Origin of the sequence: Vibrio sp. V30_P3S12P165, from assembly GCF_009904905.1 — a bacterium.
GTDB lineage: Bacteria > Pseudomonadota > Gammaproteobacteria > Enterobacterales > Vibrionaceae > Vibrio > Vibrio fujianensis.
Map to the genome: position 1 here is coordinate 1 of NZ_WXWH01000006.1, position 115,343 is coordinate 115,343.

The 115,343-nt window shown below is 42.5% G+C and carries 106 protein-coding genes and 1 riboswitch (1 of these 107 running past the window's edge); of the genes, 29 read left to right on the plus strand and 77 right to left on the minus strand.

Translation table 11 applies throughout. From position 1 onward, the window contains the following. Window positions 1-247: 247 nt before the first annotated feature. The 5 genes from CAG57_RS01355 to CAG57_RS01375 form a co-directional block, all read right to left on the minus strand. The gene (locus CAG57_RS01355) at window positions 248-1,447 is read right to left on the minus strand and encodes a hypothetical protein (protein ID WP_161439471.1); all 1,200 of its coding nucleotides are present in this window, start codon (window positions 1,445-1,447) and stop codon (window positions 248-250) included. 6 nt (window positions 1,448-1,453) lie between these two features. Next, window positions 1,454-2,548 carry a nucleoid-associated protein gene (locus CAG57_RS01360; protein ID WP_038160567.1) on the minus strand — a complete coding sequence of 365 codons (1,095 nt, stop codon included), beginning with the start codon at window positions 2,546-2,548 and terminating at the stop codon, window positions 1,454-1,456. 125 nt (window positions 2,549-2,673) lie between these two features. Beyond that, window positions 2,674-3,933 (minus strand): GIY-YIG nuclease family protein, encoded by a 1,260-nt coding sequence (locus CAG57_RS01365; protein WP_161439472.1) that lies wholly within the window; start codon window positions 3,931-3,933, stop codon window positions 2,674-2,676. 3 nt (window positions 3,934-3,936) lie between these two features. After that, window positions 3,937-5,967 (minus strand): DEAD/DEAH box helicase, encoded by a 2,031-nt coding sequence (locus CAG57_RS01370; RefSeq protein WP_161439473.1) that lies wholly within the window; start codon window positions 5,965-5,967, stop codon window positions 3,937-3,939. Between the two features lie 31 nt (window positions 5,968-5,998). After that, window positions 5,999-8,680 carry a class I SAM-dependent DNA methyltransferase gene (locus tag CAG57_RS01375; protein WP_161439474.1) on the minus strand — a complete coding sequence of 894 codons (2,682 nt, stop codon included), beginning with the start codon at window positions 8,678-8,680 and terminating at the stop codon, window positions 5,999-6,001. A gap of 385 nt (window positions 8,681-9,065) precedes the next feature. Here CAG57_RS01375 and CAG57_RS01380 point away from each other — a divergent pair, with 385 nt between their 5' ends. The 3 genes from CAG57_RS01380 (at window position 9,066) to CAG57_RS01390 (ending at window position 12,486) form a co-directional block, all read left to right on the plus strand. Beyond that, the gene (locus CAG57_RS01380; RefSeq protein WP_161439475.1) at window positions 9,066-10,241 is read left to right on the plus strand and encodes an SIR2 family protein; all 1,176 of its coding nucleotides are present in this window, start codon (window positions 9,066-9,068) and stop codon (window positions 10,239-10,241) included. 1 nt (window position 10,242) lies between these two features. After that, window positions 10,243-12,075, plus strand: coding sequence for an ATP-binding protein (locus CAG57_RS01385; RefSeq protein ID WP_038160581.1), 1,833 nt, complete (start codon window positions 10,243-10,245; stop codon window positions 12,073-12,075). Between the two features lie 114 nt (window positions 12,076-12,189). Then, window positions 12,190-12,486 (plus strand): cyclic-phosphate processing receiver domain-containing protein, encoded by a 297-nt coding sequence (locus CAG57_RS01390; protein WP_094147019.1) that lies wholly within the window; start codon window positions 12,190-12,192, stop codon window positions 12,484-12,486. 122 nt (window positions 12,487-12,608) lie between these two features. Here CAG57_RS01390 and CAG57_RS01395 read toward each other — a convergent pair whose 3' ends face one another. From CAG57_RS01395 to CAG57_RS01420, 6 genes are all read right to left on the minus strand, one after another. Then, window positions 12,609-13,475, minus strand: a complete 867-nt coding sequence (locus CAG57_RS01395) for a hypothetical protein (protein WP_038160585.1) — start codon at window positions 13,473-13,475, stop codon at window positions 12,609-12,611. A gap of 114 nt (window positions 13,476-13,589) precedes the next feature. Next, window positions 13,590-14,573: a hypothetical protein gene (locus CAG57_RS01400; RefSeq protein ID WP_094147018.1), complete on the minus strand. Its 984-nt coding sequence runs from the start codon at window positions 14,571-14,573 to the stop codon at window positions 13,590-13,592. A gap of 399 nt (window positions 14,574-14,972) precedes the next feature. Next, the gene (locus CAG57_RS01405) at window positions 14,973-15,497 is read right to left on the minus strand and encodes a hypothetical protein (RefSeq protein WP_011149153.1); all 525 of its coding nucleotides are present in this window, start codon (window positions 15,495-15,497) and stop codon (window positions 14,973-14,975) included. A 19-nt stretch (window positions 15,498-15,516) separates the two neighbouring features. Continuing rightward, window positions 15,517-15,822, minus strand: a complete 306-nt coding sequence (locus tag CAG57_RS01410; protein ID WP_011149152.1) for a hypothetical protein — start codon at window positions 15,820-15,822, stop codon at window positions 15,517-15,519. Between the two features lie 43 nt (window positions 15,823-15,865). Then, window positions 15,866-17,248, minus strand: a complete 1,383-nt coding sequence (locus CAG57_RS01415; protein ID WP_038160595.1) for a DEAD/DEAH box helicase — start codon at window positions 17,246-17,248, stop codon at window positions 15,866-15,868. Beyond that, entirely contained in the window at window positions 17,242-17,784 is a 543-nt protein-coding gene (locus CAG57_RS01420; protein ID WP_011149150.1) for a hypothetical protein, read from the minus strand. Before CAG57_RS01420 ends, CAG57_RS01415 begins: the two co-directional genes overlap by 7 nt. A 92-nt stretch (window positions 17,785-17,876) precedes the next feature. Between CAG57_RS01420 and CAG57_RS01425 the strand changes: the two genes are divergently transcribed. Further along, the gene (locus CAG57_RS01425; protein ID WP_161439476.1) at window positions 17,877-18,083 is read left to right on the plus strand and encodes a helix-turn-helix domain-containing protein; all 207 of its coding nucleotides are present in this window, start codon (window positions 17,877-17,879) and stop codon (window positions 18,081-18,083) included. An 82-nt stretch (window positions 18,084-18,165) separates the two neighbouring features. On the opposite strand, the gene CAG57_RS01430 is transcribed toward CAG57_RS01425, so the two are convergent. From CAG57_RS01430 to CAG57_RS01445, 4 genes are read right to left on the minus strand one after another with little or no spacing between them, the layout of a single operon-like run. Continuing rightward, a complete protein-coding gene (locus CAG57_RS01430) occupies window positions 18,166-18,711 on the minus strand; it encodes a hypothetical protein (protein WP_161439477.1) in 546 nt (181 codons plus the stop codon). Between the two features lie 3 nt (window positions 18,712-18,714). Then, window positions 18,715-20,892 (minus strand): integrase, encoded by a 2,178-nt coding sequence (locus CAG57_RS01435; RefSeq protein ID WP_161439478.1) that lies wholly within the window; start codon window positions 20,890-20,892, stop codon window positions 18,715-18,717. An 11-nt stretch (window positions 20,893-20,903) separates the two neighbouring features. After that, a complete protein-coding gene (locus CAG57_RS01440; protein WP_161439479.1) occupies window positions 20,904-23,372 on the minus strand; it encodes a hypothetical protein in 2,469 nt (822 codons plus the stop codon). Window positions 23,373-23,376: 4 nt separating this feature from the next. Continuing rightward, complete coding sequence (locus CAG57_RS01445) at window positions 23,377-24,783, minus strand: tyrosine-type recombinase/integrase (RefSeq protein WP_161439480.1); 1,407 nt, start codon at window positions 24,781-24,783, stop codon at window positions 23,377-23,379. A 348-nt stretch (window positions 24,784-25,131) separates the two neighbouring features. Here CAG57_RS01445 and trmA point away from each other — a divergent pair, with 348 nt between their 5' ends. Further along, complete coding sequence (gene trmA, locus CAG57_RS01450; protein WP_161428548.1) at window positions 25,132-26,247, plus strand: tRNA (uridine(54)-C5)-methyltransferase TrmA; 1,116 nt, start codon at window positions 25,132-25,134, stop codon at window positions 26,245-26,247. 68 nt (window positions 26,248-26,315) lie between these two features. On the opposite strand, the gene CAG57_RS01455 is transcribed toward trmA, so the two are convergent. After that, the gene (locus CAG57_RS01455; RefSeq protein ID WP_099610381.1) at window positions 26,316-26,687 is read right to left on the minus strand and encodes a YijD family membrane protein; all 372 of its coding nucleotides are present in this window, start codon (window positions 26,685-26,687) and stop codon (window positions 26,316-26,318) included. After that, entirely contained in the window at window positions 26,687-27,328 is a 642-nt protein-coding gene (fabR, locus tag CAG57_RS01460) for an HTH-type transcriptional repressor FabR (RefSeq protein ID WP_099610380.1), read from the minus strand. Before fabR ends, CAG57_RS01455 begins: the two co-directional genes overlap by 1 nt. 245 nt (window positions 27,329-27,573) lie before the next feature. Here fabR and sthA point away from each other — a divergent pair, with 245 nt between their 5' ends. Continuing rightward, complete coding sequence (sthA, locus tag CAG57_RS01465; protein WP_099610379.1) at window positions 27,574-28,974, plus strand: Si-specific NAD(P)(+) transhydrogenase; 1,401 nt, start codon at window positions 27,574-27,576, stop codon at window positions 28,972-28,974. Window positions 28,975-29,014: 40 nt separating this feature from the next. Here the strand turns inward: sthA and dinF are convergent, their stop codons facing one another. The 3 genes from dinF to lexA all read right to left on the minus strand — a co-directional run bounded on the left by dinF (window position 29,015) and on the right by lexA (window position 31,955). Further along, a complete protein-coding gene (gene dinF / locus CAG57_RS01470; RefSeq protein WP_161428549.1) occupies window positions 29,015-30,388 on the minus strand; it encodes an MATE family efflux transporter DinF in 1,374 nt (457 codons plus the stop codon). A 53-nt stretch (window positions 30,389-30,441) separates the two neighbouring features. Beyond that, window positions 30,442-31,257, minus strand: coding sequence for a class I SAM-dependent methyltransferase (locus CAG57_RS01475; RefSeq protein WP_099610377.1), 816 nt, complete (start codon window positions 31,255-31,257; stop codon window positions 30,442-30,444). Between the two features lie 74 nt (window positions 31,258-31,331). Then, entirely contained in the window at window positions 31,332-31,955 is a 624-nt protein-coding gene (lexA, locus tag CAG57_RS01480; protein WP_099610376.1) for a transcriptional repressor LexA, read from the minus strand. A 324-nt stretch (window positions 31,956-32,279) separates the two neighbouring features. On the opposite strand from lexA, the gene plsB reads away from it, so the two are divergent. Continuing rightward, complete coding sequence (plsB, locus tag CAG57_RS01485) at window positions 32,280-34,706, plus strand: glycerol-3-phosphate 1-O-acyltransferase PlsB (protein ID WP_099610375.1); 2,427 nt, start codon at window positions 32,280-32,282, stop codon at window positions 34,704-34,706. Window positions 34,707-34,806: 100 nt separating this feature from the next. Here the strand turns inward: plsB and ubiA are convergent, their stop codons facing one another. Further along, window positions 34,807-35,661 (minus strand): 4-hydroxybenzoate octaprenyltransferase, encoded by an 855-nt coding sequence (gene ubiA, locus CAG57_RS01490; protein WP_099610374.1) that lies wholly within the window; start codon window positions 35,659-35,661, stop codon window positions 34,807-34,809. Next, window positions 35,662-36,201 carry a chorismate lyase gene (locus CAG57_RS01495; protein WP_099610373.1) on the minus strand — a complete coding sequence of 180 codons (540 nt, stop codon included), beginning with the start codon at window positions 36,199-36,201 and terminating at the stop codon, window positions 35,662-35,664. A gap of 165 nt (window positions 36,202-36,366) precedes the next feature. Between CAG57_RS01495 and CAG57_RS01500 the strand changes: the two genes are divergently transcribed. Continuing rightward, window positions 36,367-36,774 carry a flagellar basal body-associated protein FliL gene (locus tag CAG57_RS01500; protein ID WP_099610372.1) on the plus strand — a complete coding sequence of 136 codons (408 nt, stop codon included), beginning with the start codon at window positions 36,367-36,369 and terminating at the stop codon, window positions 36,772-36,774. Between the two features lie 31 nt (window positions 36,775-36,805). Here the strand turns inward: CAG57_RS01500 and glpG are convergent, their stop codons facing one another. The 6 genes from glpG to ftsY all read right to left on the minus strand — a co-directional run bounded on the left by glpG (window position 36,806) and on the right by ftsY (window position 42,633). Beyond that, window positions 36,806-37,654, minus strand: coding sequence for a rhomboid family intramembrane serine protease GlpG (gene glpG / locus CAG57_RS01505; RefSeq protein WP_099610371.1), 849 nt, complete (start codon window positions 37,652-37,654; stop codon window positions 36,806-36,808). Window positions 37,655-37,660: 6 nt separating this feature from the next. Continuing rightward, window positions 37,661-37,981 (minus strand): thiosulfate sulfurtransferase GlpE, encoded by a 321-nt coding sequence (gene glpE / locus CAG57_RS01510; RefSeq protein ID WP_099610370.1) that lies wholly within the window; start codon window positions 37,979-37,981, stop codon window positions 37,661-37,663. Between the two features lie 392 nt (window positions 37,982-38,373). Next, entirely contained in the window at window positions 38,374-39,231 is an 858-nt protein-coding gene (gene rpoH, locus CAG57_RS01515; RefSeq protein ID WP_099610369.1) for an RNA polymerase sigma factor RpoH, read from the minus strand. Between the two features lie 405 nt (window positions 39,232-39,636). After that, window positions 39,637-40,596 (minus strand): permease-like cell division protein FtsX, encoded by a 960-nt coding sequence (gene ftsX, locus CAG57_RS01520; protein ID WP_099610396.1) that lies wholly within the window; start codon window positions 40,594-40,596, stop codon window positions 39,637-39,639. After that, window positions 40,586-41,260 (minus strand): cell division ATP-binding protein FtsE, encoded by a 675-nt coding sequence (ftsE, locus tag CAG57_RS01525; RefSeq protein WP_099610368.1) that lies wholly within the window; start codon window positions 41,258-41,260, stop codon window positions 40,586-40,588. The genes ftsX and ftsE overlap by 11 nt, the downstream gene beginning before the upstream one ends. Window positions 41,261-41,460: 200 nt before the next feature. Then, complete coding sequence (gene ftsY, locus CAG57_RS01530; protein ID WP_161428550.1) at window positions 41,461-42,633, minus strand: signal recognition particle-docking protein FtsY; 1,173 nt, start codon at window positions 42,631-42,633, stop codon at window positions 41,461-41,463. A gap of 202 nt (window positions 42,634-42,835) precedes the next feature. Between ftsY and rsmD the strand changes: the two genes are divergently transcribed. Further along, entirely contained in the window at window positions 42,836-43,459 is a 624-nt protein-coding gene (rsmD, locus tag CAG57_RS01535) for a 16S rRNA (guanine(966)-N(2))-methyltransferase RsmD (RefSeq protein ID WP_161428551.1), read from the plus strand. Between the two features lie 70 nt (window positions 43,460-43,529). Here rsmD and CAG57_RS01540 read toward each other — a convergent pair whose 3' ends face one another. Both CAG57_RS01540 and CAG57_RS01545 read right to left on the minus strand, forming a co-directional pair. Further along, window positions 43,530-44,150 carry a lysoplasmalogenase gene (locus tag CAG57_RS01540; protein ID WP_161428552.1) on the minus strand — a complete coding sequence of 207 codons (621 nt, stop codon included), beginning with the start codon at window positions 44,148-44,150 and terminating at the stop codon, window positions 43,530-43,532. Window positions 44,151-45,059: 909 nt separating this feature from the next. Then, the gene (locus CAG57_RS01545) at window positions 45,060-45,437 is read right to left on the minus strand and encodes a DUF4145 domain-containing protein (protein ID WP_099610364.1); all 378 of its coding nucleotides are present in this window, start codon (window positions 45,435-45,437) and stop codon (window positions 45,060-45,062) included. Window positions 45,438-45,659: 222 nt separating this feature from the next. Between CAG57_RS01545 and CAG57_RS01550 the strand changes: the two genes are divergently transcribed. Together CAG57_RS01550 and CAG57_RS01555 are read left to right on the plus strand one after the other, a co-directional pair. After that, window positions 45,660-45,992, plus strand: coding sequence for a DUF2500 domain-containing protein (locus CAG57_RS01550; protein WP_099610363.1), 333 nt, complete (start codon window positions 45,660-45,662; stop codon window positions 45,990-45,992). A 165-nt stretch (window positions 45,993-46,157) separates the two neighbouring features. Next, the gene (locus tag CAG57_RS01555; RefSeq protein ID WP_099610362.1) at window positions 46,158-46,628 is read left to right on the plus strand and encodes a Dps family protein; all 471 of its coding nucleotides are present in this window, start codon (window positions 46,158-46,160) and stop codon (window positions 46,626-46,628) included. A gap of 79 nt (window positions 46,629-46,707) precedes the next feature. Here CAG57_RS01555 and CAG57_RS01560 read toward each other — a convergent pair whose 3' ends face one another. Further along, window positions 46,708-47,931, minus strand: coding sequence for an EAL and HDOD domain-containing protein (locus CAG57_RS01560; RefSeq protein WP_161428025.1), 1,224 nt, complete (start codon window positions 47,929-47,931; stop codon window positions 46,708-46,710). A gap of 260 nt (window positions 47,932-48,191) precedes the next feature. Between CAG57_RS01560 and CAG57_RS01565 the strand changes: the two genes are divergently transcribed. The 4 genes from CAG57_RS01565 (at window position 48,192) to CAG57_RS01580 (ending at window position 52,490) form a co-directional block, all read left to right on the plus strand. Further along, complete coding sequence (locus tag CAG57_RS01565) at window positions 48,192-49,172, plus strand: alpha/beta fold hydrolase (RefSeq protein ID WP_099610361.1); 981 nt, start codon at window positions 48,192-48,194, stop codon at window positions 49,170-49,172. Window positions 49,173-49,281: 109 nt separating this feature from the next. After that, window positions 49,282-50,127, plus strand: coding sequence for a Cof-type HAD-IIB family hydrolase (locus tag CAG57_RS01570; RefSeq protein WP_099610360.1), 846 nt, complete (start codon window positions 49,282-49,284; stop codon window positions 50,125-50,127). Between the two features lie 234 nt (window positions 50,128-50,361). After that, window positions 50,362-51,891 carry a COG3650 family protein gene (locus CAG57_RS01575; RefSeq protein ID WP_161428026.1) on the plus strand — a complete coding sequence of 510 codons (1,530 nt, stop codon included), beginning with the start codon at window positions 50,362-50,364 and terminating at the stop codon, window positions 51,889-51,891. Beyond that, window positions 51,891-52,490, plus strand: a complete 600-nt coding sequence (locus tag CAG57_RS01580) for a tRNA-uridine aminocarboxypropyltransferase (RefSeq protein ID WP_099610358.1) — start codon at window positions 51,891-51,893, stop codon at window positions 52,488-52,490. The genes CAG57_RS01575 and CAG57_RS01580 overlap by 1 nt, the downstream gene beginning before the upstream one ends. Here the strand turns inward: CAG57_RS01580 and CAG57_RS01585 are convergent. From CAG57_RS01585 to lptM, 7 genes are all read right to left on the minus strand, one after another. Next, a complete protein-coding gene (locus CAG57_RS01585; RefSeq protein ID WP_161428027.1) occupies window positions 52,478-54,985 on the minus strand; it encodes a bifunctional diguanylate cyclase/phosphodiesterase in 2,508 nt (835 codons plus the stop codon). The genes CAG57_RS01580 and CAG57_RS01585 overlap by 13 nt on opposite strands. Window positions 54,986-55,089: 104 nt before the next feature. Continuing rightward, window positions 55,090-55,809 (minus strand): 5-amino-6-(5-phospho-D-ribitylamino)uracil phosphatase YigB, encoded by a 720-nt coding sequence (gene yigB / locus CAG57_RS01590; RefSeq protein ID WP_099610356.1) that lies wholly within the window; start codon window positions 55,807-55,809, stop codon window positions 55,090-55,092. Between the two features lie 2 nt (window positions 55,810-55,811). Continuing rightward, on the minus strand, window positions 55,812-56,741 hold the full coding sequence (gene xerC, locus CAG57_RS01595; protein WP_099610355.1) for a tyrosine recombinase XerC: 930 nt from the start codon (window positions 56,739-56,741) through the stop codon (window positions 55,812-55,814). Next, the gene (locus tag CAG57_RS01600; RefSeq protein ID WP_161428028.1) at window positions 56,713-57,417 is read right to left on the minus strand and encodes a DUF484 family protein; all 705 of its coding nucleotides are present in this window, start codon (window positions 57,415-57,417) and stop codon (window positions 56,713-56,715) included. The genes xerC and CAG57_RS01600 overlap by 29 nt, the downstream gene beginning before the upstream one ends. Window positions 57,418-57,431: 14 nt before the next feature. Beyond that, on the minus strand, window positions 57,432-58,262 hold the full coding sequence (dapF, locus tag CAG57_RS01605) for a diaminopimelate epimerase (protein WP_099610353.1): 831 nt from the start codon (window positions 58,260-58,262) through the stop codon (window positions 57,432-57,434). Window positions 58,263-58,273: 11 nt separating this feature from the next. Beyond that, entirely contained in the window at window positions 58,274-59,527 is a 1,254-nt protein-coding gene (lysA, locus tag CAG57_RS01610; protein WP_099610352.1) for a diaminopimelate decarboxylase, read from the minus strand. Between the two features lie 30 nt (window positions 59,528-59,557). Continuing rightward, window positions 59,558-59,674 carry an LPS translocon maturation chaperone LptM gene (gene lptM / locus CAG57_RS16265; RefSeq protein WP_425445490.1) on the minus strand — a complete coding sequence of 39 codons (117 nt, stop codon included), beginning with the start codon at window positions 59,672-59,674 and terminating at the stop codon, window positions 59,558-59,560. Window positions 59,675-59,749: 75 nt separating this feature from the next. Here lptM and cyaY point away from each other — a divergent pair, with 75 nt between their 5' ends. Continuing rightward, window positions 59,750-60,064, plus strand: coding sequence for an iron donor protein CyaY (cyaY, locus tag CAG57_RS01620; protein ID WP_099610350.1), 315 nt, complete (start codon window positions 59,750-59,752; stop codon window positions 60,062-60,064). Window positions 60,065-60,153: 89 nt separating this feature from the next. On the opposite strand, the gene CAG57_RS01625 is transcribed toward cyaY, so the two are convergent. Beyond that, window positions 60,154-62,685, minus strand: a complete 2,532-nt coding sequence (locus CAG57_RS01625) for a class I adenylate cyclase (protein WP_161433825.1) — start codon at window positions 62,683-62,685, stop codon at window positions 60,154-60,156. A 429-nt stretch (window positions 62,686-63,114) separates the two neighbouring features. Here CAG57_RS01625 and hemC point away from each other — a divergent pair, with 429 nt between their 5' ends. The 4 genes from hemC to CAG57_RS01645 are packed head-to-tail and all read left to right on the plus strand — an operon-like array spanning window position 63,115 to window position 67,229. Then, a complete protein-coding gene (gene hemC, locus CAG57_RS01630) occupies window positions 63,115-64,050 on the plus strand; it encodes a hydroxymethylbilane synthase (protein WP_161427557.1) in 936 nt (311 codons plus the stop codon). A 3-nt stretch (window positions 64,051-64,053) separates the two neighbouring features. Next, the gene (locus tag CAG57_RS01635) at window positions 64,054-64,782 is read left to right on the plus strand and encodes a uroporphyrinogen-III synthase (RefSeq protein ID WP_099610348.1); all 729 of its coding nucleotides are present in this window, start codon (window positions 64,054-64,056) and stop codon (window positions 64,780-64,782) included. Between the two features lie 15 nt (window positions 64,783-64,797). Beyond that, the gene (locus CAG57_RS01640) at window positions 64,798-66,015 is read left to right on the plus strand and encodes a uroporphyrinogen-III C-methyltransferase (RefSeq protein ID WP_161427558.1); all 1,218 of its coding nucleotides are present in this window, start codon (window positions 64,798-64,800) and stop codon (window positions 66,013-66,015) included. Continuing rightward, window positions 66,012-67,229, plus strand: a complete 1,218-nt coding sequence (locus CAG57_RS01645) for a heme biosynthesis protein HemY (RefSeq protein WP_161427559.1) — start codon at window positions 66,012-66,014, stop codon at window positions 67,227-67,229. Before CAG57_RS01640 ends, CAG57_RS01645 begins: the two co-directional genes overlap by 4 nt. Window positions 67,230-67,280: 51 nt before the next feature. On the opposite strand, the gene hemN is transcribed toward CAG57_RS01645, so the two are convergent. The 5 genes from hemN to CAG57_RS01670 all read right to left on the minus strand — a co-directional run bounded on the left by hemN (window position 67,281) and on the right by CAG57_RS01670 (window position 71,325). Further along, window positions 67,281-68,669: an oxygen-independent coproporphyrinogen III oxidase gene (gene hemN / locus CAG57_RS01650; protein WP_099610345.1), complete on the minus strand. Its 1,389-nt coding sequence runs from the start codon at window positions 68,667-68,669 to the stop codon at window positions 67,281-67,283. Between the two features lie 138 nt (window positions 68,670-68,807). Next, entirely contained in the window at window positions 68,808-69,296 is a 489-nt protein-coding gene (locus tag CAG57_RS01655; protein WP_161427560.1) for a DUF2489 domain-containing protein, read from the minus strand. A gap of 9 nt (window positions 69,297-69,305) precedes the next feature. Beyond that, entirely contained in the window at window positions 69,306-69,863 is a 558-nt protein-coding gene (gene yihI / locus CAG57_RS01660) for a Der GTPase-activating protein YihI (RefSeq protein WP_161427561.1), read from the minus strand. Continuing rightward, window positions 69,863-70,501, minus strand: coding sequence for a class I SAM-dependent methyltransferase (locus CAG57_RS01665; RefSeq protein WP_161427562.1), 639 nt, complete (start codon window positions 70,499-70,501; stop codon window positions 69,863-69,865). Before CAG57_RS01665 ends, yihI begins: the two co-directional genes overlap by 1 nt. Before the next feature lie 206 nt (window positions 70,502-70,707). Beyond that, window positions 70,708-71,325 (minus strand): c-type cytochrome, encoded by a 618-nt coding sequence (locus CAG57_RS01670; RefSeq protein WP_099610341.1) that lies wholly within the window; start codon window positions 71,323-71,325, stop codon window positions 70,708-70,710. A 142-nt stretch (window positions 71,326-71,467) separates the two neighbouring features. Here CAG57_RS01670 and yihA point away from each other — a divergent pair, with 142 nt between their 5' ends. Further along, window positions 71,468-72,127 carry a ribosome biogenesis GTP-binding protein YihA/YsxC gene (gene yihA / locus CAG57_RS01675; RefSeq protein WP_099610340.1) on the plus strand — a complete coding sequence of 220 codons (660 nt, stop codon included), beginning with the start codon at window positions 71,468-71,470 and terminating at the stop codon, window positions 72,125-72,127. A gap of 417 nt (window positions 72,128-72,544) precedes the next feature. Here the strand turns inward: yihA and CAG57_RS16270 are convergent, their stop codons facing one another. The 3 genes from CAG57_RS16270 to hemB form a co-directional block, all read right to left on the minus strand. Then, window positions 72,545-72,592, minus strand: coding sequence for a hypothetical protein (locus CAG57_RS16270; protein WP_438356636.1), 48 nt, complete (start codon window positions 72,590-72,592; stop codon window positions 72,545-72,547). 195 nt (window positions 72,593-72,787) lie between these two features. Further along, window positions 72,788-75,577, minus strand: a complete 2,790-nt coding sequence (gene polA / locus CAG57_RS01680) for a DNA polymerase I (protein WP_161427258.1) — start codon at window positions 75,575-75,577, stop codon at window positions 72,788-72,790. Between the two features lie 806 nt (window positions 75,578-76,383). Next, window positions 76,384-77,427, minus strand: coding sequence for a porphobilinogen synthase (hemB, locus tag CAG57_RS01685; RefSeq protein ID WP_161427257.1), 1,044 nt, complete (start codon window positions 77,425-77,427; stop codon window positions 76,384-76,386). A 196-nt stretch (window positions 77,428-77,623) separates the two neighbouring features. Here hemB and CAG57_RS01690 point away from each other — a divergent pair, with 196 nt between their 5' ends. Beyond that, window positions 77,624-78,385, plus strand: a complete 762-nt coding sequence (locus CAG57_RS01690) for a TatD family hydrolase (protein ID WP_099610337.1) — start codon at window positions 77,624-77,626, stop codon at window positions 78,383-78,385. Between the two features lie 92 nt (window positions 78,386-78,477). On the opposite strand, the gene tatC is transcribed toward CAG57_RS01690, so the two are convergent. The 11 genes from tatC to CAG57_RS01745 form a co-directional block, all read right to left on the minus strand. Further along, on the minus strand, window positions 78,478-79,227 hold the full coding sequence (gene tatC / locus CAG57_RS01695) for a twin-arginine translocase subunit TatC (RefSeq protein WP_099610336.1): 750 nt from the start codon (window positions 79,225-79,227) through the stop codon (window positions 78,478-78,480). 74 nt (window positions 79,228-79,301) lie between these two features. Continuing rightward, entirely contained in the window at window positions 79,302-79,724 is a 423-nt protein-coding gene (gene tatB, locus CAG57_RS01700; RefSeq protein WP_161427256.1) for a Sec-independent protein translocase protein TatB, read from the minus strand. Between the two features lie 3 nt (window positions 79,725-79,727). Next, complete coding sequence (gene tatA, locus CAG57_RS01705; RefSeq protein WP_099610334.1) at window positions 79,728-79,970, minus strand: Sec-independent protein translocase subunit TatA; 243 nt, start codon at window positions 79,968-79,970, stop codon at window positions 79,728-79,730. A 55-nt stretch (window positions 79,971-80,025) separates the two neighbouring features. Further along, the gene (gene ubiB, locus CAG57_RS01710; protein WP_099610333.1) at window positions 80,026-81,657 is read right to left on the minus strand and encodes a ubiquinone biosynthesis regulatory protein kinase UbiB; all 1,632 of its coding nucleotides are present in this window, start codon (window positions 81,655-81,657) and stop codon (window positions 80,026-80,028) included. Beyond that, window positions 81,654-82,259, minus strand: a complete 606-nt coding sequence (locus tag CAG57_RS01715) for a ubiquinone biosynthesis accessory factor UbiJ (RefSeq protein ID WP_161427241.1) — start codon at window positions 82,257-82,259, stop codon at window positions 81,654-81,656. Before CAG57_RS01715 ends, ubiB begins: the two co-directional genes overlap by 4 nt. A gap of 9 nt (window positions 82,260-82,268) precedes the next feature. Next, on the minus strand, window positions 82,269-83,051 hold the full coding sequence (ubiE, locus tag CAG57_RS01720; protein WP_099610332.1) for a bifunctional demethylmenaquinone methyltransferase/2-methoxy-6-polyprenyl-1,4-benzoquinol methylase UbiE: 783 nt from the start codon (window positions 83,049-83,051) through the stop codon (window positions 82,269-82,271). A 49-nt stretch (window positions 83,052-83,100) separates the two neighbouring features. Further along, a complete protein-coding gene (gene rmuC, locus CAG57_RS01725; RefSeq protein WP_099610331.1) occupies window positions 83,101-84,633 on the minus strand; it encodes a DNA recombination protein RmuC in 1,533 nt (510 codons plus the stop codon). Window positions 84,634-84,786: 153 nt separating this feature from the next. Next, the gene (locus tag CAG57_RS01730) at window positions 84,787-85,974 is read right to left on the minus strand and encodes an NAD(P)/FAD-dependent oxidoreductase (protein WP_161427240.1); all 1,188 of its coding nucleotides are present in this window, start codon (window positions 85,972-85,974) and stop codon (window positions 84,787-84,789) included. A 101-nt stretch (window positions 85,975-86,075) separates the two neighbouring features. Continuing rightward, window positions 86,076-86,399: a universal stress protein UspB gene (uspB, locus tag CAG57_RS01735; RefSeq protein ID WP_161427239.1), complete on the minus strand. Its 324-nt coding sequence runs from the start codon at window positions 86,397-86,399 to the stop codon at window positions 86,076-86,078. Between the two features lie 74 nt (window positions 86,400-86,473). Continuing rightward, on the minus strand, window positions 86,474-87,001 hold the full coding sequence (ftnA, locus tag CAG57_RS01740; RefSeq protein ID WP_099610328.1) for a non-heme ferritin: 528 nt from the start codon (window positions 86,999-87,001) through the stop codon (window positions 86,474-86,476). Window positions 87,002-87,059: 58 nt separating this feature from the next. Beyond that, window positions 87,060-87,203: a hypothetical protein gene (locus tag CAG57_RS01745; RefSeq protein WP_157928675.1), complete on the minus strand. Its 144-nt coding sequence runs from the start codon at window positions 87,201-87,203 to the stop codon at window positions 87,060-87,062. 90 nt (window positions 87,204-87,293) lie between these two features. Here CAG57_RS01745 and uspA point away from each other — a divergent pair, with 90 nt between their 5' ends. Together uspA and CAG57_RS01755 are read left to right on the plus strand one after the other, a co-directional pair. Further along, window positions 87,294-87,719: a universal stress protein UspA gene (uspA, locus tag CAG57_RS01750; protein ID WP_099610391.1), complete on the plus strand. Its 426-nt coding sequence runs from the start codon at window positions 87,294-87,296 to the stop codon at window positions 87,717-87,719. Window positions 87,720-87,774: 55 nt separating this feature from the next. Further along, window positions 87,775-88,668, plus strand: a complete 894-nt coding sequence (locus tag CAG57_RS01755) for a carboxylate/amino acid/amine transporter (protein WP_099610327.1) — start codon at window positions 87,775-87,777, stop codon at window positions 88,666-88,668. A gap of 11 nt (window positions 88,669-88,679) precedes the next feature. On the opposite strand, the gene CAG57_RS01760 is transcribed toward CAG57_RS01755, so the two are convergent. Together CAG57_RS01760 and CAG57_RS01765 are read right to left on the minus strand one after the other, a co-directional pair. Next, a complete protein-coding gene (locus tag CAG57_RS01760; RefSeq protein WP_099610390.1) occupies window positions 88,680-89,072 on the minus strand; it encodes a hypothetical protein in 393 nt (130 codons plus the stop codon). 88 nt (window positions 89,073-89,160) lie between these two features. Further along, window positions 89,161-89,964, minus strand: coding sequence for a class I SAM-dependent methyltransferase (locus CAG57_RS01765; protein WP_161427238.1), 804 nt, complete (start codon window positions 89,962-89,964; stop codon window positions 89,161-89,163). A gap of 212 nt (window positions 89,965-90,176) precedes the next feature. Here CAG57_RS01765 and asnC point away from each other — a divergent pair, with 212 nt between their 5' ends. After that, entirely contained in the window at window positions 90,177-90,641 is a 465-nt protein-coding gene (gene asnC, locus CAG57_RS01770) for a transcriptional regulator AsnC (protein ID WP_099610325.1), read from the plus strand. 56 nt (window positions 90,642-90,697) lie between these two features. On the opposite strand, the gene tsrA is transcribed toward asnC, so the two are convergent. Together tsrA and CAG57_RS01780 are read right to left on the minus strand one after the other, a co-directional pair. Further along, the gene (tsrA, locus tag CAG57_RS01775) at window positions 90,698-90,979 is read right to left on the minus strand and encodes an H-NS-like global regulator TsrA (protein WP_099610324.1); all 282 of its coding nucleotides are present in this window, start codon (window positions 90,977-90,979) and stop codon (window positions 90,698-90,700) included. A gap of 91 nt (window positions 90,980-91,070) precedes the next feature. Further along, a complete protein-coding gene (locus CAG57_RS01780; RefSeq protein ID WP_443083773.1) occupies window positions 91,071-92,264 on the minus strand; it encodes a multidrug effflux MFS transporter in 1,194 nt (397 codons plus the stop codon). A 121-nt stretch (window positions 92,265-92,385) separates the two neighbouring features. Between CAG57_RS01780 and CAG57_RS01785 the strand changes: the two genes are divergently transcribed. Continuing rightward, the gene (locus tag CAG57_RS01785; protein WP_245868453.1) at window positions 92,386-93,330 is read left to right on the plus strand and encodes a LysR family transcriptional regulator; all 945 of its coding nucleotides are present in this window, start codon (window positions 92,386-92,388) and stop codon (window positions 93,328-93,330) included. Window positions 93,331-93,692: 362 nt separating this feature from the next. Then, the gene (locus CAG57_RS01790; RefSeq protein ID WP_161427146.1) at window positions 93,693-95,483 is read left to right on the plus strand and encodes an aminopeptidase P family protein; all 1,791 of its coding nucleotides are present in this window, start codon (window positions 93,693-93,695) and stop codon (window positions 95,481-95,483) included. Window positions 95,484-95,691: 208 nt separating this feature from the next. Here CAG57_RS01790 and thiH read toward each other — a convergent pair whose 3' ends face one another. The 7 genes from thiH to crcB all read right to left on the minus strand — a co-directional run bounded on the left by thiH (window position 95,692) and on the right by crcB (window position 102,453). Then, window positions 95,692-96,870 (minus strand): 2-iminoacetate synthase ThiH, encoded by a 1,179-nt coding sequence (gene thiH, locus CAG57_RS01795; RefSeq protein WP_161427153.1) that lies wholly within the window; start codon window positions 96,868-96,870, stop codon window positions 95,692-95,694. After that, the gene (locus tag CAG57_RS01800) at window positions 96,870-97,637 is read right to left on the minus strand and encodes a thiazole synthase (protein ID WP_161427147.1); all 768 of its coding nucleotides are present in this window, start codon (window positions 97,635-97,637) and stop codon (window positions 96,870-96,872) included. The genes thiH and CAG57_RS01800 overlap by 1 nt, the downstream gene beginning before the upstream one ends. Window positions 97,638-97,639: 2 nt before the next feature. After that, a complete protein-coding gene (gene thiS, locus CAG57_RS01805; protein ID WP_443083764.1) occupies window positions 97,640-97,849 on the minus strand; it encodes a sulfur carrier protein ThiS in 210 nt (69 codons plus the stop codon). Further along, complete coding sequence (locus CAG57_RS01810; protein ID WP_161427149.1) at window positions 97,843-98,637, minus strand: HesA/MoeB/ThiF family protein; 795 nt, start codon at window positions 98,635-98,637, stop codon at window positions 97,843-97,845. The genes thiS and CAG57_RS01810 overlap by 7 nt, the downstream gene beginning before the upstream one ends. After that, window positions 98,624-99,874: a thiamine phosphate synthase gene (locus CAG57_RS01815; protein ID WP_161427150.1), complete on the minus strand. Its 1,251-nt coding sequence runs from the start codon at window positions 99,872-99,874 to the stop codon at window positions 98,624-98,626. Before CAG57_RS01815 ends, CAG57_RS01810 begins: the two co-directional genes overlap by 14 nt. A 4-nt stretch (window positions 99,875-99,878) precedes the next feature. Beyond that, entirely contained in the window at window positions 99,879-101,813 is a 1,935-nt protein-coding gene (thiC, locus tag CAG57_RS01820) for a phosphomethylpyrimidine synthase ThiC (protein WP_161427151.1), read from the minus strand. A 105-nt stretch (window positions 101,814-101,918) separates the two neighbouring features. Beyond that, window positions 101,919-102,017, minus strand: a riboswitch (TPP riboswitch). Window positions 102,018-102,069: 52 nt separating this feature from the next. Further along, on the minus strand, window positions 102,070-102,453 hold the full coding sequence (gene crcB / locus CAG57_RS01825) for a fluoride efflux transporter CrcB (RefSeq protein ID WP_099610319.1): 384 nt from the start codon (window positions 102,451-102,453) through the stop codon (window positions 102,070-102,072). 345 nt (window positions 102,454-102,798) lie between these two features. Here crcB and CAG57_RS01830 point away from each other — a divergent pair, with 345 nt between their 5' ends. Both CAG57_RS01830 and CAG57_RS01835 read left to right on the plus strand, forming a co-directional pair. After that, window positions 102,799-104,889 (plus strand): alpha-amylase, encoded by a 2,091-nt coding sequence (locus CAG57_RS01830; RefSeq protein WP_161426836.1) that lies wholly within the window; start codon window positions 102,799-102,801, stop codon window positions 104,887-104,889. Window positions 104,890-105,111: 222 nt separating this feature from the next. Then, complete coding sequence (locus CAG57_RS01835; RefSeq protein WP_161426835.1) at window positions 105,112-106,362, plus strand: valine--pyruvate transaminase; 1,251 nt, start codon at window positions 105,112-105,114, stop codon at window positions 106,360-106,362. Between the two features lie 60 nt (window positions 106,363-106,422). Here the strand turns inward: CAG57_RS01835 and CAG57_RS01840 are convergent, their stop codons facing one another. From CAG57_RS01840 to gyrB, 8 genes are all read right to left on the minus strand, one after another. Then, complete coding sequence (locus tag CAG57_RS01840) at window positions 106,423-106,860, minus strand: Hsp20 family protein (RefSeq protein ID WP_099610316.1); 438 nt, start codon at window positions 106,858-106,860, stop codon at window positions 106,423-106,425. A gap of 457 nt (window positions 106,861-107,317) precedes the next feature. Further along, complete coding sequence (locus CAG57_RS01845; RefSeq protein ID WP_161426834.1) at window positions 107,318-107,737, minus strand: GreA/GreB family elongation factor; 420 nt, start codon at window positions 107,735-107,737, stop codon at window positions 107,318-107,320. 336 nt (window positions 107,738-108,073) lie between these two features. After that, complete coding sequence (locus CAG57_RS16010; RefSeq protein ID WP_202597982.1) at window positions 108,074-108,214, minus strand: hypothetical protein; 141 nt, start codon at window positions 108,212-108,214, stop codon at window positions 108,074-108,076. 30 nt (window positions 108,215-108,244) lie between these two features. Beyond that, window positions 108,245-108,433: an AbrB/MazE/SpoVT family DNA-binding domain-containing protein gene (locus CAG57_RS01850; RefSeq protein ID WP_099610313.1), complete on the minus strand. Its 189-nt coding sequence runs from the start codon at window positions 108,431-108,433 to the stop codon at window positions 108,245-108,247. Between the two features lie 119 nt (window positions 108,434-108,552). Then, on the minus strand, window positions 108,553-109,863 hold the full coding sequence (gene potE, locus CAG57_RS01855) for a putrescine-ornithine antiporter (protein ID WP_099610312.1): 1,311 nt from the start codon (window positions 109,861-109,863) through the stop codon (window positions 108,553-108,555). 61 nt (window positions 109,864-109,924) lie between these two features. Further along, entirely contained in the window at window positions 109,925-112,105 is a 2,181-nt protein-coding gene (speF, locus tag CAG57_RS01860) for an ornithine decarboxylase SpeF (RefSeq protein ID WP_161427374.1), read from the minus strand. A gap of 519 nt (window positions 112,106-112,624) precedes the next feature. Next, the gene (locus CAG57_RS01865; protein WP_170887899.1) at window positions 112,625-113,071 is read right to left on the minus strand and encodes a helix-turn-helix domain-containing protein; all 447 of its coding nucleotides are present in this window, start codon (window positions 113,069-113,071) and stop codon (window positions 112,625-112,627) included. Window positions 113,072-113,786: 715 nt separating this feature from the next. Next, window positions 113,787-115,343, minus strand: the 3' portion of a protein-coding gene (gyrB, locus tag CAG57_RS01870) for a DNA topoisomerase (ATP-hydrolyzing) subunit B (protein ID WP_099610310.1). It continues 861 nt past the right edge of the window; 1,557 of the gene's 2,418 nt are visible here — the last part of the coding sequence; the start codon falls outside the window, past its right edge; its stop codon occupies window positions 113,787-113,789.

Genomic DNA, 115,343 nt, shown 5'->3' on the forward strand with positions numbered 1-115,343 from the left:
TCTGTCTAACTTTTTATTCAATTAGACCATTGAGAATCATGAGATTCGCGTTCTTACTTTCCCTGCAACATAGACGGACAGAAAACCTAAACCTGCCAAAAAAATCGATTTTAATCAAAACCAACTTGATTACCAGTTTAATCTATTGAAATTAAATAAAGTTGTTTATGAAATTTATTAATAGTAACTATTCAGGGGGCAATTGGAGATAAAATTAGAAATCGGGAATTAGTACCACTCATAACTCTTAAGCGATGATTATAAATAATATAAGTGCTATCAATGGAGAAAATATGGCGACCTTATAGTAACCAAGCCATTTACCTGTCGACTTAAAATGTTTGTTTAAGCGACTCTTCATTGCTGTAATTTCAGTATTTAACTCATCTGGGTACTCAGCTTCTTTTCCATCAATAGAGCTAAATACAAGATCTTTAGCTTTCTCCAATGATTCATACTTATTCTTTTGACTTTTAAGCAATCCGTACATAAGCAGAATCGTAACAATAACTCCGATTACTAGCAGGACAAAAACTAGTGCGTCTAACTGACCCTTTTGCATAATTGCGGCTAATGCCATAACAGAGGCTGGGACGGAAAAAAGCTTAAAAACAATGTCACTAGTCAGATTAGTTAATTTTTCAGATAGCTCAATTTCAGCTTCAGCAACTTCTTTTTTAGCCTTATGAAACGAAAAACCACTTAAGTAAGTAGACAGATTATTCTGATATAAAGCAACGAATGCTCCCCAAGAATCAATCAATTTGTTAAAGGCTTCATCTGGGGCATAACCTCCACCTAAAAATTCATGCAATGAAGCATAAAAAACACTCAGTTTATCACTGTAGTGCATATTCAATTCGGATTCGGCTGAAGTCAACTCATTCAAAAGAGAGAAATTAATGTCTTTCGATAGTAAATTTTCAGAAATACTTACACTTAAAACTATAGGTGTTCGATGTTCACCTGAGAGATAAACTAAAGTCCGAGAATCACCCATTTTTTCATCATGATAATGAGCTAAGTTTTCAAGTTTAGCTACACTTCTAATTAGTAATTTCAGCCGGCTAAAAATATCATCGTCATCAGATTCTATTGAGTTAGCTGAATAATATAAATCTTCATCGAATAAATAAAATTCAGGCAATTCAACAACTTCAGAATAAGAAAATGTAAAGTTATCAAGAAAAGCATTTAAGTTTTGGTAAAATTGAGATTCATTAGTTCTAGGCGTTCGAAAAGTTAACTCAATTTCTTGGTCTATATAATCATTAAAATTGACTGAATTTCCATCAATATCACTACCATTTATCTCACGCAGGTATTCACATTGCTCAAGAATTTCAGCTATACCCTCAGTAACATGAACAGAGCAACTAAACACAGGCCGATTAAAGCTATGCTGAGATGCTGCTCTGCGTAACTGAACTAAAGGATAAAAAGACACTGGTTGCTACCCATTAATTTGCTGATTTAGTTTATCAATCAGATCTTGTGGAAGATCCTTGATTATAACTTTAGCTCCATCGAAGTAAACCCTTGCACTGGGATTACCACCTATATCTTCCTTATCAAATTCTAGGTGTAAATCGTCACCTTTGTAGACTAAATGAGTCATTGTTTTGAGTTTTGTCTTATTAACAGGGAACTCAGGTGGAACACCACTTTCTTCGCGGTTTAAATATGTAACAAACTCATCAGCATATCTATCAGCCTGCTCTTCATCATCGGTAGGAAAAAAACGTCGGGCGATTCCTTCGATATCAGGTAAAGTTGCTGGTTCATTAGATTCAGCTTTTTGTTCCAGATAAACAGTCAACGCTCTTTTTAAGTTTGGAGCATGCGCTTTCAAATCTTCTTTAGACTCGAAAAAACCAACACTTTCATCAACAGCCGCTTGAGTTGCTTTTGCTGAAGGTGCACCAGCTTTACATCCCATCGCCTGAATGAAATATCCAGCTGCTGACTGACTTGTTTGTGGACTAACAAAACTTAAATACGTAGAGTCCTGACGTTCAATATCATCAGCGTTTTGATAGGCGCTGTATTTAGAAAAATTAATTTTAATTGCTTGATGAAGCTTACTTAAATCAATGTATTCAAGATCTTCCACACCGAGTGTATCGGAGAATGCGAATCCTGACTTTTGCTTGATCATCGCAGCTAAATAGAATCTAACTCCATCACTCTCATAATCCGAAAATAAGATATGTCCACCAGTAGCGAATGCAACCCCAGTAGCTTCTCGAAATAACTCCTGCATGACTGACTTTGATAGAACCATGAAGTCTTCATCACTAACATCTTCTAGTTCTGAGTATTCATAAAATGAATCGGGTACACTTCCAGAGGCCTCATCGTCCCGAAAAACACCATATCTGGCACTGTTATTCTTTCTTCCATAAATATTAACAACGCCAGCAATTACATTCTGTACACTCTCATTATCTACAGGTAGAAGGGATTGTCGGTAATGCAATGGTTGAGGTTCTTCATTTTTTTCTTTTATCAATTCATGCACAACAGCTCGATGAATAGTGATTGCCATGTAAAGTCCTTGAAGATAATTATAAATATGCAATCGCCTTACTATATAAAAGCCACACGAGAGAGTAAATGAGACCCGCTTACATTTTTTGCACTTTACACATAAAAACAAAGATTAAGAATTGCCTACTTTTTCATAACTTTCCCTGAAGTATTATCCATACGGTACTGTGAGATCGTTCCATCCAAGATATGTTTTATTACTTCAACAACTGTCGCCAGCGGTACATTAAACCACTCTCTGGGCTTGTAGCTCTGCCCATCATGTCCTTTGAGGGTGATATTCAGTCGCTGGTATCCCAAGAAACCATGCACTAAAGTCTCTAGCTTATGAGCATCTATGTTGTAACATTCTGTCGTCATTACCACGCGAACAGGTGCTTCCAAAAACGTACGATCTTTCTCTGCATGTTTAATACGGTCTTCAACACTACCTTCGGTGAACCCAACTTTGTAAAGGTTCGCCTTATAGGGTGCAAGAACACTATCTGGACTCTTAGTAGCAAGCACATATACCAACCCGGTAGGAACTGGGTTACCGTCAGGCTCAAGCAATGCTCCCTCACGAATAATTTTACATCCATGATCGTCACGGACTAATCCGTGTGTCAAAGACTGAAACAGCATATGTAGCTCTGTGCCATTTTCGAAGACTAAATGCAGCCTTGCATTGTAGCTACTGTAACCTTCCAATCTTTCTCCAGCATAATGAACATACCCCATCAAGCCATTAAGAATAAAAAAATCACCAACCTGTATTTTTAGTTCATGGCGAAAACGCTCAAGTGACGCAGCGCCTGCTTTAAGTTCTTTTTGGACTGTTTCAAAAATAGGAGCATATCGAGGAAAATCCGCACATGGCTGACGTTTGGCAATTTCTTCCGGCTGCGATTTTTTTTCTGCAGGAACATGGCGAATAGTGAAAATGTCAGGGGCATCAAACTCTAGCAGATCATCATCATCGTCAAAGATATCATCCAAAGACGTAACTAATTCAGACTTATCTATTTCAGACGAGGGTGTTGATTCTTGAATTTCGTAGGTTGAAGAGCCGACAGATTCCATTGACGGTATGTACGAACACTCAGCTAACAGGCCATAAGAATCAAACTTTTTAAGCGATTCTCTCTGTTCACCGTTTGATTTAAAGGCTTTTAAACGTCTAGCCAACCGCTTTTCATCGAATGAATCCGCATCACTAGCTGGTATACGTCCATTCTTTTCAAAGAACGCTGTAATTTCCTCAAACTGACTTTCAATCAGATTACCAGCAGGTGCTTTTGCCTTTAACGGAGCTACATCAAGCAGCCCCAAGTCATCGTCTTCAGAAAAAATATCATCTAAGTCTCGCTTTGGCGTTTTCTTAGAAGAGCGTAAACAAATCACACCTTATCCCTCTTGTTTTGCCATTCTCTGTTGCTTCATCTTGCGAATATAAGCAAGCACCTCCGCATATCGGACTTCAATAGGATCAGATGCAGTTAATGACGGTTCTCGTTGATGTTCTTTACTGAAAGCTTTAATTCTAGGCCATAGCATCACAGCTTCTTCTTCAGAGACTTTGGCTTGACTAGCTCTTACTGTCTCTTGAATCGTCTTCAACATTGCGGCATTTACAGACTTAGATAATATTTCATAAGCACCATGAAACGGGTTTACAGCATCAATCAAGTCAATATCTAAATTTTCAATGTTGACGAACTTATCACCCATCTTAATAAATTGCCGACTCGCACCAGAATCATTATTCCCAGGCTGATTATTTTTACCATTTCCTGATGTTGAACCATCATCGATATCAGCATCATCTGGCAAATCTTTTTCATCGATAACACCGCCATGTTGACCAATATACAGGCTCTGAAGAACCCCTGAGCGAACCTGCTCAATCTCATGCTCTTCCAAGTCTGGGTATAAAGTTTGAATTACAGAAGGTAGCTCTATTTCATTGATAACTTCTGGCGGTGTTGTTTCGGTAATGACACCTTTTACAACAGGTTCTTTTGCCATTAATGCCGACAATATTTCACCTTTATCACCATTTAAAATATCTAGAACTTTCTGGGATACTGGTGTAGCTGTGTCATCGATGATAAGAGTGTTGGCAGGTAATTCCCCACCTTGCCATTGAGAGCGAGGTTTAAACTGTATACTTGGAGCCAAAATCTGCTCCATAAGTAACGATGTAGTAATCGCTTTAAGCATATTGTTAACCGATACCTTAACATCGTCGTCTTGCGCATCCGGTTGAGCGATGAGGTTCGTAAACTGAGCGTGTGTTTTACCTTTACAATCGCGAGTTGCTCGGCCAATTATCTGAACAATTTCGGTCATTGAACTACGATAGCCGATGGTTAGAACATGTTCACAGAACGGCCAATCAAACCCTTCTTTTGCCATCCCCAAAGCGATAATGATATCCATCTGTTCAGCAGACTCGATATCTCTTAAATATGCTTGGACTTTTGGTCGCAGATGAACGTTATCGTCAACTAAATTGGCAACCAACAGAGTTCGCCCAGTTTGCTTGCATTTTACTTGGTATATACCGGTGTTGGGATCTTGCAGAATAACTTCGCCAAGAACTTCAAGAATTTGATCGACCTCCATGTGCTTATCTTTGGTCGATTCGCCAGAATTTACGTTAGGAATATGAATGATGGTTTTTTTAGAAGGGTCAAGAATTGATGGCAAAGCCTCTACATAAGGGCCTTGATAAAAGTGATAGCCAATACCCAATGTTTTTAAATGGTTATAACCATTCAACTGTTCATAATAGGTGTATGTCACCTTCGTGAACTTTGCTTCATCTTCTGGCACTAAAATAGGCACCGTATCTCCGCGGAAGTACGAACCAGTCATCGCTAGAATGTGAGCAGAAGAGCCATTCATCAATACATCGATAAGATTCCCTAATCGACTATTCTCATCTGCAGACACATGATGAAATTCATCTATAGCGACAAGACAATTATCGAAATCTTTCGGAGACAACTTGTCGAATACACTGCGCAATGTTGAGTGCGTACAAACCAATGTTTGCTCTTCGCTCTCCATGAAACGCTTAAATGCGTTCGTTTTACCTGATTCACTACCACTGATACATAGATTGTATTCTGGCTTAATCGTCCAATCAGAGAAGAATCCATATTCAGTCAAATTGGTATCTTTAAATGAACCACCAATAGACATTTCAGGAACAGCGACAATTACTTTTCGCAGCCCCTGATGAATCAGTTTATCTAGCCCTAAAAACATTAAAGCACGAGACTTCCCTGAAGCCGGTGGCGCTTTAATCAACAGATACTGACTATCACGTTGGGCAAATGCCCGCGCCTGCATTTCACGCATCCCCATTTCGTTATGGTTCGTGCTTTTCCCGGTCTGTTTGTAGTTTACTTCCAAAATATTGTTATTCATTCCTTCAAACCTTTTGCCAACTAAATTAAATTTATTTTTCTTGTTTAACGACCAGTTCTTCATAACGAGCCAATAGGTAGCTTAAGCGGTCAGCAGTATCTTTAAACGGCTTGTCTCGGTAGAGCTTATCAACTGCAGCATCCAATTCTTGATGCGCTATTAGCAACTCTGGAGGCATTGAGTCTGGGTTATATAGCTCAGCAAGAGTTTTCCCTGGGAAGTCCTCTCGAACAAATAAAACATTTTCAGCAAGAGTGATAGCTTTTGCTTTTTGCTTCTCATTAACTTCAGGCCAAGGGAAGGTGTTATAAACTACTGAAGCGGAGTAACGATAATCACTTTTCATTCTTCCTGCGACCAGGCGCATCCATTCGTTGTGAAGCAATGAAGATAGAATTGCAAACTCGTATAAAGTGCCATCTGGTATTATATAGTTTAAGTTTGTAGAGATAATATCCCCTGTAAACATACCAAGAGGAACATATTTCCTTCTAGCAGATGAAACGCTCGGCATCAGAATGAAGCGTTCTGGATTGTTGAGATCTCTAAATTGGTGAGGCCTATCAGCGAGCTTTTGTGTACCTTTATCCGGGCTCATTCTTCTTTTTTCTGCCACCAAAGCTACTCTTTCGGAAACCAATGGCATTGACTTAAGATCAGTCTCACAAGCATCTTTAAGCCATAAACACCAACGTTCTTTAGAGTTTAAAAATTCATCTGCACCCAGAACTTTTTTCAACCACCTTTCAGATTGAGGCTCTTTCTCTATTAATAAAGTTTTCTCTGAACGACTTAACAATAAATGCCCCCCATCATTAGGCATATTGCCAAATAACAGCGATGGCACATTGGGACTTAACGTTTTCTTTGATGCCACAATACAAGTATTGCTGCCTTCTAAAAGATAGGGACTTATGTTGTTGACAGATTTTGAGTGCCAATTGCCTTCAATATATTCAAAAAGTAAACGCTTGTTAGGGCTAGCTGATAAACCGATGATGACCACATGCACAGCGGCTTTATCTTTTGCATTATTCTCCCAAGTAAAAGTTGGATAAGCTAAATGAATATGTAAACCTCGATTTATAATATGCGGCCACAATGTTCCAACTTGTTCCCCTTGCGCAATTGAATTGGTAGAAACTAATGCGAGCTCAGCTTTGGAATTCTGAATGTAGTTACTCCCCAACCAAAACCAACAGGCAACATAATCTAAGGGACCAAGTGATTTAAATCCTTTAAACACACTTTTCATTTCTGAACGTTGACTATCATTTTTACCTTGATGTCCCTTGAAAGGAGGGTTACCAATCAAGTAAATCTCATCGTCCCCGGAGTTAGGACAGACACTATTCCAATCGATCGTTAGACTATTACCACCTACTATTTTACCTGTTGCCTTTAGTGGCAGAGGTGGCTTAGCTGATCCTATATCTTTTTCCCATTGCTTGTTAATTTGATGTTCAGCTAACCAGAGAGAAAGCCTCGCAACTTCGCAGGCAAAATCATCAATCTCGATACCATAAAACTGATCAAGATGAATATTGCTCATAAAAAAGCTTTGGTCGATTTTCATCAACGCTTTAATAACATCAATTTCTAGCAGTCTTAGCTCTTTATAAGCAATGATCAAGAAGTTTCCAGAACCACATGCGGGGTCAAAAACCTTGATTTGGCTTAGTCGAACAAGTAAACGTTTAAGACCATTTATACTGGAACATTGTTTCTCCAGTTCAGCTCGCAGTGAATCAAGAAACAGCGGCTGAATGACCTTCATGATATTACTGTAGGATGTGTAGTGTTGGCCTAAGCGTGCTCGCTGATCAACATCAATCACTGCCTGAAACATGCTGCCGAATATATCAGGATTGATAGCACTCCAGTCTTCATCTCCGCATTCAATTAAGGTTTTTCTACCTTTTTTTCCTAGTTCGGGTATTGGAAAATCAATTTCAAACAAACCACCATTTACGTAAGGAAAATCAGTAAGGTGCTTAGGAAAGTGCTGACGGAGATCGCTACCATCAGGACTATTCATCACCGAAAATATCTGATGAATAAATTGAACTAAATCGCTACCATCTTGTTCTGTATAGCTTTTAATTGCAGAAGTAAATTGACCTTTTTGCTTGAAAATACCGGTATCTTCAGCAAATAAGCAAAACAATAACCGTGTAAGAAACACGTTTAGCGCATGAATATCTTCTGGTTTACTTAAGTGATTGTTCACACGGATTAAGTCGAACAGCTTACCCATTTTGACTGCAGCCTTTACATCTGCAGGCTTTTCGCTGTTCAAAATAGCCTTTTCTAAGCCAACCAGTGGCAGGAAGAAACTGTAGTTGCGATGCAGCACTTCAAAGTCAATATCCAGTCGCTCGCTAGTTGCTGTATCCCACGCAAGAAAACGTTCAAAATCGGTAGTCAGAATAAAGCGAATTTTGTTCTTAGCTATCGATGGATCGGCAATTCGTTCATCCAATGCAGCATCAATATCCTGACCTTCTTCTACTGGAAGATAATAAAGTTTATTCTTCAGCCCAACATGGCCTGGAATCTTAGCTACATTGCGAGCGCCTTCCTGACGAACCTGAGTAATCGTTGCCTTGGGGAAGTTAAAGGCTGTTAGGAATCCATATATAAATTCATTGGTATCTACTGATTCAACAAGAGATTCAAGTTGTTCAAAAATCTTTGCCTGATTGACGGCCATGGTCTTTCCTTCATGAAAGCTGCTAATCTGCAATTCAGTAGCAATCTTGTCTAACGGCAATCAATTCTTATCAAAGGAATTGATTTCCTTTTAAAAATGCTACCAATTATACATCAAGTCAGTTATGCAATCCCATGAGTCGTATCAGATAAACCGCTCATTGATACGTTCGCTCCCCTTATGACTAGCCGATGACTTAAGTCGCTGAAGATATTGTTCAAAAACCTTTACACGAGAGGTTAATCAACCTTTCTTATGTGTGTGGTGTTATATTGGTGACAATTATGGAGACGACTGTTCGTTACTACCAAAGAATAGGCAGCCAAAACCCTGCCATAATATCGTGTAGCAACTGGCACAACAATCATTGTTTAGAAGGTTATAAATGGAAGACTTAGCTAAGGAAGAATTGTTTTCTCAGATAGAAGAACACTTAAAGTGCAGTGAACAAAGTTGGCTGTTGGGTGCAGGAATTAGCTTCGATGCTAAATTACCTTTGATGTATCCCTTAACCAACAAAGTTAAAAAAGACTTGGAAAACAAGCATGAAGAGTTGTTCAACGATATTGTTGTTCCTTTGTTCAATGAATTACCGCTGGAATGCCATATAGAACACGTACTCAGTCACCTAGGCGATTATGCTGCTTTAGCGGAAAGAAACAAGGAAAAGAAGACAACGATTAATGGCAAAGAAATAGAGTTATCTCGTCTTGAAGACATCCATTACGCCATTTTGGAATCTATTTCTAACGTTATTAGATGTGGTTATGTCGAAGATAAAGACGGTAACACAGTTGAAGAAGGTACATTATCTGAACCAATTGTTGATATCGAGGCTCACCTAAATTTCATTAATATGCTTTTCAACCATGCATCCGCTGGAGTTTATGAAAGAAGAAAAACGGTCAATATTTTTACTACCAATTACGACACTTTATTGGAAGACGCTTTAGCTCTGAATAAAGTTCCGTACTGGGACGGATTTGCAGGAGGCGCTGTAGCACATAGAACTCAACGATACGGCGAGCCTATTCCTTTGAACGGTCAACGCGCCAACGTAATTAAAATGCATGGTTCTATAGACTGGTTTCTATGTGAAAAAGGTTATGTATGGCGAGTTAGAGATAATGACTGCTACCCAGAAGTAAACCGTAGAGTTTTAATCTATCCCCAAGCGACAAAATATGTTGCAACTCAGCAAGACCCTTTTTCGGCACAATTTGATCTGTTTAGGAAGACTCTAAATTCCAATAGCAGTAATGTTCTCGCTGTATGCGGCTATAGCTTTGGTGATGAACACATTAATAACGAAATCGAATTTGCCTTTTCTAAAGAAGAAAATAAAACAGTACTCATCGCATTCTTGGAATGTAGAGATCAAACCCTCCCTAATTGCATTGAGAAATGGCGCAATTCAAGTTTTGGTCGAAGAGTTATCATCGCATCCTTACATGGTTTGTATGTGGGCAATGAAGGACCATTTACAAGAAAGGATGGTGATGACTATTGGTGGACTTTCAAAGGTGTCACATCAATATTAGAAAATGGATGCGAGGTATAACATGTTCACACCAGTTGACGAGTTGAGAATAGGACAAGTTGTTGAAGTATCAGGCACCAATATTAAAGTTGAGATATCTGATAAAATTTCCGAGTTGAATCGAACTTTTGATGGACGAGTTTATTCGATAGGACAAATAGGAAGCATGGTTAAGATTCACTATGGCCGAAAAGTGATTTTTGGCTTAGTAACCATGCTTAGAATGCGTTCAGAGGAATTAATTGAAGCTGGTAAACCAGTTAATGCAGATGCCGATCAGAGAGTAATGGAAGTTCAATTATTAGCTGAAGGTAGCTGGAATGCTGTTAAGGAAAAACTAAGCTTTCGCCGTGGTATTAAAACCTATCCTCTACCGCAACAAGGCGTATTTCTTCTAACAAGTGAAGAAATAGCCTGTGTGTATCGCTCAGCTGAAGGAACAAGAGATGAAGAGGTCGATCCATTAGTTCCTTTCGCAACATACAGTGCATCGGAGTCAACTGCTTGCAGAGCTAATATTAATAAGATGTTTGGTATGCATTGTGCCGTTCTGGGATCAACAGGCTCTGGTAAATCAGGTACGGTAGCAGCCATTATTCACAGTGTTCTTTCCCATAAGCACAACCAAGTAGAGCTATCACCACAAATAGTAATCATCGACCCACATGGAGAATATGGTACAGCATTTAAAGAAAGAGCTATTCAATATCGTGCATACAATATTGCGGCTGGGCAAGATGAACAAGAGGAAATAAAACTCCCTTACTGGTTAATGTCTAGTGATGAATTTACTAATTTGGTAATTGGAAAAACAGAACATAGTGCTACTAGCCAAAATAACGTGGTTCAAAAGGCTCTCGCACATGCCCGGATGGTGGCATGTGGTATTGTGAAGCCTTGCCCTAATGAGTTTGGTACTGATGCGCTGGTTCATCTAATTAATATGGATGACCCGGATTTATGTGACGATAAAGATACGTCTGATATCTTAGAGTTTGACCGTGACAAACCGAGACCTTTTTCTTTGGACGAATTTGAAAACCATGTCCGATACATACAAGGAGGCAGAATAAACAAAGGTAAGCATGAGAGTTTAACTAATTCAGATTTAGCCAAATCTCCAGTTCCCTCTGTACTTGAGAAATTGAAAGTTCTTCGTAGAGATACTCGTTTGGCATTTATGATGAAAAACTGGGCAAACAATGGTGATATAAAATTGCATCAAGTTCTAAATCAATTTGTTGGGGCACCTCAACAAGCAGGTAAAGATATCAGAATTATTGATATTTCTGGCCTGCCTAACGAAGTCGCAGGACCTCTAGCAGCATTAATAGCTAGATTACTTTTTCAATACAAAGTGTTCCAAACTCAAGATGAAAAAGAAAAAGATCCCATTCTATTGGTATGCGAGGAAGCCCACCGATACGTTCCAGATCATGGGGAGGCTCAATACGCAGCTGCGCAGGGAGCGATACGACGGATTGCGCGAGAAGGTCGAAAATATGGCATAGGATTGATGTTGGTAAGTCAACGACCTGCCGATGTTGACAGCACTGTAATATCTCAATGTGGTACATGGGTAGTATTAAGGCTTACAAACTCTGCTGACCAGCAGCATGTCGCTCGCTTCTTACCTGATGGTCTATCCGGGATGGTTGGAGCCTTACCTATCTTGTCTCAGCAGGAAGCCATTTTTGTTGGGGAAGGGGCCGCTTTACCCTGTAGAGTTAAAGTTAAAGATTTGAAAGAAGATCAGTTACCTAAATCTAGTACCATTCCGTTTGCTTCTGGTTGGTCAAAAGGTCGATTAGATCTAGAAGAACTTGAAGATATATCTCGAAGAATGTGTTCTTAAGTTAAGTAGGATGCAATCTGTTAATTTATAAGCCATGATTCAATAAAACTAACAGATTGCTCCAAAATCAGGTTTGCGCTGCAGAACGCCCCCCCATAAAATAAGACCTAGAAAATGAAAGTTTACCTTGATGATGAACGACCAACTCCGGAAGGATGGCATAGGGTTTACTGGCCTGAAGAGGCCATTGCCATTTTGAAGCAAGGACATGTTACTGAAATAAGCCTCGATCATGATCTTGGCAACGATGAACACGGCACTGGCTATGATGTTGTTTTATGGATTGAAGAGGCGGTTGCAACTCAAGGTTTTCAACCACCGGTTATACGAGTTCACAGCGCTAATTCATCTGCAAGGCAGAAAATGGAGTTTGGGATTGCCAATATCAAACGTTTGAATATGTTGGGTTAACACCACATGACATGTATTACAGCGCTACCTGATATAGGTATAGAGGTTTCAAGAACAGAATCGCAATCTTGATCTGCAACGACGAAAATTGAAAGCATATCTATGAATCACACAGTTAAGATTCAAAATAATCGGTACGGAGATACGTTCAGCTCACTGTTTTTAAGGTAATAATCGTCCCAGCCACGAGTATCAAATGGAACTTGTTTACCTTGTATATCTATATGCAAATAACCTAGCTTTGCACCAACAACAGCTTTCGAACGAGCAATTGGCATCACAATCGCGTCTATCATCTTTTGAGCATCAGATTTTGAAGCGGGTTTATATACCAAAGCTACTTTATTACCTATCTTCATACACTTACGGCTAAAGGTTATATGTTTATCACCAACTTTACCATAAGCCTGACTTCTAAGTTTGCCTAATTCACATGTTGGTTTCTCTAAATTGACAACCCCAAATCGAACACCATAGTCAGTGTATTGATTTTCTCGGTTCGCATATAAAATAGCGATCAAATCGTCATTAGCACTGAATGCCGGATAAAATGAATGTGACTCTTTCATCCAAAAACTATCCAGTTGTGTCGGCCGGTTGAACTCTAAGTTGTATCCATACTTCGCACTTGCTACGAATCCATCACCGTTGAATTTTAACTGGCGACCAGTTGGCTTTTGATTCAATGAACCACGTTCAGGATCAACGAATCTTGCATTTCGCGTTTGAAGTGAACCATCGCGGTTGAAATACTCTCTGAGCCGGTACAACCCGTTTTCCAGTGTATGAGAACTTATCGAACCATCATCAAAGTGAGTAAACTTTTCTTCTTTATCATTCACGTAAAATGTCGGCTTTGGCGACGTGTTGTCATTGGCTTGAACACAAGGTTCCCCCAAACACATTGCTACTTTTTTCTCGCTCGTTGTTGAGCATCCACTGAGAGCCAATATAGACAGCCCAATTACAAACAACCCCTGCTTTTTCATAAATTACATTCACCTTTTTATTTTAAACCTAATAAACAACCTATCTTTGTATCTATCTGTTTTTTCTTAGATTTTACCTTGCGATAAAATAAGACTCTGCCGTTAATCACCCTCTTAATCACTAAGATTAAAGACTCTGTACAACGAGTAGCGATCTCTTTGTTTTGCAGTAATTTTAGGGTTGAAGTAAAACACCGTATCGTCGCTTAATCGCTTGATATACGGGTTAATCGATATGCGCTGCTGATTATACCAGCCTGTAAAATAGGAAAGATTTTCCTTTCTCCAGAGGTCTTTGTGCCCATTCATTTTTACAGCTGGTACATAAAGGAATTGCTCAACCCCAGCAACGTTAGCAAATTTTATCTGCTCTATTGGAAAACCAATCGGCAAGTAAGTCTTAGCAGCCATATAATCGCCACCTTGCGGCACTAGCGGGATATAACCATTATTGTCGCGGATAAGCATAGGAATTCTGGCTGTGAGTGAGTAGCAAGGCGAATAGACAGCAGTACAACTCTCATCTGAAGTACTGGTCACTTTAATTCTGTCCAAGAAATAAAAACCTTCTGAGCCCACTTTTTGATATTCTTCCTTCGCTTCACTTCCCATTGCCATTTTTATGGTATCTACAGCAATTCGGTTAACGTATTGTGCCTGAGTATCCAAGTCTTTATTGTTATCCACTTGAATAATTGTGTAGAGATATTGTTCGCCTAAAAGGGAATCATAGCCAGATCGCGAACCTTGTTGAGCTAGTAATCCCATCACCGCATCAAATGAGGTGATACTTCCTAATCCAGCGGCGACAACTGTAGCCACAGAAGAAGTATTAGCCAGTTCTTTGTGTGAATTTGTATCGTAATAAAACTTGTCTAAGTTGTTGGCATTACGTCCAGGTTCTATCCATCTTAGTGGATAGTAGAACCGTGTAGCTTCGGAAAATTCTTCCACATTGAGCGCATAGTCATCCGCATATTTACCCTGAGATTCAATGGACTCATTGGGAGTGCTTGCGCATCCAGATATCGCTAAAGTGAGAGCTGAAATCATGACGTTTTTTTTCATAGCACTATTTTTTGATGAGTTACCTAACATTAAATTTCCTATATTTATCAATAAGTAAACTTTTTGGCGAATGGCGTTTTGAGAAGCTTGATACCGAATGAATGAAGTCAGACCAACCCCACAACTTTCATTTTTAAATGAACTGAATTGCAACTATCATGACTATAAAAATTGCAGACAGTTTTATCGCAAAGACTATAGGTACCCTCTTATAGGTTTGATAAATTACCTCATAAAGTTCGTCCTGCTCTCTCTGCATGCTCTTTTCTTGAGACAATAAGACGCCATCACGTACCTTTTGAGCAATTCCTGGTTTCCACTGTTCGTACAGCTTTAGTCTTTCTGGAGAAGGAAATTCATCAACGTAATTTCTGCCCCTGATAGAAGCGAGAATCTGCTCTACGGTTCCGCTCTTTCTTAAAAACACCCTCATTTGTCCCGTAAAATGTTATCAGTCAAATTTGGCATATTGGTCGCTTTTAACCTTAGAATCTGGGCGAGTAATTCACTCGTTACTCCTTTTCCAAATTCTGAACGTAAGTGACGTTCCGGATAGGGTTGTAATAGTTCTTCAGATCCAATTTCGCCGCAGGCGTACCATTGCGCATTCAATCCATGTGCGTGGGCTATCATCCGACGCACAGGGTCGTTGTCGTCCATTTGCATCCTGAAGGGTAATTCTGTATCAGGCGCTAATTCATCAGCGGAAAACACACCATGTTCAATAAGGTATGAACGATCATAAAAAATCCCTAACGGGTAAAGTAGTAGCCCCGATTCTGACGCTGCATTTTTTAGCTTTGCGATAGCTTGAAAATCCGGTTCCACCATTTCTAACAGTGTCTTTGTGCGAGTATGGAACCATTCTTTATACTTAGTGTGCACACTTGCATTACGTTGAAAATACTCATTCGAATAAAGCAAACTAAGCGTATCAAAATATAAAACCTTCACTGAAACCACCTAGTTCGTATTAGGCATAGTTAAAATGGTGCTTCATGAAAAAGTCCAGATGACATCCTCTTTCTAACGCTCTTTCCTCAATTTGCTTCCATAAGAGTGGTAAATAGGCTTTCAGATCTTCCGCTTCCGATTGATGATATTCATCCTCACAGTCCCCTGCAGCAGCTTTTAGCCACTCTGAAGGTGTTAAAATAGTGAGCCCAAGATGAAAATATTCTGGAATGGCTGCCCGTATTGATTCTTCGCTACCGCTAGCAACATACATTGTGAGGCCTTCACCTGTTGCGTAATAATGGCTAACACCGATGTAGAACATATCAATACCTCGCTAACATATTGTCTAATATTAAAAATATTTATTACTGAAATGCAGCAATTACACGCTCTCTGAAATTTCCTAAGTTCAATTGACCAGAAGAAGCTGAGTATGCAGTTATGATTGACGGTTTTTCCAAACGTTCTTTATCCCAACTAAGCTGTGTCTTCCCAATATCAGTTTTTTTCTTTTGTTGATCAGAGAAATAGGCTCGATCTAACGAAACAGAAGCTTGAGGTCTATCTTGCCAATTATCTGGTTTGATAAATAAGCATGAGTCCGGAATATCTTGCTCGATCTGCTCAGCAAAACTCACTAGGCTTTCTTCAGCAAAAGTGTACAACCAAGCTTGCTGATTCGAGGATTCATGCGTTCGCAAAATTCGTCCTAAAACTTGCCTGAAATAAAGTTCTGTCTTCACAAAACTTAAATGGCAACAGACTTGTAGACGTGGGATATCGGTTCCCTCACTAATCATTCCGACGCTGATAATCCACTGAGTCGTTCCGTTTCGATACCCATTGATTTTTTCTAGTGGATTTTCATGATAGTAAGTGACTATCTCTGTACTTTGCTCATATGTCTCAGTCAAAACTTTCTGAATTTCGATTGCATGTCCTACTGATGAAGCAACAACCAAACCACCGGCATTAGGGTTATCCATACGTATATCTGCTAGCTTTTTGCAACCAAGGCCAAGTACATAAGTCATTGCATCAATATTTTGCAAAATGCTTTGATACGGAGTTGCTGATTGCTTTAAAAGGTCAGGAATTGACGAAAATGACTTTGATTGTCCACTTTCTGAAATAGATAAGCGATCATTATCAATTAGTACAATTTTAGGTGAGCGACAGACCTTATCGATAATCGCTTGCTTTAAACCGTATTGATAATCACAGTGGATACGACCTTCTGCGTCAGAATACTGTGCTAACGTAATTGGCAATAAATCTGAGCGCCAAGGAGTGCCAGATAGGGATAATGTAAACGCAGCAATCCCTTGAATTTGTCTCAAAATTTGCTCACCCCATACATTGGCATTTTCAATTTCATCACCTGAACAATGGTGAATCTCATCAAATACAACCAATACGCGGTGCTTTTTAATTGTTTCCCAAAAGCTATCTCTAAGGTATTTCATACTCTGATATGTAAACGATGCACCTATTGAACCAAGTCCACCGGAAAAAGAGCATCCCAATCGCCATGAAAAGGTATTTTTGATACCATCAGCAATCGTTAATGATGGCGAAAAACAGAGGACCAGGTCAATTTTGTCTAAGTCATACAGCCTTTTGGCAATTTCGGCAGCGGCCACCGTTTTTCCAGCCCCTGGAGTCGCCTGAACCTGAAAATGTGAATGTCCAGCTAGATACTTTTCTAAAGCCGATCCAACACACTCCTCTTGCCATAGTCTTAACATTTTACTTCCCCACAATTACTAAGCTTTAGGGCGTGATTAAGAACATTTATTTTGGCTAGATATCTAACAGAGCGTTCTCTAGTTTCTTCGGATAGTTTTAACAATGATGATTTCTGTAAAGGTAACCTTTCAGACAATAGTTGAAATTCTTCGATCTCAGCTAAAGCTATCGCAAGTTCAGCTTCATACTTTCGTCGTTCCAAAGTCAGCTCATCAAGGGTAAGTGCTTCGTCCGAATTTTTTACGACTGTTTTTAGCTTTTGTTGCTTACGCTTTTTCGGTTTGAATACAGTTTCTTTAAACTGCTCTGATTTGTGGTATGTCCTTGTCCGCCCTTGGCCATTAGTCCAAAGTAGCCCTTTCTTTTCTAAAGGCAATAACTGACGATAAAGAAATTTACGCGCTTCCGTTATATCCTCAAATTCTCCCGTAATCGTTAGTAGTTCGTCCCTTAAGGCAGGAACCGTTAATCCATCAAGTCCTTTCTCGATGAATAAGGTAAAAATATATTCATTAATCGCTGTTTTCTTCGTCATAAGAGCTCAACTACGAACCAAAATGCGGATTATAGTCCGTGGCTATAAAATCCGCAATGAAGGATATTCTTTCATTTTGAGTACCATTAAAAATGAAAGACTTAGCGAAACGGTTTGGGGATAACTTACGTAAAGAGCGTAAGCTTAAAGGTATATCTCAGGATAAATTGGCTATTTCAGCAGACATCGACCGAAGCTATGTCGGTCGAATCGAAAGAGGAGAGGTCAATATCACACTGGAAAAAGCATACCAGTTGGCAAGTATTCTTGGTTGTGATGTGCGTGATTTGCTGCCATAAGGTAAACCCTAACTATAAGATTTATAAACACCTAAGGAAGTAAAATATTATTGGAGAAATCGAGAGATAATGGTTTGCAAAACTAATCTAGTTTTTCACGCTTTTTAAAGTCTAAAATGTTACTGTTCATTCCCATATCTTGAACATCAATCATCAACTCAACATGTTTTTTTTCATCAGGAATCTGCCCCCACATGGCAACATTCATTTGATGCATTCTTACTGCTTGCTCTTTTATACGCTCTTTATAGCTCTCTAACTTTGAGTTTTTCGACGTTAATTCTGCCTTGAGCATTTTTATTTCAGCCTTAGCTTTATCTAGATCATTTTTAGCTTTAATGTATAAAGGATGCCTACGGATGGCTTCATCAGACACATCTTTTACAGGACCATATTTACGAGCAGCTTCAGCGCTCAGAATATCTTCCTTTAGTTTTGGATAACGTTCAGGTTTAACTACACCATTCGATAATCCAGCTTCCTTCTCGACACTTGAAACAGTAATTTTCAACTTATTGGCTTTAAGCTTCTGTTTTAACTCCCTTTGGGTTGGCCTTTTGGCAACAAGGCGTGCTAATGCGTCTCTTAACAGCCTCTCGGTCGGGCTTAATTCAGTTTCATCTGTCATATCTTACGCCACCGTTTTTGTTGGTATAACCAAACTCAACACATCTTCTTCAAATTCGTACTTATCATGCTCGAACGCTAAATCATCCATTATTTCTTCAGCAGCTTTTACTTGCATATAGTATTTGGTTGCAGCGCTTGAATTTAACTCATTGTTTTCTTTTAAAAAATCAATATTTCTCATCGCATCCATACGGGACACTTCAGCGTAAACAGCATTTTCAATAAAGTCATATTCACAGTCAACACACTCAGTTAAATCAATATTGATACGCATTGAGCATTGAGTGTTAGTACAATACATACCAGGAGCCACAGCATGTAAATGAGCCTTACCGTTGGTCAACAGATCTATCCAGTATTCCTTTGACAGCTTACGTTTATTTACTCCATCTTCAAAATAGCTTTCACCTTCACGACTTATTGCTTGACCTTTACCCCCTGCAATACGTTCACGGTTTGCCATTTTTTGATATATACGAGCGAAGATCTCAGCCTGTTGCGTGATCCGCTCTTTTTGAATTTCGCTGTAAATTTTTTCAAATGAAAAGGCGTTGCGAGCATACCAGCGTGTCATCGCCATCGACCAATGCGACAACTGTTGCTTCAAAGCAGGGAAAGAACACAACTCATAGCCAATTAGGTAATATGCAAGTGAACGTCGCAACTGATGACACGTAAAGTGAAATTTGTCACCCAGTTTAAAAGATGTCTGGGTTGGATCTGATGTTTGTAAATAGCCCATATCATCTAATGTCAGAATAGAATCAACGTTGTTTTTATTAAAATTATTTACGACACCTTTACCCAACGCAGACTTTCCTACAGACTTGAAATAGGTAACCTTTTGCAAGTTTGCGAACATTCGATGACTGTCATTCTCTGTAAACCTGTTTCGATAAGGTGTATGAATGGCATTTAACACATGAAAGGCTTTCCAACCAGTTTCAGTGGTAACAAAAACATCATTTTTGGTTTGACTGTTGAGTGTAATTTTTGATTGGCGTGTTGTTAGAAAGTAAATTTGTTCCTTGCCTGTATCTGACTCATCGCCATCTTTATCAAACTTCTTTTCCTGCGCTCCATATACAGGACTAATTCGATACAACTCATCTATCCTCATCCCTGATAACGCCAGACATAACCACGAGGCCTTTGCACTAAGGCTAACTAAATACCGTCTAAATTCACCCCAGTCATAGAAAGTGTCACCGATGTACACATTAAAACGGTGAAATTGTGAATCTTTTAAGAGAATACGAGTTTTAAGAGAGGTGAATATTTCCATCCATCGCGGATTTTTGCCTTTATCGACTAAAGCAACTCCCTCGCTTTCTAATGCTTGAGTGAATCGCGACCAGTTTTTCTCATAACCCTTTATAGGTTTATATATCTCTCCATTTCTTATATCTAAAAGCCTCCTTTTTTCTTCATATTTATAAAAAGAAAGCATCTGCTCAACCGCTTGTTCGATTTCATCTCTTAACCCATAGGCTTTTGCAATCCCTTCGCTGTACTCCGTTAATGCCGCAAAATATATCCGCGGAGGGATAACCAATGTTCCTTCAGTGTCATCAGGTCTTGCGTTAAACATTTTATGCGTTAGGCGATTAAAATTAACCGTAAATGGCAGTAAACCTTTTAAAGCGGGAAGATAGTTTAACCCAGTAAACACTTTGGAGTTAGACATGTCAAAAAATCCATCTTCGACCAAAATTTCTAGATGCTCTTGGTTTAACTCTTCAAAAGAAGTAATACCACGCTTAAACAGTTTAACAATATAATTTCGCAAAAGACCTATCTTGCTTGAGAGAGAACCTAACTCAATATGTTGACCTGAAAACCACATATTCGCTACTGCGATACACTTCACTTGATTAACTAAATGACGTTCGTTTTGACGAAGTACAATGACATTCTCGCCTTGTTCTAACTCTATATTAAAATAAATATTTGACTTATTTTTTCCTTTATAAGCAGACTGTGCAAACATCCAAGCATCTTCCCCAAACAAGATTGTCTTTCTCTCATCTTGATAGACAACCATTTTGTCCAACTCTTCCCAATTACCTCGCAGTAGCGCTGGGAAAAGCACTTGCTGCAAATAATCTTTTTGACCACCAATGGAGCGCATGGCATCTAAAGTTAATTCTAAATCTTGCGAATTTTCAAAAGACAACATAAGTATGATCCTTATAGGTATTGGGTAACAGAAGATAATGAGTTAAAAAGTAAATAACGCCCTTTTTCTTCTAGCAAATATTCAGCTTGTTCAATTGTTTCTAATGGTACGTCATCAAGATGGGCTTGAAAGCGTTCTATCTTCGATTGGATGATGGACGCTCGTTCTGGATATTGATCAATACCTTCACTTAGCGCATCGAGAAAACTCAGCAATTTATAAATAGCGTAGGGATCATCAACAAGCTTGGCGCTTTTGCAAAAGGGGCAAAGATCGTATTGATAACAGGTGATATCCTGCCCTTCTTCAATAATCCCCTTTTCTTCTGCAAATTTACGCGCCGCATAATGCCAATCTTTTTCTGAACTCAGATCAATTTGACCGTCACAATCAACACCGTTAGGGTTAGTGGGTCGGTTGCGTTTTTTCCAAATTTCGTATTCTAAGACAGGAATTTTTAGCTCTTTCTCAACTGTTTCTATAGCTTCATTGCGTGTCTTTCCCGCAGCGATGTGACTTAGCACCATCATTCCTTGCGATGTTTGCTTACTATTTGAAACAGGATGCCCATTTCGGTATCGCCTATCAGCCGTTTCAATGCTGTGCTGCAAAATCTTTTGAGCAGTCAACCCACGCTCTTCTGGTTTGTATTCCAAGTCAGAGTGAGTAACTCGAATTCGACTTGAATTTATATTTAAAAAGTAGTCTCCATGATCTATACCGCACAAATTCAACAAATATGAGCTTATAGGCACCTTTCCTTCGGACCACTGGTAAGTATGATTTTGCTTCCCCAAAGGCAGTAGAAAAGGAGGTTTGGTTCCACCACTACGCCGATTACTCAGACCAACTCGCGTTATACCAGGTATCGGGTTTCTCGTTGCTGCATAGCGCTCAACTAATTGAAGGAAACGGCGGTATTTAGAATCAACTGTAAAATCGCCTTTTGAGCCATCAAGATATTTAAAAGAAATCGTGATATTTCCATCTGTATCTTTATCTGAATAGCTGAGTGGCATCAGTACGTTTCGAAGTGAAACATCCGTCATACATGAGATGGCAGCGTAAGCTATGGGAATTGCTCTTTGTGTTACAACTTTTTTACCTAGTTCGATGACCTGCCTGTCCATTACCCATGAGTTATCTTCTCTCTGAACCCAGTTAAAAGTGGTCATCTTTTGATTTTCAACAATATCGGTATAGGTTTTAACTAAGTGAGCGACTAGCTCACCTCTGTCACTAGAAAGTAAATTTAAATTCCTTGATAACGCCGATAGAGCCTGCCCCATCTCCACCTTAGCTTTTTCTCCTTGGCTATTGAGAAGATATATTAAGGTATCAAACGGGTCATCACTGTACGTTTTTGAGAGTAATTCAAAGGTCTGGAGAAATGTGATGCCGTCGGCTTTCCCGACACTGTCTCGTTTATTAATATTAGCAACAATAAACCCAGCACTTTTTTCACTAGCTTCGGGATGCAAGTTTTCTTCTGAACCTGAAAACAACGCCTTTACGTCTTTTGCTGCACGACCTTTATATGCGCGAACTTGAGCTGTTTTCGATGTGCGATTTTCTGCCTTCGATACTACTACTTTAATAGGATGACGAACCTCTTTGATCGGAGTGTCATTAAATGCGGTGTAGTAGGCAAATAAGGTGTAAGCTGCGGCCATACATTGATTAAAAGGACTCCCAGCTCCATCTTTTACATCACCGCCCCCCAACTCAATTGTAATGTCACGACCATTTACCCTATCTACGACAATACCTTCTAAGCATCGAGGGGGAAGTACTTCAGGGTTCTCCTCTTTTAGAGCAATAAGTTGAGTTGCCAAAGAAAAAAAGAAAAGTTGAGTGCGTCGAACTAATCCATACCACTCACTTGATATATAAGGTTGTGTTGATGGTTCATCCTTCATAGTAGAAAAAGGTTTAAGCGTGGCTTGCCACTCAGATATATCAACACCAAGCACCGAAAGAAGATTATCGAGGAACATCTTTCTCCTACAAGCAGTGGATTCCAATATGCCAGCTTCTTCACCATCATAGTATTGAAAGCTATATTTTTTCTGCTCACACCCCTCATGAACTAAACGCCACAATTCACCAGCGTTCCCAACATAAGAAAGGTATCCAGCCTGACAAAAAGGGGAGTTCTTTTTAAAGTCACAAAAAACAAGGTACTGCTTTAAAATGGATAACCTAGCAAATATAGAACCTTCACTACTGTTATTTTTTTTCTCTTGATCAACCCAGAACCTTAGCTTTTGCATTATTTTCAAGCGAGATGGTTTTACTAATGGCCTTTGGGGATCGCACTGCTCATGACACCAATCAAGAAGACTGAATTGATAACCATACGCATTCTCTTTTCGATACAGTTTAAAACTCAAATCTAATGAAGTAACGTTATCTTTCGCTTTTGGTTGAGTAATGAGTTTATTTTTATTTCTAGATGCTGCTAATCGACTTTTTGCCATATGCTCACCTCAACACTTCTTGTGCAAATTGATTTTTTCGCTGAGAGAACTCAAACCATGTTTTATCATCATTTAGATAGTTAATGTATTTTTGAGTAGTACCTGTATTCTCATGCCCCATCAAGTATGCTAGTTCGGAGATGAGTGCCTCAAAGGGCTTACCTGTTTCAATATGTCTCTTGTACAGCCAATCGGTCGCAAAAGTAGCTCTTAAATCATGCGTAACAAAATAAATATCAAGCCCGCTAAGAATCATATCATTGCGTACAGCTTCCACATGCTTTTGAATTGTGTTTGGTGCGTAAATACTGCCATTAGATTGAACGAATAAGTGATTATGACGCAATAACCCACTGTCAATAGCTTCCTTCCTTGCCTTACTTAGCTTGTACTCATACAAAAGATCCATAACGTAGTCTGGAATTTCGATCGTTCTCTCTTTTCTGTATTTGGTAAGACAACCATTGATGCGCTCACCAATTGGCACTTTCATAACTTTAGATTTTGGCCTCTCTACGACAGAAGCAGGAAAAGTTATCAGTTCCTCAAGTCTTACCCCAACCTCAGTTGCCGTGTACAACATTAAGTCCTTAGTATCAGATGAATTTTGCACATCGATATATCGGTAAAAGGCTTGTTTTTCATCTTCACGCAAGGGACGTAGCTCTCGGATATCAGCATCTTGAGGCTTTTGTCTGTTCTTAAATGGCTTGGTGAGACCCGTCGTATACACGGTAATATCGCCGCGATAACTATTGAGATGTGAGAGCATGTCATGTTGCGCTCTCTTATTTTTGTTCTGTATACGAACTTTCTTGGCTGAAAACTCAAATGGGCGAAAAGTTTTGCTAAGTGGGACTATCCGTTGGCGATGAAGATAGGTGTAGTAAGCAACTACTTTTAGTACATAGCTAGAAGCCGTATTTGGAGAACCACCGATTTTTCCATTTTCATCTTCGGTATAAAGATTCTCTAATAAGTAATCACGATATCTAACGACCGGGCTTTCTTCTACTTTCTCTGTGCAGTCAAATATTGTTAATGGTAGCTTCTCTTCAATCAAGACACCTGTTCTTTTGTCAGTATGTTCTGGGATTTCCATACTCATCCAACGATAGAAGCTTAATAAGGCATTTGCATGAGATTCAATTGTATCAACGGATGATATATCTGGATTTGACAATAGAGAGTGCAGGTATAAATTGACTGGCACTACATTAATGCCATCTGGGTCAACTAAAATCGGAAGTTTATAAATAAATGGTTTTGAATTGTCATTTACTTCGTGGACTATTTCTCCACTATCAGGGGCCGCCCTACTGGTAAAAGAAGGATATTTATCCGTATTGATCCACATAAGACAGTAATCAACACCATAGTCCTCTGGAAATGCCTTACTCTGCTCAATCAAATTAGCACCAAATAATCAAACAATTATAGCACTACACTAAGCTAATAAATCCATTATGTCTAATTTTTTATACTAACAGCTTATTAACTTGCGTCGTCTAATAAAGATCCCAACCGTAGTTCTGGATTTCCACCAGATTCCCTTTTCAGACATTTAGCAACCTAGACGGCCAAGTGTCACCAGCTCCATGGATAGTATTTAGCAAAACTCCAATTGTCTAGTATAGAAAGTGAACTATGGGTAATTTAAGCCTGATTTCCCTTCTATTTCGTACAAAACTGGACATGTGTTGTAGATTGAATAAAATCTGCGCTCTTGAAATACATGCACCCATTGAAAGGTAATACCATGGCGACGCTTGACGTAAATCCGGAACACTATTCAGCACAATTGGCTGAGAAAATCACCCGTCTGACGGAAATGTTTCAGCCCTACCAAGTCCCTGAGCTGGAAGTCTTTGAGTCTCCTCAGCAACATTACCGTATGCGTGCAGAATTTCGCGTTTGGCATGAAGGCGACGAAATGTATTACATTATGTTTAACCCCACCACACGGGAAAAGTATCGCGTTGATCAATTTCCCGCCGCCAGTCGGTTAATTAATGATTTGATGCCCTTACTGCTTGATGCAATGAAAAAAAACGACACCTTACGTCGTAAACTATTTCAAGTGGATTTCTTATCCACCCTCAGCGGTGAAGTGTTAGTTTCGCTGCTTTATCACCGTCAGTTAGACGAGGCATGGACCATTGAAGCCAATAAGCTAAAGCAACAATTGAATGATGAAGGGTTCAACCTTAATTTGATCGGTCGCGCTCGCAAAATGAAAATCGTACTCGACCGAGAGTATGTGATAGAAAAACTACACGTCAACGGCCAACCTTACCTGTATCAGCAAGTCGAAAATAGTTTTACTCAGCCCAATGGAAAAGTGGCCGAGAAGATGCTCGAATGGGCTGTTGACTGCACGCAAGACAGCCAAGGAGACCTATTAGAACTTTACTGTGGTAATGGTAATTTTTCTCTTGCGCTTGCACAAAACTTTGACCGCGTTTTAGCGACAGAATTGGCCAAACCATCAGTCGAATCCGCACAATACAATATTGCAGTAAACAAAATAGATAATGTACAAATTATCCGTATGTCAGCTGAAGAGTTTACTCAAGCGATGGAAGGTAAACGTGAATTTAACCGCTTGAAAGATGCAGGGATTGATCTTAAAAGTTACCGCTGTAACACCATTTTTGTCGACCCACCACGTGCCGGAATGGATATAGAGACTTGTAAAATGGTACAAGGCTACGAGCGGATTCTCTACATTTCTTGTAACCCTGAAACGCTAAAAGAGAACCTAGAGATCTTGTCAACGACTCATAACATCACTCGTTTCGCTTTATTTGATCAATTCCCATACACCCACCACATGGAAGCAGGTGTGATGTTAGAGCGTAAAGACAACCAATAAACAGCAGAAACGAGCCAAATGGCTCGTTTCTTGTTCTGGAAAGATTGACATTATTTCGCTTAAGCTATTCAGTGGCGACGGCCAATAAATCCGAGCTTTTTACCGATCCACAATAAAAGGGCTAAGACAATAAAAAGAGAAAGTAAGTTTGAACCACTATCAGGATATTGAGCCTTAATAAACGCAGAATGGCCAAATGCTCCAACAAAGAAACAGGCCAGACTCACCAACGGGATATCTTCGGCAACAGGATGACGTAAATACTGCTGATAGAGAGCCTGCACCGATAAAACTAAAGCGATCAAGGGAAAGATCGAGAATGTGACTTCACTCATGGTAAGCCAAGATAGTAAGGCATCTCCGGACATACCCGAGATTAATGCTAACACCAAGGTTTTACGCTCAGAGCTTGGATAATGATTATTTGTTTTTTTCGTCATTAGTCTATTCCACCTTTTAATCGATTTCGTTCCCGTTCCTTCCGATACCAGAGAGCCCCTTTTGCCATCATGCGTAGTTGCATTATTAATCGCTCAGCTAATTCCTCTCTCGCTTGTCGATTTAAATCTAAAGCTTGAGCGCCGGAGCTAAATACCAATGTCACTGATGCTTCAGCTTGCACCATGGCCTCTTCACGTGACATGCCTGTATTAATTAAGTACTCGGTTAACTCTGCTGAAAAATGTTCAATTTCACGCACCACTGCGGTACGAAACTCAAAGGATGTACCAGAACGCTCACGCAGCAACAGACGAAATACATTGGGGCTGCTGTCAATAAATTCCATAAAGGTTTCAACTGAGGTTCGAATGACACTCCCTTCTTTAACAATGCGCTGGCGGGCTTGACGCATTAACTGTCGTAATAACAGCCCGCCTTCATCCACCATGGTTAAGCCTAGCTCATCCATATCTTTAAAGTGGCGATAGAACGAGGTCGGGGCGATCCCCGCTTCACGGGCAACTTCACGTAGGCTCAAGTTGGAAAAGCTGCGATCCGCACTGAGTTGACGAAAAGCAGCATCAATCAATGAGCGGCGGGTTTTTTCTTTTTGTTGTGCGCGAATTCCCGTGGGTTTCATACTGGATCCGTTCTATCAATGAAAATCGACTCAATACTATAACGCAAGACAAAGACTTGTCGACTCTCTCATTACCTCGTTCTGCTTAGGAGCAATCTTCTATTCAATGATTCAATCAATCTCGGTCCCACACCATGAAAGTACGTGATCCTAAACACTCTCTGAAAGCAACAAGATTTACCTCACTGACTAATTCGTTACAATCTCGCTACAGTCAGACAAAGCATGGATAACAAGGACACTTTATGGCACAGAATCACCACTTTGACGTCATCGTAATCGGCAGTGGTCCAGGCGGAGAAGGAGCCGCCATGGGCTTAACAAAAGCAGGTATGAATGTCGCCATTATCGAAAAAGAAAGCAGTGTTGGCGGAGGATGTACACACTGGGGAACCATTCCCTCCAAAGCACTACGCCATGCTGTTAGCCGAATTATTGAATTTAATCGTAACCCTCTATTTTGTAAAAATAATACCAGCCTATATGCTAATTTCTCATCGATTCTCGACCATGCAAAATCGGTGATTGATAAGCAAACTCGTTTGCGCCAAGGTTTTTACGATCGTAATCACTGTTCTCTTATTTTTGGCTCTGCTCAATTTGTTGACCCACAAACTGTCGCGGTTAGCAAAGAGGATGGTAGTGTGGAACATTACCAAGCGGATAAGTTTGTGATCGCTACAGGCTCTCGACCTTATCAACCAAGTGATGTCGACTTTAGTCACCCTCGCATCTATGACAGTGATTCGATTCTCAACCTTAAACATGACCCCAAACATATTATTATTTACGGTGCAGGAGTCATCGGCTGCGAATACGCCTCTATTTTTCGTGGCTTAGGGGTTAAAACCGATTTAGTAAACACGCGGGATCGCTTACTCGCCTTCTTAGATAATGAAATTTCAGATGCACTCTCTTATCACTTCTGGAATAGTGGTATCGTGATCCGTAACGATGAAACCTATCAAAAAGTGGAAGGCACCGACGATGGGGTTATTGTTTACTTGCAGTCTGGCAAAAAAATGAAAGCAGATTGCCTACTGTATGCCAATGGACGAACGGGAAATACCGATAAACTCAATCTCTCTTCTGTTGGACTCAGCCCAGACTCACGCGGCCAGTTGGCTGTCAACAACAACTACCAAACTGATATCGAACATATTTATGCCGTAGGTGATGTGATCGGTTATCCAAGCCTTGCCAGCGCTGCCTATGATCAAGGCCGCTTTACCGCCCAAGCCATTACTCAAGGGCAAGCCAGTAATAAACTGATTGAAGATATTCCAACCGGAATTTATACCATTCCTGAAATCAGCTCGGTGGGGAAAACTGAGCAAGAACTTACGGCCGCGAAAGTTCCTTATGAAGTGGGCCGCTCGTCGTTTAAACATCTTGCGAGAGCACAAATTTCAGGAAAAGATATCGGAAGCCTAAAAATTTTGTTCCATCGAGAGACAAAGGAAATTTTAGGCATTCACGTATTCGGGGAACGTGCGGCTGAAATCATTCATATTGGCCAAGCAATTATGGAACAAAAAGGAACAGCGAACACCATTGAGTATTTTGTGAATACCACATTTAACTACCCAACCATGGCAGAAGCGTATCGCGTCGCGGCGCTCAATGGCTTAAATCGACTCTTTTAAAAAAAGCTCCCCAACCGTTTACCATGCTTGGGGAGCACATTTATCCCTTTTCGAAAAATAGCCCGTATCGCCACAGCCCTATCAATCGCCAGCCTAACGTCATACCACGTAATGCCATAAAAGCCAGCATGGAGAACCACAAAGCATGATTCTGCCAAGCAGAAAACAGAGTGAAGAAAATAAAAAAGCCCAAAGCAGCAATAAACATACTATTGCGCATTTCCTTCCCTTTCGTTGCGCCAATAAAAATACTATCCAATAAAAAGCACCACATGGAAATTAACGGCATGGCCACCAACCAAGGAAGAAAAGCTTGAGCTGTTTGCTGGACGTCTTCAATACTGGTGATGAGACTAATCAGCCATGTCCCTGCCACCGAGAACATCACGGTTAAACCTAGACAAATCAGTAGACTCCAGAAAGTACTACCAATGATAGAGGCTTTGAGTTGCTGCTGACTATTGGCTCCGATCGCCTTGCCGACCATAGCTTCTATTGCATAAGCAAAACCGTCCATGCCATAGGAGATCATCATTAGAAAACTCATTAATACCGCATTCGCCGCAACAACCTGATCACCAAATGCTGCGCCTTGAAAGGTCATAAAACTAAATACGGCTTGCAAGCACAGTGAACGAAGGAAAATATCACGATTTAGGCGAATAAAACGGCTCATGTCCTGTGAGGCTTCTGCCAACAAAGACCATGGTGATGGTAACGATTTTGCACACCAGTACCGCCACACACATAATAATCCAAAGCTCATGCCAACATAATCAGCAATCACCGAGGCCGCCGCAACACCTTGTACTTTCCAGCCTAATCCCAGCACAAAAAACATATCTAATCCAATATTGGTAAGATTAGTAATAATCACCATCCACATCGGAGCTTTAGCATTTTGTGTGCCCAACAACCATCCCAGCAATACGAGATTGATTAACGCCGCGGGGGCACTCCAAGATCGAATAACAAAATACTGCATCGCATAGGTTTTGACTTGTTCACTGGCCTGACTGATAGAAAAAATCGCCTCCGCGATCCCACGATGAAAAAGTAAAAATAGCGTTGCAAACCCTAACGCCATAAGGATGCCTTGTAACCAAACTCGCGCTAATTGCTGAGCATTATCCGCACCATAGGCTTGTGCGGTTAAGCCCGTCGTCGACATACGTAAAAAACCCAGCAACCAAAATGCCACACTGATCAAGGTGCTTCCTAAGGCCACGCCTCCTAGATACCAAGCATGTGGTAAGTGACCAATCACGGCCGCATCAACCACCCCCAATAAGGGAACAGTAATATTTGACAACACCATCGGAATAGACAGCAGTAAAACCTGCCGATGAAGAGAACGATTAGACAATGTTTGAATGATGGATTGCACGCCATAGCCCTCGAGAAATGAAGGCATCAGTGTAACGAAAATTCTGCCTAACAGCTATGTAACGACTATCAGTGTAAGTACTACCAGCAAACGAGAGCAGCCACAGGCGTGAAGCGCTGTTTTACGTAACCAAACTTGCTCATGAAGCGTTGCCATAATTTCCAACGTCCACAATCACGATCCAGAGGAGAAAACAGAGTAACCTGATTCGCCCAAGGTAAACAGTGTAATACCGCCTGATCTGGGTGAGAAAAACCATGTCGATAATTGCCTGAGCCCATTTTTTGCCCTAAACGAGTATCGGTTTTATCCCCAGCTAAAATAATACAAGCCTGCGCATGAGCGAAGTGCAGGCCAATTGAGCGAATAAAATGCGCCACTTGTTGTGCATTGCAATCTAACAAAGCTTGCTCGCATAAGATAAACACAGGAGCAGATTCAGGGATCGGTAAACATTCCAGCCAATTAATGGTCTCGACACTGCCACAGCAGTGTTGATAACGTTCACTACGGTGGAAAAGCTTTTGCCGCCAAAGAAGATGTTCAGTCACATCCACTTCTAACCAATGGCAACGACCATTATCAATCCGGTAGAAACGAGTATCGAGCCCTGCACCAACATTGACGACCCAACCCTCTGGGTAATGTTTAAGGAACTGCTGAACCAGTTGATCGCACAGCCGCGTTAACGTGACGTGTAATAGTTGTTTTTGATGTATATCACCCGCAAAGCACTCAGGTGCTAAATGACAACGCTGACAAGCGCTAGTGGCCATGGGGTCATAAACTAAACCATCATCAACTAAGCTTTCTCGGCTACGTAACCAAAGCGGCTGCAGTAACCGAACGGGAACATGATAAGCGGATGAATCTGTCTTTTTTGAGGGCATAACCATCTTCCTTATGACGCCATAAAGAAGATGATAATGAATATCAGTTAGATTAGCAAGATTCTTTACTGGAAGGAATTCTACATCCAATCGGTATTGCGAATAATACCGACGGCCACCCCCTCAATCGCTAATTCCTGACAAGTAAGATCAACTTCAATCGGTGCAAATGCTTCATTCTCTGCATGCAGAAAAACTTTCGCACCCTTACGTTCTAACCGTTTAACAGTGACATCATCTTCAACTCGAGCCACTACCACTTGTCCATTGCGAACATCTTGAGTTTTATGCACCGCAAGCAGATCACCATCCATAATACCAATATTCTTCATGCTTTCGCCTTGGACACGCAATAAGAAGTCGGCCTGCGGACGAAACATGCTCGGATCGACCTGGTAGTGAGCTTCGACATGCTCTTGCGCGAGAATCGGCTCTCCCGCAGCAACACGGCCAATGAGCGGCAGTCCGTCGTCCTGAGTTTCATCATTTGCTCCCAGTAAAATTCGCAGGCCTCGCGAAGCACCTGGAATTATCTCAATCACTTGTTTACGAGCAAGCGCTTTTAGGTGCTCTTCAGCTGCGTTGGCAGAACGAAAACCGAGTTCACGAGCTATTTCCGCTCGAGTCGGTGGCATACCTGTTTCTTCAATTTTACTTTTAATTAAATCGAAAACTTGTTGCTGGCGTGGCGTTAACGGCTTCATAACTCACCTGTCTTTTTATACAGTTAACTGTGAGTATATCCAGTAATAATGGAAAAGCAATCCAGATTACTGGTTTTTGAGTCATTCCTACCAGGCTCATGGGTATAGTACCTATTGGTTTGCTTTCCGACGATGGCCGCATAACTCATCATAACATCGATAAAATGACGTTATGTTGAGCAATATTATTAAAAGGTTTGACCAGTTTCTGGTATTCTTGCGATCCAAAAAAGACTCCGACTTAAGCATCTTCCTTTTGAGCGACGACTAAACAAAAGTAAGCCGTTTAAGTTTTTGTATGTATTCTCGAGGCCTTAAACTCTTATGTCTTCCGGACACTCATTTTCACGTTCCCTGCTTAAATTACCGCTTTCGGTACTGGTTAAGGGGACAGCTATTCCGTCAAATCCAATTGATGATCTTAGCATCGACCTCAATAAGCCGGTCGTCTATGCGCTACCGTTCCGCTCTAATGTTGATTTACTGACATTACAAACACACGCTCGGCGCGCAGGTTTACCCGACCCGCTTACGCCACTCGTTATCAATGGACACCAGCTAAAACGTTATGTTTTTATCTCCTCACGTCCAACCTTATTACAAGATGATAACCATGTTCCTAGTGAGTCCATCTCAACCTTTACCGAACTCCTTAGCCTACATCAGTTAGATTCTGAGCTGGACGTTCAGATGATCCCAGCGACTGTTTTATGGGGAAGAAAACCAGGTAAAGAAGGGCGTGAGAAACCGTACTTACAAATGCTAAACGGCCCACAAAAAGCCAAAGCCGTTCTGTTGTCTGGCCGAGATTGTTTGGTTCGTTTTAGCCCTGTCGTTTCGCTACGTTATATGGCTGATGCCCATGGCACCGATAGTTCAATTGCCCACAAATTAGCCCGCGTCGCACGAATCCATTTTTCTCGTCAAAAACTTGCAGCATCAGGGCCAAACCTTCCTCAGCGTCACCAATTATTTACACGATTAATGCACTCTCCGGCGATTGAGAAAGCCATTGCTGATGAAGCGAATAGTAAAAATATTTCGCTTGAAAAAGCACGTAAAGAAGCACACAACATCCTTGATGAAATTGCGGCTGATTTCTCCTACTCCTTAATCAAAAAAGGCGATCGTATTCTGGGTTGGTTATGGAACCGAATTTATCAAGGTTTAAATATAAATAATGCCGCTAGCGTTCGGAAGCTCGCACAAGATGGACATGAAATTGTCTATGTTCCTTGCCATCGGAGCCACATGGATTATCTATTACTCTCTTATGTGCTGTATCACGAAGGCATGGTGCCGCCCCATATCGCCGCAGGTATTAACTTAAATTTCTTTCCAGCTGGCTTAATTTTCCGCCGTGGCGGTGCCTTTTTTATTCGTCGCAGTTTTAAAGGAAATAAACTTTATTCCACCATTTTCCGAGAATATTTAGCAGAACTGTTCGCTAAAGGCTATTCCGTGGAATATTTTAGTGAAGGAGGACGCTCAAGAACGGGGCGTTTGCTCCAGGCGAAAACGGGTATGCTCGCGATGACCATTCAAGCGATGTTGCGCGGACTTAATCGTCCAGTAACCCTGGTGCCTGTGTATATTGGTTATGAGCATGTTATGGAAGTCAGTACCTATGCGAAAGAACTACGAGGTAAGCGTAAAGAAAAAGAAAATGCTGGGCTCGTTTTTCGTACCTTGCGCAAACTACGCAATTTTGGACAAGGCTACGTAAACTTTGGGGAACCGATTCCACTTAATCAATTTCTAAATGAACACGTACCAGAATGGACTCAAGCGATCGACCCAATGGGGGCCAGTAAACCACAATGGATGACTTCTGTGGTCAATGAGTTGGCCACCAAAATGATGACCCATATTAACGATGCAGCGGCGGCCAATGCGATGACATTATGCGCAACCGCATTACTCGCTTCACGTCAACGTGCGCTCGCTCGGGATAATTTAGTCAAGCAAATTGAATGTTACTTGTCGCTGCTGCGCAATGTACCGTATTCCAATACCTTCACCGTACCAAATGAAAGTGCAGAACAATTAGTTTTACATGCTGAGTCTTTAGATAAGTTTTTAGTGGAAACCGATACCATGGGGGATATTATTTCCCTCGATCGTAATCAATCCATTTTGATGACCTATTATCGCAACAATATTATTCATCTACTTGCGCTCCCATCATTAATTGCTCAGATGTTGATTCGTCAACAGCAGATGTCGGTCGCGGCAATCCAGCAGCATGTCGCACAGGTATATCCATTTCTCAAACAAGAACTCTTTTTGAGCTATAAGGAAGAAGAACTCCCCCAAGTTGTTGAGCACTATCTGGCAGAATTAGAAGCACAGCAAATGCTCACCCAACATGATGGTAACGTCACAATTAACCAAGCACAAACGCAGGTATTGATGTTACTTGGTCGAACTATTCTAGAAACCTTACAGCGCTATGCGATTGCTTTAAATCTGCTGGTGGCTAATCCTGAACTGGATAAGGCAGAGTTAGAAAGTAAGAGCCAAGAAATCGCTCAGCGTCTAGGCCGATTACATGGCATTAATGCGCCAGAGTTTTTTGATAAAGGCGTCTTCTCAGCGCTGTTTGTCACCTTAACCAAACAAGGTTATTTAGAGAGCAATGGCGATTGTCATTTAGAAAAAACCCAATCCTTGGCACAAGCGTTGTATGCCATGCTTTATCCGGAGGTTCGACTTACCATCCAAGAAAGCATCTATCAAGTGGAATGGTAGTCAGGTTATACCAGCAATACTGTTATGGCGCAGCAGCTAGCAAGCGCAAAAGCCATCAGGCATCCATTAAGGATGCCTGATGGCTCTACAAGATAAACCATTATAGGAAAGAGAGAAATAAACCAACAGCAACCACCATACCAACGTAATTATTATTAAGAAAAGCTTGAAAACAAGGCATACGCTCACGATGTCGAATGAGATGTTGCTGGTGAACAAATAAGCCACAAGCAATTAAGATAGCCCAATAATAACTCGATCCTAACTGATAACCGTAGCCAAGCAGCATCAATAATAATACGGTCAAAAGCTGTAAAGTTCCGATAATCATTTTATCAAAACGACCAAATAAAATAGCGGTCGATTTAACCCCAATGATTAAATCATCATCTCGGTCGACCATGGCATACTGGGTATCATAAGCAATGGTCCAAATAACATTGATCGCAAACAAAAACCACACCACCATCGGTAATTCATTGGCTTGTGCAGCCCATGCCATCGGAATAGACCAGCTAAACGCTAACCCCAAAAAAAACTGCGGGAGATGTGTGTAACGTTTCATAAACGGATAAATAAAGGCTAACACCACCCCAGCAAAAGAGAGCTTGATGGTCAGTGGATTCATGGTTAGCACTAATAAAAATGAGAACAAAACTAAGGTAACAAAAAGAATAATCGCTTCTTGTGCTGTTACCATGCCAGAAGGCAATGGACGTTGAGCGGTGCGCTTAACGTGCCCATCCACATGACGGTCAGCAAAATCATTAATCACGCATCCCGCAGATCGCATCGCAAAGACTCCCACAATAAAGACCAGCAACACTTTGAGATCGGGTATTCCTTGTGCAGCAAGGATCAGCGCCCATACGGTTGGCCATAATAAAAGTAATGAGCCAATCGGCCGATTCATGCGCATTAACTGCCAATAAGCACGCGCTTTTGCTACTGTCATTTACACACTCTCCTTAGTGTACACAGGACAATCCGGAAGAAATAATTCTGCGACTAACATGGGTTTATCATTCATCCATAAACGTGAACGTCGAGCAAGTAGTTGCCCCTGTGACGTTTTTGCCCATCCCACTTGCAGTGCATCGCGGTTAACGTTCTCACACCTAAAAACCGTTAAACCAAGTGGAATATTACCCTGCAAGGTCAGATCTATCGGTTGATCGTGTAATGAGGCTTGAGGAATCAAGGTTCGACCAAGCACCCAAGGATGGCTGTCGCCAGATAAGATGACTTGCCGTAATAAACAACGCTCTTGCGATAACAAGGCAATTTCATCGATCGCCAACTGTTTGGGATCAGCCCAGTGATGCTCACAAAGATTAACTTGTAATGTTTGACAGTGTTGACTCATCAAACGCGATAATGAACCTTGCTCGAGCAACCAAGACCTAGCCAACTCGCTTGGATAGCTAAATTCTGCTGGTATTTGCCAATTTACTTGCTGTAACGCAGAAAGATAGAGCGGAGTTATTCTCTTCATACTATTATTCAATATAATGCTTAACCATCATACAATAACGCTTGAATACAGCAACACGACTCGTGTGTAAGCTCTAGTTAAGCATTTCTTTACCATCAGATGCACTATTGTAACAAGACTCAGGCGATTCGAATATCGTGAACAGAACAAAGAACAGGCACAAATATGCTTAAACGTTATTTAGTTCCAACAATGCTCGCCTTTGGCCTGCTAACCGCTTACCCAAGCCAAGCAACTGAAGAAAATAAACCACAGTTGGCTTACTTTACTCTTGAACCCGATCTTACCACTAACTTTTACACTAAAGGTAAACAGTTGGGCTATATTCAAGTCAGGATTGATATTATGGTCGCGAATAATGCCGATCTGCCGCTGATCGAATTGCACCAGCCTTTAATACGAGATGCCGTGGTTGAGATGCTTGGAAAACAAACGGAAGAAGCGATAAAGTCACTGGCTGGGCGAGAAAACTTACGTAAAACTTTAGTTGAGCAATTAAATGATATTTTATTGCCAGAAACGGGGCGCATGCTCATTGCTGACTTACTGTTCACGAAGTATATTTATCAATAAATGTCCAAGACTGCTCTTAATCAAAAGCATTCTATTGATGCTTTTGATTTGTTTTTTTCAGTCGTCCGATATCTAACCAACCCAATAACAAACCACAGATCAGCCCAGCAAGATGTGCACTGTTTGCGATCGCCATAAACGGCTGAACAAAACCTAGAATTAACCAAACCAACATAAATCCAATCAACGGTTTAGGCATAGTTAATCCCAACTCAGGAACCCGCCAGCCTACAATCCATAAATAACCCACTAAGGCATAAACGACGCCGGATAAGCCGCCAAAGTTCGCGCCTTCAACCCAATATTGCCCGGCACCCGAGAGTGCTGCTGAGATCAAAAAGATTTGTAATACCTTACCACTGCCTAACCGCTTTTCAATATCTCCCCCTAATTGCCACCACCACAATAAATTAAAGGTAATATGTATAACAGAAAAATGCAGTAGCGCATGGCTAAACCAACGCCATAGTTGCCATTTCTGATCGGCAACTGCCGGAAAATGTAAAGCAGCAAATACCTGCTGAGCCCAACCAAACTGTTGTAGAGTAAAGTTAGCGACACACACCAGCATTACCAGCAAAGTGATGGGGCCTGCTTTCGCTTTTATTAACGAAAAAAGGCTAGGAGAAGCATAATAAAAGTGCGGCTTACGCGTCTCTGCCACATCCCAAGACGCCGCTTGATATTTGCTATCTTGCGGACAACGCAAAAACTGTTTTAATTCACTTTCCGTTTCTGTCCAATGTTGCTCATCCATCAGCCATAAAGAAAATAGCTCCCCCTCTTCGACTTCCATCTGCACTTCAATCTGACGTGAAGCCATATAGTCAATAAAAGACTGTGCCATTCGAGGGTTATTTAGGGTGATCAATTTTATCATCGTCGCTTAACTCGTTTCTATCGGTAAACCGGCCCGTTGCCAAGCTTCAAATCCACCATCAATACTATATACCTGCTCAAAACCTTGGTTAATCAGATATTGTGCGGCACCTTGGCTGCTGACACCATGATAACACAGCACCAAAATAGGCTGTTCAAAATCGGTGTCATTCATAAAATGAATCATAGAATCGTTAGTTAAATGAAAAGCTTGAGGTGGATGAGCAAGAGCAAAAGATTGTGCGTCTCGAATATCCACTAGTTTTGCTGTTAACTCGGTCAATAATGATTGGGCAGACATGACATCAATATGCTGAAACTGGTCCATAACTGTTCTCGTTGAGGCTTGATTTTATAGCGCACATTGTAACCTAACTCACACGGAACAAGTACACAGAGAGATTAAGGTTATCCACTGCTGAATGCTTTTTCATCATTTGTGGATAATTCTGTGAATTGCGTTGATAAGGTATATTGATAAATTTAGATCCACAACATCTTGTAATGATCTTTACTTTACTGTGTGTAAAAAAACATATCCCCAAATAAAAAACAGCGTTCAACCCTTTATTTACCCTGTTTGATGACAGTTAGCAAATAATTTTATCACAGAGTTATCCACAGAAAAAATCGCCGAATGATCCGGCACTAAGATCGAAAACAAAAAAAGCCGGGATCACTGGATCCCGGCTTCTTAAATATGGAGCGACGGTATTTAAATTACAACTCGCCTACCGCATCTTTGAGCTTTTTCATGGCATTTTTTTCTAGCTGACGAATACGTTCCGCTGAAACTTGGTATAAATCGGCAAGCTCTTGTAATGTCGCTTTTTGATCATCTAACCAACGAGAACGTACAATATGTTGGCTTCGTTCATCTAAGCTTGCAAGAGCCAAACTTAAACGCTGATTGGTATGACTTTCCCAATTTTGGGCTTCAATATTGTCAGCAATATCCGATTGCTTATCTTCTAAATACAGCATCGGTGCGGTATAAGCATTTGGGTTGTCATCATCTTCAGCAGAAAATTCAAATGTTGGATCTTGAGCTGCTAACCGAGACTCCATTTCACGAACTTCTGACGGCTCAACACCCAACTCTCGCGCAACCGTTTCGACTTCACCATTATTAAACCAACCTAAACGTTTTTTCGACTTACGTAGGTTAAAAAATAGCTTACGTTGTGCTTTCGTTGTCGCGATTTTGACAATGCGCCAGTTCCGCAAGACATATTCATGGATTTCCGCTTTAATCCAATGAACCGCAAAAGAAACTAATCGAACACCAACCTCTGGGTTAAAGCGTTTTACCGCTTTCATTAAACCGATATTTCCTTCTTGGACAAGGTCAGCCATCGGCAATCCATAGCCGGAATAGCCACGAGCAACATGAACAACAAATCGAAGATGCGATAAAATAAGCGTTTTCGCCGCTTCAAGATCACCTGAGTAATGTAATTGCTCCGCCAATTCACGTTCCTCTTCAGCAGTCAACATTGGGTAACTGTTTACTGAACGGATATAGCTATCTAAGCTATCTTGTGAAACGAGAGCCATTGGATACGCTTGGTTAGTCATTCAAATCCTCATCAATCTCTGATCTGGAGTTATTTTTAACCCATCAATCTTGAACTGAAAATGAACAGGTTTCAAGTGTTGATTGCCGATCATTAACAAGCCACACTCAAGAAACAAACCTTAGCCTCAATAATTATATCTTTGCCCAATAAAAAATGAAGGCATTGAGAACAGAAAAATTTACTTTATTTATCGAGATTACTAAGGTCTGTTTATCTTTCGAGCTGATTTTTGCAGCAGTTTGTGGCTTCTTTATACAAGGCAGAGGCTTTGAAATGTAGTTATTCTACCTGAGAAGCCGATAACGCCGTAGAAAGGAGCTACAAACCTCAACAAAAAGTAAAACACTTTTATCTCGAACAAAATTTAACCGCGAAAGATAAACAGACCCTAGACCTCAACAACTTAAATAGGTTCAATTTCTTTTAAATGCCGTTTCGCTGAAATCTGTGCCGCAATACAGCCTAAAAACGTCCCTACCATCAATAACAGGAGTGACTCATCCCAACTTAGGCCAATCATCCGAAAACGACTGTCGTATAAAGCTGCTAATGCAGAGACCGCGTCATTCAACACCACCGTAATTAAGGCCGTCATTAGCCACGCAAAAAACGAGCCGAGCAAACCTAACCACATTCCGGAATACAGGTAAGGGCGTAAAATATAACTGTCGGTTGCACCAATCAGTTTCATCGTTTGAATTTCGTCTTTATTGGCCTGCACATTAAAACGTAACGTATTACCAACAATGAGAAAAACAGATGAAAGCATTAATAATGAAAGGCTCACCACCACAATCAAAACCAGATGTCGAATGGCATCTAACCGGGCTAGCCAGTCTTCATCTAAACGGACATCGGTAACATTTGCCTCTTCACGCAGAGTGTGGGCAAGTTGTTTTATCATCTCATTATCGTCAATACTCGGTGAGATCACCAAGACCGCTGGCAAGGCATATTCATCCAATAGGCTTAGCGCTTGATCAAAGCCTGCGTATTGGCTGAGTTCAGCAAGACCTTGCTGTGGCGAAATGTATTCCACCGTTGCCACTTCACTACGGCGCTCAATCTGGTCTTTTAACACCATGATTCGTGGCTCAGGAGTTCCTTCTTGAATATACAGGTTAATTTGTGATGGGCTTGCAACATTAACGGCAACAGAGGCAATATTTTTGGTAAGTAAATATAAACTTGCCGGTAGTGTTAACGCCATCGAAATGACCGCTAACGTCAGAATATTTCCTAATGGACGTTGCCATAATGCAGAAAAGGCCGCTTTGGATTGTTTCATCTGTACCGTAAAGAAGGAGTCTCGTTGTACTCTTTGCTGCCCACGTTGTTTATTCACTTTCTTTTTAATGACCATATTCATCTACCTCACTCAAGAAGCCTTGGTTGAGTTCCATATGGCGATATTGAGGGCGCGAATGCACCAAATGAATATCATGGGTTGCGAGTAAAATCGTCACCCCGGCTCGGTTAAACTCCTCAAATAATCGTAAGATACGATTAGAAAGTTCGGGATCCAAATTTCCGGTTGGCTCATCGGCTAACAATAACGTCGGTCGATTAACAACCGCACGAGCAATACCGACACGTTGCTGCTCACCACCGGAGAGTTGACTGGGTAAACAACGAGCTTTATCTAATAAACCCGTTTTATCTAGTGCTGCCGAAACTCGACGTTTTACCTCATATTCTGAAATAGATTCGATTCGCATCGGCAATGCAACATTATCGAACACAGGACGATCCATAAGTAGTCGATGATCTTGAAACACAATACCAATATTACGTCGTAAAAAAGGAATATCTTTATTAGGGATGCGGGTGATATCGTGCCCATTGAAGCTGACTTTACCATCTGTAGGCCGCTCGATAGCACAGATCAATTTCAGTAACGTGCTTTTTCCTGCGCCTGAATGGCCACCTAAAAAAGCCATTTCTCCTCGACGCAAATGAAAATCCACTTTCTGAAGCGCTTGGCGGCCACCTCGATAGGCTTTACTTACTTGTTGAAACTTAATCACCCGCTATTCCCCTATTAAACACATAACAAACTCATGCCAAGGCTAAATGTGATTGCTTAAACGATAGCCAAACCACTTGTCGTTGCAGGTAAGCGGCAAGTAAGTTTATCCCCATGAGCATAGACAGCCTATGTGATAGAGGTAAACGAACGCAACCAACATCGCTGCATCTTCAAGTAAGAAAAATGTATCACCACCTATTATTCATCCCGACTAAATAAAGCATCAATAAATTCTTCAGTTGAGAATGGGCGTAAGTCATCAATTCCCTCACCAACACCGATATAGCGGATAGGAATGGTAAACTGATCGGCAATCGCAAAGATCACTCCGCCTTTTGCGGTGCCGTCTAATTTGGTTAGCGTAATCCCAGTTAACGGTGCAGCGTCACTAAATAGCTTCGCTTGGCTAATTGCATTTTGTCCGGTTCCGGCATCCAACGTCAGCATAATTTCATGCGGCGCTTGAGGATCGATCTTCTTCATCACTCGGACAATTTTTTTCAGCTCTTCCATTAAGTTCGCTTTATTTTGCAATCGTCCAGCGGTATCGGCTATCACCACATCCACGCCACGCGCTTTGGCCGCTTCAATGGCATCATAAATCACCGAGGCACTATCGGCTCCGGTATGTTGTGCAATGACGGGAACTTGGTTACGCTCTCCCCACACTTGTAATTGTTCAACTGCGGCCGCACGGAAAGTATCCCCAGCCGCCAGCATGACTTTCTTACCTTGAGCTTGAAACTGTTTTGCCAGTTTACCTATCGTGGTGGTTTTCCCAACCCCATTCACACCCACCATTAAAATAACATATGGCGTTGCTTGTTGGTCAATAACGAGCGGCTGATCAACGTGAGTAAGGATCTCAGCCATTTCCTGCTTCAGTAGTGCGTAAAGAGCTTCGCCATCACGCAATTGTTGACGCGAGGCTTTTTCTGTTAAGTTGGCAATGATTTTTAGGGTGGTCTCCATCCCGACATCCGCCATTAAGAGCTGCTCTTCTAACTCTTCGAATAATTCATCATCAATTTTTTTGCCTTTAAACAAGCCAAAAAAACCTGACCCAATATTGGCTTTTGTTCGGCTAAGGCTACGCTTTAAGCGCACAAAAAAGCTTTCTGTGGGTTTTTCTTGCTCTTGAACACGTGCACTTGGCGTTTCGGCTTCGGCTTCGGCTTCGGCTTCGGCTAAGAAAGTCTGTTCTTCACTTGGTTCAGTGACAACCTCAGTGGATAATGATGCTTCGATCAATTCATCTGACTGGGTCGCATCTGTTGCTTCGGTTTCTGATGAGGTTGATCCATTTTGATTCGGCTGTTCATCACCAAAACCGAGCCATGACAATAAGCCACGCTTCTTTTTTTCCGTCATTTGGGAATATCCTGAGTCTGACTAAGCGATAATGTCTCTCTAACCGAATTATTGCGGATCAGAGAAAGAAAAATGACAAAGCAGTGAAAATTTTTCTATTCACTTGGTACACTTGATCATTCTATTAAATTCTGCTTTCTGCTTTTCGCTAAGAAACCAGCAGATTGGCTATAATAACACTTATTTAGCGGTCAAAAAATCTATGCGAAAACCTCGCCAGCAAACCTCATCACAAAAACACTTCCCCAATGGCCATGTTCGTATCATTAGTGGCCTTTGGCGAGGACGAAAGCTTCCTGTTCATGATGCCCAAGGACTACGTCCCACCACTGATCGGGTCAAAGAAACTGTGTTTAACTGGTTAGCACAAGATATTGCGCATGCGAAATGTCTTGATATTTTTGCAGGCTCTGGAGGATTAGGCTTTGAATGTGCTTCTCGACAAGCCGAGCTTGTTACCTTGCTTGAGTTGAATGCCACCGCTTATGCTCAACTCAAAACTAATATTGCAACCTTAAAAGCGACCAATATCCATGCTATCAATACCGATGCGATGACCTACCTGCAACAAGATGGGCAGCCGTTCGATATAGTATTTATTGATCCGCCTTTTCGACAAGGATTGCTACACCAAACCATCAATTTATTAGAAGAGAAAGGTTGGTTGGCTGAGCAAGCTCTGATTTACGTGGAAAGCGAAAAAGAATTAGCAAGCACGACCTTCCCTGAATCTTGGCACTTATATCGAGAAAAGAACGCAGGACAAGTCTGCTACCGGCTGTTCGTCCGTAACGCAATGACGACCGAACATAGTGAAGTAATATAAAGCGTAAGCAAGTTGACCAAAATAACCAGCCACATTAATAATGATGTGGCTAGTTTGTGCATCTAGCCAATTAAAGTACCGAGGCAACAATCAGTGCTTGAGCCAATAAATAGCTACCTGAAATCCAATACTGCCCCCAAGGTAGAGCATGCCGATAATCATGAATAGCCAGTAATACTGCCGATAAGATAAAAATCAAGCTACCAACAAAACCAACCAGCGAGCCCCATGAAGGTGACTTTAACCACACATCTCCAGAAGCCCAAGCCAGCTGAACGAGAATAATCCCCATAATCGTAACGGGGAAAATCAAGGTATCTAACTGGGGTAATAATAAGAAAAAAGCCACGATGCTGGTTGCAAGTAACAATGCAGGTAACCACCAAACGATGGTTCCAGAAAGCTGAACCCAAAATGCTCTGCTGTAACACAGTTGTGCCGCAACAAATGCAAAAAAGCAAAATTTCGGCCACTTACCAAGAAGATGTAAACTGTTAGCAAACATCGCAACCAATAACCCGATCGCCACCCATATGCTTGGCGAGGACCAATCACCAGCTTGCTCAACAAGCATCGCCAGTAATAATACTGGCGTTATATTTTTAAACAGTAATGCTTGCTTAAGATTATGGTTTTCAAACGCAGAAATGCTGATGAATCCCGATAATCCGACAGAAATCCAGCTCCACATGTCGATACCTCTTGTGAAATCTGCCGCCAGTGTAGGCTTGTCACCGATGAAGTCCAGAAACCAACTGCAAAAATTGGATCTTGATTGCGAATCCATACCGCTCGATAGTTCTATGTTCGTTTTCTATCAAAGTCCCCCATGAAAAATGGCGATAGGGCCACCAAATGATTAAAAACATCATTTTAAATATCTATAAATCAAACAAAAAGTATAAAATCAAAAATTAAAACACAAGAATCAAGATTAAAAAATATATAAAAACAATTACTTAAAATGATAAAGCAAATTTACATAAGTTTAAAGAAACCTATAAGATATCTAATCGATAAAAATAACAGTTAAAAGTAAATCAACGATTCTGAGTTCAGATCAAACCATGCTCTCTGCTGTCCTGTTCTATTCTTTTCTTAAAAAACGAGAATTCACCAAAAAATGACAATTTAGCCCAAGCAAGCCATAAAACCCAAACAAACCTAACATTAGAACATTAAATAAACAAAAATAATCCTTTAAATATCAATAATTTAATTTATATTTGCATTAATTCCATACGAAAAGAACAAGAGATAAACAGCTCATAATTCATGGTTTAATCTGCAAAAAAATCCAGATATCACACTACAAAGTGCTTTTTTTAAAGGCTTAAGATAGATCCACTTGATCAAGGCTGTAAAGTGGTGCTATTCTAAAAACATAGGATGAGACAAACAGAGGAGCAGTGTTATGATTTCTTCATCTCAAAAACAGGGATTGGTAATGATTGCAGTCATCGTTGGCTTAATGACACTGCCGTTACTTTACTAATTCGTTATCAATAAACAAAAAAGACGCAAATGCGTCTTTTTTGTTTATTGATAAGCACCTTTGCTCAATCTTTATTGCTGCTCATTACGTTGAATATCGCTAGCGTTATAACGAGCTAGGAAGATATTTTGAGACTTCATCCCAGTGAATATAATAAAAGAGCATGGCTGCTAACGTCATTAACGTGACTAAAGCCAATGCAGCTCGCCATACAAAGCGACTACTGCGAGGAGTTAAGACTTTTTCGCACTCACCGCACACAGTAAAAAAAGCTTTTCTATCCTCTAATTGATAGTGATCTTCATGCACAATTTTATTGCGAATGGTCGCTATATATCTGAGCCTTGCAATCACATCATGCGGTAAGCGCTCTTCACAGCTTGAGATCAATTGATGTAATCCCTTACCTTGCGCATGATATTGCTGACGAAGCAAGGTTTCTAATCTTCGCGTTCGTAATACAACTTGTTCTATCTCTGACATAACGGCCTCCTTGCATAGCCACTCACGCTATCTACACCATATTGTCACTTACTCATCAAGATAAGTGCTACATTCTTGTCAATTAAACCTCAATATCGACAGCGAAATGTGAGATCAATCGAAAAATATCGTCATATCATGCCAACATATACAGATTATTGCAGCCAACTCCCCATAAGATATCACTAACGATTTATTAATGTTTCCACTTTGGAGTGAGTTATGTCACCACTATTATTACTATTGATTAGCTTAATCGCTTTATTCATTAGCGGATTATGGCTATTTTTGCATTTTTATCGCCGTCATATCCAAGGCGAAAATGCTCCGCAACGCCAAGCCTTTGTCACTATTTTAGATAAGCAGATTATCGACATCCCTCACCCATTACCCGATCAAGAAGATCAAGAATATTGGATTTACGTTCAAAAAGGATTGGGCCCGAAAAGAGAGTTTCAAGTTGGCCCTCACTATTTCCATGCTTTAAAACCCGGCGATCAAGGAGAACTCACCTATCAAGGACGTAAATTTCTCCATTTTGCATTGACGCGCTAAACAAGCAACGTGTTTTTCAGCGACCAAGAATAAGAAGATTAATCGTTATTACCTATCAACACGATGCATAGAATCACCTTTCAAGACGACCATGAGAGGCATATGATGTTTACCAGATTTCAAATAAATCCACTTAATTGATAAACACTTACATGAGGTGAGAACATGACAACCAATCTGATCGGCCTAGACAACACCCAAAGCCAACAACTCGCTCAATCGTTAAATCGTTTATTGGCTAATTACCAAGTATTTTATATGAATACTCGTGGCTACCACTGGAATATTAAAGGTAAAGAATTCTTTGAACTGCATGCGAAATTCGAAGAAATTTACACTGACTTGCAAGTCAAAATTGATGAATTAGCAGAGCGTATCCTAACCTTGGGCGCGCAACCTTTGCACAGCTTTAGCGATTACCTAACGACAACAGAAATTAAAGAACACACCAATGCCACTGATGGTCAAAGCACCATGCAAGGCTTATTAGCTGGATTTAGTTCATTGATAGCTCAGCAGCGTACGATTTTATCGCTGGCCGCCGAAGTGGGTGATGAGGGAACCAGTGCTCAAATGGGCGATTATATTCGTGAACAAGAAAAATTGGTTTGGATGCTGAACGCTTGGCTGCAATAAATCCATAACCCTATAACTTAAAATTTTGGCTGGCGGTTTGAGCTCCCCAAAGACAAGCACTTACCGCCAACCTTTTCGGTTAACAACGTCTCACTTTTTGGCTCCACAGTTGAGCCGCTTTCAGTTCTTGCGTCACATCCGCCATTGCAATGCCTAAGGTAGTGCAATGGCTTTCTATTCCCTGCCAATCCGCTTGTTCAAAACATTCCTCAAGGTTAAGCAATTGACCAAATGGACCTTCTCGCTTATTCAGCGCTTGTTTAATCGCTTGAGTCACCGGTAACTGCTCAAGCAAACGGTCTAGTGGAGTATCAAACAAGGCATCCAGTACTGAAAACAAACCGATTAAAAAGGCCTGATCTTGGTATTTATCAAACGGTTTTCGCTTCGACATTCGCTGACAAAATTGCGCCCGTTGTAGCGATAAATGATAAAGTTCTTGCGGTTTTTTGACTGAAACATAAGACGCAACCGTCAAAGCGACAAATGTCTTTAATTGATCGTGTCCAAGGTACACTAAAGCTTGACGAAAAGACGCGATAGGAACCGCCAAGCGAGGTGAAAGCCGATTAACAAAATGCAGCAACTTATAAGAGAGCGCCAAGTCTTGTGAAATGATCTGCTCAACTCGTTCAAAATCAACTGAAGGTCGACAAACCTCCTGAAACAGCCGCATCGAGATGAGCTGTTCTGGGCTAAGGTAGCGCTGCTTTATCACTTGCGGTTTACTAAAAAAGTACCCCTGAAAGAAGCTGAATCCCGCACGGCGAGCCAGATCAAACTGTTCTTGTGTTTCTACTTTCTCAGCTAAAAATCGCCGCTTGCTTCCCGCCGCCAATCGCTGCTCGACAACACGACATGCTTGCTCAATCCCCATGTCAATCACGTCCAATTTGACAATATGTACATAAGGTAAAAAACGCTCCCATTCCGCGCTGTAAACAAAGTCATCTAATGCAATCAGGTAGCCCCGTTGACTTAAGTCTAGAATCGCCGCAAACAATTCATCAGTTGGTGGACAGGTTTCAAGGACTTCAACAACAATCTGCTCTTTAGGTAAAGTCAGCGGTAAACGACGTAGCAAACTTTTATAAGGAAAGTTAATAAAGCAACGAGAATACTCTATCGACGGATTAGTACCTATACTCAAAAAATTTTCCACGATTAAGCGATAGGTGGCTCGATCAGAATCCATTTGGCGAGGAAACGCATTTTGCTCTCCATCACGAAACAATAGCTCATAACCAAGAGTATGCTTTTTAGCATTAAAAATTGGTTGCCTTGCTACATAGGTGGTATACATTTCCGCCTCACACATGATTGTTTTATATCACTACCTCTCAAATATTTCGCCACGCTATCATACCTTACTGGTCTCATAACCCTGAACTAAACTCTGGTTATTTTTTTACCTGTTGTTCGCGTCTATTGATATAGCTGGGCGATCTTGCCAGTACTAAAGCCTATTGACCCGAACCATTGCAATTTTCAGCCACTCGCTTATGCTAGCTAAGCTCAGCATCACGCTGGACCTTGAAACTTAGGCAAAGATCAGACGAAGTCATGTTGCACACATACAGTCAAGAATCGTATTTTCCGCACTTGATGCAGCAGCATATCGCACCATGGTGGGAACAGGCTTGCCACCAAGCACACTACCAAACTCAGGATAATATTAACCTGTATTGGTGCTCGATGACCTCATCACAGCACACGAAAGCGATCGTGGTCGTCAATGGACGACTTGAATCGGTGTGGAAGTATCAGGAGCTATTTTACGATCTTTTCCATCAAGGTTATGACATTTACTCTTTTGACCACCGAGGCCAAGGCTTATCTGATCGACTGCTTGATGATAGAGAAATTGGCCATGTTCACTCTTTTGATGACTATGTCAGTGATTTAGCGGCATTAGTATCTCATTTCAACTTACAACGCTATACACAACGGTTTCTATTAGCCCATTCGATGGGCGGAGCAATTGCCACTCGGTATCTACAAACTTATCCAACGCATCCATTCAATGCTGTCACGCTAAGTGCTCCAATGTTTGGTATTCATATGCCTTGGCAGTTACGTGCCGTTGCTGAGCCCCTCGCCCGTATGCTGACTTACCGCTACCGGACACCTCATTATGCTCCCGGTTATGGCCCTTACTATGCCAAACCGTTCGCGATTAACCCGCTCACCCACAGTGCAATCCGTTATCAATGGTTTCGAGCCTTATATGAGGAAAAGCCGGAACTGAAATTGGGAGGGCCAAGTACTCGCTGGGTATGGCAAGCGCTAAAAACGACACGTCGGTGTCGGCAATACACGCGTCAATTGACGATTCCACTCTTACTGCTGCAAGCAGAATGCGATACGATTGTCAGCAACGCCTCGCAAACCCGTTTTATCACTCAACTGGCACGCACCAACCCAAACGCTCGTATGCAGCGTATTGATGGCGCAAAACATGAGTTATTGTTTGAGCAGGATCACTACCGTAATCAAGCATTAGAGGCGCTATTGGATCATTTTAATTCGCCCCCATCGAAATAGAGGAAAGCCAACCTGAGGAGTTTTTCCCTCTTTTTCTAGCGGATTATCACTTACACTACCGGGCCAAGATCGTTTACTTGGCGACCTTTCCTGCGACAATGAGGGTTATATGACCACTGAACAAAAAACGGTTCCATTTCGAATTGTAGCTTCCGATCTGGATGGCACATTATTAGCACCCAACCATCAATTAAGCGCGTTTTCAAAACAGATACTCAAGGATCTTCATCAACAAGGTTTTACTTTTGTGTTTGCAACCGGGCGTCACCACGTCGATGTGGCGGGTATTCGAGAAATTGCTGGTATTCCAGCGTATATGATCACCGCCAACGGGGCGCGTGTCCATGATAAAAACAACCAAGAAATGTACAGCAAAAGTGTACCAGCTGAACTCGTTCAGGCCATCATTGACCAAGTCAAAAGCGATGATTCTCTCTACATTCATCTATATCGCCATGATCAATGGTTACTGAATCGGGAAGATGAAGCACTCCGTCACTTCCACAAAGATTCCGGTTTTACCTATCAGGTTTTCGATGTCGATCATGCTCCCACTGACGGAGTAGCAAAAATTTTCTTTACTAACCAAAGTAAAGATCACGAACAGCTGGTTCAACTGGAAACGCTGATAAACCAACGCTTTGCTGGACAAGTTAACGTCGCTTTTTCCACGCCATGGTGCCTAGAAATTATGGCTGCGGGGGTATCAAAAGGGGAAGCGTTACACGTTGTGGCAAAATCGCTTGGATTATCACTGGCCAACTGTATCGCATTTGGTGATGGCATGAACGATGTCGAGATGCTAACCATGGCTGGCAAAGGGCTCGTCATGCAGACCGCACACGAAAAAGTCCTACGAGCGCTGCCCAATAACGAAGTCATTGGTAGCAACGCCGATGATGCCGTTGCCCACTACCTACAAAATCACCTTCAATTGTCGAAATCGCCCGCATAAGTAAACGTTATTCAACACTCGCACCCATCATAAAGCTTAGCGGTGGGGCGAGGTTGAGCCTGTATATTGCCGCCCCGAGCGGTGCATCCCAGTGCAATAATTGCGAATGTCTTCCCAAGTAACCATTTTTCTGTCTGTAAAGTGTCAATAGCGCTTCCCTTAGGTTCAGTTTTAAAGCCACGATATGCCATAATGCATCAACGTTGGTTGCGTTTTTTACGAGGAAGAGAAACCATGAAGCAGCTGAGAATTCCAGCGGTCATCCTAGCCCTACTCGCTGTACAAGCGTGTTCGTCATCCCAGCCTACCGAGCAAGCGATAACGCCTGTGAATGCCACGTTAGATAATCCGGCGACGGTCGTTGCACAAAGTTTTATTATGCGAGGTGAAGTGGTTATAGGGCCAGAAGTCCGCTCTTTTACTCCCTGTGGGAGTAACCAACAATATTGGTTAGAGTTACCTCCCGAACTTAGCGTGCCAGCACAAAAGCTAAATCAGTCTCCTTATCAAATCCTTTATGGTGAAATGATTGGCTACCTTGTACCACCGAGCCAAACGGGATTCAATGCCGACTACCTCGCTCGCTTTGTCGTGCAGCAAATCAACCAATTAAGCGCAGAAAATACTCAACGTTGCCAGCATCCCACCAATCCAACTCGGGCATTTGGTACAGAACCATTTTGGTCTGTTCAATTTTCTGCTCAAGGGTTGGAATTTCAGCCATTAGGTAGTGATAAACAATTATTGACCATTCAGAGTAGTCAGTTATCCGCTAGCCGTCGTATTTATCAGTTTGAGCAGGGGGCTCTCACCTTAGAGCAAAAAACATGCACCGATAGCATGAGTGATAATTTATACAGTTGGCGTTCAACTCTCACTCTCAAAGGGGAAACTTACCAAGGCTGCGCCGTGCTCAGCAATCTGGATGCGACACAAGAGTGGGTAGGCACCTACTTTGCCAGTGCAACAGAGCAGCAAGGTTTTGGCGTAACGTTGGAACTCAATCCCGATCATAGCGCAACCACTCGCTACCGCTATTTAAATGGCGAACGCGAACTGGTTGAAAAAGGATTCTGGCAACAGCTTAATCCTGATCAAATTCAAGTCGTGATGACCTTGCACCAGCAACAGTATTTACTCTCGGAACGAGTATTTAGCCGTCGTGGTTATCAACTCCATGCCGATAAGGAAAAAATAGGCAATGTAGTCTATCCAATCCGCAATGGTGGCCTGATTCTTTTTCAAGCAAAGCCGATAAGTCCTCGCCCCAGCACCGAAAAGCCGCCGCTTGATCAAACCGTGCACAACATCCCTTCCCGAGATGAATATGACGAAGAGGTTGACCAAGCGGTACGCCGATACTTTGCGCTGCATAAAACCGATCCCGCACAAATCCATTACCGCTGGTTAAAATATGACTTGAATGGTAATCAGCACCCAGAACTTCTGGTGCAACTCGATTGGTGTCAGCACACACAGTGCACTTTGCTTATTTTCGAACAAAAGCACGGTGAATGGCATTTTAATAGCCGTATCAATGGCGTTCAGACGCCTTTTCGATTAGGAAAACGTTCACAGTATGGCTGGCAAGATCTAATGCTCCCAATCAGTACAAAGCAAACGATCACCATCCACCAACTGCAATACAACGGGATCAGTTATCCGGTGACAAGCAAAAAATCAAAAACCGCTCACGCCAGTGACATTAGCGGTGTCAGCCTATTTTCTGATGGCTTATCGCCACGCACAGGAGTAAAACTTTAATGTCAGCGTGTTCTGGTTGCGGTTTAACCCACCAATGCTTGTGTGCAGCCATCCCTCGACTATCCAGTGAGTTGCACCTTTCATTACTCACGCATGAAAATGAGTTCCTGCGTGAGACGAATACTGGCCAGTGGCTGGTCAAAGCGCTGCCCCACTGCACCACTTTTACTTGGCGACGAACCTCACCCCCCCGCGCATTATTACAGCGCATTGCCGACCCGAATTATCATTCGGTACTGGTTTACCCAAGTGCACAAAGCCTTCCTGTCGCTCAGCCACTACAAAACGCGAAAATAAAGGGCAAAAAAATGCATTTTATCTTGCTTGATGGAACATGGCAGGAAGCGAAAAAAATGTTACGTAAAAGCCCTTGGTTAACCATCCCTCATGTCTACATTACTACGCCAAACGAGTCATGTTACCAATTAAGACGCCACCAACAAAACGGACATTTATGTACCTTAGAAGTGGGAGCTGCGTTACTCGACTCACTCAATGAAGCAGAAAATGCACAACGGCTGAATCATTTTCTTAATCGTTTTATGCGTACTCTGCAAGCGGATAAAAGCGGGCACGCACTGGTTGATTACCTGGCTTGACGCGGAATGTTCAGTAAAGAACATAAACTCTGTGGCTGGCCTAGGTAAAAGCCTTGCAAATAATCGATGCCCATATCTTGACTGATCTGGCATACCGTCTCGTTATGTACAAACTCAGCCACGGTTTTAGCGTTTAACACCTGGCATAACTTCACCAGTTGCTGAGCTATTTTGCGTTGTTTCATATCTTGGTCGATATTACGAATTAAACTGCCATCTAGTTTAATCACCTGAGGCTCAAGCTTAATGATTTCATCAATGTTTGAATAACCACTACCAAAATCGTCAACGATAATTCTCACCCCTAAACGACGAAAATGCTCACACACTTCAATCATATGTCCATAATCTTTGATTTGTTCATTCTCAAGCACTTCAAGCCCGACTCGAGCGGGATTAGCCAAAGATTGAATCGCTGTTTCAAGACGTTGTAATGTGCGATCACTCATTAAATCTTGTGCCGATAGATTAATGGAAAAATCTTCATGACGGTGACGCATCAACTCAAAAGTTCGATGAATCATCTGCCGACTTAAGCGCGTATAGAGATGGCTGCCTTCAATGATGGGTAAAAATCGTCCAGGTAAAACAATCTCTCCCTCATCTTCAATCCGCACTAAACATTCATAAGAAGCCAATTGATGAGATTGAGCATGGACAATTGGCTGTGCATAAACGAGTACCTTGTCATCCAACACCGCTCGGCTAACACAAGATAACCAGCTGAGCCGCTGTTGGCGCAATTGCTCATGAGTGCGTAACCGGGTCGCACTACAAAAGTGACGATTACGACGAAAAGCATAGCGTCTTGCCTCAATGGCACGGAGCAATAAATCATCCGCATCCTGTTCTGGGAACTCTTTGCGACTGACTAATCCAGCACACAAAGAAACCGACACGTAATCAATTTCAGGTAAACCAAACGGCTCAAAGTTGACATGTTCAAGCTGTTCGACAAATTGAGAGAAAGTGCGATGGATGGCTTCTTCGTCAACGTCGACAGTCAGCATCGCGGCCCACTCTCCAACGCCGATTGCATATAAAGCGCTTTTCTCCGGAAGATGTTCAGCGAGGTAACGTTGAAAGTGACCAGTTAAATCCAGTAATAATTGATCGCCAACCTGATAACCATATTTTTCATTAATTTGATTGAAATTAGTTAACTTCAATGCCAGTAAATATTCATTGGTTGCCATACGTAATAATTTTTCACGTAATACCACTCGATTCGGTAGCCCCGTCCTGCGATCAACCCGATAAGTAGCGGTTAGCAGAGAAGCTTGATCTTGAATTTTCAACGATAAATCGCGGTTCATTTCATCTAAATCATCCAACGCATTACGAATCAGACTAAATAAAGGCGCTAACTCATCATGTCGTGCACAATTCAAGGGAGGTATTGCTTCTTGGCTCGGCTCGCCTTCACGAATAGCAAAATAGGTCATACTGTGGTGCAACACTCGCTGTAATTGACCATCATGCCACAACTCCCCTGCACAATATCCGCCAGAGGTTAATGCAACCCGTTGAAATGGTAAAAGCTCTTGGTTGTCTTCAATAAAATCTAACCGAGAAGTGCAGTTATAAATAAAAATCTGTTCAGGTTGAAAAAGGCGTAGTTGCTCGGCACCTAACTGCACCTGTTCAAGCGTTAAGGACGGATGATCAAAACAAAAACGAACTTCATCGCCGACAGATAAGGCTTTATTAAACACCAATCCCCGCTCATCTTCATACTGAGGCACATAAACATCTTGTAATGCTAACTCACCTTTGATCAGCGGAAAATTATGTAACATCTCTAGCGGTACCTGCTGATGATCGCCTAAGTAACGGTTGTACACTTGACGGATCGGCATATCATCCAAGCGACATACCCTATTGCCTTCAGCTGCTGTGACACGAAAACTACGGCCAAGTGGGTTCCATTCGGTGTAGGCTCCGGTTTTAACTTTTAAGCGTTCCCCATGAAACGCGACACAGACCATGGCATCATCGTACAATTGCCGACCATGTAATACCCATGTCCCATAAGGTGTTTCTGTCGCGGCCCCTCCAGCAACCTGAATGCCAGGCGCTAAATAATTAAACGCTCGAAAGTGCTCCTGTTCATCCATTTGTGCGACAAAACAGAGCAAACATTGGGTATCGGCTTGTAAAGCAAGCTGTTCAAGTAACTGCTCAACATCTTTTTTGCCTGACAGGGTGCGAACTTGCACGGTACTGGTTAACTGGCTGTGATGAAAATGACTGATAATGATCAGTGTACCGGTATGACAAATTTCACCGTGATCGACCATTTGGTTAGCACTAAAACCGATCAAGTGAGCATCTGGATATCGCGTTAGCAACTGATCTGCCAGCGTCTGTACATATTCCGTTGACTGGCTGGAAATCAGTTGAATTAATCGATTACTGGGATCAGACGAGATAAATTCTAATGGAATATCATTGAACGACTGATGTTCAGAAAGGAATAAAGACGTCGTAAACATACTTCCTGTAACTCATTTTGCAACACTGCCTTATGCATAGGTATCAAACCGTATACCATCTGAAAATCAGGTTAATGATTATCTGATACAGTCACAATTTTTATTCAGCAAACCAATACCTTAAGTTGTGAAAGATCGGTTATCTCAACATCCGGTAAAACTTTCGCATCACGATTTGCAACTAATGTGTGGCCTCGGTCGTTATACCAACAGGCTTGGAATCCGTTATTCTTGGCACCTTGTACATCGGTCACGAGATGATCGCCGACATGTAGAATAGCTGAGGCAGGAAGTTGAAGATACTGACTCGCTTTCGAAAAGAGATCCGGATAGGGTTTTGCACGTCCATCAGGCCCAGCCTTGAGCACTAATTGAAAATAATCACTCAGACCTATCTGTTCAACATCCACATTACCATTGGTAATTGCCAGCAAAGGCACCTGCTGCGCAAGTAACCGTAAGACTTGGTGAGTAAGTGGGGGCACGGTAACTAAATTTCTGAGTCGTAAAACTTCTTCGATCGCCTCTTGTGCCGCTTGCTTTGCTTGATTCGGTGAATAACCTAACTTCTGTAGGCCTTGTTTGATCTGTTCAAAACGCCATCGGGTCACGTCATGACTTAACCAAGGATCATGGTCAGCCAATTGCCACTTTAATTGATTCCACCATGTCATCGGTTGACTGGCTGTCACGGGATGATGCTGATAAAGCCACTGAGCAATTTGTTGCTCTAAATGGCGAATGACCGGATGGTTATCGTATAGCGTGTCGTCCAAGTCAAACGTCATCGCTTGAATCGGTTGTAACTGACGATAGAAATGCATCTCTACTCCTTGGTTTTTTTTCGGGCTCGAGGGTGAGCTTGATCATACACCTGCGCGAGATGCTGAAAATCAAGATGGGTATAAATTTGTGTGGTTGAAATATTCTCATGCCCCAGTAATTCCTGAACCGCACGTAGGTTATTGCTTGATTCCAACATATGGGTAGCAAAGGAGTGGCGCAATTTATGCGGGCTGATATGGCTGGCAACGGACTGTTTTTGTCCCCATTCTGCCAAGCGTTTTTGTACATTACGATGAGAAATACGTACGCCTAACTTGGAAATAAATAGTGCGGGTTCATCTCCTTTGAGCAAGCTAGGGCGAACTTTTAACCATTTACTGACCCACTCTTTTGCCTGTCCAGAAAACGGAGCTTTACGCTCTTTGTTGCCTTTTCCAATCACACGAATTTCACCTCGACTGAAACTGATGTCTTTTACATTAATTCCTACCAATTCAGCCAGCCGCAAACCTGCGCCATACATCAATTCCATAATGGCACGATCACGAATCGATAGTGGATCATCGGCATCCACCTCTAACAGTTGAGCCATTTCATCGACATCTAAATTCTTCGGTAACGGGCGTTGTTTTCTTGGTGCAGAGACACCTTTAGCAGGATTGGCTGCTAACTCTCCGCGTAAAATCAGAAAATCGAAAAAGCTACGCAAAGAAGAAAGACGCGTTGCTAGGCTACTGGCTTTCATCCCCTCGCGCATACCTTTGCTGGCAAGCTGGCGAACCCAAGCGGCATCCACTTGTTGCCATCGAGTAATTCCCATTTGATTGAGATGCGTCGCCATCGCATGCAACTGCTGCCGATAGTTACGTTGAGTGTGAATACTTAGCCCCTTCTCACTACGTAAATATTCATAGAAACGCAGTAAAGGCTGAGTTAATCCACTAGGCAGAGGGGGAATGGATTCGTTCATGTTCACTATATTCCCAAGGGAGTAAATCGATTAAATGAGTCAGCACTAAAGCTAAATGGCGCAAAAACAAGGTGTCCATACAGGGTTGAAAATGCCCACCATCCGTACTTGCGAAGGCTAAAACTCCTTGAGATTGCGAAGAGCCTAGCGCCAGAACGACGTAAGACCCCATTTCCGGCGTCAAACTCTGTTCACCAAACAACTGATGACGATCAGCCTGCCGTAAACGCCCTAAATAAGCCGATTTACCATTGAAGTGATTAGTGGCAAAGCGCTGCCATTGCTCTTGGGTGATGGCATACTCATTCATTGGTGAGCCAATCAAACGGACATAGGCCGTTAACCCTAGACGCTTTGCCGTGTCTTCAATGGCTTGAAAAACTTGGCGCAACGAACGACATTGCAGCAATGTTTCTTGCAACGCCATAAATTCATGAAAGGTTCGATCATTGTTCGCCGCCAACGACATTAAGGTGGTGATCTCTTCTTCTAACTCTTCAATACGTTGTCGCTGCCGCGCCATTTGTATATGAACGAGAGAGATCGTTCCTGCATCGGAACGAGGCAATGAAAATGACTCAACCAACTGAGGATAATGGAGAAAAAAATCTGGGTGATCGCGTAAATACTCAGCGACCACTTCAGCGGTCAGGGCATCAGCCTGTTGTTGTAACAAAACACATCCTTAATTTAACAAGATAATTGACCATCAAATACATGAGTGGCAGGCCCGGTCATATACAAAGGTTGCCCCGGCCCTTGCCAACGCACATCTAAGCATCCTCCCGGTAATTGAACCGTCACCGTTGGATCCAAAAGCCCTTGAGTAACCCCCACCGCGACAGCCGCACAAGCACCACTACCACAAGCTTGAGTTTCACCGGAACCTCGCTCATAGACACGGAGTTTAATTTTTTGCCGATCAATCACTTGCATAAAACCCGCATTCACTCGCTCAGGAAAGCGTTCATGAGCTTCCAGCAACGGGCCTAACGTTTGTACTGCTGCTGTTGCTACATCCTCAACGATCGTTACCACATGCGGGTTCCCCATACTAACGGCTCCACAAAACAAAGTTTGCTCATCAACACGCATGATATAGGTTTTTTCTGCCTGTTTAGCACGAAATGGTATTTTATTCGGCTCAAACTCTGGCACCCCCATATTGACGGTAATTTGATCATCCTCTTCGATGGAAAGCACCATTTTACCTTTTTTGGTACTCACACTCAGTTGGTACTTATTGGTCAATCCTTTCATGCGTACAAAACGAGCAAAACAACGCGCACCGTTGCCACACTGCTCAACTTCACTACCGTCGGCATTAAAAATGCGGTAATGAAAATCGGTTTCTGGATCATACGGTGCTTCCACCACCAACAATTGGTCAAAACCAACACCAGTATGTCGATTCGCTAAACGCCGAATCAAATCGGGGGAAAAGAAAACGTTCTGGGTAATACAATCAACGACCATAAAATCATTACCCAAACCGTGCATTTTAGAAAAATGGAAATGCATAAGAAATCACTTTACTCTGGCAAAAGACTTTCCAAGGCCCACAGGCTGGAAAGAGGTTCCCGCTGACGAACGAGGTAGGTTTTGTCGCCATCCACCATAACCTCTGCCGCGCGAGTGCGGGTATTGTAGTTAGACGACATTGCAAAGCCGTAAGCCCCTGCCGATCGTACCGCTAATAGATCGCCATTCGCTAACACTAAGGCACGATCTTTCCCTAAGAAATCACCCGTTTCACATACAGGGCCAACCAAATCATACTTGATCGCATCCCCTGAACGCGGGACAACAGGCACGATATTTTGCCAAGCTTGATACAAAGCTGGCCGCATTAAATCATTCATCGCCGCATCAATAATGGCAAAGTTTTTATGTTCGGTATGTTTAAGAAATTCAACCCGTGTCAACAAAACACCGGCATTGGCAGCAATTGCGCGTCCAGGTTCAAAGATCAACTCTAAATGCTGATGATTGGCTAAACGCGCCAACAGTGCTTTAGCATAATCTGAAGGCTGAGGAGGATGCTCATCACGATAAACCACACCAAGCCCCCCACCTACATCAAGGTGCCCAATCGTAATACCTTCGGCCTGCAATGAATCAATTAAAGCCAGTAAACGATCCGTCGCATCAATAAAAGGGGTTATTTCCGTCAACTGTGAACCGATATGGCAGTCGATTCCACGCACTTCAATATTCGGTAAGCGCTGTGCTAAACGGTAAACTTCAGGTGCACGCTCAAAGGCGATACCAAATTTATTGTCACGTAATCCGGTGGAAATATAAGGGTGGGTTTTTGCATCGACATCAGGATTAATACGTAGAGAAACCGGCGCGGTTACGCCTAACTCACCAGCAACCTGATTAAGCCGCTCAAGCTCCGGTTCCGACTCAACATTAAAGCATTTTATCTTCAGCGTTAATGCCCGTTTCATCTCTTGTGCTGTTTTACCAACCCCAGAGAAGACCACCTTACTGGGATCGCCCCCTGCAGCAATAACACGCTCCAGTTCACCACCAGAAACGATATCAAATCCCGATCCCAACCGAGCCAAAGTATTAAGCACCCCTAAATTAGAGTTTGCCTTAACCGCGTAACATATAAGGTGAGGATGCCCAGCCAACGCATGATCAAAGGCTCGCCAATGACGCTCCAGTGTCGCTCTAGAATAAACATACAGTGGCGTGCCGTATTGCTCAGCCAAATGTGACAAAGCCACATTTTCTGCCCACAGTTGACCATCGTCCTGATAATTGAAGTAATCCAAAATTCTTTCCCTTAATCTAATTGCTTAAGTCTACTGACTTTGTTCACTCTGCTGAGTATCATCAGGCAGGTACAATGGGCCAGTTTGTCCACACCCCGCTAATGCGAGTACAGACAACAAAAATAGTGCGGTGACAGACTTTTTCATTTTGCATATCGTGATTATTGAATCAATGCCTCCTATAATCGCACCACAATAAAGAAAAGCAATAGGATAGATACGATGAACGAAACTGAATTTCATCAGCAAGCGGAAACTCAAATGCAACTCATTGAACAACTGATTGATGAGACAGGAGCTGATATTGATTATGAGACATCTGGTAACGTGATGACGTTAGAGTTTGATGACCGTAGCCAAATTATTATCAACCGCCAAGAACCGATGAAAGAAATTTGGCTGGCATCAAAATCTGGTGGATTTCATTTTCAGTGGCAAAACGAGCACTGGCTTTGCTCGAAAACAGGTATCGAACTATTGGATATGGTCAAACAAGAATGTGAAAAACACGCCGGAGAACCAATTGATTGGGCTTAGATTATGCTCGTTACATGATCAATTTGACTAATCATCACTGCGTTGCGAAGGAGCATTTCGATGCTCTTTTCATCAGTAACCATGTTTCATCAATAACCATGAACCGCTTTAGAGGGGCGCGAATAGAGTACCGAGTCGTTACGATAAGGTACCACGTAGCTTTCTCCTTCCTCGGGATGAATGATCTGATAATATTGGGGTAAGTTAAAATTAATTAATTTCGAGGCAATTTTATTATCATCGCGAACTGAAGTATAAAAGCTATTAACACTGGCAATCATCTCATCTTTTTCACCATTATACTGATGGTAAACTTCGATCCGATTGGCTTCATCTAGCACATAAATATTAAATCCTTTTTCGGTGTCTTCAAAAAAGAACTGTACTAACCCTTCACTGGCAAATCCATCGACGACCTCTGGAAGCTGATAATCCTGCTCTCTATCTAGCATCAGCAACGGTGACCCTTTCAACTTATTACTGGAGATACTGCGATAGAAGTCAACCGAGTTTTCTAACCTTTGAACAGACACACCGCGTCGTTCAAAAAACAATCCATACATCTGTTTTCCGAGACGTAACGCTTTAAATCGACGACGTTTTTCTTGTTCCACCGGTTTAAGACGCAGATCGATACATTCTGCCAACAGTTGATAAATCAAATTACGCATCACACCACGTAAATTTTTACTGTAGCAAAAAACATCGACCGATTCAGGAGGAAGTGCATCTTGATGCATTTTACCCAATATCGTTTTTAGGGCATCAAGGATCGCCGTTTCTCCTTTAAAATGCAGCGTACGTACTTCTTGCCATGAGTTGCGATAAACCAAATCAACACTACCCACTAAGCACTGCTGTTGAGAGCCGAAACTAAAAATATCCAACGTTTTTAAATCGACTTTTAACGATTTACCAGCAAGTTGCACCGTGGGATCACTTTCAAAATTGATAAACATTGCCAGTTGGCTGATTTCACATGGGCTAGCCAGTGCTGCCATTGTAGGGCGTCGTTTATGCAGAGAAAAAGTATTGCGTAAATCGCTCACCATTTGATAAAATTTATCAAGATCCAACTGAGCACAACGAACGACCGAATGCAAATTGGTTGACTCGGTAATTAATCCATTAAAAAAAGCCCAAGCGACCAGTTTACTTAAATATTCATTCTGTTCTAAATAACGCTGCCCCATCATGCGTTGTGCAATTGGTGGTTGTTTATACAAATACCAACCGAAAGGATTTATTCGCCCCGTTGGGACTTCGATAAATGTTAAGTCAGTTTCATGTAAATCTGGCGAAATTTGGGGGTTTAATAAGGTCACTTTACCCGGTAAAACTTCAAATGCGGCATACAGCTTACGCGCTAAAATCGAAATATCCTGCGGACTGATTGCCGAAGTAATGTCATGACGACGGGCAAATTGAATCAAATTACGATAACTGAGCATTAACGCATCAAGTAAAGCATGGTGAACGATTTTTACTTGCTCCACTTTCCAATGCCGACGGTTATCTAATTCTTGCAGGGTTGCCGTGTCCCATTGCCACTCTTGCACCATATGTTGCAAAGCTTCCCGTCGCCACGCGACCGAATCGACTTGCGCTTCGCGTGAGAGCTTTTCATGAGTTTTCAAGTAAAAACAACGCCGAACTAAATCGAGTCGAGTATGATCACCGATCTGAAGGAGATAGCGCGTCACTTTTTTAAGCATCAAATAGTAGGCATCCATCCCATACAAATCAGGCTCATGAGCAAAAAAGCGGCGCTTGGTATCAATACTGAGCAGTTGCGTATGAGGATACTCCCATGAATAAGCCTCCAACAGCGTGGCTTTAAGTACGGATTTATACGGTGAATCAATACTTTTATACAGTTGCCATAAATTAGCACCAAAATACTCTTCGGCAGGGATACGGTTTAAGCGACCAAAATCGATCCACTCTGAACAATCAATATATTGGTTAGCACAAAGCTGCTCGACATATTCTTCGTAACACTCTTCCATCTCTGGCGGGACAATTTGCCACAGCAACCGTTTACCAGCTAGCCGAACTGCCGAACGATAAAATTCATCTAATAACAGCAAATGTTGTGAGGAACCACAGTTTTCACCGGTCATTTTATCAGAACGGTTATGCCGAAAACGCTGCTCGTCCATGATAAAAAAGTTCGCTTCAACGCCTTGATTTTTCGCCCAATCAGTAATGAGCAAGCACTTATTGCTTAAACTTTCTCGATCATCACAATCCATCGACGCCGATACACAGACCCAAATGTCTAAGTCACTGGATGAACTTTGCCCGATGGATGAGGTACTCCCCATCGTGTAAAGCCCTAAAATCATCGGTTGTTTAGGAGCATGAAGCGGCTGACCTAACGCCAGTTCGGTATCTTCGACTAATTGCTGCTGAACCGCATTCATCTCAAAATTGTCGATACCATGGGGAACTTGCTGGTCTAAATAGCCAGGAATTAACGGATGGTTGTAATGCAGCAATGCAGGAATTAATTGAAAAACACGTTGACCTTGTAAATCCATAAGCGCCAGCGCCCGTTCAGTTCGTTGCCGGTTGAGATTATCCAGTCGTTGAATTAAGGTCGTGGTGTAAGCCTGCAAGGTTGGTTCCTTGGTTGAAACATTAATGCGCGCTTTGGTTATGTTTTACGCGAAAGCGCCAACAAAACGTGATCAATTTAACACTTTAATCGGACTGGGTAAAGCTATCTCCCTTTATCACTCGACTAAAGTTGTACCATCGTGAAGAAATCAGCATGTTAGCTAACTTTCGCTGCATAGTCGTGCGGTTCACGACCATTTCTCTTCTATATTGCCAGCGTTCTGATCCAAATAAAATAGGCCATCAGTGTGTGCGAGAAGACGCGTTTTCTCCTAGTCAGTCCGCGAACAAACGAGAGATTAATCACATTCTTTTAGTCAATTCAGTTCAATTTAATCACAAAAACGCCGACTGACTATCTAGTAGTAAGACTTTCTCGTCCACAATGTTAGGATACTGTTATTGTTGACTGTTTTTATGGGATGATTATGACCACCACGCCGATTCGTATTGCTACCCGCCAAAGCCCACTGGCTTTATGGCAAGCACATTTTGTCAAAGATGCTTTACAAGCAGCGCATCCGGAGTTGGAAGTGGAACTAGTAACCATGGTCACCCGAGGCGATGTGTTACTCGATACTCCCCTGGCTAAGGTCGGAGGAAAAGGGCTTTTTGTCAAAGAGTTAGAACTAGCTATACTGGAAAACAGGGCCGATTTAGCCGTTCACTCGATGAAAGATGTCCCGGTCGACTTTCCCGATGGCTTAGGTTTAGTGACAATTTGTGAACGTGACGATCCTCGAGATGCTTTCGTCTCGAACCGCTATGTTTCTCTTGATGAGCTTCCTCATGGTGCAATTGTAGGTACTTGTAGCTTACGCCGCCAATGCCAAATCAAAGAAGCTCGCCCAGATATTACCATCAAACAATTGCGCGGTAATGTCGGCACTCGCTTAGCAAAGCTGGATGCCGGAGAATTTGATGCTATCGTACTAGCCGCCGCAGGGCTTAAACGCTTGAAGCTCGAAGATCGGATCGCTAGCTTTCTTGAACCCGAACAATCGCTGCCAGCCGTTGGTCAAGGAGCGGTTGGTATTGAATGTCGCTTAAATGATCGACGCCTACTCACACTGCTTGAGCCACTTAATCACCTAGATACGGCGGATCGCGTCCGCTGCGAACGCGCGATGAATTTAACCTTGCAGGGTGGCTGTCAAGTGCCTATTGGTAGTTATACCGTCTTGGAAGGTAAGCAAATTTGGCTGCGAGCGTTAGTCGGTGAACCAGATGGTTCGCACATCATCCGAGGAGAAATTCGGGGTGATCGTCAGCACGCCGAGCAGCTAGGTATTCAACTCGCTAATCAACTGCTTGAACAAGGAGCGAGAGAAATCTTAACTAAGTTGTATTCTGAGCACCAGTAAACCATGGCCATACTCGTTACACGTCCCGGCGAAGACGGTATTGAACTTTGTCACCGCTTAACAGAGCGTGGATATAAGGCACTTCATCATCCACTCATCACCATTACCGCAGGTAGAGAATTGACGCAACTCTGTGTCGAACTGGCTCAATACGACCTCATCATGGCTGTCAGCCAATCAGCCGTCAGTCTGACTCAGCAAGGGCTTCAAGCACAAGGGCTACCTTGGCCAACTAATGCGATTTATCTTGCCATTGGTCAAAAAACCGCACAAGTTTTAAGCAAGGCATGCCAACAACCAGTACACTACCCAGAGATCAGCGACAGTGAGCATTTATTGGAACTTCCGGTTTTACAGGAAGTCCACCAAAAACGAATGGTCATTCTGCGGGGAAATGGTGGACGAGAACTCATTTCACAGACGCTCACCCAACGAAGCGCACAAGTCTGGTGTCGTGAAGTCTATCGTCGTGTTGAACTGCCATTTGATTGGCAGCCAATGTTACAACGTTGGCAGCAAGTAAACGTGGATACCTTAATTATAACCAGTCTCCACCAACTAACATTTTTCATGTCGCAATTGACCGCTCACGCGCAAGCTTGGGCCTGTCAACTGCGGCTACTGGTTCCCAGTGAACGTATTGGCCGTGAAGCAATCGCTCTCGGCTTTCAACATATTGTGATAACAGGAAGTGCAGCAAACCACGACCTCGTGGCGGCTCTCCAGCCTTAACACAGGACTCTAGCCATGACAGATAAAAAAAACAATCCACAGCAGGAACCTGACAATTTAGAACCCAATGCCTCAGCTTCCTCTGGTGTCACTCCTCAGGGCACACATAACCACAAGGAACGGAAAAAAATGGCGTCTTCCGCTTCATCATCACACTCGAAATCGAACACAACCGTTCAGCCTACGGAAATAAAACCCACCACTCAGCGAGGAACGAAATTAGCCACCATCGCCATCGTGTTAACCATTTTATTTAGTGCCGGACTCACCTTACACTTTCAGCAACAACAGGCCTTGTATCAAACCCAATTAAGTGCGCTACGCGCTGAGCTTAATCAAACACGCCAGGGCTTACACACTGAACTAGATACCATCAAAAATGCCGCCATAAACGCTGCCACAGAGATCGCCACTCGCTCAGAAGTAGAACTCAACCAGCAACACAAAAGTATCGAAAGCTTACAATTAGCCATTGCTGATATTAAAGGACGCCGCCCTAACGATTGGCTGCTCGCAGAAGCGGATTATTTAGTAAAATTAGCTGGCCGTAAATTATTCTTAGAGCAAGATATTGAAAGTGCCACACTGTTGATGGAAAGCGCCGATCAACGAATTGCGCAGCTCAATGATCCCAGCTTAGCGCCACTACGTAAAGCGATGGCCCATGACATTACGACCCTCAAAGCGATTCCTTTACTTGATAAAGAAGGGTTAGTCTTAACCCTGCTCAGTTTGCAGCAAGTGGTAGACCAACTGCCATTAGCGAATGCAATTCTGCCCGAAGCGACACAAACTGAACCAGTCACGGTTTCAGACAATCTTGGCGACTGGCAAAGTAACTTAATGGCCTCACTTAAAGCATTTAGTGATAATTTTATTACGTTCCGCACTCGAGATGGACAAGCCGTTCCCTTATTGTCGCCTGAACAACACTTTTATTTACGCGAAAACCTAAAAGCAAAATTAGAAACCGCCATCAAAGCCGTCTACGACGAGCAGACCACGATCTACCACACCTCGCTCATCACTGCAAAACAGTGGTCTGAAACCTTTTTTAATTTACAAGACAATCAGGTCAACGCATTCAATCGTACTCTGGCTCAACTGTCAGAAAAAACGATTACCGTGACTTATCCACAAACGCTCACAAGTCAACAACCGCTTACGGATATCATTCAAGAACGCTTACGTCGTTCAGTCTCATCCATCACCACGGAGGAGAAAGCCCAATGATTCGCCTACTATTTCTCTTTATCGTATTGGGGTTGGGATTATTTGCAGGAACTCAGTATGCCGGTCAACAAGGGTACGTATTGATTTCCATTGCCAACAAAACCCTAGAAATGAGTGTTACGACACTCGTTATTTTGATGATAGCCACCCTCGCTGGGTTGTTTTTCCTCGAGTATCTTATTAAGAAACTACTGCGCGCCAGTAGTACGACTTGGAACTGGTTCAGTGTTCGCAAACAGCGTCATTCACGACGTTATACTAATGAAGGCATTGTTAAATTATTAGAAGGCGATTGGAAACAAGCTGAACGTAAAGTCACTCGTTGGGCTAACTACCATGATATGCCACAACTCTGTTATCTCATTGCCGCCGAAGCCGCTCACGGGATGGGTAAGACCAAACAACGCGATCATTATCTGGCTTTAGCCGCTCAACAAAAAGACGCGGCTTTAGCGGTGGAATTAACTCGAGCTAAGCAACAACTGAGCGAAAAAAACTGGTCTGCTGCTCTTGATACTCTCACCCAGTTACATCGTGACCATCCTGACCATCTGATGATTATAAAACTACTGAAGCAAGTTTATCTCGCGCTCGAACAATGGCAACCGCTGCTCGATTTACTTCCTAAGCTGGTCAAAGCACAATTGCTTACCCGTTCAGAGGCAGAGCAACTCACTTTAACCGCTCAGCAAGGCATACTCACGACGGTTGCGAGCGAAAAAGGCAGCGAGGGTTTATTAACGTACTGGTCAGGACTACCTAAAAAACTCAAAAACCAGCCAGCAATGGTGGCGACATTAGTTCAACAGCTGATGAAGCGTAAAGCGGATCATCAAGCATTCACTCTTATCAAAGAAGGGCTAAAAAAACAGCCATCACCTGAGCTATACGCCCTGCTTCCGCAGTTAAATATTCCAGATCATCACCCAATCACTGCTTTTCTACAGCAGCAGTTACGTCAAGATAGCAACAATCCGGATCTGCATAGTGCCTTAGGTCAGCTTTTGTTACGCTCTCAACAGTGGCAAGACGCTCAGCAACATCTGGAAAAAGCGTTATCGATTCGCCCTGACGCATCTGATTACGCTTATTTAGCTGAAGTTTTAGATCAACAAAATCGTCCACAAGCCGCCCACGATGTAGCACGGAAGGCTTTATCACTGTTTACTAAGCAAAAGAATAATCAACACTCTCTTATCCTGCATGAGCAATAAATAAAAGTTACGCCTTCCTAGCTGAAGCTAGCTAGGGAGGAATGGCGCAGATTAAATGACACGAGAGAACTGTTGCTGACGCGCACGCTGACGGAGATACTTATCAAAACACATACAGATATTTCGAATCAGTAATCGACCTCGTAACGTCACTTGGATCGATTGGTTATCGACCACCACTAATTGATCATCAATAAAGGTTTGCAGTAACGATAAATCAAGTTGGAAATAATGGTCAAACTGAATCGAAAACTGTTTTTCGATTATGGCTTTATCAAGTTTAAAATTGCAAATTAACTGTTTGATAACTTCTCTTCTCACCAAGTCATCACGGTCAAGAGATACGCCTTTCCATAATGCGTGCCGCATTTCGTTAACTTGGCGGTAATAACGCTTTAGCTCTTTTTGGTTCTGTGCATACACATCCCCAATCATCGAAATCGCCGATACACCAAATCCAACTAAGTCACAGTTTCCTTGTGTGGTATAACCTTGAAAATTTCGATGCAAAACCCCCTCACGCTGGGCTATCGCTAATTCATCATCAGGTAGCGCAAAATGATCCATACCAATAAACTGATAACCGGCGGTGGTTAAGGTATTAATACTATCTTGTAAAATTGCCATTTTCTCTTCGGCAGCAGGCAATTCTTCTTGCTTGATTTTTCGTTGTGCAGCAAACAACTGTGGCATGTGAGCATAGTTAAAAACGGATAACCGCCCCGGTTTCATCTGTAGCACTTGTGTTAATGTTTGATGAAAACTGGATACTGTTTGTTTAGGTAAGCCATAAATCAAATCTAGGTTGGTTGAGCGAAAGCCCAGCCGCTTAGCTCGCGCGACTAAATCAACAATAAATTGCTCATCTTGTTCACGATTAACTAACTGCTGTACTTCTTTATTGAAGTCTTGAACCCCAATACTAACCCGATTAAACCCCTCACTATAAAGATGATCCAAGATGGAAAGCTCAATTTCGCGTGGGTCAACCTCAATGCTAATCTCAGCATCAACCTGAAACTGAAACTCTTCGCGTAGCAAACTCATTAGGCGACTAATTTGCTTATGCGTCAAAAAAGTAGGTGTACCACCACCAAAGTGCAATTGAGAAACTTGACGATTTTGTAATAGTGAAGCCCGTTGGCGAATTTCATGCTCAAGGACATCAAGATACTCATCGGCTTTGTGAGAGTGACGAGTAATAATTTTATTACAGCCGCAGTAATAACAAAGCTTATGGCAAAATGGGATATGAATATACAGCGAAAGCGGTCGTTCTGGATAACGGGTACACGCCATATCATACTCGGCAATGGTAAAGGCTTCATGGAATTCCACCGCCGTCGGATAGGAAGTGTAACGAGGCCCTGAATAGTTGTACTTGTCTAAAATGGCTTGATCCCATACGATTTGCTGACTGGGTACGACTTTCGACAACATAGTGACTCTTCCCGTGATGAATTTGTAACGCGATAGTTTGCCACACGACCCGAATAAGGTCGGGTGGCAAAAGACAATTTGCGGATAAAATATTCTAAATTGCTAGCCGGATCACTTCTTCTTGAGCGCAAACCGCCGCTAAAGCATTTGAATATGGATTTGCTGATTCAATGGCTGAACATGTTGTCGGAGTAATGTAAGCTCGGAAACAATCGCATCATTTAAACGAACTTCTGCTTTTTGCCGAGTCAAATTTTGTCGCATCCGCTCTTGCTTAAGCATATTCTGCCGAGCTTCTCCGCGTGGCATATCTTTGACAATATGATACAGCTCGGTGATCGCTGGGTAGCTTTGTTCAAAATCCACCCGCGCTTCACCTTGAACATAATCCATAATGCAGTACACACGAATAGCGATTTCAGACAAATCACATTGGCCTTGAATACCAGCCAAACAGAGCGTATTTACGCTCTCAAAAATATTTGCGTTACGTTTTTCTATGGCTAATGTCTGGTATTGCTGCTGCAGTTGAGTTTGCCTTCTCAACTTCCACAATAAGTAAGCAGCATAACTTGCCAGAGCGAAAATAATCGTAGCGCCAATAACGGCTAGTAAAGTCCCATTCATGAGTTTGCCCTATCCTTTGTAGTCGTCTAGGTCCAAGGTTTCAAATTGAGCCAGTAAATCGTCATCTGAGGTTGGTTTACGTCGCTCTGATTTCGTTGGTACTGCCACCGGTTCAACCTCCTCCTCCGTTTCTTCAACCAATAAGCCAAGTTGAGTCATTAAGGTCTCAATTCGATCCAGTTTTTCATCGACATACTTTTGTAAGCCTGCACCAAGCTTTTCACCATTATCCAAGCGATCAAGCAAAACATTCAGCTGAGCATCGTTCTCTAACTGCTTCAGTTCTTGCTCTGCGTCCAAACGGCGAGCCTGTTTGCTGGCTTTTTTATTGGTTTCCACCACCAATGGGATTTTTTTCTTACTACCTAAACGAGGATCTCGCGCTTGAGTCCCCGCTCCTTGGCTAGCAGAGCTGCCATCAGAATGGCGACTACCACTTTTTAGTCCTTTACGTTTTTTCTGTTTCTTACGTTCACGGCCTTCCATTTCTGCATTCGTACGATTATGTTTACGAGCAAAAACGAGGTCACCGTTAATACCTGTTTTGGTTTTCTTTTCTCGAGACATTACTGGGGGTTCCTCAGTAAAATTACATCACTACCGATAAATTCAAGTTCGAGCTTATCCCGCTCAGCCAAAAACTGAAAGGTTTCACGACTAAAAAAACTCACATGGGTGAGATCATTTTTGTAGTGCCACCCAGCAAACGCATCCACGTTTTTTACCAGTTTGGTCATGAGACCAATCCAGCCTCCTGGCTTAACTAAATTCAGCCATTGTTGCCAGATAGTGTGAGGATCATGCAAATGCTCAATCACTTCGCTGGCAGTCATAAAATCATAGCGCGTATGAAGCACCTCTTGCTTTGGATAAAAAAAATGATCATACAACGCAACGCTGTGCCCCGCCTCTGCCAACATAAGTGATAATGTTGGCCCCGGACCACAACCAAAATCCAACCCAACAGATTGAGGATTTAGTCTTTCTAACATCGGTTCACAGAGCCGAGATAAAAAACGACGATATCCTAAATCATGAGGATTATTTTCATGTAAATCATAGAACGCTTTTTCACGCTCCGCACTCAATCGATGAGCCGGTGGAACAAACACCAAGTGACACACTTGACATCGCACATAGCTGCGGTGCTTATCTTCAAAATAAGCCTCAACATGATGACTGTGGCACAAGGGACAAGTATGCATAAAAACGTTCCTCAACTTGGGGATGCGCAACATACCAGAAATGCGTGTGAGAGTGGAGAGTGTAGGGTTAAAATTTCAGCAATTTTCGGAAAAAGATAGCCATGAGCATGAAATTATCATCAGAGCAGTAACAGCGTCATCGCCCCAGCAACACATGTGCAAGGGCGATCGAATGCCTGAAAATTAGTCATGAAATAGGCTCAAGGTCAATGTAAACCACCAACGTATTTGGAGAGCACATCAATATCGGCATCGGTCAGTTTTTTTGCGACATCACGCATCATGGCATTCATGTCGTTATTGCGGCTATCATCACGAAACTTTTCTAACTGCAATTTGATGTAATCAGCATGTTGTCCGGATATTTTTGGGAAACCAGAAAGCGCCGTACCATTACCCCGCGGGCCATGGCACGCAATACACGCGGTTAAACCTCGCGAAAGATCACCAGCACTATAGAGTACCTTGCCTTTATCAACCACGTCTTCCGGTGTTGCATTGTCTGAAATAGGCAAAGAAGCATAATAGGCAGCAAGATCCGCCATATCTTGCTCACTTAGAGGCATCGCCATGGCACTCATCACCGGATCGTATCGCCCTTGCGCTCCCCCACTGACGATGCCCAGTTTAAGATCCTTCAACTGTTTCTCTAGATAAATCCTATGCTGACCAGCAAGTTTTGGATAGGTCGTGATTATACCGTTCCCGTCGGCACCGTGACAGGCAACACACGTTTCCGATTTCGCTTTACCGGCCTCAATATTGCCTTGTGCCCATACCGAGCCACAGGCTAAGATACTCAAGATTAGCGCTAATTTCTTCATGACATTCCATTTATAATTATCAAGCTTCCAGTACCACTCATGGTACAATAAGCAACCTCGTTCCGAGCACATTTATTTTACACAAATTCACAAAAAAGTAATCAATTGACTACAAAAAAGTCGAGATGGAGTTAACAGAACCGTGAGCGTAAAAATTCATTACCAAAACACGCATTTCATTACCAGCGCCCCAGATATTCGCCATCTTCCAGAAGATGAAGGTATCGAAATTGCGTTTGCAGGACGCTCTAATGCTGGAAAATCAAGTTCTCTCAATCGGTTAACTAACCAAAAGAACCTAGCTAAAACCAGTAAAACCCCCGGTCGAACTCAGTTAATTAACCTGTTTAAAGTCACGGATGGATGCCATATTGTAGATCTTCCTGGATATGGATTCGCCCAAGTACCGCTCGAAATGAAGAAAAAGTGGCAACAATCATTGGGAGAGTATTTACAACAGCGCGCTTGTCTAAAAGGGCTCGTGGTTTTGATGGATATTCGCCATCCGATGAAGGATCTTGATCAACAACTGATTATTTGGGCGGTGGAATGTTCGATTCCGGTACAAGTACTGCTAACAAAAGCGGATAAGCTCAAAAGTGGCGCACGTAAAGCACAACTGCTAAAAATTAGAGAGCAAGCTCTGACCTTTGGCGGTGATGTCAGTGTTGATGTTTTTTCTTCATTAAACGGTCTTGGGGTTGATACGTTGCGCCAAAAACTAGACACTTGGTTTGCCCCACAATTACAGCAGCTTGAAGCTCAACAAGCAGAGAATAACCAAATCCCCGCAGCTGAATAAAGATAAGCAGCTCCTGCCATACCAATAAAAATCCCCACCATCCTGGTGGGGCAACGGGAGAGAAATAGGAGGTAATTATTATTATGCCTTTAGCATTCCTCAAACCCGTCTAAATTACAACACCCTACAGCAGATTAACTTTATTGGCTCATGTTTTTATAGCCAATAACATATTGTTATTAAATTCAGAATATTAGCGAAAAACACACAACAACAATTACTTAGTTTCTATCTAGAAAAAACAAGAAATGTGATTAATGTTTAATTACAGAAATGATATTTATATTCATTTTACAGTGATCAGTAACCGGGTGTTTAACGAAGTAACGCGAAGCGTTTGTGAGCAAAAATAACGGGGAAAATGAAAGAGAATCGAATAAAAAACGCCCCAGTCAAAAGGTGACTGGGGCGGCTGAATCAGCCTAATCCAATAACGTGAAACAAAAGGTCTGAAAGATAGAACATCTTACCTCTGTACCCTACGAAATTAAATGTACAACAATTGGTCAGAAATGAAAACCATTTTTGTAGTTTTTTTTCATTAATTTTTTGTTAAACAACATAAGCGTTTGAAATGCGTTTATTTTTTTATGTATAAAAAAAAGCCAACGTTTGTGCGCTGGCTCATAGATTCAAGCGATAAAAAGGATTTTTTAAGACTTAATGCGCCTCATCCCAGTTATTTCCATGCCCAGTTTCGGCCACTAAAGGTACCTTAAGCGTTGCCGCTGACTCCATCAATTCTTGTACTTTACTTTCAATTTCGGATAAAGCTGACTCTTCGACTTCAAATACCAGTTCATCGTGTACTTGCATTAGTAATTTCACTCGACCTTGGCCTTCTGTTTCGATCCAGTGATCCACCAATAACATGGCTTTTTTAATGATATCTGCCGCCGTGCCCTGCATCGGTGCGTTGATGGCTGCTCGCTCTGCCGCTTTACGACGCATTCCATTACGAGATTTAATTTCAGGCAGATGAAGACGACGGCCAAAGAGGGTTTCAACATACCCCTGCTCAGCGGCGGTGCGACGAGTCTCTTCCATATATTGCATCACGCCAGGATAACGCTCAAAGTACTTATCCATATAATGTTGAGCTTCAGAGCGAGGAATGCCCAGTTGTTTTGCTAATCCAAAAGCGCTCATACCATAAATGAGCCCAAAGTTGACCGCTTTAGCTCGGCGACGTTGCTCAGAACTCACTTGCTCAATACCAATACCCAGTATTTCTGCAGCGGTGGCTGCATGGATATCTTTGCCTTGTTGGAACGCCTCTAACAGAGCTTTGTCGCCCGACAGATGAGCCATAATCCGTAATTCAATTTGTGAATAGTCAACCGCCATGATTTTCCACCCCGATGGCGCAATAAAAGCCTGACGAATACGACGCCCTTCATGATTACGAATCGGAATATTCTGCAAGTTTGGATCGGTCGAAGATAAACGCCCGGTTGCCGTGACCGCTTGATGATAAGAGGTATGCACTCGCCCTGTCCGCGGGTTGATCATTTTGGGTAGTTTATCAGTATAGGTTGATTTCAGTTTCGCTAAGCCACGATATTCGAGAATCACCGCTGGTAACGGATAATCAAGCGCTAATTCTTGCAACACTTCTTCATTGGTCGAAGGCGTACCTGACGGCGTTTTTTTCACCACGGGTAATTTCATTTGTTCAAATAAAATAGTTTGCAGTTGTTTCGGAGAGCTTAAGTTAAACTCTTGCCCTGCAATGTCGTACGCTTTACGTTCTAATTCCACCAAACGTTGCGAAATTTCTTGGGATTGAATAGCGAGCAATTGGTCATCGATGAACACTCCCGTCCGTTCCATACGAGAAAGCACCGGAACCAATGGAACTTCTATCTCACGATAAACCGTGTTGAGTTTCTCATCTGCGGTTAATAACGCTTGTAAACGATGATGCAGCCGCAAAGTGACATCGGCATCTTCTGCTGCATAAGGAGAGGCTTGTTCCAATTCTATTTGGTTGAAGGTGAGTTGATTTTTACCTTTGCCTGCAACTTGCTCAAAAGAAATGCAGCTGTGCTGTAAAAAACGTAACGCTAAGCTATCCATATCATGCTTACCGCCGACGCTATTATAAACATAGGAAGCTAACATGGTGTCGTGGGCAATACCACGCATGGTGATACAATAACGCGCTAATACACTCGCATCATACTTTAAGTTTTGCCCTACTTTCGCTTGCTGTTGATCTTCCAATAGCGGTTGTAGCTGAGCCAGAACCCAATCACGATCGAGTTGTTGAGGGGCATCCAGATAATCATGCGCGACAGGCACATAAGCAGCTTCGCCCTCTGCAACCGCAAAGGATAGCCCAACTAAATTAGCCACCATGTAATCAAGACTATCGGTTTCGGTATCAAAGGCAAAAACTTCGGCCTGTTTTAGCTTTTCCATCCAACGATGAAAATGTTGCTCATCTAAAATCGTTTCATATTGGCTACGATCAATATTGATTGCGGGTGAGTTGCTGACAACGCCAGGCTGTACACCTTCTGTTAGCGGGCTTTTTCTTTCTATTGCTTCCACCACACCACTGCCGCCTTCTAACAACTCGGTTAACCAAGATTTAAAGGCAAACTTGCCATATAACTCAATTAAAGCATCACGATCAGGCGTTGCTTTTAATAGCGATTCCGGTGTGCAAGCCAGTTCAACATCACGCTTAATTGTCGCAAGCTGGTAAGAAAGCTGAGCATTATCACGATGCTCTTCCAACTTTTTCGCCATGCTTTTCGAACCACGAAAGCCTAATTCAGCAATTTTATCTAAGTTATCATATAAATCACTTAAACCGCCGATGCCTTGTAAAAGAGCCGTTGCGGTTTTTTCACCTACGCCCGGAACACCAGGAATGTTATCCACTTTATCCCCCATCAAAGCGAGATAATCGATGATCAATTCCGGCGGAATACCAAATTTATCAATCACGCCCTCACGATCCATCACAACATTGGTCATGGTGTTAATCAAGGTGACATGATCGTTCACTAATTGGGCCATGTCTTTATCACCGGTACTGATCAGTACCGGCATTCCTGCCTGTGATGCCTGATGAGCCAGCGTCCCTATCACATCATCCGCTTCCACCCCTTCAATAGAAAGCAAAGGTAAACCCATAGCCCGAATAATCTGATGCAGCGGTTCAATTTGGCAACGAAGATCATCCGGCATTGGTGGCCGATTGGCCTTATATTGATCATACATTTGATCGCGGAATGTTTTACCTTTCGCATCAAAAATAACCGCAATACGATCAGACGCAAATTGGCGCATCATGGCTCGTACCATATTTACGACCCCATAAATGGCATTGGTTGGAATTTCACCATTACTCATCGTGCCAGGATAGGCATGGAATGCACGGTATAAATAGGAAGAGCCATCAATCAAAATAAGAGGGTTATCAGGGATACGAGCCATAGTTTTGTTATCCGATCAGCAACAATAGGTGCTTAGGATGCCACGACTACCGTTAGGTTTCCATGCTAGCTCATCCAATCGGCCCAGCTTACAACAGCCTCATTCTGTCTAATGAATCACCAATCTGTGGATAAGTCTGTTCATACATTTTATCCACAATGTTAATATCAAGCAAACACCCAGAACACTTAAAACATAACAACTTGTTTTTTAAGAAATTTAAACAGGATCACTAAAAACACCAATGATCCTTTTGCGATCATGCTCTGTGGAAAAGATACTCGATATCCTTTTGCTTGGTTTAAGATCAATAGCAAAGAAAACGATATTGATCGGCTAACTTTCATTCACTTTACTAACAACGTAGTGAATAACAGGCATAAAAAAAGCGACACCCTAAGATGTCGCCTAGCAATACAAGGTGAAGTCAATTCAGTGATCAACTTTCCATAAAGCTAAATATTACACTGGAAGCAATGTGAGCAATGTCGTGCCAAAAAGAACAAAATCGCGTTTCCTCTCTACTGCTAATAGCGACTTGAAGGCCCCTTCAAGAACAGAAAGCAATCAATGAGTTGACGTTATTTATTCCCTAAGACAAGGTTAATAATAATCATTATCATTGGTGAGTCAAGTTCTAAATGATAAAAAATATCATTTAAGTTAAAAGGCCTCGATAAATTCAATCAATATCACAAATTTAATTGATAAAAGCAGCCTAATCACAAGGGAAATGAGCTGGCTAAATCGACGATATGATCGAAAAAGCGAGCACACAACTCGCCTTTAAGTCCTTCATTGTAAAATTATTTATCGCGTAAATGCTGTGCGGCTTGAGCTTGATCTTCTAATATCCACTCAGCAACTTGCTTTGCAAAGTAAGTCAAAATACCATCAGCACCAGCACGTTTGAAGCAAAGCAGTGATTCCATCACCGTTTCTCGCTCTTTTAACCAACCATTATCAATGGCGGCTTTATGCATTGCGTATTCGCCAGAAACTTGGTAAGCGAATGTTGGCACTTGCAGCTCGGTTTTTACACGCCGAACGACATCCAAGTAGGGCATTCCCGGTTTAACCATTACCATATCTGCCCCTTCACTAATGTCCATCGCCACTTCATGCAAAGCTTCGTCACTATTCGCTGGATCCATCTGGTAATTTTTCTTGTTACCAGCTTTCAAATTATTAGCCGAACCAACGGCATCACGAAATGGTCCATAATAAGAAGAAGCGTATTTCGCTGAATAGGCCATAATTTGCGTATGAATGTACCCAGCTTCTTCTAACGCCTGCCGAATTTTGCCAATCCGACCATCCATCATATCGGATGGCGCGACAACATCAGCACCCGCTTGCGCATGTGATAACGCTTGTTTGACTAACACTTCCGTCGTTTCGTCATTGAGGACATAACCTATCTCATCTATGATGCCATCTTGTCCATGAGTGGTGAAAGGATCTAATGCTACATCAGTAATCACTCCCAGTTGTGGGACATGCTCTTTCAAGACTTTCACCGCTCGCTGCACCAAGCCATCTGGATTATAAGCTTCTGCGGCGTCGAGACTTTTTGCATCCTGTGTCACCACAGGAAAAAGAGCAATGGCAGGAATACCCAATTTGGCTAAGTATTGCGCTTCTTCGAGCAGTAAATCGATGGAAAAGCGTTCAACACCAGGCATGGACTCAACTGGCTCACGACGATCTTTTCCCATAAGCACAAACATCGGATAAATCAAATCATTGACCGACAACTGATGCTCTGCCACTAAACGACGACTGAAATCATGTTTACGTACACGACGTAAACGACGCCCAGGAAACTGACCTTGAATAGATACTGACACTCGACTCTCCTTATTGATGGCTCACTTACCCACAAGAAACCATGATAGCGAGCATTATTGGAAATATTAACCCGATCATATCACTCTGATGATTGCGCGCTAGGATCTATCGATGAAAATACAAAAATGATCTCTTGCTTATGCTCACGTATACTATCAAGCCTGATTTAAATCTAACTCACTAAATGAAGGCTCTATGATTGATACCCATGCCCATATCTACGCCAACGAATTTGATCATGATCGAGAGTTAGTCATCCAACGCGCACTTGAACAAGGAATTGAGCAGATACTAATGCCAAATATTGATCTCGATTCAATTGCTCCGATGCTCGCGACGGAGGATGCCTACCCCACGCTATGCCGCTCAATGATGGGGTTGCATCCTTGTTATGTTAATCAAGAGGTTACACAGACCTTAGCCACAATTGAACGATGGTTAAGCCAGCGAGCGTTTATCGCGGTAGGAGAAATCGGCATCGATCTCTACTGGGATAAAACCTATCGGATCGAGCAGGAAATGGCCTTTATTACTCAATTAAACTGGGCGAAAAGTCTTAACCTTCCGGTGGTGATTCATACTCGTGATTCCATTGAAGAAACGTTAACGCTTCTTAAACAAGAACAAAACGGTCAATTGCGTGGCGTTTTTCATTGCTTTGGCGGAACGAAAGAGCAAGCACAAGCGATCAATGCGCTCGGTTTTCATCTTGGTTTAGGTGGCGTCAGTACCTTTAAAAATGGTGGCATGGATAAGGTTATCCCACACTTAGATCTCGATTATGTGATTCTAGAAACAGACTGCCCTTACCTCGCACCTGTTCCACATCGAGGAAAGCGCAACGAACCCGCTTACACCCGCTTGGTTGCCGAGCGTATTGCCGAATTACGCTCAATAGAATTATCAGAAGTAGATCGTGTGACGACAAACAACGCAAAACAACTCTTTAATTTGTAATCATACCCGTTAATTTGTAGTCATACCTGCAACGCCCACTTGGCCGGATTAAAAAACCAAACAATATCAACACGCCGATTTGTTCGCCTTTGTTATTGCGTTTCTTGCTCTTCATCTTGTCCTCGTTGACCGTAGAAGCGCGCAAAAAATAGCCCAACCTCAAATAGCAAACACATCGGAATAGCCAGCAAGGTTTGCGAAATTATATCCGGTGGCGTAAGTAACATCCCCACCACAAATGCAGCAACCACAATATACGGGCGTTTGGCGGCTAACGCTTTGGGCGTTGTCGCCCCTGTCCAGCACAAGAGAATAATCGCCACTGGCACTTCAAAAGCGATACCAAAGGCTAAAAATAAGGCGAGTACGAAATCTAAATAACTGGCAATGTCAGTGGCAAACTCAACACCACCAAGAGAAATGGCAGTAAAAAAGCCAAACACCAGCGGAAACACCACAAAATAGGCAAATGCGACGCCACAATAAAACAGCAGAGAGCTAGACATCAGTAACGGAAAAATGAGTCGTCGTTCATGTTTATATAGACCTGGTGCCACAAAAGCCCATACCTGATAAAGAATGTAAGGCACAGACAAAAACACCGCGGCAATTAATGTCAATTTAAGTGGGGTAAAAAAAGGAGATGCCACATCGGTCGCAATCATCGTTGCCCCTTCGGGTAAGCGTTCAACCAAAGGGCGAGAAACAAATTCATAGATATGATTAGAAAAATAAATTAAACCGATAAAGACTAAAATTACCGCAGCAATACTGCGTAACAATCGATCGCGCAATTCCAACAAATGGCTAATTAACGGCTGAGTCTGTTCGACGGATGACATGGAAACCTCAACAAGCGTTGAAAAAAGAGTGGTAGTTTCAGGCCACCACTCTTTTATAAATACAAATATCTGAATTAATCGGTGTGGTGTTTCGGCACTTTTTCGGCAGATTGAGCCGAACGGGGTGACGACGGCTGTGCCGGATCCCCCTCACTGGCCGATGAATCAGAACCAGCGCCAGTCTTTGCCGAGGCTCTATCCGCTGAAGCGTAAGGACGTTGCACCTCCTGTGCTGCCTGTTTTAGCTTATCCACTGATTCTTGCAATTCTGGTGATAAGTTTTTCATCCCGAGTTGCTCAGCTTTACGTAAATGTTCTTGCAACTCTTGAACTTTAAGCTCATGGGCTAGCTCATCTTTTACGCTATTGGCCATCCCCTTCGCCGCAGCAATAAATTTAGTCACACTACGAATCGCATGAGGTAAACGCTCCGGACCAAGCACCACCAGTGCCACCACCGAAATTAATATCAGTTCCCAAAAACCGATATCAAACACGATTTATGCCTGCTCTTTGTCTTTTTGAGACTCGCTTGAGTGCTCAGTTTTCTTCTGCTGTAAATTTTTTGATTCAAAATCAGCATCTTGCTCTGGCTTACTTGCTTCATCTTCAGCCATGGCTTTTTTAAAGCCCTTTACCGCACTACCAAGATCACTGCCGATGCCACGTAGTTTTTTCGTACCAAATAACAAAACGACAATCACGGCAATAATAAGAAGTTGCCAAATACTAATACCACCCATGCTTTTTACCTCGGGTTATATGTTACACAATGATTGATTATAAAAATAATCTGCTTTATCGACGGTAAGCCCGCCAACTTAACCACCAACTTATCGCTCCAACAAAAACGGTGCCTGCTGCAAGCGGTGGAGAATGGCTAAATAATAGTGCTGAGCATACGATGAAAGTTGCGCCAACACCAAATAAAAACTGCCCAGTCGACTGTTGTCGTTTCGAAGCTCGATAGCCTTGATAAAGCTCTTCGACCCGTATGTTCAAGTTTTTCCCTTGCTTTAAACTCTCATAGAGAAGCTCTGGGAGTTCTGGTAATTTTTCAGCCCATAATGGTGCTTTTTCTTTTACCGCATTGATCACCGCTTGCGGACCAACTTGCTGCATCATCCATTTTTCTAAAAACGGCTTCGCTGTTTGCCATAAATCTAATTGGGGGTAAAGCTGACGACCTAACCCTTCAACGTACAATAATGTTTTTTGTAATAAAACCAACTGGGGCTGAACTTCCATTTCGAATCGCCTTGCGGTATTAAACAGGTTGAGCAACACATGACCAAATGAAATTTCACATAAAGGTTTGGCAAAAATCGGTTCACAAACAATACGAATCGCCACTTCAAACTCATCAATGTTTGTATCGTGCGGAACCCAGCCAGAATCGACATGCAATTGAGCGACTTTACGGTAATCACGATTAAAAAAAGCTAAAAAGTTTTCCGCTAAATAACGCTTATCCTCCGCATTGAGTGTGCCAACGATACCACAGTCTAATCCAATCCATTGTGGATTTTCTGGATGCAGAGGGTTAACAAAAACATTGCCAGGATGCATATCTGCGTGGAAAAAACTGTCTCGGAAAACTTGAGTAAAGAAAACGCTAACGCCACGCTCTGCTAGCAATTTCATGTTAGTTCCGTTGGCGTGTAATGTTTCTAAATCTGAAACTTGAATGCCATATATTCGCTCAGAAACCATCACCGTTTGATTACTAAAATCGGTAATCACTTCAGGAACATAGAGTTCTTCACTCTGCTCAAAATTACGCCTTAACTGGATAGCATTTGCCGCTTCACGACGAAGGTCTAATTCATCGAGCAAGGTTTTCTCATATTCACGCACCACTTCCACAGGCTTTAAACGACGAGATTCTTCTGTCGCTTTGGCGATGATCCGAGCCAAGCGGTACATGAGTTTGATATCTGCATTAATCACAGGGCGAATGTCAGGACGAATCACCTTCAATACAATGTCCCGCCCATTCGACTTCAGTTTTGCCGTATGTACTTGCGCTATCGAAGCTGAGGCCAAGGGTTGAATATCAAAATCATCAAACCAAGTTTCAAGTGGCCCACCCAGTGCCTGTTCCATCTGCTGTTTGGCTAACTTACCATCAAACGGAGCAACTTTATCTTGCAGTAATGCCAATTGATCCGCGATATGGGGAGGAAAGAGATCGCGACGCGTCGACATCATCTGACCAAATTTTATCCACACCGGCCCAAGCTCTTGTAGCGCAAGGCGCAACCGTTCGCCAAGCGGTTTATCACTATGTTGGTTGCGGATCCAAAAAAGAGATTGACGAGCTAAAATAGGGGCTTTGGTTAACCGATGTTCAGGTAGTAGTTCATCTAAACCATATTCGAGCTGTACTTTAATGATGCGATATAAACGTTTTAGTTCTGCAAGAGTCATACTTTTTCCAGTAACTGATTCAGTTTTACTTCCACTCGCGCAGCTTGACTTTTGACGTCATCAACTTGATCACAAAAATAAGCGACTTCTAGCGGCGGAGGAGCAAGACGCCACTCTTCGGTTAACACTTGAGCCCAACGATGTTGTTGCTTATCGAGACAGTTCTTCGCTAATCGAGCCATATTTTTAGCCCCTTGCACAACTGTGTGTGCAACGACATCCCCCGTCATCCGCGACAACCACTCTTCTAAATCCGGCTGACTCTGTTCAATCAATTGAGCAAACTTTTGCGCGAGTTGCATATCGCCTTGTAAAATTAAACGATCTTGTTTAATTAGCTGGGTTATGTTGGCTTGCTCACGTAATTCAGGTAACACGGAAATTTGTACGGATAAAAAACAATCGGCTTGGCCTTCATACTGCGCTAACACATCGATTTGTTGGCTAAAAATAAAAGTAAAGGTCTGATTCAGCTCTTTGATATGCACCTGAATGACCTTACCTTTTAAACGAGCCAATCGACGCGCTGAATCGGGAGTATCCTGAATAAAGGTATTAAGCGCTGTTTCCATGACCGCAGTAATCAGTGGCTGAATCGGCATAAGTGCCCCTTAAAATTTATAACCACGATGAAGAGCAACAATTCCACCAGTTAAATTATAGTAACTGGTTTGTTCAAATCCTGCCTCTTCCATCATCCCTTTTAGCGTTTCTTGATCTGGATGCATACGAATGGATTCTGCTAAATAGCGGTAGCTATCGGCATCATTGGCAATTAATCGCCCCATTTTAGGTAAAATGTGGAAAGAATAGGCATCATAAATTTTAGATAGTGGATCTAAAACTGGTTTGGAAAATTCCAAGACTAACAGACGGCCTCCTGGCTTTAAAACCCGAAACATAGACCGTAAGGCTTTATCTTTATCTGTGACATTGCGCAGGCAGAAACTGATCGTAATACAGTCAAAATAGTGATCAGGAAAAGGCAGTTCTTCTGCATTGGCTTGTACATAATGAACATTGCCAATCACGCCTCGATCGCGCAGCTTATCGCGTCCAACATTGAGCATGGAATTATTGATATCCGCTAAGATAACATGCCCTTTATCACCAACTATTCGGGAAAATTTAGCGGTGAGATCGCCGGTACCACCACCTAAATCAAGAATACGTTGCCCCGGACGAGCCCCAGCACAATCAATGGTGAATCGCTTCCATAGTCGATGAATCCCCCCCGACATTAAATCGTTCATCATGTCGTATTTCGCAGCCACTGAATGAAAAACCTGAGCCACTTTGGTGACTTTTTCATCCTTAGCAACGGTCGTAAACCCAAAATGGGTGGTTTCTTGATCTTCTATTACAAGGTTTGCTTGCGCACTGATATCCGTCATTCTCTTTCCTCTTAGGCAGCTATACACCAAAAACTGCAACTGCTGGCGCTTAGTTTACTTTATCTTCAACGGGATGTCTTTCTACTAAAGGGGCAAATTCTGTCTCCTGCTCAAGCTGTGACTTTTCTATCCATTCACTGGCGATTGAACGTTTGACTTCAACACCTAACTGCTTAAAGCTTTCAGCCTGACGGATCGCATTACCTCGACCTGTGGCTAATTTATTCATTGCTGATTGATAGTTTTGGTTCGCACGATCCAATGCTCCGCCTAGCCCTTGCATATCTTCAACAAATAAACGTAGTTTGTCGTATAACTTGCTCGCTCGTTCAGCAATCACTTGGGCATTTTGGTTTTGCCTTTCATTACGCCATAGATTATCAATGGTACGTAATGCAACCAATAAAGTAGTTGGGCTGACTAGAATAATATTTTGTTCCATCGCCTCTTTAACTAAACTGGGATCCGCTTGAATCGCGACCTGAAAAGCAGGTTCAACGGGGATAAACATTAAGACATAGTCTAAACTTTGTAACCCTTTAAGCTGGTGGTAATCTTTTTGACCTAACCCTTTAATATGATTTCTTAAAGCCAGTAAATGATCCCGTAAAGCTGCGTCTCGCTCTTGATCTGTTTCTGCATGAAAATAACGCTCATAAGCGACCAAGGCCATTTTTGAGTCAATCACTACCTGTTTGTCATGAGGTAAGTGAACAATCACATCGGGCTGATACCGTTTACCCGCTTCATTTTGTAAGCTAACTTGAGTTTGATATTCGTGCCCTTCACGTAACCCAGATTCAGCCAATACTCGCGCAAGCACGACTTCTCCCCAGTTCCCTTGCTGCTTATTATCCCCTTTCAGCGCTTGAGTTAAGTTCAGCGCCTCTTTGGCCATCTGTTCATTTAAGCGCTGCAAATTACGTAATTCATGAACTAAGGTATGACGCTCTTTGGCTTCCTGATTAAAACTATCATTAACCTGTTTTTTAAAGCCTTCCAACTGCTGTTTAAGTGGCGAAAGCAAACCTTCTAAACTCTGTTTGTTTTGCACATCCACTTTGGCAGTTTTATGCTCAAACACTTGATTTGCAAGCTGCTCAAACTGCTGCTTTAATCGCTCTTCTGCCCGTTCTAATAACTGTAATTTATCTTGACTGGCCGCCAGCTGTTGCTCATGTCTTGCCTGCTGCTCATGCAGTTGCACTTCAAGTTGCGTTTTCAAATCACGCATCTGGTTGAGTTGCTCAGCATACTGCTGACGCTCTTGCTTAATGGCTTCGAAATAGCGCAACTTTTCCATCACCGCCATCACTTTGCCATGCGCTTGTTTTAATTCGAATTCGGCTTTATCTCGTTGTTGGTCTAGCTCATCCAGCTCTTGTTGGGCTTGCTGCAATGAGTGTTGTAATTGTGCGGTTTGTTGGGCATGCCAATGCGTTTCACTGGTTAATTGCTGCTGGAGTAATTCAACCTGTAGCCGCATTTTTTGCTTCATCCAGCCCGCTATCGTGACACCAGAAACTCCAGCAGCGGCTAACATGCCCATAAGAAGGGAGGAGTGTTCAATCATCCATTGCATAGTCAAAGATTCGTTGCTAATAATCATAACTAAAAAGAGTATGTTTATACTGGATAAATGTCCAGTTATTGAAAGCAATGACTCACATTATCATCGGCTGTTTTCGAGAAGGTCTCGGCGCTAGCAATATATCGAAACCACTGATAAGCACACTCACGCCCACTGCCCTGCCACAAAACCACTCGACCAGGCCCATTGGAAATTATAGCCACCGAGCCAACCTGTCACATCCATCACTTCACCGACAAAAAATAAACCCGGGACAGTTTTGCATTCCATGGTTTTCGATGACAGAACCTCAGTATCAACGCCACCACGTGTCACTTCAGCAGTACGATAACCTTCTGTACCATTGGGTATAAGAGTCCATTGCTCAAGCGCTTCTCCCACGCTCAACAGCGCTTTAGTGGAAAACTGTTTCAGCGGTTTATCGACAAAGAGCTGGCGCTCTAGCAACACCTCCACTAACCGTTTTGGTAATACCCGAGCTAAAGTGGTTTTCAGGGTTTGATTGGGGTGATGCTCGCGCGCACTCATCAGCCATGCTTCGAGGTCTGTATCAGGTAACAAATTAATCGTAATCGCTTGACCCGGTTGCCAATAAGACGAAATTTGCAACACCGCAGGCCCAGATAAACCACGATGCGTAAATAACAGTGCTTCTTTAAAACTTTTGCCACATTGAGCTTGAATCTCAACCGGTACCGCTATACCGGAAAGTTCCGCTAAGGCTTCTTTATCTGCGACATGCAAAGTAAAAGGCACCAATCCCGCACAGGTCGGTAACACCGGTAATGAAAATTGCTCTGCAATTTTATAGCCAAAGGGGGTCGCCCCAAGTTTGGGCATTGAAAGCCCCCCCGTTGCGACAACCAGCGATTGACACGCCACTTCGCCTTGAGAAGTCTTAAGAAAAAAGCCCGATTCAGTTTTAGTGATCTGTTGAATATCAACTTGATAACGCTGATGGAGGTTGGGTTGGGAGCATTCTGCCAATAACAGGTTAACAATCTCTTTAGCTGAACCCAGACAAAACAATTGGCCATGTTCACGCTCTTCGAAGGCAATGCCATATTGATTGACCAGAGCGATAAAGTCCCAGTTGGTGTATTGCGATAAGGCAGACTTAACAAAATGGGGATTTCGACATAGATAATTGGCCGCAGAGATATTGTAATTGGTGAAATTACAGCGCCCTCCACCTGAGATCAAAATTTTCCGGCCCGGTTTTTTCGCGTGATCAACGAGTAAAACTCGACGCCCACGCTTAGCCGCTTGTGCTGCGCACATTAAACCTGCAGCACCGGCTCCAATTATCACAACGTCTACATTTTCATTCATGACCGATACTCACTGCAATAAAAAAGGATGTGCAACCAGCACATCCTTACTCACTAGGCTCAATATTCTAACGATAAATGCTTATATTGCCAATCGACCTTTCAAAGCAAAAAGGCCACGAGAGAGGTCAATACAAGCAAAGCACAGCAAAGGACAAACAGCTCTCTTACGCGAGAGCACTTACCAGTAAAGATAGGATCATGGTGATGATGATATTCTTTACTCTTCAAATAATGATAAAGGCGAACTTGTTTGGTGACATTAGCATGGGTAGTAAAAAATCCCCCTCCATCCACTTGCTGGTAAAGCAATGGATGAGCTTCGCGCATGATATAGATAAGCGAACGAAGTGCGGTTAGATACCGAACAATATTAATGCCCGTCACCACCATAAGTGCTAAAAGAATCGTATCTCCACTGATCATCTTTTCCTCCCTACATCCTTGGTAAGTCTGCCCAGAGAAAAAGACACAGCTATTCATTTGTCTTTTTGCTGAGGTTACTCAGCGGGGGCATCCATTACTGAAGATGAGCCTGCTTTTGCCAATGCCGCTAGATCTTTATCAATGAAGAACAACGCTTTTCCATCTTCACCGACCAGTTCTAGCTTGTCTAAAATCCCTTTAAACAACTTCTCTTCTTCATGCTGCTCAGCAACATACCATTGAAGGAAGTTAAAGGTTGAGTAATCTTGTGATGTAAAAGCCACATGAGCGAGTTTATTAATTTGTTGAGTAATCATCTGCTCATGCTCATACGTTTCACGAAATACTTCACCTAAGCTTGCAAAATCGTGCTTTGGTGCAGCGATAGAACCAATAAGAGGTAAGGCACCGGTTTCGCTCACATAGGTAAATAAACGCTGCATATGCTGCATTTCTTCTACGGCATGAGCACGTAGAAACTCGGCCGCACCTTCAAATCCTTTATCTTCACACCAAGCACTCATTTGTAAGTATAGATTGGATGAAAAAAATTCAAGATTAATTTGATCATTCAATTGATCAATCATTGCAGGTGATAACATTTGTGACTCCAGTGATTAAGACAGCTTATGATAACTATATCATGCTATTTCGTTATTGTTATCCCCAAACAATGATTGTTATCCCCAAGCCACGGATAGCTCTCACCATCCCATGAGCATAGACAGGCGATATGATTGGGGTGAACGAACCTAGCCCCCCTGCGGCTTCAAGTTGGAAGGGTATAGATGCGAAGTAAGACATGCTCTTCACCTTCGATATGAGATCATGCTGGCAAAAAAACGGAGCTTGACATGTTAATCTGTCGTCAGTCATCGATAAGGAGATAGTATGATGAGTTATCAACATATTTTAGTTGCAGTCGACCTCTCTGAAGAGAGCAAGATTTTAATCGATAGAGCAGTAGCGCTCGCCAAACCACTCAATGCAGAACTCTCTTTTATTCATATTGATGTGAATTATGCAGAATTGTACACCGGTCTTATTGATATCAATTTGGCTGAAACCCAGCACCATTCTATGGAAAATTCACAAAAACAATTACAAGAGCTAGCAGATTACGCTAACTACCCGATTCACCACACACTGGTCGGTAGCGGTGACCTAAGTAACGAGCTGTGCGAAACCATTAATGAGTTTAATATTGATCTTGTTGTCTGTGGGCATCATCAAGATTTTTGGAGTAAGATTCTCTCCTCCACGCGTCAATTGATTAATTGCTCACCCGTCGATATGTTGGTTGTACCACTCAACGACTGACGATAGGCAAAAAGTCAGCTAGACTGCTGAAAGTTCTCATTCATGTACCAGTATTATGATTTACTTATCTGCAGTTACTCTACTATGGGCTTTTTCCTTCAGCCTGATCGGCGTTTATCTCGCAGGTCAGGTTGATGCTTGGTTTGCGGTTTGGATGCGAGTCGCTCTTGCTTGCGTGGTCTTTTTGCCTTTTCTACAGGTTAAGCAAGTTCCTAAGGCGTTAATGGCCAAACTCATGGCCATTGGCGGTATTCAATTAGGGTTGATGTATTGCTTCTACTACCAATCTTTTTTACTGTTATCGGTTCCTGAAGTTTTACTGTTTACCGTACTCACTCCTATTTATGTCACCTTATTGTACGATCTCCTGAGAGGGCATTTCTCACCCTGGTACTTAGTGACGGCCAGCATTGCTGTGATCGGTGCAATATGGATCAAGTTTGCTGGGATTAACGAGCATTTTTTTCTTGGCTTTATGGTTGTTCAAGGAGCAAACCTTTGCTTTGCTATCGGTCAAGTCGGCTATAAATACGTGATGGAAAAAGAACCTATCGAACTTCCTCAACATGCATTATTTGGTTATTTTTATCTTGGTGCTTTTTTGGTTGCCAGCATCGCATTCCTGTTGTTAGGCAATCCCCAGCAGTTACCAAACAACTCATTACAATGGGGGATATTAATCTATCTCGGGCTAATTGCTTCAGGATTGGGTTATTTTGCTTGGAATAAAGGCGCTTGCCAAGTTAATGCAGGGGCGTTAGCCATTATGAACAATGCGCTGGTTCCCGCAGGGTTAGTGATCAATATCGTCATCTGGAATCGAGATGTGGATTTGCTGCGGTTATCTGTGGGAGGAGGGATTATCTTACTTTCACTCTGGCTCAATGAAACATGGGTTAAACGACAGGTTGCACGAAGCTATCGACATAAAACACATCGTCAACCCTAAACGGTAAAATATTAGTGGAACTGAGTGAGAGAGATCTCGTCGTTAAGCGGCAGTAACTTGAGTTCGGTAAACTTACCTTGTAATGCTTGCTGCTTTTTCATTAACTTATGCTGTTTTTTAAGCACTTTTGCCAGTTTTTTCTGGTATTTTTTCTGCTTCTTTAGCGTTTTTTTAGTTAAAACCGATACCGATGTTTGCGAACCTAACGTGGTCGAAAGTAGTGGTTGAGTGAGTCGATCATTTTTTGCTATCTGCAATGACTGAGGTTTACATAAAAGGCTCTTATCGACAGCACTGCGCGCACATGCGCCGCAAATATAGCTTGGCTGCATCACTAATTGCTGTATCTCGCCCATTGATGTACGAATATCGTGACGATTAAGCTTGCATAAACGTTTAACCATAATAAACACAACCAAAAATAACAATAAGAATGATTCTTAGTTAGATATATATCAAGCGGTGTAGAATAGCAAGCAAGATTTCAGTCACTCATTCGATGTCTCGTGTATTGATATCCGTCATTGCGGCTATCACGTAGACATCAAAACGATTCTTTTTCGTCTCAATAACCATGCTGGGCTTTTGTTCTGCCAGCCACGGAGCATAATCAGGCCTTTTTACCACCACCCGCTTACTAGCAAGCTGTAAAGCGGGAGTAAGTAGCGCATCAGCGTCACTATCCGCTCCAACTAATGATTGAAATACCCGCATCTCTTTTTTCACTAACGCGCTTTTCTTCTTGTTCTCTGGGTGCGGATACATGGGATCGAGATAGACAACATCTGGCTGACAGAAACTCACATCATCGGCTAGCTTTTGTAGCGCATCATGGCTCGATGCGTGTAATAAATTCACCCGTTCACTGACCCATGGGCCAATGTCTCTATCTTGTTTGGCTCGTTGCAAACCATCCTCCAACAGCGCCGCGACCACAGGATGACGCTCAACCATTTGCACTCGACATCCTAAGGACGCCAACACAAACGCATCACGCCCTAGACCAGCCGTTGCGTCTAATACCGTCGGTAACCTTCCTTTATTAAGCCCTGCCGCCTTCGCTATCGCCTGCCCTTTACCGCCACCAAATTTGCGCCGATGAGCGACTGCACCACTCACCCAGTCGACATAGATGGCACCTAATTTGGGCTCATCCACTTTACGTAGCTCTAGCCGCTCAGCGGTCAATACCAAAGCAAACTGGCTGTTTTGGCAATGCGTTAATCGCCAATGCTGGGCAATAAGTGTCAGTTGTTCAGCTCGTTCAGGAGCTTCACATAGTAACTGTAACTGCAAAGGAGGCACTCCAAAGAGAGAAAAAATCAGCCCTAGTGTAGCGAATTTTCCTGATCACAGCGATATTTTCACGCTGTTGATAACGCGTATCCTTAATTCAAACGGATGTTAATTCTACCTAAACGATGGCTTGGCAGGCTGGGGAAATCATGTTATCTAATGATCATTACACTTAGTTTCGCGCTTTAATCGCGTATTGCTCAGGATCAACCATGCAAGCAGCCCCAACCAAATTAGACAATCTGGATCGCGCCATTTTAAAAATATTAATGGATGATGCCCGAACCCCTTATGCTGAAATGGCCAAACAATTTAATGTCAGCCCTGCGACGATCCATGTTCGAATTGAGAAAATGAAAGCGGCCGACATTATCCAGCGTACCGAAGTTGTAGTAAATACAAAAAAGCTAGGCTATGACGTCTGCTGTTTTATTGGGATCAATCTCAATGCCGCGCGAGACTATCATTCGGCACTGGCGAAACTTAACGCACTGGAAGAAGTGGTTGAGGCTTATTACACCACCGGTGCATACAATATTTTTGTTAAGTTGATGTGTAAATCAATTGAAGAATTACAGCACGTATTAATTGATAAATTGCAAGCAATCGACGAAGTACAATCCACTGAAACCCTGATTTCTCTACAAAACCCCATCAATCGCAACGTAAACCCATAACACAGCAAACCGCAAATAAATGGTGATAGCACTATCTAGCTAGATTAGCGGCCTAATTACTTATTGAGGAATTTTAGTAGGTCTTCAGCGGAAATACCTTGCGCGACAAGTTCTTGAGCCATTTGTTCAACCTGTTCATGTTTACGAGACTCAATCACTTGTTGAAATTGATAAACGAGATCACGCAAAACTGGGACAGGAACTTGTTTGGCGGCGCTACGAATACGTTCACTACTTTGGTTGCCCAGTTCATTAAGTAACTTGCCAAACATCACCTTCTCTGGAGACTCATCAAGCTGTTCCCAAATGCGAGCCATTTCATAAGTGGTCATAGACATCGTATCGTAATTCCAAAATATCATGCAAAAATATAAGAGTGGACAATATACACGCCTTAAAACGATTAGAAAATAGCTAACAGAGCCTATTTTATGAGGAATGTAACGCCCATTGATGCCAGCGACGACCGGCTTTAGAAAAGAGAATAATCAATCCGGGGGCCAATAGCCACATATGTAAAGCGATCAGCATTTGTGGCTCAAGATTAAATCGTTGCAGTGAACCGACTAATAAGCCGGATCCACTCATTTGGAACAGACCTAGCAATGCTGCAGCGGTTCCTGCTTTATCACCAAATGGAGCCAGTGCTTTCCCCGCCGCCGCACCCAATATCCAAGCAAAGCCAACAGAGGATAAAAAAATCGGTACCATAAAAGCGAATGCTGTTTGTATGTGAGCAAGCACTATCATTAAAGTACCAGATATAATTAAAGTTATAATACCCAGAACTAATATTCGGTGAGTTCCCACCTTTTCCATAACACGAGGGGCAGAGAGACAAGCCACTATATTAACCAACGCATTCAATCCGAACCAAAATGTAAATTGATTCATGGTGAGCCCTAACCGCTCCATTAATACCAAAGGTGCTGAGGTTACATAAGCCAAAATAACAGCCATTGCGAACAAACATAATGACGCATGAAATAAAAAGGAAGGCGTTTTCAGCACTGCCCAATAACGAGACAATTTAAATACCGCTTGCTTTTCTGTACTTGGATTGGTTTCTTGCATGCATAGCAACATCAGCAATCCCACTGTGACGGCAAAACCTGCCATAAAGCTAAAATTTGCTCGCCAGCCAAACTGTTGTGTTAGCCAACTACCAAGAATAGGTGCTAAAGCGGGGATAAAGCAGATGGCTCCATTTAAGTAACTGATCATTTTACCACTGCGTTCTGGGCCAAAAAGATCGCGAACTGTTGCAAAGGCTGCTACCGATGTTGCACATGCACCTAAGCCTTGTAGCAGACGAGCCATCAGCATCCATTCAATATTTTGTGCGCTCCACGCCAATAAAGCGCTCAATGCATAGATGCCTATCCCTCCTAATGCAACAGTTCGACGTCCAAGTTTGTCAGCTAATGGGCCAGAGAACAGTTGTCCAACCCCCATAGCAAACAAAAACCAAGTAATCGTATCTTGTGCTAACGCATGTTCCACGTGAAACGATTGAGCAATCATCGGAAGTGCAGGGAGATAAATATCAATCGCTAATGGACTAAATAAAACCAACAAAATCAGCAAGCCCATTTGCTGTTGACGACTAACCTGCTTATTCACTTTCACTCATTTGACCCATTTTTATTTCTACGTTATATCGACGAAAGTGATCATAGCGCTATCTTGATATGAGTAAAAATGGCATATAATCATGGCTATTATTCCTAATAGGAAAAACAGCATGAATAATATAGAGAAGCTCGCACGCATTGATCTCAATCTATTGGTGTGCCTAAAAGTTCTTAGTGAAGAACTCAGTGTCACCCGAACGGCTCAGCGACTCTGTTTAAGTCAATCTGCAGTAAGTAAATCACTCGCGAAGCTGCGCGAACAATTTTCTGACCCTTTATTCATCCGTAGTTCTCATGGATTAAGAGCCACCCCAAAACTGTTATTTCTCAAACCTAAACTCGATATCTTGGTTAATCAGTTAGCGCTTATTATTCAGCCTGAACAGTTTTCTCCTCAATCAAGCGAATACCGCTTTCATATCGCTGCCGTAGAAAGTGTCTATCCATTAATTTTACCGCATTTTTTACCCGCAATTTTTAGCCAAGGCCCCAATCTTAGTATCAGTACCCACGCTTGGAATGAACACACCTTCAAAAAAATACAGTTGGGCGAAATCGACTTAGGGATCACCGGAAAAGATATTGATATCCATGATGCCAAACTGACCATGCAGCCGCCAAGCGATATTTGTGATCAAGAGGTTTATCGTGACACACAAATGTGTGTGGTACGGAAAAATCATCCGGTACTTTGCCACGAATGGAACTTAGAGAACTACCTCGCATTACGCCATGTTCAAGTTCGATGTGATGGTAACGATCGCTGGTTATTAGATTATCGGTTAGCCGATTTAGGTCATGAACGCGATATCGCCATTACAGTACCAGATTTTAATAGTGCAGCCAGCCTTTGTACTTACACTGATTTTGTCTTTACTGCGCCAAGCCACTTTACTCATTTAGTCGCTCACCAAATGGAATTAGTGGTGTTGCCACTACCACTGCAATTTCCACCAATGGCCTACACACTCTTTTGGCATCGAGACCGAGAAAATGATCCCGCCTTGACTTGGCTACGGCAGATCATTCAGCGTAAAACACTGCATTTACGTTGATTTAAACACCGATCCTAATCTAATAAGGAAAACAGCCATTATCTATTATTGCGCAGAAAGTTAACAGCCAGCAGCACCTATCCCCAAACAACTTAGCGTTGCAGGTAAGCGGCAAGTGAGTGACAAATTTATCTAGAACAAATTTAAACAGCCGTAGACTAGTCTTTTATGAGGGCCACCGATGCCTCTCATAATCCCCATGAGCATCGACAGGCTATGTGATTGTGATTGGGGTGAACGAACGTTGGTCACCCCCTGCAGCTTGAAGTAGAAAGGATATAAAAAGGCGGATATTTGCACGCCTCAAGGAAAAGGAGTAGCTTATAAAACCGCAACAAAGGACCGTTTACAAGGAAACCTCCATGTCACACCCCTATACACAACGCATGGCCAAGCTTCGTGATTGGTTAACTCAACACCATTTAGATGCCCTTATCGTCCCCCATGAGGATGAATACTTAGGTGAATATATTCCAGCGCATAATGAACGATTACAATGGCTAACTGGTTTTACAGGCTCTGCCGGTGCCGCTGTCGTGACAGCCGAACAAGCCGCTGTCTTTGTTGATGGACGCTATACCGTTCAAGTCACTAAACAAGTATCCAGTGAGTTATTTAGTTATCAACACCTCATTGAAGATCCTTATTTACACTGGTTACTCAATCACCTTCCTGCTGGTAGTAAAGTTGGCTATGACCCACGTATGCACCGAGCAAGTTGGCTGCAAGCTGCACAGCGAACCTTAGCCGGTCAATTACAACTGGTGGCACTGAGCGACAATCCAATAGACCAATTATGGCAAGATCGTCCAACTCCGGTTGTTTCCGAGATGCGTCTGATGAGTGACGACTATGTTGGCGTCAACAGCCAAACCAAACGGCAAGTCATTAGTAGTTTTTTGCGCGATAAAAAGGCCAACTGTGCCATCCTCACTGAACTTGATTCCATCTGCTGGTTACTCAATATCCGTGGGCTCGATGTCGCACGCCTGCCCGTGCTGCTTTCACATGCCATCATTTATGATGATGCTCGTGTCGATTTCTTCTTAGAGAGCGATCGAATTGTCGATGGGTTTGCTGAGCACGTTGGCCGCGGTGTCCACGTTTATCCGCCCGATCAACTTCAAGCTAAATTAGAAGCATTGGCAGGACAGCGAGTGATGATCGATCCTAGCACCAGTAATGCTTGGTTTACGCTTGTGCTGCAAAATATCGGCGCGGAATTGATTAACGAAGCGGATCCGTGCTTATTAAGTAAAGCAGCCAAAAACGCTACAGAAATAGCTGGCATGAAAGCATGTCATATTCGAGATGGTGTGGCGATGGCGAAATTTCTTTGTTGGTTAGACAACCAAGTCTCGGCCAAAAAATTTCATAACGAAGCACAGCTAGCAGAGAAATTACATGCGTTTCGAGCAGAAGACCCCACTCTAGTGGATCTCAGTTTTGACACTATCTCAGCGGCGGGTAGTAACGCTGCTATGTGCCACTACAACCATCAAAATCAACCCAAGCCCGGGCCGCTCAATGATAATAGCTTATACCTGGTTGATTCTGGCGGTCAGTATTTAGATGGCACCACGGATATCACTCGCACGATCGCCATCGGTGAACCGAGCGAAGAGATGAAGCGCCAATTTACTTTAGTCCTTAAAGGACACATCGCTTTAGCTCGTGCTCGTTTTCCGAAAGGCACTTGTGGTCACCAACTGGATGCGCTGGCTCGTCAATATTTATGGTCTGAAGGATACGATTACGATCATGGTACTGGGCACGGTGTCGGTCATTTTCTCAGTGTTCATGAAGGCCCGCAGCGGATCAGTAAAGTGTATAACCCTATTGCCCTGCGTCCTGGTATGGTGCTCTCCAATGAGCCGGGATATTATCGCGCAGAACAATTTGGCATTCGGATTGAAAACCTTGAATTGGTGGTGGAAGTAACAACGCAAGGTGATCAACCTATGCTTGGGTTTGAATCTCTCACTCGCTGCCCAATTGATACCCGAGCGATTGATATCAATCGCTTAACTAAACCTGAACTTGCTTGGTTAAATCAGTATCACCAACAAGTTTGGCAAGAGGTTGGTCCGCTAGTTACCGGAGAAGTGAAAGCATGGTTGGAAAAAGCGACACAACCCATTTCACATCACTAGTTTCAAAATCAGCCAACGAGTCACCGAGCGATAATCTGCAATGGAATGACTCGAAGTGAAACCGATATAAATAAAAACCGATATAAATAAAAATAGAGGTCGACGCCATTGCCTGTCGTCCCCTCTATTTTTTTCTCACATTTATCTATTATCTACTATCTACCGTATCTCTCGTCGATAACGTTTTACTCTCTGTGACGGAATGACTCTACGACGATGAAGATGAAATAGGCGATGAAGAAATAGATGATGCAGAGCCGTTTGTTTCACGTGAAACACCGGAATAGACCTCATGCCAATCATGCCACACCGCGGCTAATCCATTCGCTTTAATTGCTGATTCAACCTCGATAGCACTACGTTCATCACTGATCGCAAATTGTTCTAACTCAACCTTAGGGTCAGCATACCCTCCGGGCTGAGTTTTTGATGCCGCCGACATACTGGTAATACCCAATAATGCCGCATGATCACGAAACTTAGCCGATTCACGAGTGGAAAGAGAGAGTTCCACTTGCGGACTGAATAAGCGGAAAGCACAAATTAATTGGATTAACTGCTTATCGGACATAATCGATTTAGGCTGCAAACCTCCCGTACAGGGGCGTAAGCGAGGGAATGAAATCGAATAACGACTTTTCCAGTAAGTTTTCTCCAAGTAGTCGAGATGGGCCGCGACATAAAACGCATCGGTTCGCCAATCTTCTAACCCGATCAAGGCCCCTAAGCCAATTTTATCCATCCCCGCCTTGGCCAGTCGATCTGGCGTGGTTAAGCGAAACTCAAAGTCCATCTTCTTGCCACGCAAATGGTGCTCAGCGTAAGTCGAAGGATGATAGGTTTCTTGATACACCATGACCGCATCTAAACCGAGTGTTTTAAGTTCAGCATAGTCTTGCTGCTCTAACGGCTGCACTTCCATGGCCAAATAATGAAAATGAGGCTTGATGATCGGAAGCATTTGCCGGAAATAGTGCATGCCAACTTTGGTTTCATGCTCCCCCGTGACCAATAAAACACTATCAAACCGCATCGCCTTAATCGCTGCTATCTCTTGTGTTACTTCTTGTTTGTTTAACGTTTTACGTTTAATGCGATTTTCCATTGAAAATCCACAATAGGTACACGCGTTAGAACACAAATTCGAGAGATAAAGCGGCACATACAACGACATGGTATGACCAAAACGCTGACGTGTAGCCGCGTAAGAAAGTTGCGCCATCAGCTCTAGATAAGGCTCTGCCGCAGGAGAAATTAATGCCTGAAAATCGGCTAAGTTTCTGACCGATTTTGACAGTGCACGTTCAACATCTACACGGGTTTTACTCTGCACAGAGAGCTTGATGTCATCCCAATCCAGTTGGTTAAATCGTTCAATAAAGCTCATCATTCTTCATCCAAAAAAGCGGTGAATGGACTGGAAGCCACAGCCTGTAACTTTTGCCCAGCTACCCCAGCTTGATAGGCTAACCGCCCAGTCTCAACCGCTTGCTTAAACGCTTTTGCCATCAAGACGGGATTTGCCGCAGTAGCAATGGCCGTATTGACCAACACCGCATCTGCGCCCATTTCCATCGCTAATAGCGCATCCGAAGGCGCACCAATACCGGCATCAATAATGACCGGCACTTGCGCCTGCTCGATAATGATTTCCAAAAAGCGTTTGCTGATTAACCCTTGGTTACTGCCAATGGGAGCAGCAAGCGGCATTACCGCAGCGCACCCCACGTCTTCTAACCGTTTACAGAGCACGGGGTCAGCATGACAATACGGCAGCACAGTAAACCCCTGCTTAACCAGTTGCTCTGCTGCTTGCAGTGTTTCGATAGGATCGGGCATCAGATATTTAGCATCGGGATGAATTTCTAATTTCACCCAGTTGGTTTCCAAAGCTTCACGAGCCAGTTGCGCAGCATAAACCGCCTCGCGTGCAGTTTTTGCTCCTGAAGTATTGGGCAATAAATTGACCCCCGCCTGAATCAGCGGTGCAAGAATGTCATCTTCACGGCTTTTTAAATCAACCCTTTTTAATGCCATCGTCACCAGTTGTGATCCACTCGCTTGGATCGCTTGAGCCATAACATGGCTATTTGCAAACTTACCCGTACCAGTAAGTAAGCGAGATTGAAAGGTTTTTCCTGCGATGCTCAACATATTTAGCCTCCTGCGATGGCTTGAAAAAGAGAGATTTGGTCGCCGTCATTCAAATAGGTTTTTGCCCACAACCCTTTAGAAATAATGTTGTCATTAATGGCAAAAACACAGCCTAAGGTGGGAAGTTGCAACTCCTGTTGTATTTGCTGCAACGTTCGCCCTTGAGCTACCTGCTGTGGCTGCTGGTTAATGGTAATCACCATTGTCATAATTCCTCCTTCGGCTGAACATGAGCGGATACTCGATGATTTAGGGGTGTTGAACAAATGGAACAATCGGGGTCAGGCGTGAGCTGCCACTGCTGCCAACTCAAATACCGGCCATCAAACTGGTGGAACCGAGAAAAAGGGACGTTATCCATCTTCATTAACGTCTGTAATGCCAATAACGCTTGTAAGCTACCTATGGTTCCCACCACAGGCCCCATCACTCCGCTATCAGAACAGCGCTGACTCTTTTGCTGCTTTTGTGGAGCAAAACAGGCATAACAGCCTGAATTTGGCTGAGTAAAATCAAAGCCAATGAGCTGCCCTTGCCAACCAATGGCTGAGCCTGAAATCAGTGGGACACCTTGCTCATAGCACACCTGGTTGATACTATGACGAGTCAAAAAATTATCACTGCAATCCAACACCACATCGGCCAATGCCACCTCTAAGGTTAATAATGATCGATCCATCCGCCGATTCACTGGGCGAATTTTGCATTCAGGATTTAATTGTGCCAAAGACTCTGCCAATGCTAAGACTTTCGCCATTCCAATCTGCGGCGTTCTAAAACCGATTTGCCGAGCCAGATTTGACACTTCAACAAGATCATCATCCGCCAAGATTAACCTCCCCACACCCGCGGCAGCCAAATACAGTGCCGCGGCATTTCCTAATCCACCACACCCAATCAGTAATACGCTGCGGTTAAACAGATATGCTTGTCCTTGCTCACCCACTTCGTTTAAGCAAATTTGTCGCTGGTAACGTAAAAATTGTTTATCCGATAACATCAGTGACCTCCGATGGATGACTCACTGATCCAAGCGTCAAATTTAAGTTTTGAGAGAAACTCGCTTGTAACTGTTGAACCGCTAACTGGGGATCTTCGGCTTGAGTCACCGCACGCACCACAGCGACACTGGTAACACCACAATCCACAACGGACTGGATATTACTCAAATCAATTCCCCCAATCGCAACACTTGGCATGCCTTGATCTTCCCCATTGGGCATGTCCCCATAAGGCAGGGTGTTGAGTAACTGTTGATACAAAGCCAAGCGAACTAAGCCTTGTGGTTTAGAAGGCATTTTTTTCGTGGTGGTGGGAAAGATATGCCCAAGGGCAATATAGCTGGGCTGAAACTGCTGAGCATAAAGCAATTCAAAGTAGCCATGGCTGGATAGCCCTAAGCGAATATTAGCCTTGGCAAGCGCTTGAATATCGGCCGTTTGTAAATCCTCTTGCCCAAGATGGACGCCAAATGCACCATGTTTTATCGCCAATTGCCAATAATCATTAATAAACACTTGCGCCTGATACTGCCGCCCTAATGCAATGGCTTGGATGATTTGCGGTTCTAAGTCCAGTTGCTGCGGATGCTTAATTCTCAACTGAACGGTTTTAACCCCAAGTTGCAGCAACCGATTAACCCAACCAACATCATCCACCACAGGGTATAGCCCTAAGCTCTCCTTCTGTAATGGTGGAAATGCGAGTGTTCGAAAGGCGTTGGCAGAAAATAAATAAGGAACCGGAAAATCTTGATACTCGGTCGGCCATGTTTCACGTGAAACCTTTAATGCAGCTCGCGCAAGTATCAAAGCATCATGCAGAGGGAAATCCAAACTCAATGCCGCCATTAACCAAGCAAAGTGTCGCCATGCTTGTGGCGGCTCCAAAACCGAAACAGAGGTGAGCCGATAGTGAACCCCTTGTTGTTGCCAAAAATCGACGACTTTACCTTGAATATGCCCACCAATAATAATGCTATTCTCGTCCACTTCTAGATTTGAAATGGATGAAAAATAACGTATCACACGCTCATTCGTACCTTGGGGTTGATCAATATGAGCAAAGAGATCGCAAGAGAAAGAGGAAGTGGTATCAGTAACAAGCTGCAACGATGGCGTTGAGCTTACACCCAGCACCACTGATTCAATCGCAAATCCTTGTTGCTGAGCAAGCCGTAAAACTTGCTGCACCTCTCCCGTCAGCGCAATACAATGTGAGGGGATCAGTAACTTCACAAGCTTACTCCTCTGTACTGATAGCAGGATGGTATAACTCCGATCCAGCCGCACGAAATTCCTGTGATTTCTGCGCCATGCCTTGTAATGGATCATCCAACAGGGTGACGGAAATGGCTTGATCCGCTGCAACCTGCTGCGGATGATTGGCGTATTCCCGTACCTCTTGAGAGATTTTCATTGAACAGAACTTAGGGCCACACATAGAACAAAAGTGAGCCACTTTGCCCGATTCTTGCGGTAAGGTTTCATCATGGAAGGCTTTGGCTGTCACTGGGTCTAGTGATAAGTTAAACTGATCTTGCCAACGGAACTCAAAGCGAGCTTTCGATAACGCATTATCACGGAGCTGCGCACCGGGATGACCTTTCGCTAAATCAGCGGCATGGGCGGCAAGTTTGTAGGTAATTAAACCGGTTTTAACATCTTCTTTATTGGGTAAGCCTAAGTGTTCTTTTGGAGTAACATAACAGAGCATGGCACACCCAAACCAACCGATCAGCGCCGCCCCAATACCAGAAGTAATGTGGTCATAGCCCGGTGCAATATCGGTGGTCAGTGGGCCAAGGGTATAAAATGGCGCTTGATGGCAATGCACTAGCTGCTCATCCATATTGGCCTTAATCATATGCATTGGCACATGTCCCGGCCCTTCGATCATCACCTGAACATCATATTCCCAAGCAATTTTTGTCAGTTCACCCAAGGTATGTAACTCGGCAAATTGTGCTTCATCATTGGCATCGGCAATCGAGCCGGGACGCAGGCCATCTCCTAGCGATAACGCGACATCGTATTGCGCACAGATTTCACAGATTTCTCGAAAATGGGTATAGAGGAAGTTTTCTTGATGGTGTGCCAAGCACCATTTAGCGATGATAGAACCACCACGAGAAACAATTCCCGTTACCCGTTTGGCGGTCATGGGAACATAGCGTAATAACACCCCAGCATGAATGGTAAAGTAATCGACCCCTTGCTCGGCTTGCTCAAGCAAGGTATCGCGCATCACTTGCCACGTCAGATTTTCTGCCACCCCATTGACTTTTTCTAAGGCTTGATACATAGGCACCGTCCCAATTGGAACGGGACTATTACGTAAAATCCACTCCCGAGTTTCATGAATATTTCGCCCAGTGGAAAGATCCATCACCGTATCGCCTCCCCAGCGAGTCGACCACACCAGCTTTTCTACCTCTTCTTCAATCGAAGAACTAACGGAAGAGTTCCCAATGTTGGCATTCACTTTCACCAAAAAATTGCGCCCAATAATCATCGGCTCCGATTCAGGATGGTTAATATTACATGGCATGATGGCTCGACCATCTGCCACTTCCTGACGAACAAACTCAGGGGTTATCTCTTTGGGTAAATAGGCACCAAAGTTTTGTCCAGAATGCTGACGATTCAATTGCTCATCCTGATAGTGACGACGCCCCATATTCTCACGTAAAGCGACAAACTCCATCTCTGGCGTAATGATTCCTTGCCGCGCATAGTGAAGCTGAGTCACTCGTTGCCCTGTTTTCGCACGGCGAATTTTGGGTAAATTCCCATAACGCAGTTCATCAAGGGTTTCATCGGCTAAACGTTCACGAGCAAAGTGTGAACTCATTTCAGGCAAGATTTCCGTATCTTGCCGTTCTTCAATCCAAGCTTCGCGCAGTTTTGGTAAACCTTTTTGTAAATCAATTACATAATCGGGATCGGTATACAAACCAGAAGTATCATAGACAGGAATCGGGGCATTGCTGGAAAAAATTGGCGCTTGTTTTGTGCCACCAATCAGGCTATCGGCCAGTGAAATCTCACGCATGGGAACACGAATATCCTGCCGAGAACCGGTGACATACACTTTTTTCGAATTGGGATACGGTTGTACCGAGAGGGTTTCAATAAACTGTTTAGCTTCCAGTCTCGCTTGTTTACGAATCGACATAGCATTTTCCTTGGTTAACAATTAGGGATAAATGCTTGGCGGAAAGATGCGACAAGAGGGGATGACAAATAGGAGATGGATGAATAGAAGGATAGATAGACATCCAGATTGTCTTCTCTTGTTCCCTTCGCAGGTTCTAGCCTGATCAGGTTCAACGGATCCCGAATTAACGGTCTCAGCCTTATGGCACTCCGACAAGTTGTGCCATTATAGAGAAGAGCGAAACGTTAACCAAGAGAAAAAGGATAATTTTTAATCAGCTACGGAGTAACCAATGATAGCCACACCAAGCAGCAGAAATGCTTAACATGACATTGAGTAACACATTAAACCCCATTTTAAAGAAGGCACCTTGTTGCATCATCAATACGTTATCCATCGAAAAAGTCGAAAATGTTGTTAATGCACCGAGAAAACCCAAACCGATGATTTGTCGCCAAGGGTAAGGAGCAAGCCACTCATTCTCAATCGCAGCGATCAGTAACCCCATAATTAAAGATCCCACCACATTCACTGTCAATGTTCCGTAAGGAAAAGATCGTCCGAATAAGGTCACACACCATTCAGATACCACATAACGAGAACAGGCACCGATTGCTCCCCCGATTGCGATCAACCCTAAAATAGATAACTGTCCCATGAGCCCTCCTATAATGTTTTACCCATTGTACCGCTTTACCACTTCGGAAAAGAAGCACGTTATCGGTAAAGTTAGCTTTTCCTTTATCGGGATTTTAGGTAGAAGATGATGTACGTTTTAAAAAGTTACCGGAGTCACTTCTAATAACAAAATATACAAATAAGCTCATATTTCTTCTATGAGCAGTTTTTCAACAAAAATGTATCCCCTTCGTACTCTTGCTATTTTTGTGAACACGATTACTTTTTGTAGTAATAATAATCCCTCACTAAGTGGTCAACCGCTCGGATTGTATAGGGGGAGTTTTGCTATAAAGAGGCTATTTCATTCGGGGGAAAGGACACTATGAAAAAAACCATACTTGCATTATCCATCGGGATAATAAGCGCCTGCAGTCAACTTCCTGAAGAGGCACTGCTACTAACCATTAATAACCAACAAACAGTTTTCAAAGCGAACTCAGAGGGGTTATTGATTGCTGAACAGAAGATAGAGAAAGGAAGCTATACGCTTTCGATTTCAAATGCTGCTCAAAGCTGTGGAGCCCATTTTGCGCTAAGTGACGAGGAACGGATTAAATTTAATCAACCATTGAAAGTAGATAACTGTGCACAAGAGTCGGCTATTCCGATTCGAATTTTTAAAGCCAACACTTATCAATTTGAGTTGAACCCTAAAACTGATCAACTGACGGTTAAAATCAAGCCACAAACCAGTGCAACATCCAACTTTATGTCAACCTGCCCAGTGGCAAGTGACACGCCAAAAACGATCAATGTGAGTCAAACTTTCGCCAATGGTAGCTTAGTGCGAGATGCACTTACTGGGCAAACCACCACCGTCACAGATGGCCATATCACGCTGCAACCAGGTAAAGACAGCCAAGGCCTATTATTACTTGAAGAGGTAGAAGCCACTCCATCAACCGCTTTTAGTTGGGATAATGCGATTGTCTACTTTGTCATGACAGACCGTTTTTATAACGGCAATCCAGAAAATGACCACAGCTATGGGCGTAGTAAAGATAATCAGCAAGAGATAGCGACCTTCCACGGCGGTGATTTAGCCGGTTTAACACAGAAACTCGATTATATTGAATCACTCGGTGTTAACGCGATTTGGATTACTTCACCATTAGAGCAGATCCACGGTTGGGTTGGTGGTGGTGATAAAGGGGACTTTAAACATTACGGTTATCACGGTTATTACCATCAAGACTGGACCAAGATTGATGCGAACATGGGAACAAAAGAAGAACTACGCACCTTTATTGATACTGCACACCAAAAAGGCATCCGCGTCATTTGGGATGTAGTGATGAATCATACCGGCTATGCCACACTCGCGGACATGCAAGAATTTGGATTTGGTAAACTCTATCTCGATGATCAAGAAGCAAAGCAAACCTTGGGTGAAAAATGGACCGATTGGCAGCCTAAATCTGGGCAAAGCTGGCACAGTTTTAATGACTACATCAACTACCGAGATAGCCAAGCTTGGGAAAAATGGTGGGGCAAAGATTGGATTCGTACCGATATCGGCAACTATGATACGCCTGGGTATAACGATATCACCATGTCATTAAACTACCTGCCCGATCTCAAAACCGAATCAACCCAAAAAACAGGGCTACCCAACTTTTTCCATAATAAAGACACTGGTGCACAAGATGAATTAAAGACGCCTCGTGAACATTTAATCACATGGCTCTCTGATTGGGTCAGAGAATATGGTATTGATGGCTTTAGAGTCGACACCGCAAAACACGTGGAAATGGAAGCCTGGGATCAGCTCAAAACAAGTGCGAGTCAAGCGTTGGCTGAATGGAAACAGAACCATCCTGATAAAGCCTTAGATGACCTCCCTTTTTGGATGACCGGAGAAGTATGGGCTCATGGGGTCGTAAAAACGCCTTACTTTGATAATGGTTTCGACTCCATCATTAATTTTGAATTCCAATCTGATGTCGCACCGAAAGCCCTCAAATGCTTTGCTCACCTTGAGCGAGACTATAAACGCTATGCAGAGAGTATCAACCAGGATCCTGAATTCAACGTACTGAGCTACCTCTCTTCTCATGATACCGCGCTATTCTGGGCCTCTCGTAGCCGCAGTATTGACGATCAAAAACGAGCTGCCAACGCATTAATGCTCGCCCCGGGAGCCGTACAAATCTATTACGGTGATGAAATTGCTCGTGATTTTGGGCCAACAGGGTCTGATTCTCATCAAGGTACTCGCTCTGATATGCCTTGGGCGGCCATAAAAGGAGAACGCCAAACCCTACTTAATCATTGGCAAAAATTGGGCGAATTTCGTCAACGCCACCCAGCCGTTGCCCAAGGTAAACATATTACTCACCAACAGGAAGGATATTATGCCTTTGAACGTCGATACCAAGATGACAAAGTTTTGATTGTGTATACGGGTGAATAACTTCGTTGCATCGTAACAGCCGTAAGGGAAGCCAAATGCTTCCCTTTTTTATTTAGAACGCATGCATCCACCCTGTTTTTATTCCCGTTTTATCCATTCCTTGCATTTCACTCTTTGCCTTATTCTTACATTGCGGTATGGTCAATATCATCCATTCACGTAGCAATGCGCGTCAATGATAGAAAAATAATCATAAGCAACCACAATCAGGTATCACAGCACATGGAATTCTCTCAATTTGGTGAAAAGTTTAATCAATACTCAGGCATTACCCAATTAATGGATGATTTAAATGATGGTCTACGCACTCCCGGAGCCATCATGCTCGGTGGCGGTAACCCAGCTGCGATTCCAGCCATGCTTGATTATTTTCATCAAACCAGTGCCACCATGCTAACCAATGGGGAATTGCTCGCCGCTCTAACCAATTACGATGGCCCTCAAGGAAAAGATAAATTTATCCGAGCACTAGCAAAACTATTAAAAGAAACCTATGGATGGGCAATTAGTGAAAAAAACATCAGCCTGACTAACGGCAGCCAAAGTGGTTTTTTCTATCTTTTTAACTTATTTGCTGGCCAACAACCGGATGGTACCCATAAGAAAATTCTGCTCCCACTGGCTCCCGAATACATCGGTTATGGCGATGCGGGAATCGATGAAGACATTTTTATCTCTTATCAGCCAGAAATAAAAATATTGTCAGAGGGTATGTTCAAATACCATATCGATTTTTCACAGCTCAAAGTCGATGATTCGATTGCAGCAATCTGCGCCTCTCGCCCAACCAACCCCACCGGAAATGTTCTGACCGATGATGAAATTCGTCAATTGGATCAACTGGCACAAGAAAATGGAATTCCACTGATCATTGATAATGCTTATGGCCTTCCCTTCCCCAACATCATCTTTACCGATGTTGAACCATTTTGGAATGAAAACACGATTTTATGCATGAGCTTATCGAAACTCGGCCTACCGGGCGTACGTTGTGGGATCATTATTGCCAGTGAAGCCATTACTCAAGCACTGACCAATATGAACGGTATTATTAGTTTAGCACCGGGAAGCCTTGGCCCAGCAATAGCACATCATATGATTGAACACGGGGATTTACTGCGTCTAAGCCGCGAGGTTATTAAGCCTTTCTACCAGCAAAAATCGCAAAGAGCAGTTGAACTGCTGCAGCAAGCTATTACCGACTCTCGTTTTCGTATTCATAAACCAGAAGGCGCTATCTTTTTGTGGTTATGGTTTGATCAACTACCGATTACCACAATGGAACTCTATCAACGCTTGAAAGCTCGTGGGGTATTGATTGTCCCGGGTGAATATTTCTTTATCGGTCAGCAACAAGAGTGGCAACATGCCCATCAATGCCTACGTATGAACTATGTACAAGAGGATCAAGCAATGCAAAAAGGGATTACGATCATCGCCGAAGAAATTGAGCGCGCTTATCAACATGGATAACATAAAAGAGCGCCTATCTGGCGCTCTTTTCATTCTTTATTGGCTAATGAAACCAATCACTTAATTATTTTCAATTAAGTTATTTCCGTTAATCGCAATTTTACGAGGCTGCATGGCTTGAGGAATTTCTCTTTCTAAGTCAACGTGCAACAAACCATTTTCTAATACCGCCCCGATCACTTTAACGTAATCCGCTAATTGGAATTTACGCTCAAAGTTACGCTCTGCAATGCCTTGATAAATATAGTTTTTATTCTCTTCTTCAGCACGCTCACCACGGACAATTAAGGTATTTTCTTGCTGAGTAATGTCCAACTCTTGTTCAGCAAAACCAGCGACCGCCATGGTAATGCGATATTTATTCTCTTCTTGTTGCTCAATGTTATAAGGAGGGTATCCTCCTTGAGCATTTTTCGCAGTGCTCGCTTCCATCATATTCAATAAACGGTCAAAGCCAATCGCGTTACGGTATAAAGGAGTGAAGTCTACAGTTCTCATAATCCTATCCTCATTTAAGCAATAGTCTTAACAATATTTGTTAAGTGATGATACCTATTCCTATGAACTAAGCTCATCAAAGGGTTAATGGTTGAATGACAAACCTCTTAATTCTGAGCGAATGTCATTTTCATGCTGAGGCCCTAACGGCATCCTCTTCATTCACTGATATAAGGGCAAGCAAATTACTTTCAAGAGCAAACATAAAAAAATTTTATTTAAATGAGGTTTTTTTCAACCTGACGGGTTTGCCAGCTTCGCTGGGCAAACAAAAAAGCCTAATCACACGATTAGGCTCAGGCACTCTATACTTAACAAATATTGGCTTATTTACGGCGTTTACGGGCTTTTTCTACTGTGTTATCCGCCATTTTCTCCTGCTTCAATTTACGCTTTTCCTTTAAGCTTAATTGCGGCTTTTTCATGTCTTTCTTACTCATGTAATGTTTCTCCTTATCTACTGACAAAGTAAACAGCCACACGTGAAATCGGCACGTGCTGACAGGTTCGATTTACGGGTCACTTGAGTGATAGTAAAACTTCGCCGTTGACCTAAAATGATCAACTCGAGTTTATCTTGTTCTACTCGGCCAAATAACGCCGAGCCTAAATAAGAATCTACTGCAATGTATCCCACTGAACGATCACAACGATGGTCCGGAACTAAAGTGACTTGAAAAGGGCGGCTGTTTTGCGAATCCACGAGATGAACTGTATCGCCCAAACCAACACGATGACAGCAAAAGGCATTATGGTACTTCGCTTGTCGCTCGAGTAATTGCAATAAAAGCATGGGGGACTGATAGGTAACGAACTCATTGGTTAGCCACCACATACGTAATCCATGAAGCCATGATTGATAAAGACGATAAAGCATAGTGATTCCTCTACTCCCACCTCAAAATTAAGGACTCATCGTGAGTATTTATCCGAGAGCACCATCACTCTCGGTTTAAACCAGGAAAGTAACCACCACCATCACCTCCAAAAAATGAACTCTTTTGACTATAGCGATTAAAAAAAAGAAAGCAAAAGGGAAGAACAAAAGGAAATGGCGTCTTTTAGGAATAAACATCAGTTAATCGCAAGATCTCACACAATATTAGCCAGTTAAGCCAATATGGTAGATAAACCAGATAAAAATCTTTATTTTCATGTTGGCGTAATAAAAATAATGGCAATGTTGTTATCTCATCGCCATCTTTATAACACCTTAGCAGATGTATAACGCTTCAGCATTGGCTTGCTTCACCTTGTTGACCGTTTCTTGAACCGCCAAACACTGTTCCGCACTGCTGTTACCCGCATGGCCAAAAGAGAGGTGTGACTGGATAGTAAGGATACCTTGCATCATTCCAGACCCTTTTTTATTTTAATCAAGCATTCAAATGTCGTACTCTTCGTTCGAATGAGTCTCGGTGTTAGTTTTTAGTACCATTTTCTTAATTTCCATTTTGTCGTTATTGAGTGCAATCTCAAGAGTATCTCCAGCCTTTATTCCAAGCACACTCAAAATAGCGTTTGGAATGACGACCACGGTATCCTCACCGATCTTAACTGGTTGGCTAATCATCTTTCATCCTCCAATATCGAAAATAGATTTCCTCGTTATGGCTATAAATAAAAAATTATTATCGAGATGAAATAAAAGAGCTTTCCATACTAAGAAAACGGAAAGCTCTATTGAAAAACTTAGTTTATTAACGGTTCATGCTTAGAAGCAATCAAACCGTAAGCACTCCATCCGAGGAAGGTGACGATCGACCCCCACATCATCGCTTCGTAGCCAGAACCATAAAGCGCATAGAAGCTGTATAGAGAACCAATCAAAGCAATAACATTGGTTATTTTCATCTCACGAGTAGGCACTTTTGCTACTTGCTGCATAATGAAAATAGCGCCCATACATAAAATGTAAGGAATCACATTGGTGACCACAGCCAAATTCACAAGAGCTTCAAACTGCTCGTTCAACGTTGGTGAAATGGTCATTAAAGATAGCGCCGATTGAATCACGGTAATCGTGATCATACCTTTAATGGGCGTACCACGTTTATCTATATCGGAGAATAACTTAGGGAAAAAACCTGCATCAGAAGATGATTTAAACACTGACGCAATAGTGAATTGCCAACCTAATAGAGAACCCGCACAAGCCAGCACCGCCATACCAGCAACCGCTTTACCAGCTGTCGAGCCAAGCATCACAGACCACACTGTTGAAAATGGTGCTGTCGACGCCGCTAATTCGGCATTTCCGACGATACCTGAACAGATATTGGTTGATATTATATAAACCACGGCAGCAATCAGTGTCCCGCCAAGCACAGCTATAGGGACATTCTTCTCTGGATTTTCTACCGCTTCTGAGTTAGCACATGCTGACTCAAGGCCAAGAAATGCCCACAGTGTCATCGCGATGGAAGCACTTACCGCTTCACCAAATGGAAGGCTGTGTGGATTCCAAGCTTCGATGTACATCGTTGGATTAAACCAGAACCACCCAACAATACCCAGTGAACACACCGGTAGGATAACGCCCCATACCGTAAATGAACCAATTTGACCGGTGATTTTTGCGCCGCCGAAGTTAGCGAGCGTACAAATCCAAAGAATCGCAATGGTATACAGGCAAGTTTCAACTGGCGATAAGGTAACGTCAAAGAATGCAGAGCCATAACCGACACAGGTAATCGCGATCGCAATATTAGCAATAAGAAGCGATAAACCGTAAGTCCAGCCAGCCATAAAGGCTCCAGACTTACCAAACGCATAAGAGGCATAGCCGTTCATACCACCGTCACGTTTACTAAAACGGCCACATTTTGCAAAAACATAAGCTAAAGCTAAAGAACCAGCAGCGGTAATCAGCCAAGACAATATAGAAATGGTGCCTACTTGTGCCAGTTTACTTGGTAACATAATGATACCGGAACCGGCCATATTGATGAATGTCAGAATAGTAAGCTGTATCACTGACATTTTTTTAATTTCAGTACTCATAAAACATTTTCCATGAATAAGTGGTTCGTACCAATGCCAAAGCAAGGTACGAACGAATGGATCAATCTATTAGGACATAACAATGTGCGGTAGTACGACCGTTGACATCTTCAAGATATACGCCTTGAATTTCAGGAGCGAAGCCAGGAAAACGATTAATACCTTCCTCTAGAGATAGGAAGTAATCCACCACATTTTGGGTCCAGATCTCGCCCGTGATCACACAGATAATACCTGGAGGATAAGGAAGGGCACCTTCTGCAGCCACACGACCCACCGCTTCTTTAAGAGGCAAGTAATCACATTCTCCACGGAAATATTTACGTGTTGCGACATCGGGTTTATGGACCATTTTGGGGAGGTATTCGCTGCGGAACATCGATTTTTGCAACTGTTTCACATTCAGCTCTTTATACATGTCATGCATTTCCTGACACAGCTGACGAATCGTATAGCCTCGGTAACGATCTTTATTCGCTTCATAAACACGTGGGAGCACGATACTGAGAGGCACATCATCTCGAATGAATTTTTCAAAACGATTAATCTGAGCAACAAGATGACGGATCTTACCCATATCTTCTGCTGGAGTTAGTAAGAATAAGATCGAATTCAGATCACACTTCTCTGGGATAATGCCATTTTCACGCAAGAAATTAGCCAACAGCGTTGCAGGGATACCAAAGTCTGCATAACTGCCATCTTCTGCAATACCCGCAGTCGTTAATAGCAATTTACATGGATCAACAAAGTATTGGTCTTTACCGTAACCTTCAAATTTATGCCAACTTGCATTGGGTTCAAACATGAAGAATTTCTTGTTTGTGGCAATTTCCTGAGTATCGTAACTCCCCCAAGGTTGGCCATCGATTTCATTTGGAATGAAAGGACAAATAAGCTCACAACTATTTAGAATTTCTTTGCGCGCTTCGATGCCGATCTTCACTGCATCATGCCATAGGCGGAGACCCGCTTCACCATCATGAATTTTTGCGTTGACATCAAGCGCAGAGAACAACGCATAAAATGGAGAAGTCGATGCATGCATCATAAACGCATTATTGAAACGTTTGTGATTACAGTAACGAGCTTGCCCTTTAATATGGCTGTCTTTTTTATGAATTTGCGAAGTTTGAGAAAAACCTGCTTGTTGTTTGTGAACAGATTGAGTCACAATCACACCAGCATCTTCTGGTTTTAGATCCAAGAGTAACGGTGAACAATCTTTCATCATTGGAATAAACTGCTCATACCCAACCCATGCGGAATCAAACAAGATATAATCACAAAGGTGGCCGATCTTATCCATCACATAGCGAGCGTTATAGATCGTACCATCATAGGTGCCAAGTTGAATAATAGCTAAACGGAATGGACGTTCATCACGAGCACGTTCAGGAGAGACTTTTGCAATCTGTGCCCGAATATATTCTTCATCAAAACAGTGTTCATCCATGCCGCCGATGAATCCCCACGGATTACGCGCCGTTTCCAAATAAATCGGCATTCCACCAGCTTGAATTAAAGCACCATGGTGGTTTGATTTATGATTATTGCGATCAAATAAAACCAAATCACCTTCGGTAACGAGCGCATTACATACAACCTTATTTGATGCAGAAGTACCGTTAAGTACAAAATAAGTTTTATCCGCATTAAATACTTTTGCTGCATGAGCCTGAGCCTGATGAGCAGAACCTTCATGGATAAGTAAATCACCTAAATCGACATCCGCGTTACACAAATCACTACGGAATAGATTTTCACCAAAGAAATCATAAAATTGCTTGCCTGCCGGATGTTTTTTAAAGAACTGACCACCTTGGTGCCCCGGACAATCAAATGCAGAGTTTCCCATTTCAACATATTGAGTTAATTGCTTGAAAAAAGGAGGGAGTAAACGACATTCATATTTAGTTACTGCTTCGTTGATTTGACGGCAATAATAATCAATAGACTGCCCTTCTAAATCAATAACACCAGTTAACCAAACATAATCTTCTGCAGAAACTGGAGTATCGTCTGTAACAAGGAACACAGGAATGCCATAACCTGTTTCTGAAATCATTTTATGTAGGCCAGCTTTAATATCTGTAGATGTGATAATAGCGGCACCAACATCGGTTAACTCAACTTGATCTAAAGGTTGTAGATGGCGATTGAAATTCTCATCTAAAGATTCAGCCAATAAGCTAAAATCTTCTGGCATATAATTACTAACACCAATAATTAAGCGCTTCATTTATAATATCTCTTTTCTTGTCATTAAAAATCACAAGCGCAGATATTACAAATTAGATTAATATTTAAAATTCAAAAAACAAATTTTGTGATTAAACATTCATATTAAAAAACCTTATTTTTAAAAATTAAAATTTAGCGATTTCAATCACATTACACGTGAGATTTCAATGATAATAGAGACAAAACCACAATAAACATTGATGAAATTTCGTGACAAGATCTAACATTATTAAAAATAAAATATAGAAAAAATAAGATTTTGTGATTTTCATCACCGTATCGAATAACAAAAAAACCAGAAGAACAAGAATCAATTCCAATCTAAAATTTAACACAAAAAAAAGACCACCAACACAAATGCTGATGATCTTTTACTTTTGTGTATACCCAAACAACTTGGTGTTGCAGGTAGGCGGCAAGTGAATGAATCCCCAATCACATAGACGGCTATGTGATTGGGGTGAAAGAACGTAGCCAACACCCCTGCAGCTTCAAGTAGGAAGGGTATAAATCAAATTTAATTAAATAAATGACTATCTAACTTCACACCGTTATTAGACCACTGTTTGTAACGCTTGACGGCCATTCCTGAAGAATACATGGTATGTTTACAGTCCATACATTCAACAAAGTAGAGTCCATTCATACCTGCCATTACGTGTAACCTTCGGCCATCACAACGCTTACAAGATAATCGTTTAACTTTTGAATTAACATCAATACGCCTAGCAAAATCAAGAGTTATATGTGAGCACAGAGCTTCGATTGCACTTTCTTTAAACGGATGTTCACTAAGCAAGTAATTAATTGCGTAATTATACACAGGTGGAATGGCAGATTTACCATTTTCTATATTGCTTATTTTGGCCACGGAAACTCCCAATAAAGAAGCAAATTCAACTTTACTGTATTCCAATATAAACCTTGAAGAGATAAATTTATCTGAACTGGTAATTCTCAACATACACAAATCTCTAACGGACATAAAAAGCAACATGTTGCCAATTTATGTAAAAAAGGATAATAACAGGTTAATTACAACTATATTTATACGCTGAGTAAGCGCCTGTTTTTTTATACTGCAATTTGATAATCTAAAGGTCAATAAATAATATATAAAACAAATAACAAAATTGACCATCATCATTTATTTTATCAAAACAAGGTAATTAATTAGATTTCATCCGTTAAAAATTAATACTATCAATACCAAAACCAGTAAAAGCATTGTTTTGATCAATATCTCAGCCTGTAGTTAATACAAAATTTCAAAAAATTAGATTCTATTAAATTAGCAGTGATTAAATTAGAATTTATTAACATATCCCATATCGCTCACGGCTTATTTTCTTCAACCGACTTTATTTTTTAAATAAATAAAGTTGGTTATATTTTAACTATACCTAAACAACTTAGAGTTGCAGATGCGACAAGTGAATTTGTCTGGAACAAATTTAAACAGCCGTAGGCTGGCCTTTGGTGAGAGCTACGGATGGTTCTCATAATCCCCATGAGTATAGACAGGCGATGTGATTAGAGTGAAAGAACCTAGCCAACAACACCTTTCCATTGCTCTGCCGACATAACCGTAAATTCGCTCTATTCCTCGCTCGGGCTTTCTCTATCCAATAAAAAAGCAGCGCCAAAGCGCTGCTTAACAGATCATTTAAGAATAAAAACTAAATATCGAGGTTTGCGACTCGAAGTGCATTACTCTCAATGAAAGCGCGACGAGGTTCAACTTGATCGCCCATCAAGGTGGTAAACAGTTCATCAGCTCCGACCGCATCATCAATCGTCACTTGCATCATACGACGAGAGTCTGGATCCATGGTGGTTTCCCACAGTTGATCTGGGTTCATTTCACCCAACCCTTTATAACGCTGTACGGCAAGACCACGACGAGATTCTTTAATCAACCATTCTAGAGCGGCAGAGAAGCTCGATACTAGTTGAGTCCGCTCACCTCGTTGAATATAAGCCCCTTCTTCTAATAGGCCATCTAAGGCTTCAAAAAGATCAGCAAGACGGCTATATTCTTTCGAATTCAGTAGATCGATGCTAATCAAGTAATCATACGTCACACCATGAGTCCGAACGATCACTTTTGGTGAATAAACACCAAGCTCAGGGTGATGCTCAATTTCAAATTGATATTGGCTTGCACCGACTTCTTTGGCATTGAGTTGATTCACTAAACGCTCGGTCCAAAGCTCAACAACCGCTTTATCTTGGCACATTTGTTCGGTTAAGCGAGGCATATAGGTGAACTCATTGATCATGGCATGAGGATAACGGCGGCTCATACGCTCAACAAGTTTAGTTACAGCATTGTATTGCTGAACCAGTTTTTCTAATGGCTCACCCGCCAAGGCTGGAGCGTGATCATTAACATGCAGCGAAGCATTATCTAACGCCAATGCAATTTGATATTGGGTCATCGCTTCTTCATCTTTAATATACTGCTCTTGTTTGCCTTTTTTCACTTTATATAGAGGTGGCTGAGCAATATAGATATAACCCCGTTCAATCAACTCTGGCATTTGACGATAGAAGAAGGTTAGCAGCAAGGTACGGATGTGAGAACCATCGACATCCGCATCGGTCATGATGATGATATTGTGGTAACGCAGTTTGTCTGGATTATATTCATCACGGCCAATCCCACAGCCCAACGCGGTAATTAGGGTAGCAACCTCTTGAGAAGAGAGCATTTTATCGAAACGAGCTTTCTCAACGTTCAGAATTTTACCTTTCAGCGGTAGAATCGCCTGATTCTTACGGTTACGGCCTTGTTTAGCTGAACCGCCCGCAGAGTCCCCTTCCACAATATACAGTTCAGAGAGCGCAGGGTCTTTTTCTTGGCAATCCGCCAGCTTACCCGGTAAACCAGCCAGATCTAACGCCCCTTTACGGCGAGTCATTTCACGCGCTTTACGCGCAGCTTCGCGAGCGCGAGCGGCATCAATAATTTTACTGCACACCATTTTCGCTTCAGAGGGATGCTCGGCTAAAAACTCATTGAGCTTTTCACCCATCGCCGATTCTACAGCGGCTTTCACTTCTGAAGAGACCAATTTATCTTTGGTTTGGCTAGAGAATTTAGGGTCAGGCACTTTGACTGAGACAACCGCCGTTAACCCCTCACGAGCATCATCGCCAGACGTCGCGGTTTTGGCTTTTTTGCTATACCCTTCTTTTTCCATATAGCTATTGAGGGTACGAGTTAACGCAGC

Bases quoted from the DNA above. Each gene is read 5' to 3' on its own strand.
- CAG57_RS01360 (WP_038160567.1), bottom strand. From the start codon at position 2,548: ATGGCAATCACTATTCATCGAGCTGTTGTGCATGAATTGATAAAAGAA.
- CAG57_RS01370 (WP_161439473.1), bottom strand. From the start codon at position 5,967: ATGAATAACAATATTTTGGAAGTAAACTACAAACAGACCGGGAAAAGC.
- CAG57_RS01375 (WP_161439474.1), bottom strand. From the start codon at position 8,680: ATGGCCGTCAATCAGGCAAAGATTTTTGAACAACTTGAATCTCTTGTT.
- CAG57_RS01380 (WP_161439475.1), top strand. From the start codon at position 9,066: ATGGAAGACTTAGCTAAGGAAGAATTGTTTTCTCAGATAGAAGAACAC.
- CAG57_RS01385 (WP_038160581.1), top strand. From the start codon at position 10,243: ATGTTCACACCAGTTGACGAGTTGAGAATAGGACAAGTTGTTGAAGTA.
- CAG57_RS01390 (WP_094147019.1), top strand. From the start codon at position 12,190: ATGAAAGTTTACCTTGATGATGAACGACCAACTCCGGAAGGATGGCAT.
- CAG57_RS01395 (WP_038160585.1), bottom strand. From the start codon at position 13,475: ATGAAAAAGCAGGGGTTGTTTGTAATTGGGCTGTCTATATTGGCTCTC.
- CAG57_RS01400 (WP_094147018.1), bottom strand. From the start codon at position 14,573: ATGTTAGGTAACTCATCAAAAAATAGTGCTATGAAAAAAAACGTCATG.
- CAG57_RS01410 (WP_011149152.1), bottom strand. From the start codon at position 15,822: ATGTTCTACATCGGTGTTAGCCATTATTACGCAACAGGTGAAGGCCTC.
- CAG57_RS01415 (WP_038160595.1), bottom strand. From the start codon at position 17,248: ATGTTAAGACTATGGCAAGAGGAGTGTGTTGGATCGGCTTTAGAAAAG.
- CAG57_RS01420 (WP_011149150.1), bottom strand. From the start codon at position 17,784: ATGACGAAGAAAACAGCGATTAATGAATATATTTTTACCTTATTCATC.
- CAG57_RS01425 (WP_161439476.1), top strand. From the start codon at position 17,877: ATGAAAGACTTAGCGAAACGGTTTGGGGATAACTTACGTAAAGAGCGT.
- CAG57_RS01430 (WP_161439477.1), bottom strand. From the start codon at position 18,711: ATGACAGATGAAACTGAATTAAGCCCGACCGAGAGGCTGTTAAGAGAC.
- CAG57_RS01435 (WP_161439478.1), bottom strand. From the start codon at position 20,892: ATGTTGTCTTTTGAAAATTCGCAAGATTTAGAATTAACTTTAGATGCC.
- CAG57_RS01440 (WP_161439479.1), bottom strand. From the start codon at position 23,372: ATGGCAAAAAGTCGATTAGCAGCATCTAGAAATAAAAATAAACTCATT.
- trmA (WP_161428548.1), top strand. From the start codon at position 25,132: ATGGCGACGCTTGACGTAAATCCGGAACACTATTCAGCACAATTGGCT.
- CAG57_RS01455 (WP_099610381.1), bottom strand. From the start codon at position 26,687: ATGACGAAAAAAACAAATAATCATTATCCAAGCTCTGAGCGTAAAACC.
- fabR (WP_099610380.1), bottom strand. From the start codon at position 27,328: ATGAAACCCACGGGAATTCGCGCACAACAAAAAGAAAAAACCCGCCGC.
- sthA (WP_099610379.1), top strand. From the start codon at position 27,574: ATGGCACAGAATCACCACTTTGACGTCATCGTAATCGGCAGTGGTCCA.
- dinF (WP_161428549.1), bottom strand. From the start codon at position 30,388: ATGCCTTCATTTCTCGAGGGCTATGGCGTGCAATCCATCATTCAAACA.
- CAG57_RS01475 (WP_099610377.1), bottom strand. From the start codon at position 31,257: ATGGTTATGCCCTCAAAAAAGACAGATTCATCCGCTTATCATGTTCCC.
- lexA (WP_099610376.1), bottom strand. From the start codon at position 31,955: ATGAAGCCGTTAACGCCACGCCAGCAACAAGTTTTCGATTTAATTAAA.
- plsB (WP_099610375.1), top strand. From the start codon at position 32,280: ATGTCTTCCGGACACTCATTTTCACGTTCCCTGCTTAAATTACCGCTT.
- ubiA (WP_099610374.1), bottom strand. From the start codon at position 35,661: ATGACAGTAGCAAAAGCGCGTGCTTATTGGCAGTTAATGCGCATGAAT.
- CAG57_RS01495 (WP_099610373.1), bottom strand. From the start codon at position 36,201: ATGAAGAGAATAACTCCGCTCTATCTTTCTGCGTTACAGCAAGTAAAT.
- CAG57_RS01500 (WP_099610372.1), top strand. From the start codon at position 36,367: ATGCTTAAACGTTATTTAGTTCCAACAATGCTCGCCTTTGGCCTGCTA.
- glpG (WP_099610371.1), bottom strand. From the start codon at position 37,654: ATGATAAAATTGATCACCCTAAATAACCCTCGAATGGCACAGTCTTTT.
- glpE (WP_099610370.1), bottom strand. From the start codon at position 37,981: ATGGACCAGTTTCAGCATATTGATGTCATGTCTGCCCAATCATTATTG.
- rpoH (WP_099610369.1), bottom strand. From the start codon at position 39,231: ATGACTAACCAAGCGTATCCAATGGCTCTCGTTTCACAAGATAGCTTA.
- ftsX (WP_099610396.1), bottom strand. From the start codon at position 40,596: ATGGTCATTAAAAAGAAAGTGAATAAACAACGTGGGCAGCAAAGAGTA.
- ftsY (WP_161428550.1), bottom strand. From the start codon at position 42,633: ATGACGGAAAAAAAGAAGCGTGGCTTATTGTCATGGCTCGGTTTTGGT.
- rsmD (WP_161428551.1), top strand. From the start codon at position 42,836: ATGCGAAAACCTCGCCAGCAAACCTCATCACAAAAACACTTCCCCAAT.
- CAG57_RS01540 (WP_161428552.1), bottom strand. From the start codon at position 44,150: ATGTGGAGCTGGATTTCTGTCGGATTATCGGGATTCATCAGCATTTCT.
- CAG57_RS01545 (WP_099610364.1), bottom strand. From the start codon at position 45,437: ATGTCAGAGATAGAACAAGTTGTATTACGAACGCGAAGATTAGAAACC.
- CAG57_RS01550 (WP_099610363.1), top strand. From the start codon at position 45,660: ATGTCACCACTATTATTACTATTGATTAGCTTAATCGCTTTATTCATT.
- CAG57_RS01555 (WP_099610362.1), top strand. From the start codon at position 46,158: ATGACAACCAATCTGATCGGCCTAGACAACACCCAAAGCCAACAACTC.
- CAG57_RS01560 (WP_161428025.1), bottom strand. From the start codon at position 47,931: ATGTATACCACCTATGTAGCAAGGCAACCAATTTTTAATGCTAAAAAG.
- CAG57_RS01565 (WP_099610361.1), top strand. From the start codon at position 48,192: ATGTTGCACACATACAGTCAAGAATCGTATTTTCCGCACTTGATGCAG.
- CAG57_RS01570 (WP_099610360.1), top strand. From the start codon at position 49,282: ATGACCACTGAACAAAAAACGGTTCCATTTCGAATTGTAGCTTCCGAT.
- CAG57_RS01575 (WP_161428026.1), top strand. From the start codon at position 50,362: ATGAAGCAGCTGAGAATTCCAGCGGTCATCCTAGCCCTACTCGCTGTA.
- CAG57_RS01580 (WP_099610358.1), top strand. From the start codon at position 51,891: ATGTCAGCGTGTTCTGGTTGCGGTTTAACCCACCAATGCTTGTGTGCA.
- CAG57_RS01585 (WP_161428027.1), bottom strand. From the start codon at position 54,985: ATGTTTACGACGTCTTTATTCCTTTCTGAACATCAGTCGTTCAATGAT.
- yigB (WP_099610356.1), bottom strand. From the start codon at position 55,809: ATGCATTTCTATCGTCAGTTACAACCGATTCAAGCGATGACGTTTGAC.
- xerC (WP_099610355.1), bottom strand. From the start codon at position 56,741: ATGAACGAATCCATTCCCCCTCTGCCTAGTGGATTAACTCAGCCTTTA.
- dapF (WP_099610353.1), bottom strand. From the start codon at position 58,262: ATGCATTTCCATTTTTCTAAAATGCACGGTTTGGGTAATGATTTTATG.
- lptM (WP_425445490.1), bottom strand. From the start codon at position 59,674: ATGAAAAAGTCTGTCACCGCACTATTTTTGTTGTCTGTACTCGCATTA.
- cyaY (WP_099610350.1), top strand. From the start codon at position 59,750: ATGAACGAAACTGAATTTCATCAGCAAGCGGAAACTCAAATGCAACTC.
- hemC (WP_161427557.1), top strand. From the start codon at position 63,115: ATGACCACCACGCCGATTCGTATTGCTACCCGCCAAAGCCCACTGGCT.
- CAG57_RS01635 (WP_099610348.1), top strand. From the start codon at position 64,054: ATGGCCATACTCGTTACACGTCCCGGCGAAGACGGTATTGAACTTTGT.
- CAG57_RS01640 (WP_161427558.1), top strand. From the start codon at position 64,798: ATGACAGATAAAAAAAACAATCCACAGCAGGAACCTGACAATTTAGAA.
- CAG57_RS01645 (WP_161427559.1), top strand. From the start codon at position 66,012: ATGATTCGCCTACTATTTCTCTTTATCGTATTGGGGTTGGGATTATTT.
- hemN (WP_099610345.1), bottom strand. From the start codon at position 68,669: ATGTTGTCGAAAGTCGTACCCAGTCAGCAAATCGTATGGGATCAAGCC.
- CAG57_RS01655 (WP_161427560.1), bottom strand. From the start codon at position 69,296: ATGAATGGGACTTTACTAGCCGTTATTGGCGCTACGATTATTTTCGCT.
- yihI (WP_161427561.1), bottom strand. From the start codon at position 69,863: ATGTCTCGAGAAAAGAAAACCAAAACAGGTATTAACGGTGACCTCGTT.
- CAG57_RS01665 (WP_161427562.1), bottom strand. From the start codon at position 70,501: ATGCATACTTGTCCCTTGTGCCACAGTCATCATGTTGAGGCTTATTTT.
- CAG57_RS01670 (WP_099610341.1), bottom strand. From the start codon at position 71,325: ATGAAGAAATTAGCGCTAATCTTGAGTATCTTAGCCTGTGGCTCGGTA.
- polA (WP_161427258.1), bottom strand. From the start codon at position 75,577: ATGGCTCGTATCCCTGATAACCCTCTTATTTTGATTGATGGCTCTTCC.
- CAG57_RS01690 (WP_099610337.1), top strand. From the start codon at position 77,624: ATGATTGATACCCATGCCCATATCTACGCCAACGAATTTGATCATGAT.
- tatC (WP_099610336.1), bottom strand. From the start codon at position 79,227: ATGTCATCCGTCGAACAGACTCAGCCGTTAATTAGCCATTTGTTGGAA.
- tatA (WP_099610334.1), bottom strand. From the start codon at position 79,970: ATGGGTGGTATTAGTATTTGGCAACTTCTTATTATTGCCGTGATTGTC.
- ubiB (WP_099610333.1), bottom strand. From the start codon at position 81,657: ATGACTCTTGCAGAACTAAAACGTTTATATCGCATCATTAAAGTACAG.
- CAG57_RS01715 (WP_161427241.1), bottom strand. From the start codon at position 82,259: ATGCCGATTCAGCCACTGATTACTGCGGTCATGGAAACAGCGCTTAAT.
- ubiE (WP_099610332.1), bottom strand. From the start codon at position 83,051: ATGACGGATATCAGTGCGCAAGCAAACCTTGTAATAGAAGATCAAGAA.
- rmuC (WP_099610331.1), bottom strand. From the start codon at position 84,633: ATGCAATGGATGATTGAACACTCCTCCCTTCTTATGGGCATGTTAGCC.
- CAG57_RS01730 (WP_161427240.1), bottom strand. From the start codon at position 85,974: ATGAATGAAAATGTAGACGTTGTGATAATTGGAGCCGGTGCTGCAGGT.
- uspB (WP_161427239.1), bottom strand. From the start codon at position 86,399: ATGATCAGTGGAGATACGATTCTTTTAGCACTTATGGTGGTGACGGGC.
- ftnA (WP_099610328.1), bottom strand. From the start codon at position 87,001: ATGTTATCACCTGCAATGATTGATCAATTGAATGATCAAATTAATCTT.
- CAG57_RS01745 (WP_157928675.1), bottom strand. From the start codon at position 87,203: ATGTCTTACTTCGCATCTATACCCTTCCAACTTGAAGCCGCAGGGGGG.
- uspA (WP_099610391.1), top strand. From the start codon at position 87,294: ATGAGTTATCAACATATTTTAGTTGCAGTCGACCTCTCTGAAGAGAGC.
- CAG57_RS01755 (WP_099610327.1), top strand. From the start codon at position 87,775: ATGATTTACTTATCTGCAGTTACTCTACTATGGGCTTTTTCCTTCAGC.
- CAG57_RS01760 (WP_099610390.1), bottom strand. From the start codon at position 89,072: ATGGTTAAACGTTTATGCAAGCTTAATCGTCACGATATTCGTACATCA.
- asnC (WP_099610325.1), top strand. From the start codon at position 90,177: ATGCAAGCAGCCCCAACCAAATTAGACAATCTGGATCGCGCCATTTTA.
- tsrA (WP_099610324.1), bottom strand. From the start codon at position 90,979: ATGTCTATGACCACTTATGAAATGGCTCGCATTTGGGAACAGCTTGAT.
- CAG57_RS01785 (WP_245868453.1), top strand. From the start codon at position 92,386: ATGAATAATATAGAGAAGCTCGCACGCATTGATCTCAATCTATTGGTG.
- CAG57_RS01790 (WP_161427146.1), top strand. From the start codon at position 93,693: ATGTCACACCCCTATACACAACGCATGGCCAAGCTTCGTGATTGGTTA.
- thiH (WP_161427153.1), bottom strand. From the start codon at position 96,870: ATGAGCTTTATTGAACGATTTAACCAACTGGATTGGGATGACATCAAG.
- CAG57_RS01800 (WP_161427147.1), bottom strand. From the start codon at position 97,637: ATGTTGAGCATCGCAGGAAAAACCTTTCAATCTCGCTTACTTACTGGT.
- CAG57_RS01810 (WP_161427149.1), bottom strand. From the start codon at position 98,637: ATGTTATCGGATAAACAATTTTTACGTTACCAGCGACAAATTTGCTTA.
- thiC (WP_161427151.1), bottom strand. From the start codon at position 101,813: ATGTCGATTCGTAAACAAGCGAGACTGGAAGCTAAACAGTTTATTGAA.
- crcB (WP_099610319.1), bottom strand. From the start codon at position 102,453: ATGGGACAGTTATCTATTTTAGGGTTGATCGCAATCGGGGGAGCAATC.
- CAG57_RS01830 (WP_161426836.1), top strand. From the start codon at position 102,799: ATGAAAAAAACCATACTTGCATTATCCATCGGGATAATAAGCGCCTGC.
- CAG57_RS01835 (WP_161426835.1), top strand. From the start codon at position 105,112: ATGGAATTCTCTCAATTTGGTGAAAAGTTTAATCAATACTCAGGCATT.
- CAG57_RS01840 (WP_099610316.1), bottom strand. From the start codon at position 106,860: ATGAGAACTGTAGACTTCACTCCTTTATACCGTAACGCGATTGGCTTT.
- CAG57_RS01845 (WP_161426834.1), bottom strand. From the start codon at position 107,737: ATGCTTTATCGTCTTTATCAATCATGGCTTCATGGATTACGTATGTGG.
- CAG57_RS16010 (WP_202597982.1), bottom strand. From the start codon at position 108,214: ATGATGCAAGGTATCCTTACTATCCAGTCACACCTCTCTTTTGGCCAT.
- CAG57_RS01850 (WP_099610313.1), bottom strand. From the start codon at position 108,433: ATGATTAGCCAACCAGTTAAGATCGGTGAGGATACCGTGGTCGTCATT.
- potE (WP_099610312.1), bottom strand. From the start codon at position 109,863: ATGAGTACTGAAATTAAAAAAATGTCAGTGATACAGCTTACTATTCTG.
- speF (WP_161427374.1), bottom strand. From the start codon at position 112,105: ATGAAGCGCTTAATTATTGGTGTTAGTAATTATATGCCAGAAGATTTT.
- CAG57_RS01865 (WP_170887899.1), bottom strand. From the start codon at position 113,071: ATGTTGAGAATTACCAGTTCAGATAAATTTATCTCTTCAAGGTTTATA.